The 115,343-nt window shown below is 39.7% G+C and carries 103 protein-coding genes (2 of these 103 cut by a window edge); 39 read left to right on the top strand and 64 right to left on the bottom strand.

Going from position 1 to position 115,343, the window contains the following annotated elements; translation table 11 throughout:
• A protein-coding gene (locus CLV94_RS10635; protein WP_121376469.1) for an HAD family hydrolase crosses the window boundary here: on the top strand, window positions 1-299 show its end. 358 nt of this gene lie to the left of the window's left edge; 299 of the gene's 657 nt are visible here — the last part of the coding sequence; its start codon lies off the left edge, out of view; the stop codon is at window positions 297-299.
• Between the two features lie 6 nt (window positions 300-305).
• Window positions 306-965 (top strand): HAD family hydrolase, encoded by a 660-nt coding sequence (locus tag CLV94_RS10630; protein WP_121376468.1) that lies wholly within the window; start codon window positions 306-308, stop codon window positions 963-965.
• Between the two features lie 11 nt (window positions 966-976).
• On the opposite strand, the gene CLV94_RS10625 is transcribed toward CLV94_RS10630, so the two are convergent.
• Both CLV94_RS10625 and CLV94_RS10620 read right to left on the bottom strand, forming a co-directional pair.
• Entirely contained in the window at window positions 977-2,257 is a 1,281-nt protein-coding gene (locus CLV94_RS10625) for a cryptochrome/photolyase family protein (RefSeq protein WP_121376467.1), read from the bottom strand.
• A 3-nt stretch (window positions 2,258-2,260) separates the two neighbouring features.
• Window positions 2,261-2,728 (bottom strand): SRPBCC family protein, encoded by a 468-nt coding sequence (locus CLV94_RS10620; RefSeq protein WP_121376466.1) that lies wholly within the window; start codon window positions 2,726-2,728, stop codon window positions 2,261-2,263.
• A 137-nt stretch (window positions 2,729-2,865) separates the two neighbouring features.
• Between CLV94_RS10620 and CLV94_RS10615 the strand changes: the two genes are divergently transcribed.
• Complete coding sequence (locus CLV94_RS10615) at window positions 2,866-3,714, top strand: DUF2911 domain-containing protein (RefSeq protein ID WP_121376465.1); 849 nt, start codon at window positions 2,866-2,868, stop codon at window positions 3,712-3,714.
• Between the two features lie 53 nt (window positions 3,715-3,767).
• Here the strand turns inward: CLV94_RS10615 and CLV94_RS10610 are convergent, their stop codons facing one another.
• The 9 genes from CLV94_RS10610 to CLV94_RS10570 all read right to left on the bottom strand — a co-directional run bounded on the left by CLV94_RS10610 (window position 3,768) and on the right by CLV94_RS10570 (window position 14,024).
• Window positions 3,768-5,489, bottom strand: coding sequence for a sodium:solute symporter (locus CLV94_RS10610; RefSeq protein ID WP_121376464.1), 1,722 nt, complete (start codon window positions 5,487-5,489; stop codon window positions 3,768-3,770).
• Between the two features lie 112 nt (window positions 5,490-5,601).
• Window positions 5,602-8,121, bottom strand: a complete 2,520-nt coding sequence (locus CLV94_RS10605; protein ID WP_121376463.1) for a PIG-L family deacetylase — start codon at window positions 8,119-8,121, stop codon at window positions 5,602-5,604.
• A gap of 106 nt (window positions 8,122-8,227) precedes the next feature.
• Entirely contained in the window at window positions 8,228-8,683 is a 456-nt protein-coding gene (locus CLV94_RS10600) for a hypothetical protein (protein WP_121376462.1), read from the bottom strand.
• 77 nt (window positions 8,684-8,760) lie between these two features.
• Entirely contained in the window at window positions 8,761-10,596 is a 1,836-nt protein-coding gene (locus tag CLV94_RS10595) for a BamA/TamA family outer membrane protein (protein WP_121376625.1), read from the bottom strand.
• Between the two features lie 75 nt (window positions 10,597-10,671).
• Complete coding sequence (locus CLV94_RS10590) at window positions 10,672-11,202, bottom strand: mechanosensitive ion channel domain-containing protein (RefSeq protein WP_121376461.1); 531 nt, start codon at window positions 11,200-11,202, stop codon at window positions 10,672-10,674.
• Between the two features lie 3 nt (window positions 11,203-11,205).
• Window positions 11,206-11,799 carry a Maf-like protein gene (locus CLV94_RS10585; RefSeq protein ID WP_121376460.1) on the bottom strand — a complete coding sequence of 198 codons (594 nt, stop codon included), beginning with the start codon at window positions 11,797-11,799 and terminating at the stop codon, window positions 11,206-11,208.
• Complete coding sequence (locus tag CLV94_RS10580) at window positions 11,792-12,715, bottom strand: geranylgeranylglycerol-phosphate geranylgeranyltransferase (protein WP_121376459.1); 924 nt, start codon at window positions 12,713-12,715, stop codon at window positions 11,792-11,794. Before CLV94_RS10580 ends, CLV94_RS10585 begins: the two co-directional genes overlap by 8 nt.
• 33 nt (window positions 12,716-12,748) lie before the next feature.
• Window positions 12,749-13,276, bottom strand: coding sequence for a KdsC family phosphatase (locus CLV94_RS10575; protein ID WP_121376458.1), 528 nt, complete (start codon window positions 13,274-13,276; stop codon window positions 12,749-12,751).
• On the bottom strand, window positions 13,260-14,024 hold the full coding sequence (locus tag CLV94_RS10570) for a Rossmann-like and DUF2520 domain-containing protein (RefSeq protein ID WP_121376457.1): 765 nt from the start codon (window positions 14,022-14,024) through the stop codon (window positions 13,260-13,262). The genes CLV94_RS10575 and CLV94_RS10570 overlap by 17 nt, the downstream gene beginning before the upstream one ends.
• Window positions 14,025-14,046: 22 nt before the next feature.
• Here CLV94_RS10570 and CLV94_RS17265 point away from each other — a divergent pair, with 22 nt between their 5' ends.
• The 3 genes from CLV94_RS17265 (at window position 14,047) to CLV94_RS10555 (ending at window position 18,565) form a co-directional block, all read left to right on the top strand.
• Window positions 14,047-14,484, top strand: coding sequence for a four-helix bundle copper-binding protein (locus CLV94_RS17265; RefSeq protein ID WP_394345740.1), 438 nt, complete (start codon window positions 14,047-14,049; stop codon window positions 14,482-14,484).
• A gap of 172 nt (window positions 14,485-14,656) precedes the next feature.
• Window positions 14,657-17,869 (top strand): cytochrome c biogenesis protein CcsA, encoded by a 3,213-nt coding sequence (gene ccsA, locus CLV94_RS10560; protein WP_121376456.1) that lies wholly within the window; start codon window positions 14,657-14,659, stop codon window positions 17,867-17,869.
• Window positions 17,870-17,974: 105 nt separating this feature from the next.
• The gene (locus CLV94_RS10555) at window positions 17,975-18,565 is read left to right on the top strand and encodes a glutathione peroxidase (protein WP_121376455.1); all 591 of its coding nucleotides are present in this window, start codon (window positions 17,975-17,977) and stop codon (window positions 18,563-18,565) included.
• A 57-nt stretch (window positions 18,566-18,622) separates the two neighbouring features.
• On the opposite strand, the gene CLV94_RS10550 is transcribed toward CLV94_RS10555, so the two are convergent.
• Window positions 18,623-19,123 (bottom strand): GNAT family N-acetyltransferase, encoded by a 501-nt coding sequence (locus CLV94_RS10550; protein WP_121376623.1) that lies wholly within the window; start codon window positions 19,121-19,123, stop codon window positions 18,623-18,625.
• Between the two features lie 97 nt (window positions 19,124-19,220).
• On the opposite strand from CLV94_RS10550, the gene menD reads away from it, so the two are divergent.
• From menD to ygiD, 3 genes are all read left to right on the top strand, one after another.
• Window positions 19,221-20,873, top strand: a complete 1,653-nt coding sequence (gene menD / locus CLV94_RS10545; RefSeq protein WP_121376454.1) for a 2-succinyl-5-enolpyruvyl-6-hydroxy-3-cyclohexene-1-carboxylic-acid synthase — start codon at window positions 19,221-19,223, stop codon at window positions 20,871-20,873.
• 110 nt (window positions 20,874-20,983) lie between these two features.
• Entirely contained in the window at window positions 20,984-21,820 is an 837-nt protein-coding gene (locus CLV94_RS10540; RefSeq protein ID WP_121376453.1) for a CvfB family protein, read from the top strand.
• Window positions 21,821-22,007: 187 nt separating this feature from the next.
• Window positions 22,008-22,841, top strand: coding sequence for a 4,5-DOPA-extradiol-dioxygenase (ygiD, locus tag CLV94_RS10535; protein WP_121376622.1), 834 nt, complete (start codon window positions 22,008-22,010; stop codon window positions 22,839-22,841).
• Here ygiD and CLV94_RS10530 read toward each other — a convergent pair whose 3' ends face one another.
• The 3 genes from CLV94_RS10530 to CLV94_RS10520 form a co-directional block, all read right to left on the bottom strand.
• A complete protein-coding gene (locus tag CLV94_RS10530; protein WP_121376452.1) occupies window positions 22,842-24,068 on the bottom strand; it encodes a sterol desaturase family protein in 1,227 nt (408 codons plus the stop codon).
• Window positions 24,069-24,311: 243 nt separating this feature from the next.
• The gene (locus CLV94_RS10525; RefSeq protein WP_121376451.1) at window positions 24,312-24,740 is read right to left on the bottom strand and encodes a PH domain-containing protein; all 429 of its coding nucleotides are present in this window, start codon (window positions 24,738-24,740) and stop codon (window positions 24,312-24,314) included.
• Window positions 24,741-24,819: 79 nt separating this feature from the next.
• Window positions 24,820-25,929 carry a C1 family peptidase gene (locus CLV94_RS10520; protein ID WP_121376450.1) on the bottom strand — a complete coding sequence of 370 codons (1,110 nt, stop codon included), beginning with the start codon at window positions 25,927-25,929 and terminating at the stop codon, window positions 24,820-24,822.
• A 70-nt stretch (window positions 25,930-25,999) separates the two neighbouring features.
• Here CLV94_RS10520 and CLV94_RS10515 point away from each other — a divergent pair, with 70 nt between their 5' ends.
• From CLV94_RS10515 to CLV94_RS10485, 7 genes are read left to right on the top strand one after another with little or no spacing between them, the layout of a single operon-like run.
• A complete protein-coding gene (locus CLV94_RS10515; protein WP_121376449.1) occupies window positions 26,000-26,839 on the top strand; it encodes a 1,4-dihydroxy-2-naphthoyl-CoA synthase in 840 nt (279 codons plus the stop codon).
• 38 nt (window positions 26,840-26,877) lie between these two features.
• Complete coding sequence (locus CLV94_RS10510) at window positions 26,878-27,396, top strand: PH domain-containing protein (protein WP_121376448.1); 519 nt, start codon at window positions 26,878-26,880, stop codon at window positions 27,394-27,396.
• Entirely contained in the window at window positions 27,396-28,910 is a 1,515-nt protein-coding gene (locus CLV94_RS10505) for a PH domain-containing protein (RefSeq protein WP_121376447.1), read from the top strand. The genes CLV94_RS10510 and CLV94_RS10505 overlap by 1 nt, the downstream gene beginning before the upstream one ends.
• 46 nt (window positions 28,911-28,956) lie before the next feature.
• Complete coding sequence (gene menA, locus CLV94_RS10500) at window positions 28,957-29,904, top strand: 1,4-dihydroxy-2-naphthoate octaprenyltransferase (RefSeq protein WP_121376446.1); 948 nt, start codon at window positions 28,957-28,959, stop codon at window positions 29,902-29,904.
• Between the two features lie 11 nt (window positions 29,905-29,915).
• Complete coding sequence (locus tag CLV94_RS10495) at window positions 29,916-30,593, top strand: metal-dependent hydrolase (RefSeq protein WP_121376445.1); 678 nt, start codon at window positions 29,916-29,918, stop codon at window positions 30,591-30,593.
• A gap of 52 nt (window positions 30,594-30,645) precedes the next feature.
• Window positions 30,646-31,869: a tetratricopeptide repeat protein gene (locus CLV94_RS10490; RefSeq protein ID WP_245982537.1), complete on the top strand. Its 1,224-nt coding sequence runs from the start codon at window positions 30,646-30,648 to the stop codon at window positions 31,867-31,869.
• An 11-nt stretch (window positions 31,870-31,880) separates the two neighbouring features.
• Window positions 31,881-32,930, top strand: coding sequence for an o-succinylbenzoate synthase (locus CLV94_RS10485; protein ID WP_121376444.1), 1,050 nt, complete (start codon window positions 31,881-31,883; stop codon window positions 32,928-32,930).
• Here CLV94_RS10485 and CLV94_RS10480 read toward each other — a convergent pair whose 3' ends face one another.
• The 5 genes from CLV94_RS10480 to CLV94_RS10460 form a co-directional block, all read right to left on the bottom strand.
• Window positions 32,931-35,213, bottom strand: coding sequence for an acyl-CoA dehydrogenase family protein (locus CLV94_RS10480; RefSeq protein WP_121376443.1), 2,283 nt, complete (start codon window positions 35,211-35,213; stop codon window positions 32,931-32,933).
• A gap of 87 nt (window positions 35,214-35,300) precedes the next feature.
• A complete protein-coding gene (locus CLV94_RS10475; protein ID WP_121376442.1) occupies window positions 35,301-35,774 on the bottom strand; it encodes a nuclear transport factor 2 family protein in 474 nt (157 codons plus the stop codon).
• Window positions 35,775-35,820: 46 nt separating this feature from the next.
• Window positions 35,821-36,276: a hypothetical protein gene (locus CLV94_RS10470; RefSeq protein ID WP_121376441.1), complete on the bottom strand. Its 456-nt coding sequence runs from the start codon at window positions 36,274-36,276 to the stop codon at window positions 35,821-35,823.
• Window positions 36,277-36,350: 74 nt separating this feature from the next.
• Window positions 36,351-36,635 (bottom strand): hypothetical protein, encoded by a 285-nt coding sequence (locus CLV94_RS10465; RefSeq protein ID WP_121376440.1) that lies wholly within the window; start codon window positions 36,633-36,635, stop codon window positions 36,351-36,353.
• An 87-nt stretch (window positions 36,636-36,722) separates the two neighbouring features.
• On the bottom strand, window positions 36,723-37,733 hold the full coding sequence (locus CLV94_RS10460; protein ID WP_121376439.1) for an LLM class flavin-dependent oxidoreductase: 1,011 nt from the start codon (window positions 37,731-37,733) through the stop codon (window positions 36,723-36,725).
• A 238-nt stretch (window positions 37,734-37,971) separates the two neighbouring features.
• On the opposite strand from CLV94_RS10460, the gene CLV94_RS17235 reads away from it, so the two are divergent.
• Window positions 37,972-38,622 carry a hypothetical protein gene (locus CLV94_RS17235; protein WP_121376438.1) on the top strand — a complete coding sequence of 217 codons (651 nt, stop codon included), beginning with the start codon at window positions 37,972-37,974 and terminating at the stop codon, window positions 38,620-38,622.
• A 134-nt stretch (window positions 38,623-38,756) separates the two neighbouring features.
• On the opposite strand, the gene CLV94_RS10450 is transcribed toward CLV94_RS17235, so the two are convergent.
• The 3 genes from CLV94_RS10450 to CLV94_RS10440 form a co-directional block, all read right to left on the bottom strand.
• Window positions 38,757-39,137, bottom strand: a complete 381-nt coding sequence (locus CLV94_RS10450) for a nuclear transport factor 2 family protein (protein ID WP_121376437.1) — start codon at window positions 39,135-39,137, stop codon at window positions 38,757-38,759.
• Window positions 39,138-39,214: 77 nt separating this feature from the next.
• The gene (locus CLV94_RS10445) at window positions 39,215-39,748 is read right to left on the bottom strand and encodes a DUF2199 domain-containing protein (RefSeq protein WP_121376436.1); all 534 of its coding nucleotides are present in this window, start codon (window positions 39,746-39,748) and stop codon (window positions 39,215-39,217) included.
• A gap of 3 nt (window positions 39,749-39,751) precedes the next feature.
• The gene (locus CLV94_RS10440; protein ID WP_121376435.1) at window positions 39,752-40,240 is read right to left on the bottom strand and encodes a hypothetical protein; all 489 of its coding nucleotides are present in this window, start codon (window positions 40,238-40,240) and stop codon (window positions 39,752-39,754) included.
• 776 nt (window positions 40,241-41,016) lie between these two features.
• Here CLV94_RS10440 and CLV94_RS10435 point away from each other — a divergent pair.
• The 4 genes from CLV94_RS10435 to CLV94_RS10420 are packed head-to-tail and all read left to right on the top strand — an operon-like array spanning window position 41,017 to window position 48,758.
• Complete coding sequence (locus CLV94_RS10435) at window positions 41,017-45,135, top strand: hypothetical protein (RefSeq protein WP_121376434.1); 4,119 nt, start codon at window positions 41,017-41,019, stop codon at window positions 45,133-45,135.
• A complete protein-coding gene (locus CLV94_RS10430) occupies window positions 45,132-45,473 on the top strand; it encodes a hypothetical protein (protein ID WP_121376433.1) in 342 nt (113 codons plus the stop codon). The genes CLV94_RS10435 and CLV94_RS10430 overlap by 4 nt, the downstream gene beginning before the upstream one ends.
• Before the next feature lie 26 nt (window positions 45,474-45,499).
• Window positions 45,500-48,256 carry a hypothetical protein gene (locus CLV94_RS10425; protein WP_121376432.1) on the top strand — a complete coding sequence of 919 codons (2,757 nt, stop codon included), beginning with the start codon at window positions 45,500-45,502 and terminating at the stop codon, window positions 48,254-48,256.
• Window positions 48,257-48,260: 4 nt separating this feature from the next.
• Window positions 48,261-48,758, top strand: coding sequence for a hypothetical protein (locus CLV94_RS10420; RefSeq protein WP_121376431.1), 498 nt, complete (start codon window positions 48,261-48,263; stop codon window positions 48,756-48,758).
• 517 nt (window positions 48,759-49,275) lie between these two features.
• Here CLV94_RS10420 and CLV94_RS10410 read toward each other — a convergent pair.
• From CLV94_RS10410 to CLV94_RS10385, 6 genes are all read right to left on the bottom strand, one after another.
• Entirely contained in the window at window positions 49,276-51,681 is a 2,406-nt protein-coding gene (locus CLV94_RS10410; protein ID WP_121376620.1) for an alpha-ketoacid dehydrogenase subunit alpha/beta, read from the bottom strand.
• A gap of 207 nt (window positions 51,682-51,888) precedes the next feature.
• Entirely contained in the window at window positions 51,889-54,675 is a 2,787-nt protein-coding gene (locus CLV94_RS10405) for an aminopeptidase (protein WP_245982535.1), read from the bottom strand.
• A 187-nt stretch (window positions 54,676-54,862) separates the two neighbouring features.
• Window positions 54,863-55,588 (bottom strand): LOG family protein, encoded by a 726-nt coding sequence (locus CLV94_RS10400; RefSeq protein ID WP_121376429.1) that lies wholly within the window; start codon window positions 55,586-55,588, stop codon window positions 54,863-54,865.
• Window positions 55,589-55,612: 24 nt separating this feature from the next.
• Window positions 55,613-58,444 (bottom strand): excinuclease ABC subunit UvrA, encoded by a 2,832-nt coding sequence (gene uvrA, locus CLV94_RS10395; protein ID WP_121376428.1) that lies wholly within the window; start codon window positions 58,442-58,444, stop codon window positions 55,613-55,615.
• A gap of 140 nt (window positions 58,445-58,584) precedes the next feature.
• The gene (locus CLV94_RS10390; RefSeq protein ID WP_121376427.1) at window positions 58,585-60,405 is read right to left on the bottom strand and encodes a chloride channel protein; all 1,821 of its coding nucleotides are present in this window, start codon (window positions 60,403-60,405) and stop codon (window positions 58,585-58,587) included.
• Between the two features lie 74 nt (window positions 60,406-60,479).
• Window positions 60,480-61,064: an acyl carrier protein phosphodiesterase gene (locus tag CLV94_RS10385; RefSeq protein WP_121376426.1), complete on the bottom strand. Its 585-nt coding sequence runs from the start codon at window positions 61,062-61,064 to the stop codon at window positions 60,480-60,482.
• Between the two features lie 92 nt (window positions 61,065-61,156).
• On the opposite strand from CLV94_RS10385, the gene glmM reads away from it, so the two are divergent.
• The 3 genes from glmM to def are packed head-to-tail and all read left to right on the top strand — an operon-like array spanning window position 61,157 to window position 63,592.
• On the top strand, window positions 61,157-62,545 hold the full coding sequence (gene glmM / locus CLV94_RS10380) for a phosphoglucosamine mutase (RefSeq protein ID WP_121376425.1): 1,389 nt from the start codon (window positions 61,157-61,159) through the stop codon (window positions 62,543-62,545).
• Between the two features lie 10 nt (window positions 62,546-62,555).
• Window positions 62,556-62,930, top strand: a complete 375-nt coding sequence (locus CLV94_RS10375; RefSeq protein WP_121376424.1) for a CCC motif membrane protein — start codon at window positions 62,556-62,558, stop codon at window positions 62,928-62,930.
• Window positions 62,931-62,941: 11 nt separating this feature from the next.
• A complete protein-coding gene (gene def, locus CLV94_RS10370; protein WP_121376423.1) occupies window positions 62,942-63,592 on the top strand; it encodes a peptide deformylase in 651 nt (216 codons plus the stop codon).
• A gap of 9 nt (window positions 63,593-63,601) precedes the next feature.
• Here the strand turns inward: def and fabF are convergent, their stop codons facing one another.
• The 6 genes from fabF to CLV94_RS10340 all read right to left on the bottom strand — a co-directional run bounded on the left by fabF (window position 63,602) and on the right by CLV94_RS10340 (window position 67,832).
• Window positions 63,602-64,846: a beta-ketoacyl-ACP synthase II gene (gene fabF / locus CLV94_RS10365; RefSeq protein WP_121376422.1), complete on the bottom strand. Its 1,245-nt coding sequence runs from the start codon at window positions 64,844-64,846 to the stop codon at window positions 63,602-63,604.
• On the bottom strand, window positions 64,843-65,091 hold the full coding sequence (locus CLV94_RS10360; protein WP_211331192.1) for a DUF2798 domain-containing protein: 249 nt from the start codon (window positions 65,089-65,091) through the stop codon (window positions 64,843-64,845). The genes fabF and CLV94_RS10360 overlap by 4 nt, the downstream gene beginning before the upstream one ends.
• A gap of 2 nt (window positions 65,092-65,093) precedes the next feature.
• Entirely contained in the window at window positions 65,094-65,528 is a 435-nt protein-coding gene (locus CLV94_RS10355; RefSeq protein WP_121376421.1) for a PaaI family thioesterase, read from the bottom strand.
• 10 nt (window positions 65,529-65,538) lie between these two features.
• Window positions 65,539-66,288, bottom strand: a complete 750-nt coding sequence (locus CLV94_RS10350; RefSeq protein ID WP_121376420.1) for an SDR family oxidoreductase — start codon at window positions 66,286-66,288, stop codon at window positions 65,539-65,541.
• Between the two features lie 52 nt (window positions 66,289-66,340).
• Window positions 66,341-66,925: a TetR/AcrR family transcriptional regulator gene (locus tag CLV94_RS10345; protein ID WP_121376419.1), complete on the bottom strand. Its 585-nt coding sequence runs from the start codon at window positions 66,923-66,925 to the stop codon at window positions 66,341-66,343.
• 76 nt (window positions 66,926-67,001) lie between these two features.
• Complete coding sequence (locus CLV94_RS10340; protein WP_121376418.1) at window positions 67,002-67,832, bottom strand: helix-turn-helix domain-containing protein; 831 nt, start codon at window positions 67,830-67,832, stop codon at window positions 67,002-67,004.
• 198 nt (window positions 67,833-68,030) lie between these two features.
• Between CLV94_RS10340 and CLV94_RS10335 the strand changes: the two genes are divergently transcribed.
• The 3 genes from CLV94_RS10335 to CLV94_RS10325 all read left to right on the top strand — a co-directional run bounded on the left by CLV94_RS10335 (window position 68,031) and on the right by CLV94_RS10325 (window position 70,809).
• On the top strand, window positions 68,031-68,879 hold the full coding sequence (locus CLV94_RS10335; RefSeq protein ID WP_121376417.1) for an SDR family oxidoreductase: 849 nt from the start codon (window positions 68,031-68,033) through the stop codon (window positions 68,877-68,879).
• Between the two features lie 95 nt (window positions 68,880-68,974).
• Window positions 68,975-69,814: an SDR family NAD(P)-dependent oxidoreductase gene (locus CLV94_RS10330; RefSeq protein WP_121376416.1), complete on the top strand. Its 840-nt coding sequence runs from the start codon at window positions 68,975-68,977 to the stop codon at window positions 69,812-69,814.
• A 92-nt stretch (window positions 69,815-69,906) separates the two neighbouring features.
• Window positions 69,907-70,809: a helix-turn-helix domain-containing protein gene (locus tag CLV94_RS10325; protein WP_121376415.1), complete on the top strand. Its 903-nt coding sequence runs from the start codon at window positions 69,907-69,909 to the stop codon at window positions 70,807-70,809.
• Window positions 70,810-70,923: 114 nt separating this feature from the next.
• Here CLV94_RS10325 and CLV94_RS10320 read toward each other — a convergent pair whose 3' ends face one another.
• The gene (locus tag CLV94_RS10320; protein ID WP_121376414.1) at window positions 70,924-71,376 is read right to left on the bottom strand and encodes a response regulator; all 453 of its coding nucleotides are present in this window, start codon (window positions 71,374-71,376) and stop codon (window positions 70,924-70,926) included.
• Window positions 71,377-71,643: 267 nt separating this feature from the next.
• Between CLV94_RS10320 and CLV94_RS10315 the strand changes: the two genes are divergently transcribed.
• Window positions 71,644-72,018 carry a hypothetical protein gene (locus tag CLV94_RS10315; RefSeq protein ID WP_147406616.1) on the top strand — a complete coding sequence of 125 codons (375 nt, stop codon included), beginning with the start codon at window positions 71,644-71,646 and terminating at the stop codon, window positions 72,016-72,018.
• A 55-nt stretch (window positions 72,019-72,073) separates the two neighbouring features.
• Here the strand turns inward: CLV94_RS10315 and CLV94_RS10310 are convergent, their stop codons facing one another.
• From CLV94_RS10310 to CLV94_RS10280, 7 genes are all read right to left on the bottom strand, one after another.
• Window positions 72,074-72,949 carry a pirin family protein gene (locus tag CLV94_RS10310; RefSeq protein ID WP_121376412.1) on the bottom strand — a complete coding sequence of 292 codons (876 nt, stop codon included), beginning with the start codon at window positions 72,947-72,949 and terminating at the stop codon, window positions 72,074-72,076.
• A gap of 5 nt (window positions 72,950-72,954) precedes the next feature.
• Entirely contained in the window at window positions 72,955-73,245 is a 291-nt protein-coding gene (locus CLV94_RS10305; RefSeq protein WP_121376411.1) for a GNAT family N-acetyltransferase, read from the bottom strand.
• 106 nt (window positions 73,246-73,351) lie between these two features.
• Entirely contained in the window at window positions 73,352-73,945 is a 594-nt protein-coding gene (locus CLV94_RS10300) for a Crp/Fnr family transcriptional regulator (protein ID WP_121376410.1), read from the bottom strand.
• Window positions 73,946-74,016: 71 nt separating this feature from the next.
• Window positions 74,017-74,895, bottom strand: a complete 879-nt coding sequence (locus CLV94_RS10295) for an SDR family oxidoreductase (RefSeq protein WP_121376409.1) — start codon at window positions 74,893-74,895, stop codon at window positions 74,017-74,019.
• Window positions 74,896-75,039: 144 nt separating this feature from the next.
• On the bottom strand, window positions 75,040-76,131 hold the full coding sequence (locus CLV94_RS10290; protein ID WP_121376408.1) for an efflux RND transporter periplasmic adaptor subunit: 1,092 nt from the start codon (window positions 76,129-76,131) through the stop codon (window positions 75,040-75,042).
• The gene (locus CLV94_RS10285) at window positions 76,121-79,405 is read right to left on the bottom strand and encodes an efflux RND transporter permease subunit (RefSeq protein ID WP_121376407.1); all 3,285 of its coding nucleotides are present in this window, start codon (window positions 79,403-79,405) and stop codon (window positions 76,121-76,123) included. The genes CLV94_RS10290 and CLV94_RS10285 overlap by 11 nt, the downstream gene beginning before the upstream one ends.
• A 12-nt stretch (window positions 79,406-79,417) precedes the next feature.
• Complete coding sequence (locus CLV94_RS10280; RefSeq protein WP_121376406.1) at window positions 79,418-80,803, bottom strand: TolC family protein; 1,386 nt, start codon at window positions 80,801-80,803, stop codon at window positions 79,418-79,420.
• Window positions 80,804-80,968: 165 nt separating this feature from the next.
• On the opposite strand from CLV94_RS10280, the gene CLV94_RS10275 reads away from it, so the two are divergent.
• Complete coding sequence (locus CLV94_RS10275) at window positions 80,969-82,012, top strand: sensor histidine kinase (protein ID WP_121376405.1); 1,044 nt, start codon at window positions 80,969-80,971, stop codon at window positions 82,010-82,012.
• Window positions 82,009-82,701, top strand: a complete 693-nt coding sequence (locus CLV94_RS10270) for a LytR/AlgR family response regulator transcription factor (protein ID WP_121376404.1) — start codon at window positions 82,009-82,011, stop codon at window positions 82,699-82,701. Before CLV94_RS10275 ends, CLV94_RS10270 begins: the two co-directional genes overlap by 4 nt.
• Before the next feature lie 5 nt (window positions 82,702-82,706).
• Here CLV94_RS10270 and CLV94_RS10265 read toward each other — a convergent pair whose 3' ends face one another.
• Both CLV94_RS10265 and CLV94_RS10260 read right to left on the bottom strand, forming a co-directional pair.
• On the bottom strand, window positions 82,707-83,129 hold the full coding sequence (locus CLV94_RS10265; RefSeq protein ID WP_147406615.1) for a hypothetical protein: 423 nt from the start codon (window positions 83,127-83,129) through the stop codon (window positions 82,707-82,709).
• Window positions 83,130-83,240: 111 nt separating this feature from the next.
• Window positions 83,241-83,828 (bottom strand): autotransporter domain-containing protein, encoded by a 588-nt coding sequence (locus CLV94_RS10260; RefSeq protein WP_121376402.1) that lies wholly within the window; start codon window positions 83,826-83,828, stop codon window positions 83,241-83,243.
• 393 nt (window positions 83,829-84,221) lie between these two features.
• Here CLV94_RS10260 and CLV94_RS10255 point away from each other — a divergent pair, with 393 nt between their 5' ends.
• The gene (locus CLV94_RS10255) at window positions 84,222-84,662 is read left to right on the top strand and encodes an SRPBCC family protein (RefSeq protein WP_121376401.1); all 441 of its coding nucleotides are present in this window, start codon (window positions 84,222-84,224) and stop codon (window positions 84,660-84,662) included.
• Window positions 84,663-84,922: 260 nt separating this feature from the next.
• Here CLV94_RS10255 and CLV94_RS10250 read toward each other — a convergent pair whose 3' ends face one another.
• The 4 genes from CLV94_RS10250 to CLV94_RS10235 form a co-directional block, all read right to left on the bottom strand.
• On the bottom strand, window positions 84,923-85,528 hold the full coding sequence (locus CLV94_RS10250; RefSeq protein WP_121376400.1) for a DNA-3-methyladenine glycosylase family protein: 606 nt from the start codon (window positions 85,526-85,528) through the stop codon (window positions 84,923-84,925).
• 39 nt (window positions 85,529-85,567) lie between these two features.
• Window positions 85,568-86,518, bottom strand: a complete 951-nt coding sequence (locus CLV94_RS10245) for a nitrilase family protein (protein ID WP_121376399.1) — start codon at window positions 86,516-86,518, stop codon at window positions 85,568-85,570.
• Window positions 86,519-86,597: 79 nt separating this feature from the next.
• Complete coding sequence (locus CLV94_RS10240; protein WP_121376398.1) at window positions 86,598-87,407, bottom strand: AraC family transcriptional regulator; 810 nt, start codon at window positions 87,405-87,407, stop codon at window positions 86,598-86,600.
• An 88-nt stretch (window positions 87,408-87,495) separates the two neighbouring features.
• Window positions 87,496-88,437 carry a hypothetical protein gene (locus tag CLV94_RS10235; protein WP_121376397.1) on the bottom strand — a complete coding sequence of 314 codons (942 nt, stop codon included), beginning with the start codon at window positions 88,435-88,437 and terminating at the stop codon, window positions 87,496-87,498.
• Window positions 88,438-88,679: 242 nt separating this feature from the next.
• On the opposite strand from CLV94_RS10235, the gene CLV94_RS10230 reads away from it, so the two are divergent.
• From CLV94_RS10230 to CLV94_RS10215, 4 genes are all read left to right on the top strand, one after another.
• Complete coding sequence (locus CLV94_RS10230) at window positions 88,680-89,198, top strand: DUF2975 domain-containing protein (RefSeq protein WP_121376396.1); 519 nt, start codon at window positions 88,680-88,682, stop codon at window positions 89,196-89,198.
• Between the two features lie 2 nt (window positions 89,199-89,200).
• A complete protein-coding gene (locus CLV94_RS10225; protein ID WP_121376395.1) occupies window positions 89,201-89,407 on the top strand; it encodes a helix-turn-helix domain-containing protein in 207 nt (68 codons plus the stop codon).
• Between the two features lie 91 nt (window positions 89,408-89,498).
• Window positions 89,499-90,374, top strand: a complete 876-nt coding sequence (locus CLV94_RS10220) for an ABC transporter ATP-binding protein (RefSeq protein WP_121376394.1) — start codon at window positions 89,499-89,501, stop codon at window positions 90,372-90,374.
• Window position 90,375: 1 nt separating this feature from the next.
• Window positions 90,376-93,909, top strand: coding sequence for an ABC transporter permease/M1 family aminopeptidase (locus CLV94_RS10215; protein ID WP_121376393.1), 3,534 nt, complete (start codon window positions 90,376-90,378; stop codon window positions 93,907-93,909).
• A 137-nt stretch (window positions 93,910-94,046) separates the two neighbouring features.
• Here the strand turns inward: CLV94_RS10215 and CLV94_RS17180 are convergent, their stop codons facing one another.
• The 6 genes from CLV94_RS17180 to CLV94_RS10185 all read right to left on the bottom strand — a co-directional run bounded on the left by CLV94_RS17180 (window position 94,047) and on the right by CLV94_RS10185 (window position 98,089).
• On the bottom strand, window positions 94,047-94,313 hold the full coding sequence (locus tag CLV94_RS17180) for a hypothetical protein (RefSeq protein WP_245982533.1): 267 nt from the start codon (window positions 94,311-94,313) through the stop codon (window positions 94,047-94,049).
• Window positions 94,314-94,617: 304 nt separating this feature from the next.
• Entirely contained in the window at window positions 94,618-94,788 is a 171-nt protein-coding gene (locus tag CLV94_RS17060; RefSeq protein ID WP_170148783.1) for a hypothetical protein, read from the bottom strand.
• A gap of 315 nt (window positions 94,789-95,103) precedes the next feature.
• The gene (locus CLV94_RS10200; protein WP_121376391.1) at window positions 95,104-95,313 is read right to left on the bottom strand and encodes a hypothetical protein; all 210 of its coding nucleotides are present in this window, start codon (window positions 95,311-95,313) and stop codon (window positions 95,104-95,106) included.
• Between the two features lie 142 nt (window positions 95,314-95,455).
• Complete coding sequence (locus tag CLV94_RS10195; RefSeq protein ID WP_121376390.1) at window positions 95,456-96,127, bottom strand: response regulator; 672 nt, start codon at window positions 96,125-96,127, stop codon at window positions 95,456-95,458.
• 7 nt (window positions 96,128-96,134) lie between these two features.
• On the bottom strand, window positions 96,135-97,835 hold the full coding sequence (locus tag CLV94_RS10190) for a tetratricopeptide repeat-containing sensor histidine kinase (RefSeq protein ID WP_121376389.1): 1,701 nt from the start codon (window positions 97,833-97,835) through the stop codon (window positions 96,135-96,137).
• Window positions 97,836-97,885: 50 nt separating this feature from the next.
• The gene (locus CLV94_RS10185; RefSeq protein ID WP_121376388.1) at window positions 97,886-98,089 is read right to left on the bottom strand and encodes a hypothetical protein; all 204 of its coding nucleotides are present in this window, start codon (window positions 98,087-98,089) and stop codon (window positions 97,886-97,888) included.
• Between the two features lie 320 nt (window positions 98,090-98,409).
• Between CLV94_RS10185 and CLV94_RS10180 the strand changes: the two genes are divergently transcribed.
• Together CLV94_RS10180 and acnA are read left to right on the top strand one after the other, a co-directional pair.
• Entirely contained in the window at window positions 98,410-99,300 is an 891-nt protein-coding gene (locus CLV94_RS10180; RefSeq protein ID WP_147406614.1) for a hypothetical protein, read from the top strand.
• Window positions 99,301-99,451: 151 nt separating this feature from the next.
• Window positions 99,452-102,229 carry an aconitate hydratase AcnA gene (gene acnA / locus CLV94_RS10175; RefSeq protein WP_121376386.1) on the top strand — a complete coding sequence of 926 codons (2,778 nt, stop codon included), beginning with the start codon at window positions 99,452-99,454 and terminating at the stop codon, window positions 102,227-102,229.
• A gap of 80 nt (window positions 102,230-102,309) precedes the next feature.
• On the opposite strand, the gene CLV94_RS10170 is transcribed toward acnA, so the two are convergent.
• From CLV94_RS10170 to CLV94_RS10135, 8 genes are all read right to left on the bottom strand, one after another.
• Window positions 102,310-103,584 (bottom strand): MFS transporter, encoded by a 1,275-nt coding sequence (locus CLV94_RS10170; RefSeq protein ID WP_121376385.1) that lies wholly within the window; start codon window positions 103,582-103,584, stop codon window positions 102,310-102,312.
• Window positions 103,585-103,632: 48 nt separating this feature from the next.
• Window positions 103,633-104,223 (bottom strand): TetR/AcrR family transcriptional regulator, encoded by a 591-nt coding sequence (locus tag CLV94_RS10165; protein ID WP_121376384.1) that lies wholly within the window; start codon window positions 104,221-104,223, stop codon window positions 103,633-103,635.
• Window positions 104,224-104,456: 233 nt separating this feature from the next.
• Window positions 104,457-105,416, bottom strand: coding sequence for a transporter (locus CLV94_RS10160; protein WP_121376383.1), 960 nt, complete (start codon window positions 105,414-105,416; stop codon window positions 104,457-104,459).
• Between the two features lie 37 nt (window positions 105,417-105,453).
• A complete protein-coding gene (locus tag CLV94_RS10155) occupies window positions 105,454-106,497 on the bottom strand; it encodes a cytochrome-c peroxidase (protein ID WP_121376382.1) in 1,044 nt (347 codons plus the stop codon).
• A gap of 103 nt (window positions 106,498-106,600) precedes the next feature.
• A complete protein-coding gene (locus tag CLV94_RS10150; protein ID WP_121376381.1) occupies window positions 106,601-107,434 on the bottom strand; it encodes an MbnP family protein in 834 nt (277 codons plus the stop codon).
• Window positions 107,435-107,544: 110 nt separating this feature from the next.
• A complete protein-coding gene (locus tag CLV94_RS10145) occupies window positions 107,545-107,883 on the bottom strand; it encodes a hypothetical protein (RefSeq protein WP_121376380.1) in 339 nt (112 codons plus the stop codon).
• 456 nt (window positions 107,884-108,339) lie between these two features.
• Window positions 108,340-110,487, bottom strand: a complete 2,148-nt coding sequence (locus CLV94_RS10140; protein ID WP_121376379.1) for a tetratricopeptide repeat-containing sensor histidine kinase — start codon at window positions 110,485-110,487, stop codon at window positions 108,340-108,342.
• Between the two features lie 176 nt (window positions 110,488-110,663).
• On the bottom strand, window positions 110,664-113,039 hold the full coding sequence (locus CLV94_RS10135) for a TonB-dependent receptor domain-containing protein (RefSeq protein ID WP_121376378.1): 2,376 nt from the start codon (window positions 113,037-113,039) through the stop codon (window positions 110,664-110,666).
• A gap of 178 nt (window positions 113,040-113,217) precedes the next feature.
• On the opposite strand from CLV94_RS10135, the gene CLV94_RS10130 reads away from it, so the two are divergent.
• Window positions 113,218-114,261 (top strand): sensor histidine kinase, encoded by a 1,044-nt coding sequence (locus CLV94_RS10130; RefSeq protein WP_121376377.1) that lies wholly within the window; start codon window positions 113,218-113,220, stop codon window positions 114,259-114,261.
• Window positions 114,258-114,983 (top strand): LytR/AlgR family response regulator transcription factor, encoded by a 726-nt coding sequence (locus CLV94_RS10125; protein ID WP_121376376.1) that lies wholly within the window; start codon window positions 114,258-114,260, stop codon window positions 114,981-114,983. Before CLV94_RS10130 ends, CLV94_RS10125 begins: the two co-directional genes overlap by 4 nt.
• A 75-nt stretch (window positions 114,984-115,058) precedes the next feature.
• On the opposite strand, the gene CLV94_RS10120 is transcribed toward CLV94_RS10125, so the two are convergent.
• A protein-coding gene (locus CLV94_RS10120) for an aminotransferase-like domain-containing protein (RefSeq protein ID WP_121376617.1) crosses the window boundary here: on the bottom strand, window positions 115,059-115,343 show its final stretch. Its footprint extends 1,134 nt past the window's final position; 285 of the gene's 1,419 nt are visible here — the last part of the coding sequence; its start codon lies off the right edge, out of view — the gene reads right to left on this strand; it ends in the stop codon at window positions 115,059-115,061.

The following is a 115,343-nucleotide window of genomic DNA, read 5'->3' as shown; positions in this document are numbered from 1 at the left end:
TTTTTAACCGATTTCATCTGCATCAGTATTTTTCGGATATCGTTAGTGGAGAAGATTTTCCGAAATCAAAACCGCATCCGGCCATCTTCGAACATGCCGCTTCGTTATCCATAGCTAAAAAGGAAGAATGTATTGTTATTGAAGACAGTTCCAACGGTATTGAAGCTTCAAAAGCAGCCGGAATTTTTTGCGTAGGTTATAACAGCGAACATACCAAACTTCAGGATTTGTCAAAAGCAGACTTGATTATTAATCACTTTAACGAGCTGAACGCCGAAAAAATTAAGAATTTAAAGTAAAACAAAATGGTTAAAACCGTGATTTTTGATATGGACGGTGTCTTAGTCGACACTGAGCCAGTTCACTATGATGTAAGCCTATTGCAATTCAAAGATTTAGATATAGAAGTTCCCGATGAAATGTACCATACGTTCACAGGGAATTCAAACAAGATGATTTATCAGAAGATAAAAGACAGATTCCAGCTGGCACACGAGGTCGAAGACCTGATTGTAGCTAAAAATAAGCTGTTTTTAGAAGCGTTTGACAATAAAGAAGACTTGCACCTGATGCCCAGCGTCAAAGACCTCATCATTGACTTATACGAAAATGGAGTGCAGCTGATTGTAGCTTCTTCTTCTGAAATGGCGATTATTAACAAAGTTTTCGACCGTTTTGGACTGAATCCGTACTTTACGCACAAAGTTAGCGGTGAGGATTTCCCAGAATCCAAGCCAAATCCCGCGATATTTTTAAAGGCGGCTTCGTATTCGAAAGCGCCCATAAACGAATGTATTGTTATTGAAGACAGTACCAATGGCATTACAGCAGCAAAAGCGGCCGGTATTTTTTGTATTGCCTATAAAGGCAAAACTGCAGTAGGACAGGACCAATCGAAAGCCGATATGATCGTGACCGATTTTAGCGACCTGAGTTTTGAAAAAATAAAAAATATAAATTCGTAATGATAAGGAGGCTACCCGACAGCTTCCTTATAAACTTTCAGGCATCTTTCCCTGGCTTCTTTGTGGTCAACAATCGGTACGTAGCTTAGTTCTTGGAATTCAGGTACCCACTTTTTGATGTACTTGAAATCCTTGTCAAATTTTTTGACTTGCTCGCTCGGATTAAAAATCCTGAAATAAGGCGCCGCATCAACGCCAGAACCAGCAGCCCATTGCCAATTCCCGATATTGCTGGATTGTTCATAGTCTAACAGTTTTTCTGCAAAGTAGGCCTCACCCCAGCGCCAGTCAATCAAGAGATGCTTGCATAAAAAGCTGGCGACAATCATCCTTACGCGGTTGTGCATATTTCCGGTAGCATTCAATTGGCGCATTCCAGCATCAACAATAGGATAGCCGGTGTTTCCTTCGCACCATTTTTGGAACTCATTTTCGTTGTTACGCCACTTGATATGGTCGTATTTCGGACGGAAGCTTTCGGTAACTGTATTAGGAAAATGCCAAAGAATTTGCATGAAAAATTCTCTCCAAATCAGTTCATTCAAAAAAGTATCTTTTTTATGCTGTAGTGCCTTTTTTACAATTTTTCGGATACTCACAGCACCAAATCGTAAGTGCGGACTTAAATGTGAAGTGCCATCAACACTTGGGAAATCACGAGTTTCTTTATAATTTTCAATAACCGTATCAGAAGTATCAAAATCTTCAACTGGAATAGTAGATTTTAGAAATCCGATATCTTTCAACGTCAGAAAAGGATAAGAATGGTGAACTATTTGTCCCATTTTTTTCTCTGAAGGAAAAGAGTCTATTGGTTTATCTCGAAGATTTTCTTTCCACTTTTTAGAATACGGAGTATAAACGACATACGGCGTTCCATCTTCCTTCACGACTTCACTTTTTTCAAAAATAACCTGATCCTTAAAAGTATGAAATGCAATGTTTTTAGATTTCAAAAGGTTTTTGATTTCGGAATCTCTAGTTCTTGCATACGGTTCGTAATCATGATTGGTATAGACCGCTTTTATAGGGTTTTCCGAAATTAACTTTGTAAAAATATTTTCAGGTTTATCATAAAAAATGGCCAGTGATTTTCCTGTTTTTTCGAGCTGATTTTGGATTTTTTCCAGCAATTGCGAGATAAAAGTTACCCGAGCATCATCTTCTGGAAGTTCGGACAGAATGTTCTTGTCGAATATAAAAATAGGAAGAGTCTCGTCAGCGGACAAAGCTTCCCACAATCCTTGATTGTCTTCCAATCTCAAGTCACGCCTAAACCAAAATATATTCATAGCTTATTGCTTAAATTCACCAAAAAGTTCTACAAGTTTGTTTCGTCTGAAAGCAAAAATTTCCTCAAGTTTTGGCTTTACTAGAAAAGGATGCGCTAACTGGCCTAAGAGTCCCATGGGTACTTTATAATGGACAATATCTTCCATCTCCACGCCGCCAGGAATAGGAGTCAGGAAATGTTTATGATGCCAAAAGGCATAAGGCCCGAATCGCTGCTCGTCTACAAAGAATTTTCCATCATGGACATGCGTAATTTCGGTAACCCATTGCATCGGAATACCAAAGAGCGGCGTAATCGTATAATGGATGATCTGTCCTGCAAACATTGCTTTTTCATCGCCAGAAATCGTCTTGAACCCCATCGATTTTGGAGTGATTACTTCTAGGTTTTTTGGATCGGCAATAAATTTCCAAGCCTCATCGACAGTGATCGGCAGCTTTTGTTTTGTATGCAGCGTATATAATTTCATATTACAAAAATATCATATTGTTTAATTAAAAGCTAATATAGTTAAACAATATAATACTTTTTTCTTGGTTTTATTTAACAAATAAGTGATTTGGAATTATTAAATTCGCAGACATTAAATCAAAAACTATAAATTATATGAAAAAGATAATTATTGCTGCAGGATTGCTTCTAATTACTTTAACTGCTGAGGCACAAGTAAAAACGCCACAGCCAAGTCCAAAATCTGATGTAACTCAAGTAGTCGGATTAACTGAGGTGCATATTGAATATTCTCGTCCGAGCAGCAAAGGAAGAACTATTTTCGGAGACTTGGTTCCTTTTGGAAAAACTTGGAGAACTGGAGCTAACGGTAATACGGTAGTCACTTTCAGCGAAGATGTAAAAATTGGCGGAAAAGACTTGCCGAAAGGAAGCTATAGCCTGTTTACAGTTCCTAAAGCAGATTCTTGGGATGTTATTTTTTACAAAGACACTAATAACTGGGGCTTGCCAGCAGAATGGAACGAAAATAAAGTAGTTCTTAGAACAACTGCAAAACCAGAAAACCTAAACAGAAATGTGGAAACTTTGACGATTGCAGTCAACAATATCAGCAATGATTCAGGAAGCTTGGAAATTTCTTGGGAAAAAACTCTTGTAGCGGTTAAGTTTGATGTTCCTACGCAAAAGACAGCGATGGCTAGCATCGAATCTACATTATCAGGACCTTCTGGGGATGATTATTTTGCTTCTGCACAGTATTACTACCAATCTAACGGCGACATGAACAAAGCCTTGACTTGGGTAAATGCTGCGATTGAAAAATCAAAAGGTGATGCACCATTTTGGTATTTAAGACAAAAATCGTTGATTCAGTCGAAATTGGGAGATAAAAAAGGCGCTATCGAAACGGCTAAATTGTCTCTGGCTGCTGCTGAAAAAGCAAACAATGCTGATTATGTAAAAATGAACAAAGACAGTATTGCTGAATGGAGCAAGAAATAATAACCATTCTGTTGTAATTTATAAAAAGCTGATTGCATTGCAATCAGCTTTTTTTATTGTTGTTGCTTGGTATTAGAATTTCTGAAATATTGCACCGTTACCGAAACAATAATCGTGATGATAACTCCGATAAAGTTCAGCCATAAGTAGCTTAATTTTTCTTTTCCAGGAGGGAAGATGTAGATGGCCAAATAATAAATTATAAATATCGCTATCTGGCTGAATACGGCGGCCCAGAAAATGGCTTGTGCTTTTACATATTTTATGTAGAAAGCTACCAAGAAAATCCCTAAAATGGTACCATAAAATATAGAACCGATGATATTTACGAACTGGATCAGGTTTTCAAACAATGTACCAAAACAAGCAAATAGGATAGCAATCATACCCCAAAGCAACGTAAATCCTTTAGAAGCTCTTACAAAATGCGCTTCGGACTTTTCGGTTTTGATATTTCTTTTGTAGATATCGATTACAGTTGTAGATGCCAAAGAATTGATTCCTGCGGCAGTAGACGACATAGCCGCGCAGATAATTACAGCAAGCAAAAGTCCGATAAATCCTTTTGGAAGGTAATGGATAATAAAATGGATAAATACGTAATCGCTATCTGTGGTCTTGTTTTTCTTGTTGGCTTTGCTGATTAAGACTTTAGCATTTTCGCGAAGCGTTTTTTCTTTTTCTCCTAACGCGATAATTCTGTTTTTTAAGACTTTATTGTCAGTTTCGATATTTAGCTGATTGACATACGCCAGCGTCACTTCTTTCTTTTCTGAAGCGATATCCACCAATTCGCCTTCTAGCTTTTTATAGTCGTTGGCATAGACAGATTTTTCGATACTCGCCTTGCTATTTGGATTGAAATTGATTGGTACGGACTGGAACTGAAAAAAAACATAAACCATAATTCCGACCAAAAGAATGAAGAACTGCATCGGCACTTTTAAAAGCGCGTTAAAAACAAGCCCCATTTGGCTTTCTCTTACCGATTTCCCTGATAAATAACGTTGTGCTTGAGATTGGTCAGTTCCGAAATAGGAGAGGGCCAAGAATAAACCTCCTGTCAATCCTGTCCAAACCGTATATCTTTTTTCTTTGTCTAAAGAAAAGTCAAGAATATTCATCTTGTCGTTTACGCCGGCAATCTGCAAAGCGTTATTGAAAGAAACCTCTTTTGGCAATAAGCTTAATATTATAAAAAAGGCGATGAACATTCCCGACATGATGATAAACATCTGCTGTTTCTGGGTAACATTGACCGCTTTTGTCCCACCCGTCATCGTGTAGATGATGATTAAAATACCGATGACAATATTCATCAGATTCAAGTTCCATCCCAATATAGAAGACAATACGATTGCTGGCGCATAAATCGTGATTCCGGTAGAAAAGCCTCTTTGTATCAGGAATAATATGGCTGCAAGCGAACGAGTCTTAAGGTCAAAGCGCTGCTCTAAAAATTCATAAACGGTATATACTTTGAGCCTATGATAAATGGGAATAAAGGTAATGCAGATGATAATCATCGCCAACGGAAGCCCGAAGTAAAACTGCACGAAGCCCATTCCGTCATTAAAAGCCTGTCCTGGAGTAGAAAGGAAGGTAATAGCGCTGGCCTGGGTTGCCATTACAGAAATTCCTACGGTATACCAAGGAGTCTCATTGTTCCCCAAGATATAATCCTGCACGTTTTTGCTGCCTCGAGTTTTCCAGGCACCATAAAAGACGATGAAAAAAAGCGTAATGATTAAAACTACCCAGTCGATTACCTGCATTTATGAAAAATATTGCATTATAAAGTAAAAAATCAGAATGTACAGGGCGTTCATTACAAGCACCAAGGTGTAATTTCTTTTCCAGCTTCTTAATTTCTTTTCTTCCATTATTTTATGATTTTTCCTTTTTTCCTACGGAAATAAGATTGGTAAAAAGCTTAAATGCACCTGGAACGCCGGCTGGCAATTCCCTGAAAAAGCTTAATCCTGTGTAAATATAATATCCTTTTCCGTAATTCGCGATTAAAAGGCTGCCTTGTTTTTCAGATTCCCCTAAATCTTTCATGCCAAGGATAGGCGTGAACTCAGGCGCCCATTTATCAGGGAAATATAATCCTCTTTCTTGAACCCAGCCTTGGAAATCGGTTTCTGTTATTTTATTAGGATGATTTAAAACGGAATGCGTTGCGTTCAGAAACGAAACTTTTGCATTTTCATCGGTAACCCTGTCGCTCGAAAGATTTAGTTCGTACGGAGAAAAATCCGGCACATTGAATCCGCGTCTTCCAGAAGTATTGTATTGCACGATCAAATTACCTCCATTTTTTACATATTCCAAAAGATAGCGCTGTTTGAATTGCAGGTCAGAAATTACGTTATACGCACGGATTCCCATTACGATGGCGTCAAATCCAGCCAAAGAAGTTTCGGTAATTTCATTCGGCTTTATAATTCGTACATCATAACCGATTTGTTTCAGACTCTGCGGAATTTCATCTCCAGCACCTTCAATATAACCGATAGTCTGTCCTTCTCTTTTAATGTCCAATCGTACGACAGAAGCTTCGGAAGGCATCAAAACAGATTGTTTTGGAATATGGTCGTACTGAATGGTTGTCAGTTTCTGTCCATATTTTTTTCCTTCAGAAGTGATTAAAGGCGAAATGATTCCTTTGTTTTCAGAAGCAGGAGGGGTGACGTTGAAAATAACAATCTTTTCGTCATTTTTCATGGCGATTTCAAAATCGATAGTTTCAGGAGAAACCTTCCAGCCTTGTGGTACTTGAAGACTAATGCCGCCTTTTAAGTTTGCTTTTCCTGCTTTTATCTTTACAGAAATTGGCTTTTGTCGGGAATCTGGGAAAATAGTCACATCATCCAAAACGAGCGCTGTTGCTTCGGGCAGGACTTCAAAAGGCTGGTATACTTCGCCTTTTTCAGGATCTGAATATTTGTAGATGATTTCTCTGTAGACATCAAAAGGCTGTCCTGCAATTTTCAGGCTCCATTTTAATTTGAGCTTTTCAGTATCCGGTTTTCCTATCAAGGCTATGTCTTTTACGGAATACATTCCTAAAGTTCCTTTTTCATTTAGCCAATAAGGCGAGGTGTAAGGTGTTCCAAGCGCGGTACGTAATTTCTTTTCGGCTTTGAAGAGACTGTTTTTATCAAGCTTTTTGCCTGAAATTTTCCCGTTTTCAGGATTATTTAGAAAGCTGACTTCGATCAATTCGATATCTTGGCTGCTTCGATTTACGGCCTCGAGCCTCAATGTAAATTCATTATTTGGATTGGTGCTTTGTTCTGAAGAAGTACCTTCTAAGAACAATCCTGCAGAAGCCAAGATAATAGTTTCAAGTTCTTGTTTTTTGATGGTTCTCCAATGCTCGTCTTCTAACTTGCTGATGAGATTGTACGCTTCAATCAATTTTGGAAGATGTACGGAAGGATCGTTAAAGTTGAAATTAGCTTGGACTTCATTTAGTATCTTTCCGATAGCTTCACCGCCTTTGACTCTTGTCCAAGTAGTGTTTATGCCATCAAATAAATTGTTTTTGTCTTTCGGGAAATCACCTTTTAGAAATTCGATATATTCCATTTCGTCGCCGCGAGTTCCTAAAGTACCGAAGCCTTGGCATTTGTGCTGGCTTCTGCTTAAGGCGGCAATTTCGCCATTGCTTTTACCTTTTATTCCAAAATAGACGCCTGCGTTGATTGCAATCATCTTGCTTTTATCTGCCTGCTCAAATTTTTCTTCTGAGCCGTAAAACCACCATGAAGTATTAAAAAATATTCGTTTTGGCTGCCAGGTTTCCCATGAAGTGAGCTGTTCTGGATAGCTTTTCTTGTTTGCGGCCAAATCAAAAGCCTCCATGCTGAGCATAGCAGAAGCGGTATGATGTCCGTGCGTGGTTCCCGGACTTCTATGGTCAAAGCGATTGATAATGATATCGGGCCTGAATTTTCGGATAGCCAAAACGACATCGCTTAAGACCTGATTTTTGTCCCAGATCGAAAAAGTTTCGTTTGGTTCTTTGGAAAAGCCGAAATCATTGGCACGAGAAAATAGTTGTTCTCCGCCATCGATTCTTCTGGCGGCCAATAGCTCTTGGGTTCTCAAGACGCCAAGTAGTTCTCGGAGTTCGGAACCTATTAAGTTCTGTCCGCCATCGCCTCGAGTCAAAGAAAGATAGGCCGTTCGGGCTTTAATTTCATTAGAAAAATAAGAAATAAGCTTGGTGTTTTCATCATCTGGATGTGCGGCTACGTATAAAACCGAACCTAGAAAATTTAGTTTTTGTACTTGTTCGTAGATTTCGCCAGAGTTTAATTTCTGCGGCTGTTGAGCATTCAGGATACCGAATGTGAATAGGAAGAAAAATAGGGTGTGGTAAGCAGTTTTATGTATCATTTTAATTTTATGGAACTCAGTAGCTTCAAATATAATAATTAATTTTCCTGTGTGTTTTTCTAGTTACGACTTTAACAAAAAAGAGAGCCTTTGGCTCTCGATTTATCTAGTCATCGTGATGATGTCTGTGATGTTTTTTTGCTTTGTGTTTTTTGTAGTGCTTGTGATTGTCGTGATAATGGTGGACATCTCTTACTACTACCGTATGTGGCCTGTTGCCTCTGTAATATTTTACTCTATGCGTATTAAAATGTGCATAAGGCCTTGCACCATGATAGTCTGTTAATACAACTTTATAGCCGTTGTAAAGATCATAATTTCTGTATCTGGCTGGTAAGTATCTGCCTCTAATCCAGTTTCCATTGCTGATGTAAATAAAATTAGAAGCTCTTACATCATAATAGGCTTCAATGTCTGGAAGATAATAGTAATTCGCTTCGGTATATCCGACAGGCCCCCAATCTGGACGGCTTCCGATACTTACATTTACTGATACTTGGGCTTGTAGAGAACTCGCCACAAATAAGCCAAATCCTGCGATTAATAATTTTAGAGTTTTCATAGCTGCATTTTTTTAGGTTCTTATATTGACCGAAATCCAACAACTATGCCACTCAGATTTTATTAAGAAATATTTAACTATTCATACGGAACGGTTTCGGGCTTTCCAAACTCGAAATTCTGCATTCCGAAATCAGTTGTCTTAAGAGAGTTGGTCTGCATATTGCCACTTCCGTCTTCTGGTACCGAAGGATAATAAGAGAAAGAAAATTGGAAAGTGTTAAATACCAAGAAGTCGTTGCTGATGAGCACTCCGATTCCTATTTGCGAATATGCTTTTCCCTTGTACAAATTATTATTTTCATTGCTCAAGATTCCTACTGTATAGGTCAGGAAAGGATTAAAACGAAATCCTCCAAGATTCCAAGGCGAGTAGGATTGTGTTTGTAACATAAGGGAAGCTTTTTTTGTACCACGCAACTTGTAGCTGTTAAATCCCGGAATGCCGTTTTCTTCATTAAGATTTACCCTATCCGCAATGGTTGGAAAACGATTGTTTCCGATCACGAGTTTTGGTTTTACGAACTGCCTCAATCTCCAATCGCCTAATTCGATAAGGTTGGTGAAATAATTGGCTTCTACCGAAAAAACAGTCTGTTGGGTAATTGGGCCTCTAAAGAACGTGCCATACTCGACATTGGTGCTGAAATAGCCCCATCTGAAATATTGCCCGAATGAAAAACGACCGCCAAGATACAAACGATTGATATGGTTTTTGTTTTGATACCCTACCGTCAGCGCATAAACTTTTCCTATGGCAACGTCTTCCGTAATGCCATAATTGAAAAGGTATTTGTCTTGGATAAATTTTCTCGAAGTTACACCAAAACCCGCAAGATAGAAGTTCTCATCAGAAAAAAACTTAAGACTATCATAAGCAGGAGTAGGGAATTCACTGTAATTTCTTCTCAAGAATCGGAAAGAGGTGATAAAATTAGTCGTCCTGTCTTCTTCGGAATTTCCTTTGAAAATTTGAAGCGATTTCCCGACCCAGGCATCTTGCGTACCGACTTTAAAATTCTGCGGTCCATATCGGCCTGTGGCATCAGGCAGAGAATCTACCTTGAAATCTTGGGCGATATAAATTCCAGCTCCCCATTTTGCAAAAGCAGAGAAAAAAGGCCGGTCGATCGTAATGCTTTTCGAGTAATTATTATGTTCGTCGACGCTATAAGCAAGCGATGTTCGGATATAAGTATTTAATATATTGGGAACAGTATATCGCGTACTGATGGCGCTTCTTCCGTTATCAAATCGTTGCCTGTACGTATTGTCTAGTTCGTGTCCGGTTCCTAAGAAATTGCGCTCAGTCAGCTCAAAAGTAGTCTTGGAAGTCGAGCCTGAAGCATTCGGAATCAAACTCCAAGAATCGAGCGCCCTGATATAAACATCGACAGAATCCGAACCTGCTCCTGCAAATTTTGTAGTGATGTCCACGGCTCGAATATACCTTTGGCTTCTGATCAAACGTTCTGATTCTTTCACCAAAAGTGAATCCAATGGACGATTTTTTTTGATAAGCAGCAGGTTTTTTATGGTAAGCCTGCTGGATCTTATATGAATTCTGTTTCCGAATCGTTCAAAACCATTTCGTGCTTTTTTGGTCGAGTCTTTTTCTGAAAAACCAAACGGATCGAGCGTAGTAATGTGTATGTTTCTGATAATCTTTCCTTCGTATTCGCTATAATTTTTAAGCACGACCTTGTCTTTCGGCTTATTTTTAGGTTTTTTAGAATCTACCGGCTTAAAGATAAGTTTGTGGAGAAACTTGGTAAATCCTCTTTTTTTAGAATAGCGCTCAATGTTGCGGTAGCCTCGCAAAGAATCCTTTTTGGCCGGCTTTTCTTGCGCATGCGACATTTGACAGCAGCTGATTGTCAATAGCAATAAAAAGAATTTTAATTTTCTGAGCATTGGCAATTTTACAATTTGGGATTACCTTGATTTGTGAAGTTACAAAATAGGAATCAATTTTTAAGCCAATTACAGCTAATCTGTGAATTCTTTTTCCTCTCGCGTCGTATTTACAATAGAAACGCCTTTTTGCAGCAGCAGATTGTTCGGATAAGTGACGAGCTCGCCTTCTTTAGTCCTCAAATAAGTGTGGAAAGCCTTGATGTCGTCGATTTCTGCCTCAAAAGGAAAATCTTTATCGTGTATCCTGATCGTATCGCCAATCTTAAAAGGAAAGGAAAAGAAAAGGATGATTCCGGCGGTTATATTGCTTAGTATAGACCATTGCGCAAAAAAAGCAACGCCAATAATGGTAATTACAGAGGTAAATGCCAAGTAGATGTCGCTCGTACGGACACCCCAAATGATAAAAATTCCAGCCAATGTCAGCGCCATGATTACGATGCTGATGTACTTGCTGACCAGTATCGCGCGGTGCTCATTGATTTCTGCATGCTTGGCATAACGCTTTATCAAAGTGGTAATGATAAAACGGATGACCATTACGCAGACCAGTAAGATGATGGTGCTTATAATTTTAGGCGTGTTTTCTTCAAAAAAGGACATTCTCTAGCGGTTTTTCCCAAAGTTAGTAAAATATTCATAAACTTTATGGACAGGAAGACCGACAACATTCGAGTAAGAACCTTCTATTTTACTAATTCCGACGATGCCGATCCACTCTTGGATGCCATAAGCTCCTGCTTTATCATAAGGCTTAAAATTCTCCAGATAATAAGCAATTGCCTCATCCGAAAGAGTACCAAAAGTAACTTTGGTAACTTCGTTAATAAGGTCTATTGTGCCATTGTGCTTGAAGCAGACCGAAGTATATACCTCATGGGTTGAATCTGACAAAGCTCTTAGTATATTAAATGCATCGTCGTAATCTTTTGGTTTTCCCAATGCTTTTCCGTTGTGCCAGACAATGGTATCGCTGGTGACCAAAATATCTTTAGGCCCTAATTCGTCTTGGAAAGCTTCGGCTTTTAGGATTGCTAAAAAATCCGTGATTTCAGAAGCTTTAAGATGGTCGGGATAGATTTCTTCCACCTCTTTCAGGCGCACTTCAAAATCGAGGTGCATATCCTTGAAAAACTGCTGTCTTCTTGGCGAGCCCGATGCTAAAAGGATGGTATATTCTTGTAAGTGAGAATTAAGCATATTTGATGTTGAAATTGATAATCGCAATAGAAAGAATTCCGAAGAAAATCACAAGCTTTAATACTTTGCTCAGATGATGAAAGTCCTTTTGGCTTTTTGCCCCAAACATTTTTACTGTGAAATATATCAGCGGCGCCAGAATGAACACAAAACCATATCCAGAAGCGTAATATAAATTATTCGAGAATAAATGTTCGTTGATATAATAGATGATCAATCCTAAAGGAATAAAGCTCAATCCCAGCACTACTTTTGCCGTTCTAGCAACGCCCAGCACAATTGGAAGCGTATTCATTCCTTGGTTATAATCGCCATTCACGTCTTCCAAATCTTTGACAATTTCCCGAATGAAATTGATGATAAAGGCGAAAACAGCATAATCAATCAATATTCCAAAAATAACGCCCATGTTTGCTTGATTTTCAGGAACAATCATCGGCAGCAGATCGAAAATCCCGATAATCAGAATGCTTAGAGAAAGCAATAACGCAATGATGATATTACCAATCAGCAAAGTTTGCTTCAAGCCATTAGCATACACATAAAGCGTAGCCGCTATGATAATAAACACGGCTGCGAAATTTGATTTGTGGATGGCATTGGCCAGATAAAAACCAATTCCTACACCTACAACATTTAATGCAATATAGATGTTATATCCCATAGATTCTGAAATCTGTTTTCCTATTACGACATCTTGCGGTTTATTGATTTCGTCTGTTCCTCTGTCAAAAATATTATTAATCAGATAACCGCCAGCAGCGATACATACTGTTGAAAGCACCAAAAGCGCAAACTGCCAGTCATTTAAAGCCAAAGGAATAGATTGCGACTCCAAAAAGCCATATCTGAAAACCAGCTGCATCAGCGCGAGCAGGATAAGATTTTGATAACGTATCAGTTTTAAAAAAGACATGGTTTCTTTATTTAGAATGTGTTCTTGTTTTTATTAATCGTGTTTTCCGTTAAAATATTGCATCCACTTTCCTTGAACGCGCATCACTTGCTCAATAACGTCGCGAACCGCGCCACGGCCGCCGTTTTTGTGAGAAATATAATTACAGATTTCTTTGATTTCTGGGCTCGAATCCAGCGGACAGGTAGGCAATCCTACAAGCTTCATGACATGATAATCAGGAATGTCGTCGCCCATATAAAGAACCTGCTCCGGCTTTATGTTGTATAATTCGATATATTCCTTAAAAGTCTCCACTTTGTCCGGACAAGCCAGATGGATATCCGTAATTCCAAGATTTCGCAATCGGATTCGGACGCCTTCGTTGCTGCCGCCAGAAATAATGCAGACATGGTAGCCGCTTTCTACAGCTGCTTTCATGGCATAGCCATCGCGGATATTCATTACACGTAGCATTTCGCCTGTTGGGGTGATATGGACAGAACTGTCGGTCAGAACGCCATCGACATCAAAAATAAAAGTCGTGATGTCGTTCATGATTTCCTTATAGCTTTTTGACATTGGATTGTTGAATGGATTGGGTTAGTATTTTGTAAATTTCTTTTTGCATGTTGTTGGTCAGTAACGCCAAATGTGCCTGTATCGTATTTTGATCGTTTCTTTTTGCCGGTCCCGTCTGCGCTTCAAGAGGAGAGAGATGTTGAACCTTTTCGGCCGTTTCTGCAATCAAAGGCTTTAATATTTCAAACGGAAGCTGATGTTCCGCACAAATTTCTTTGCCAATTTGATACAGATGGTTCGTAAAATTATTCACGAAAACAGCGGCCACATGAAGCGATTTCCTTTGATTAGAACTGATGAGATAATGCTTGGCACCAATCGCTTCGGCAAGATCTTCTAATGTAGTATAGTCGTCATCGACTTCACTTTCAAGGCAGATTGGTATTTTAGAAAAATCCACCTCTTTGTCTTTTGTAAAAGTCTGCAGCGGATAAAAAACACCTCTACGGTTCTTGGAATCCAATTCTTCTAAAGGAACACCTCCAGAAGTATGTACGACGAATCGGTTTTTAAACGGAAGATTCGACGATACCTCAGCAATAGCGCTATCGGAAACAGCAATAATGTAAATGTCTGATTCTAAAAGTTGTTGCCAGTTAGTAGCGATTTTGGAATCGTCAACCAAATGCAATACGCTTTCTTTCTGCCTCGAAAACACTTGCTGCAGCTCAATCGTATCGCTTTTCAGAAAAGCCTGGATAAGATGCTGCGCTACATTCCCGGAACCGATTACAGTTGCTTTAATCATGGCGCTAATTTAGGGATTAGTTATGAAATATATTGCAGTGTTTTTATTTGAAAGTTTTCGAAAAAGGTTTAACAGACTCTTACGAAAGGCTTTGCGTTTAAATCGCTACATTTATAACAGCCAATTAATGAAGAAGAGTATGAAGAAGTTTAAATTAGCTGTCGAAGCCTGCCTGGCTTGTTTTGGTGCCTGCGAACTCTGTGCCGCGCTCTGCATCGAAATGAACGACAAGAACCATCAGCGGTGTATTTCCTTATGCCGTGATTGCGCAGAGATATGCATATTGTGCGTTAAGTTTTGTTCGAGAAATTCTACCTTTTCCAGCGGTTTGATGAAGTTGTGCGCCAAGATTTGTACGGCCTGTGCGTTGGAATGTGAAAAATTCAGCCATCATCCTCATTGTAAAGAATGCGCTGAAGCTTGTAGAAAATGTGCTGCCGTATGCAGTTTTAAATGGTAAGTGATATTACAGCAAGATAATTAAGTCGCAAATTTCATGCAAACGCATAAACTCAATTCTATTTAGAAAAAATTAACAAGGAATTACGAAAACGCAGGAGCAGGAACAATGGTTGTATCAAACATTTTTCCTTACTTTTGTGGCACTTTTTAAACTACGTAATTCCACTCTCATGGATAAGATTTTTTCCTTCCTGTTTTCCACCCGTTTAATGGCTGTCCTATTTATTGTTTTTGCTGTCGCAATGGGAATCGGAACCTTTGTTGAAGATGCTTACAATACTGATGTTGCCCGACTTTGGATTTACAACACTTGGTGGTTTGAGGCGATTATGCTTCTTTTTATGATTAATTTCCTTGGAAACATCAAGCGTTATCAGCTTTACAAAAAAGAGAAATGGACAACTTTATTGCTTCACTTGTCTTTTATTTTTATTTTAATAGGCGCTTTTTGGACGCGTTATATCAGTTTTGAAGGTATGATGTCAATCGCAGAAGGGCAGTCTGAGAACCAAGTTTTCTCAGATAAAACGTTCTTGAATGTGTTTGTTGACGGAGAATATAAAGGCGAAATGAAACGCAAAGCTGAAGAGAAAGAATTATTGCTTTCACCACAAGCGAACAACGATTTTTCTATTGACGGAAAGTTTGCTGAAACACCTTATGAGATTGTATATAAAGACTTTGTGATGAATGCCTCAGAAACAATTAAGGAAGATGCAAACGGAGATACGTACATCAAATTAGTAGAATCTGGAGATGGAACGCGTCATGAACATTTTTTAAAGGAAGGTGAAGTTCAAAATATCCACAACTTGCTTTTTGCATTCAATAAACCGACTGATGGCGCTATAAATATTTCAAAATCAGGTGATAAATATACTTTTCAGGCTCCGTTTGGCGGAAGTTTCATGAGGATGGCTGATAAATTGCAAGGTTCTGTTGCTAAAGATACCGTTCAAGATTTGATGTTTCGTTCGTTATATAATGTAGGAGGCGCGCAATTTGTGTTTCCAGATCCTGCAATTAAAGGAAAAGTGGCTTTTGAATCTAACAATGATTACAAAGATAAAAAAAGCGACGATGCTTTGATCGTGACCATAAAATCTGGAGGAAAGACTCAAGATGTGACTCTAATTGGTTCTAAAGGAAAAATGGGCGAACCACAATCATTTAAATTGGGCAACCTTGACTTCACATTATTCTTCGGAAGTAAGGTCTATACATTGCCTTTTAAAATTAAGCTGAATGACTTTATCGCTGATAAATATCCTGGAACTTTAAAGAGTTTTTCTGCTTTTAAAAGCAAGATTACTGTGGAAGACGAAAAGCCTTATGACTATGAAATTTTCATGAATAATGTCTTGGATCATGGCGGTTATCGATTTTTCCAAGCTTCGTATGATTATACAGACAATCACTTGAGAGATGCTTACGAGCCAAATATCACGGTACTTTCTGTCAATCACGATTTCTGGGGAACTTGGATTACCTACATAGGATATTTCCTTTTATATATAGGGTTGATGGCAATTATGTTTGATAAAAATTCAAGATTTGGCGAAGTGAAGAAAAAATTAGATAAAATTAAAGCGAAAAAAGCGAAATTGATGACGATTTTATTATTGTTTTTAAGCGTTGGAACTTTCGCACAGCACAACCACGACCATGCAGCTCCAGGTCATCAGCATACAACTTCTGCTAAAAAGGCAGCACCAATAAAAATGCCGACGGAAGCTGAAATTGATACTTTTTTGACCAAAATAAAAGTGAAGCCAGAACACGCGGCTAAATTTGGTCGTTTGGTAATTCAAGATGACGGCGGAAGGATGAAGCCAATCAATACTTTTTCGTCTGAATTGCTTCGAAAAGTGAGCCACAGCGATACATATAGAGGATTAAATTCTGATCAAGTTTTCTTGTCAATGTCACAATATCCTGAGTTTTGGGTAAATATTCCTTTTATTTTTGTGGAGAAACACAATGACAGCTTGCATAAAATTTTGGGAGTGGAAAGCAAGGCGAAATATGTCTCGTTCATCAACTTTTTTGACGAACAAGGAAATTATAAATTGTCTCCTTATTTAGATGAAGCGCAAAAAGCGGCAGTTCCGAATAAATTCCAGACTGATTTTATTGAAGTGGATAAAAAAGTAGTGCTTTTGAGCGCGGCTTTGAGCAGAAGAATTTTGAAAATTTTTCCGGTTCCGTTTGATAAAGGAAATAAATGGATTTCTCCTTTAGAATTAAATGAGTCTGGACTTACTGGCGTGGATTCAACTTACACAAGAAACGTGCTTCCGGCTTACATCGGATTTTTAGATGAAGCAAGAACTACTGGTGGTTACAAACAAGCTGATGAAATTCTAAGTGGCATTGAGCTTTTCCAGAAAAAATATGGAAAAAATGTGCGTCCGAGTGATGAAAAAATCAATTCAGAAATTATGTATAACAAGTATGATATCTTCAAGAAATTGTACTATTTATATATGATGGCCGGAATTTTCATGTTGCTTTTTACTATTATAAAGATTTTCAAAAACAACAAATTCATTAATTACACGGTAAAATTCTTCCACATTTTAATTGCATTTTTCTTCGTCTTGCACACTGCAGGATTGATTGTACGTTGGTACATTTCTGGGCACGCGCCTTGGAGTGATGCTTATGAATCAATTATTTATGTGGGCTGGGCAACAATGTTCTTCGGATTGGCTTTTGGGCGACAGTCACAATTGACAGTGGCTTCCACGGCTTTTGTGGCATCGATGATTTTGATGATCGCACATTGGAACTGGATGGATCCAGCAATCGCTAACTTGCAACCGGTTTTAAATTCATATTGGCTGATGATTCACGTGGCGGTTATCGTGGGAAGTTACGGACCCTTAACATTAGGAATGATTTTAGGATTAGTTTCATTGTTATTGATGATTTTTGCCAATAAAAATAACAGCAAAAAATTAGAATTAAGCATAAAAGAAATCACTTACATAACTGAATTAACCTTAACTGTTGGTTTGGTAATGTTGACTATCGGAAACTTCTTGGGTGGTCAATGGGCAAACGAAAGTTGGGGACGTTATTGGGGCTGGGATCCAAAAGAAACTTGGGCTTTGATCAGTATTATGGTTTACGCATTTGTAATTCACGCAAGATTGGTTCCTGGATTAAGAGGAACTTGGATTTTCAATGTATTTAGTGTGTATGCTTATTATTCGATTATGATGACTTATTTTGGAGTAAACTTTTACTTGACAGGTTTGCACTCGTATGCGAGCGGAGATAAAGTAGTTACGCCTAATTTCGTTTTCGTGTCTTTTGGTATTATAACCTTGATTTCGATTTTGGCTTACATAAAGCAGAAAAAATATTTAAGAAGTTAAATACTTACTATAGAAAAGCCCATAATTTGATTATGGGCTTTTTATTTAACAAAAGTTTAGACGGAAGGAATTTCCTAATTATCTAATTTTATAAAAAATAAAACAATGAGAAAAATAGCCTTCGCCTTTGCACTCATAAGCTGTTTTGCCTGCCAGCAGAACCAAGCACAAGAGAAAAAAGCAAAAGCACCAACGCAAAAAAATAAAACAATGGCCAAAGAAAATATCTACCAGTTTAAGGTAAAAGACCTAGAAGGAAAGGATTTCGATTTCGCTTCTTTGAAGGGAAAGAAAATACTGATTGTCAATACCGCTTCAAAATGCGGATTAACGCCGCAATACAAAGATTTGCAGGCGATTTATGATCAGTATAAAGACAAAAACTTTGTAATTGTAGGTTTTCCAGCTAACAATTTTGCTTCTCAAGAACCAGGAACGAACGAAGAAATAGGTGCTTTCTGTCAAAGAAATTACGGCGTGACCTTTCCGATGATGGAGAAAATTTCCGTGAAAGGTGATGATATGAACGAAGTTTACAAATTCCTAACGCAGAAATCTAAAAATGGATTGCAAGATTCAGAAGTAGAGTGGAACTTCCAAAAATACCTCATCAATGAAAAAGGGGAATTGGTAAAAGTGATTTCTCCAAAAACATTGCCGACAGATCCAGAAATTGTAAACTGGGTTAAAGCATAAAGACTTTCAAAATTTTATATACTAAGGCTTTCAGAATTCAAAACTCTGGAAGCTTTTTTATTTTAAGATCAGCTGCATCAGTTGTACGTCCAGCCATTTTTCAAATTTATATCCGGCTTCTCGCAAAACACCTGATTTTTCAAAGCCGAATTTTTCATGAAAAGTAATACTTCCGACGTTTTCTGCATCAATCAATCCAATCATTGTATGTAGTTTTTGGGTTTTGGCTGTATCAATCAGTTCAGATAAAATTTGTTTTCCGATTCCTTTGCCAGAAAGTCCATCTTTTACATAAACAGAATGCTCAACGGTAAATTTATAGCCGATTTTCACACGGAAATCGCCATATGTCCCAAACCCTAGAACATTCTCTTTTTCGTCAACAGCAACCAGAATCGGGAAGCCGTGAGCCTGTTTTTCTTCAAACCAAGTCAACTGGTCGTTCAAAGTTCGGACATCGTAATCATAGATGGCCGTTGTGTTTAGGATAGCATCATTTACAATTTCTAAAATGCCCTCTATATCTTCAATTCTTGCAGGTCTGATGCGGCTTTTCATGTCTTGATTTTTTTCACTTCCAAAGATAGAAAAACTTGCCAAGAATGTACGGAAAGCCTTTGTAATTTGTACCTTTGATGTATTGAAATACTACAGAATGATCTATCCAAAAATACCTCTGGCGCAAAGCATACTCGAAATCTGCAAGGCCAAAGGACTTACCGATATCGTAATCTCTCCAGGTTCCAGAAATGCCCCGTTAACTATTGGTTTTGCTAACAATCCCTACTTCAAATGCTACAGTATCGCTGATGAAAGATGTGCTGCTTTTTTTGCTTTAGGAATGGCACAGCAGACCAAAAAGCCGGTGGCAATCGTTTGTACTTCAGGTTCTGCGTTGCTGAATTATTATCCTGCAATCGCAGAAGCTTTTTACAGTCAGATTCCTTTGGTGGTAATTTCAGCCGACAGGCCTCATGATAAAATCGATATTGGAGACGGACAAACCATTCGCCAAGAAAATGTATACGCGAATCATATCCTTTACAATGCCAACTTAACCGAAGAAGCATCGCAGGAAAACGACCTTAAAATTGCAGACGCGATTACTTTGGCAACAGTCAAAAAAGGCCCAGTTCATATCAATGCTCCCTTTGAAGAACCTTTGTACGAAACGGTTTCTGAGCTTTCGATAAATCCGGTTATTTCAGAAACTACTTTTGAAGGCCCAAATTCTGAGGAAGATATAAGCTCATTTATTTCACAATGGAATACTTCTAAAAAGAAATTAGTTTTGGTTGGAGTCAATGATCCTAATGCTATTGACAAAGAAATCATACACCATCTGGCCAATGATCCGTCGGTAGTTGTTATGACCGAAACAACTTCTAATTTGCATCATCCGAATTTTATAAACAATATCGACACTATAATCACGCCATTCACAGATGATGATTTTAAAGAGTTCCAGCCAGAAATTTTACTGACTTTTGGTGGAATGGTCGTATCGAAAAGAATTAAAGCTTTTTTAAGGAAATACAGGCCCAAAGCACATTGGCACATCGATACGCTGAGAGCATATGATACTTTTGGCACATTGAGCAAACATTTTGTAGCAGAACCTAACGAATTTCTGAAACAATTTCTATCAAATTCTACCGTAATTTCCGACTATAACCAAAAGGCACAGGATTTAAAGAAGTTTAGGAAAGAAAAGCATGATTTATACCTTTCTAAAATTCCATTTTCAGATTTTACCGTATTTGAAAAAGTAATTCCGAGCCTTCCAAAAAACAGCCAGCTACAGATCAGCAACAGTTCTGCGATTCGATACGCCCAATTGATTGATATCGATCCGACAATTGCTGTATTTTGCAATCGAGGGACAAGCGGCATCGACGGAAGTACCTCAACAGCAATAGGAGCAGCGCTGGCAAGCGGACAAGAAACCATTTTGATTACTGGAGACGTAAGCTTTTTGTATGACAGCAATGCATTATGGAATACTTATATTCCGAAAAACTTTAAGATAATCTTGCTTAATAATGGAGGCGGAGGCATTTTCAGAATTCTTCCAGGACATCAAGAAACGCCAGTTTTCAATACCTATTTTGAAACTTCCCATTGCCTGACAGGAGAACATTTGGCCAAAATGTATCAATTTGATTATTTTACGGCTAGTGAAGAAACTGGCTTAGGAAATAACCTAAAAGAATTTTACGCCAGCAATAAACCTTCAATTCTAGAGGTTTTTACGCCTACGCTAGAAAATGATAAGATTTTATTGCAGTATTTTAAGGAATTGGTCTAGTTTTAGTTTCAAAAGGACTCAATAGTCTTAATTTGATTGATATAACACTATTTACATTTAACATTTGTACCTTTGGTGTCTGCAACTTAGAAACTTTGCAACTTTAAAAAATGATTGAAATAGGAAAATATAATACGTTGACAATTGACCGAGATACACAAGTCGGTTTGTTTTTGACGGATGGAAAAGAAGATGTTTTACTGCCTAACAAATATGTGCCGAAAGTATTCGAAATAGGCGAAGAGATTACTGTTTTTGTATATCTTGACCACGAAGAAAGGCCTGTAGCTACAACTCTAGAGCCTTATATACTGCTGAATGAATTTGGACTTTTAAGAGTGAATTACACCAACCAAATCGGTGCTTTTATGGACTGGGGAATGGAAAAAGACATTCTGGTTCCGTTTAAAGAACAAGCCCGTCCGATGGAGAAAGGAAAACGCTATCTCGTCTATCTTTATATGGATGAGAAAACGAATCGTTTGGTCGCTTCGAGCAAGACAAACCAATTCTTGAATAACGATAATCTTACTGTTGAAGTAGGCGAGGAAGTCGATCTGATCGTTTCTCACATTACAGAATTAGGAATCAACGTTATTATCAACGAGCAACACAAAGGCTTGATTTATAAAGATGAAGTTTACGATGATGCTATACGTACAGGCGATAGGCTTCGTGGATACGTCAAGGCAATCCGTCCAGATAATAAGATTGATGTTGCTTTGCAAAAGCAAGGTTTTGAAGCCGTTGAGCCCAATGCAGAAAAGATTTTAGATGAGCTTCGTGCCAACAGAGGCTTCCTTCGCTTGAACGATGCCAGTCATCCTGAAGATATCAAGACTGTCTTAAAAATGAGCAAGAAAACCTTCAAAAAGGCTATTGGCGTGCTGTATAAACAGAAACAGATTGAGATTAAAGAAGATGGAATCTACTTGGTAAAAGAGTAATTGAAGCTTCAATATAAACTATAGTAACGCTTTCTTTTCTAAGGGAGCGTTTTTTTATTTTTCGTTTCAAAAGCTATTAACTTCAAATTAAGGTTTATATAAAAACTATTTTATACATTTGTATATACAAATATTGTAAGATTTGAAACGTTCGGATTTTATTAAAACAGTAACAGGAGGAATAGCTATGGGATCATTACAGCCTTTTTATAATTGGACACAAGAGTTAAGCGAAGAAGATATTAAACATCCCGTATTGTTCATCGGTCACGGATCGCCAATGAACGGGATCGAAGACAATGAGTTTTCACAGAATTGGGCGAAGATGGGGAGGGAGATTCCAAAACCAAAAGCCGTTCTGGTAATTTCGGCACATTGGCTGACACGAGGGACGCACATTACGGCCATGAATAATCCGAAAACTATTCATGATTTTGGAGGATTTCCGCAAGCTCTTTTTGACGTACAATATCCAGCAAAAGGAAATCCAGAATTGGCAGCTGCAACCGCAAAGCTTATTCATTCTACTGATGTTGGATTAGACCATGACTGGGGATTGGACCACGGAACATGGACCGTCGTACGACATATGTATCCCGATGCTGATATTCCGGTATTGCAATTGAGCATTGATTATGGAAAGCCTGCACAATACCATTACGATTTGGCAAATCAGATTGCCTCATTGCGGAAAAAAGGCGTGCTCATCATAGGAAGCGGTAATATGGTACACAACCTTCGTATGGTGGCTTGGAATAAATTACAGGAACCCGAATATGGTTTTGATTGGGCAATTGAAATGAATCAAGTTTTCAAAGATAAAATCGAAAACCGTGACCACAAGGCATTAATAGACTATGAAAACCTCAACAAAGCGTCGAAATTAGCAATCCCGACGCCAGATCATTACTATCCGCTGCTGTATTCGCTTGCTTTGCAGGACAATCAAGAAAATACGACTTTTTTTAACGATAAGCTGGTTGGAGGTTCATTAAACATGACTTCCGTGAAAATAGGCTGATTATCTTTCGGTTGTTTCCAACTGAAGGACTAGATTTTGGTATTTTCGGCTTAAAGAAAACATCTTTTCTGCAGCAATCATAATAATTACTGGAATTAAGAAATATTCAGCAAGATTCTCTACATATAATAAATAAGTTGTAAGGATGAACAATCTTGAATATTCAAGATAATAAATCCATTTTCGCTGTTCTAGCAGTGCGCCGCAGTTGATCAGCGTAATCATGATAAAGGAAAGCCCAAATATTTTGTCATAAAAGCTTAAATTCCCAAAGTAATACGTAAAACCAGTCAGGACGATAGTGCTGATAGCCAATTGTATGTAAAGGTAATTCCTGAATTTTAGGCGATGGCTCCTGTCGGTTTTATCTTGAAGGAATTTTTTCTCCAACATCGGCCGGATATCTTGGTCCATTGCAGCTGGACTTCCAAATACCGCATTCCAGCGCGCTTGAAATCCTTTGGAGCGTTTCCAAAGCTCATAAATTTCAAAATAATAATGAAAGTGCTGCCATAAAAAACTGTAGCTTTTCAATGGATGCGTCAGTCCGTATTTTGGCTTTTCTTCCTCTTCTTGGAAAGTACCAAACATTCTGTCCCAAAAAGTAAACATGTCGCCGTAGTTTTTGTCCAGGTATTTTTCATCAGAAGCATGGTGTACGCCGTGTACAGAAGGCGTCACGAAAACATATTCCAACCATTTGATGCGGCCGATGACCTGTGTATGCGTGAAAAAAGAATAGGCTCCATGAACGATCAGCATCGTGATGACCATTTTTGGATGGAATCCTAAGAAAGGAAGAATGCACCAAAACCCGGTCCTGATAATTGCTTGAAAAGTGGTAATCCTTGCGGCGGCCGTAAAGTTAAATTCTTCGCTATGATGATGGACAATGTGTGCGGCCCAAAAAAAGTTTACTTCATGCCCAAGCCTATGATACCAATACCAAACAAAATCTGTGGCGAGGATTAGTCCTACCCAAATCAAAAAAGTGCTCGGGATATCAAAGATTCTGTAATGTTCGTAAATATGATAAAAAAGCAGGTAGAAGCTTGCCGCGATAAAAAGATTGATGAGCCGTTCTGCCAATCCGATGCTGATATTGGAAACCGAGCTTTCATAATTGAATATTTCAGGACGTTTTCTACGTTGCGCCAATTTGTATTCTAAATATACGAAGAGGAAAAAGGCCGGCATCGCAAATGCCAGAAAATTAATGTTTTCCATAATTCTTTTTTGAAAATTAGTATTCTAAATAGCTCATTTTTAAAGCTTTTCTAGAGTAAAGTTATCAAAAAAAGTTCCAAAGCTTGCAGTACGACTTATCAACCACTGTTGATAAATAGCCTAAATTTTGGGCTGATTTACGGAAAGAAGAAAAATTAAAAACATTCACTGAACATTAAGCAAAAGATGCTTTTCAAAATTAGGGATTGCTCAATTTCTGGAAGGCAAAATTTAACAGTTTTTCTATTTTATTTCAATATGGGAATTGATTTCTAGTAATGCATCGATGAAGGCTTGTTTCTTTTTTGGAGAAATGTAGATGTCATCGTATTTGTTGTATTTTATGATGAGTCCTTTCGAACCCAAACCCGGTTTTAGGTTCGACTGAATCATCCAGCCCTTTTGATGTTCGATCGTATGGATTCTGTAAATATCAATCTTTCCTCTGATTGGTCCAGATTTGTATTTTAAATAAGAACCTTCTAGGCGATAATTAGTATCCACTAAAATCCAGATAAGCAATGCAGCACAAACAGCACAAATGATAATCGGAATAAAAACAGTTCCTTCAATGTCGTTAGGCGTCATAAAAGGAAGAGCAATTAGGAAGGCTACCACAAGCCATAAAAGCGAAACTGTAGGAATATGATAGTCGGTATTAAATTTTTTCATGTCTTAAATTTAGGAAAATATATAAAACAAAAAAATTCGGGATTGAAAAATCCCGAATCCTTCTTTTAAGATAGAAGTATTAGACTCCTAAATCTTTTTTAGTTTTTTTCTGAAGGGCATCTTTGTGCAATAAGACAGAAATTGCTTTTAATCTCAAATAAGGAACGCTCATGTAAACGTAGCCGTCATTTCCTAGGTTTTTCGTTCCCCATGAATTTTTTACTTTGTAATAAATGTTTCCGTTTTGGTCTTTTACTTTCCCCACAATATGCATTAAGTGATCATCAGTTGTATTGTAATTTTCAAATTCTTGCTGGCGGAATTCTGGCGTGATTTTTTTCTCCGGCTTGATTTCGGTCAAGATTGTTTTTTCATCGGCATCGTTTTCAGGAACTACTGCAATTCCGTTTCTTCCAGAAAAAGTCTTTTCGCTCACATCAGCATCCAAAGCCAAGGTATACCCTTTGTCTAAAGCATTGTCTATATTCTGTACAAATTCATCCAGCGGCATATTATAAAAGCTTCCGTTAGAGAAATTATCTGGAATATCCAGGATAAATGTCTTATAATACGGCTCGTTTGTGAACGAAGTAATCGTAATGTAATCTTTCAAGTTCAGCTTGGTCATTTCCAAAAAGCTCTTCGGCGTATATTTTTTTCCGTCATAGGTAAATTCAGTTACATTCGCACCCATGTATTTGTCAAGGATTGCCTCAACATCCGTTTTCCATTTTGGATCTAGCTTTTTAGAAGGATCCGCATATTTCTTCAACAGATCTTCTAATTCTTTCGCCATTTTTGAATGGTCATGCTTTGTAGCACTTCCTACCAATCCGGAATAAGCCGTCAAAGGAACGATACCAAATTCCATAGCGCTGTTGATTACATCATGATTCAATCCTCCTTCGCCAAATTGCGCTTTTCCCTGACGCATCACATAGTTCCAAGCCTTTTTTGGATACGTATTACGTACATTATACATCTCAGAAAGATCAATTTTCTTTCCTAAAACACGTATGATTTCGGCCTCTAAAAAAGAAGTAGAAGAGAAACTCCAGCAGGTTCCTGTAATGTCCTGAGAAATTACAGGAGTCGCTTCAATGTCTTTAATGGTTTGGAATTCATACTTTTGTGAGTAAGCCGAAAAGGCGAATGCTAGTAAGGCAATAGGTAAGAAAATCTGTCTCATTTATATTTTAATTTTTGTTTATTCGTAGTCTGTGAAAAATGATTTATTTTTACGCTAAAATAATATAAAAATGAGTTCAATAAACTGGGAAACTGTTAAAGATTTTGAAGATATAACCTATAAAAAATCAAATGGCGTTGCACGAATCGCGTTCAACCGTCCAGATGTGAGAAATGCTTTTCGTCCAAAAACCACTAGCGAGCTGTATCAGGCTTTTTATGATGCGCAAGAAGATACGTCGATTGGTGTTGTTTTGCTTTCTGCTGAAGGACCGTCCTCAAAAGACGGCGTTTATTCGTTTTGCAGCGGCGGTGACCAGAAGGCGAGAGGCCATCAAGGCTATGTTGGCGAAGATGGCATGCACCGTTTGAATATTTTAGAAGTACAACGACTGATTCGTTTTATGCCGAAAGTCGTGATTGCTGTTGTTCCAGGATGGGCAGTTGGCGGCGGACATAGCCTTCATGTAGTTTGCGATTTGACTTTGGCAAGCAAGGAACACGCGATTTTCAAACAGACCGATGCTGATGTGACTAGTTTTGACGGAGGTTACGGTTCTGCTTACCTTGCGAAAATGGTCGGACAGAAAAAAGCCAGAGAGATCTTCTTCCTTGGCAGAAATTATTCGGCACAAGATGCTTTTGATATGGGAATGGTGAATGCCGTGATTCCGCACGATGAGTTGGAAGATACAGCCTACCAATGGGCCCAAGAAATTTTAGAAAAATCGCCTACCTCTATAAAAATGCTGAAATTTGCCATGAACTTGACTGATGACGGAATGGTCGGACAGCAGGTTTTTGCTGGCGAAGCAACGCGTTTGGCGTATATGACCGACGAGGCAAAAGAAGGAAGAAATGCTTTCTTAGAAAAAAGAAAGCCTAATTTCGAAAAGAAATACCTTCCATAACAAACTTTTGCTGAACAAACCCCTCAATCTGAAACCGAATGGAATTTACCAACGAAACGATAGACTTAGACTTACTTCCCAAATTTGAGGAAGTGCATTTTTCTTCATTGCATAAAGATTATATCAAGGTCGTTTATATCAATATTGCTATTGTCTTGCTGATTATAGCAATCGGAATTGGCGCTCTGATTTACTTTAATGAAGAAATGCAACAAAGTTTGGCCTATTCGATTTTTGGTGTTTCTTATGTGGCTTTTGCTTTAGTTTTGTTTTTCAGTTCAGTAGCATCTGTAAAAAGACGTGCCTATGCCGTACGAGAAAAAGATATTTTGTATAAAAGAGGATTGCTTTCGACCACTACGACCATGATGCCCTTCAATCGGATTCAGCATGTAGCCATGCATGAAGGTGCTTTTTCTCGAATATACAACCTGGCGCAGATACAGATTTATACAGCAGGAGGAAGCACGAGCGATGTCAAGATTTCGGGAATAGAAAAAGAAAAAGCGGAAAGCATCAAAGAACTTCTGATGCAGAAAATCCAAAATCAAATCTAATGGAGTTTGATTTTAAGACGCCACAGCGCCAATCCGTAACGGGAATCGTCATTATGTTTGCTGATACGTTCCAAGGCCTTATACGTGCCTTATGGGCACCGATTTTGGTGGTTCTTTTCAGAATGAAGTCCGAAAATTATCTTCTTATAGCTCTTGGATTCCTAGCTTTGGTTGTCTTGACCTTGGTGATAGGCTATTTAAAATACAGAAACTTTACTTTTTTTCTGGACGAAGAAAAGCAGGAATTTGTTCTAAGTAAGGGAATAATCAATAAGAGCAAAATTAATATCCAGCTTTCAAAAATCCAGCAGGTTAACATCAATCAATCCATCATTCAAAAAATAATAGGTGTCTATAGCTTGGATATCGATACGGCTGGAAGCGATAAAAAAGAAATCAGCATACGCGCTATCGACCAAAGTTTGGCGCTAATTTTAAAAGAAAGATTGCTGGATTATGGCGATAAGGGAGAAGCTGTTTCTGAAGAAAAATCAGAAATAATTTCCAATTCTAGTTCCAATGCAAAACCCTTTATTAAAGTAAGTTATACTACTTTATTTAAAGTAGGGATTACATCCAATTACGGACGAACGATCGCACTTCTAATTACTTTCGCGATTACACTTTACCAAAGTTTCAAAGATGCTATCAGTACTTTTGAAATCGACGAAACAACGGTTGATTCAGCCTTCGAAAAAAGCGCAGGCTATTTTTCAGTAGGAATTTTAGTGGCCGGACTTTTGTTCTTGGTGTTGCTGATCAATATCATCAGGACATTTATAAAACACTTCGATTTTGAGATGATCAAGCAGAAACAATCTTTGGCGATAATCTCCGGTTTGTTTGCAAAGAAGAATACGCTGTTAAATCCAGACAAAGTACAGATTACATCCTACAGCCAAAATTATTTTCAGAAGAAGCTCAAGATTCTGGATATGAATATGAAACAAGCTTCCAGCAACGAAGCCAAAGAAGAACAGAAAAAAAGCAACGTGATAGAAGTCCCAGGCTGTAATAGTTACGAAAGAGATGAAATTCTAAAGCTGATTCTTGGTAAAATTCCAGAAAAAGGAACTCCGATACAGCCTAATTTTCGCTATTTGATTTCCAGGATTTTTTCTGCGGCCGTATTTTTAGGTATAATTTTTACGGTTTTAAACTTTTCGGAAGTTGAAAATATCACATTTTATATCCCTTTGATTTTTGTATATTTAGGTCTCGTTAGCAGCGTGATTTATTTCGGATTCAAAAATAACAGGCTCTATTCCAATGAAAACTTTGTGATACTCAAGCATGGAGCGTGGGATGTAGAGCATGAGATTATTGAACCTTATAAAATACAGGCAATTACGACAAGGCAATATTTCTGGCATAAGGGAGCCGACGTTGGCCATCTGACATTGCATACTGCAGCAGGAGATGTACATTTTAAATTCGGAGATTTTACAAAAATAAAGCAATTAGTGAACTATTGGCTGTATCAGGTTGAGACATCTAAGCAAAATTGGATGTAACTTTGCCTTTCAAAAAGAAAACACTATTTACGAATAAACACTAAACATGAAACATTGGGTAGAAGCAGCACGTCTGCGAACATTGCCGCTTTCGGTATCAGGAATAATTGTAGGAAGCATGTATGCCTTGGCATATCCAACAGCAAATGTGCTAACGCCGACCGAAGTTTTTAACTGGCAGTTATTTGGCTTTGCCATACTGACAACACTCGGACTTCAGGTGCTTTCCAATTTTGCCAATGATTACGGCGATGGTATCAAAGGAACCGATAATGAAGATAGGGTTGGCCCAAAACGCGCCATACAGAGTGGCGTGATTTCTCCTGAAGCCATGAAACGAGCCATTATCATTACGTCTGTCCTGACTTTTATCTCCGCCGTTTTGTTGATTTATTTTGCGTTTGGAGAGAACAATATCGGCTATTCCATTTTCTTTTTGATTTTAGGTATTTTGGCTATTGCTTCCGCAATCCGCTATACGGTAGGAAATACGGCTTATGGCTATCGCGGTTATGGCGACCTTTTTGTATTCGTGTTTTTCGGATTAGTAAGCACGCTGGGTGTCAACTTTTTATATTCTAAAGAATTAGATTATAAGCTCTTCCTTCCGGCAATCGCTATTGGCTTTTTAAGTGTAGGAGTGCTCAACCTCAACAACATGAGAGATGAAGAATCAGATAGAAAATCAGGAAAGAATACCATCGTAGTAAAAATTGGCGGTGCAAAAGCCAAGAAATATCATTATTTTCTAGTTATTTCAGCTATGATTCTGGTGCTTGTTTTTGCAATTCTGAATAACTTTCAGTTTGACCAATACATTTTTATCGTAGCCTATTTCCCGCTGACAAGCCATTTGATCACGGTCTACAAAAATAAAGATCCAAGAATGCTCGATCCAGAATTGAAAAAACTGGCTATCAGTACGTTTCTTTTATCTGTGCTTTTATCGCTTTGTCTTATTTTCTTCCTATCGGATATTATTGTAAATAATTAAAAATCAGAATTATGAAAATTACTTTCTACGGACACGCAAGCCTCGGGATTGAAGTCGGAGGCAAAAACATCATAGTTGACCCTTATATCACGGCAAACGAACTGGCCAGCCATATCAATATCGATGAACTAAAAGCCGATTATATCTTAGTAACACATGCACATGGCGATCATACGCTGGATGTTGAGGCTATTGCAAAACGCACGGGAGCGACTATTGTTTCCAATGCAGAAATTGCAGGTTATTTCGAAAAAAAGGGATTGAAAAGCCATCCAATGAACCATGGCGGAAGCTGGAAGTTTGATTTCGGAACCGTAAAATATGTAAATGCCATCCATTCGAGTTCTTTTAATGACGGTACTTATGGCGGTAATCCTGGCGGTTTTATTATAGAAGGAGAGCACAAAAACATTTATATTGCTGGAGATACAGCTCTGACGTTTGACATGAAGCTGATTCCGTTGCGAACCAAACTAGACTTGGCTATTTTTCCTATAGGAAATAATTTTACCATGGATATAGAAGACGCGATTATTGCTTCTGATTTTGTCGAATGCGACAAGATTTTAGGCTGTCATTACGATACGTTCGGATACATAAAAATCAACCACGAAGAAGCCAAAAAGAAGTTTTTTGACAAAGGAAAAGACTTGATGCTTCTGGAAATAGGCGATTCTATCGATATCTAGCAAAATCGATTCGCAATCGACCTTTCAGCTTTGTTGTACAATAAAGCTATTAATGAACCATTTACAAATGCATACATCAAAAATTGCACTTTTTCTGCTGTTACTTATGGCCCAGTTTGCTTTTTCCCAGCAAGATGGCTATTGGGACAAAGATCGTGTGACTACAAAAGAAATTATTGTTTCAGCAGGAGACAGAATTACTGTAAGGACCGAAGACCTTCCGACTGGTACGACCGAAATCGTCTACAGGATCACGCTTCTTGACGAAAACCAGCAGATGGCGAACAGCCTGACTTCTTTGCTAAAAGCAATTCCAGATCCCACAGGAATCAGCCAAGGTGCTGCAGGAGCAGTGTTTTTGACGTCTAAAATTTCTGGCGATGATAAATGCACATATGGTATCTTTTCAAGCAATGCTCTTGCGAAGGAATACAAAGAAAAAGGAAAAACAGAGAACGCCTGCCTTTTTCAGAGTACTCCTGTAAATAAAGATGCAAGGCGTCTTTCGATGGATAAATCTTCCTGCCTGAAAGCGGGAATGGAGTATTTATGGTTTGGTTTTGAAAGTAAAAACTGGATCATGAAGCAGAAGATTATCCTAGAAGTCGTGCCTTGGGTAGATAATAAATTAAGCCGTGGCTGGACGACAGAAAATCGCCAGACAATTATCAAGCAGGTCAAAACATCGGAGTTGGCTAAAAAAATGCTCAACTCTGACGACTTTTCGCTTTGTATCCTTGAAAAAATGCAAAAACAATACAAATTTCAAGAGTTTCAAAATCTTATGGCGATTGAAAAAGCAAAAGCCTTCAAGGATTTTGGAAATGCATGCCTCTCTGAAAAACCAGCAAACAAATCAATCTTGACGTCAATCCGTTTGGATGCGTTGCACTATTTCAAAAATCGAAAATACGAACAAGCTATCGATTTATTGCAGACCGGAATTATTGAAAACGGCAATGCGACTGTTTTGGATTACAATGCTTTAGGTCAATATTATCTGTATTCAAAACAATACGATAAAGCGCTGAAAGCGTTGAAAGAAGGTGAGAAGATAGACGCTTCAGAATTGCTTGTCCAATTAAATATGGCACATGTTTATCTGCTAAAAGGTGATTACAAAAAAGCAAAGGAAATCCATAAAAAGTATAATGGGCAAAACGTAACGACAGCCCTATCTTGGAAAAACAAAACACAATCCGACTTTGAAGACTTAAAAAAAGCAGGATTCAAAAACGACGATTTCGACAGGATTATAAGACTTCTCGAAGATTAAAAGTACAAACAATGCTCAAAGCCTCCTATAAAAAGCATATTCTTAATTTTAAGCGACCATCAGGTACATCGCGAGGTGTTATGACCCAAAAGGAGACTTGGTTTCTTATTTTGGAGGAAAATAGCAAAACAGGAATAGGCGAGTGCGGTATCTTGAGAAGTCTAAGTGCAGATGATAGACCCGACTATGAAGAAAAGCTGCAATGGACCTGTGAAAATATCCATCTCGGAAAAGAGACGCTTTGGGAATCGCTGCTAGAATTTCCTTCCATACAATTTGGAGTAGAGATGGCGTTTCAGTCGTTGGAGAGCGAAACGCCTTTTTTACTGTTTCCTTCTGACTTTACAAAGGGCAAAAAAAGCATTCCAATCAATGGCTTGGTTTGGATGGGAGAGCCTGCTTTTATGAAGGCACAAATTGAGGAAAAATTGGCGCAAGGTTTTAATTGTATAAAACTTAAAATTGGAGCTATAGATTTCGAAAAAGAACTCGAATTATTACGTTTTATTCGACAAAATTATGATGCTTCAACTATCGAAATCAGGGTAGATGCTAACGGTGGATTTTCTTCAAATGAAGCTTTATATAAATTAAATCAATTATCTGAATTTGAATTACATAGTATAGAGCAACCTATACAAAAAAATCAGCATGACAGTATGTCAGAACTCTGTAAAACGACTCCTTTTCCGATTGCTTTGGACGAAGAACTGATTGGTATTTTTGGATATGCTGAAAAAGAAGCTTTGTTGCAAAAAATAAAGCCCCAATATATCATTTTAAAGCCAAGTTTGATAGGTGGTTTTAGAGGTTCAAAAGAGTGGATTTCGCTTGCTGAAAAATACAATATCGGCTGGTGGGTTACTTCCGCTTTAGAAAGCAATATTGGCTTAAATGCTATTGCACAATGGACATTTTTGCAACAGAATCCAATGCCCCAAGGTTTGGGCACTGGCGGTCTGTATACTAATAATTTTGATTGTCCTTTAGAAGTAAGTAACGGAGAATTAGTTTATGATCCTGCTATAGGCTGGAATATAGGTTTGCTTCTAGATAAATAACTACTGTTTCGTGATAATCGGTGCGCTCAAGCAGCTTTCAGGAATCGCGAAAGCATTAACTAAAGGCACAGCATTCTGTCTGATTTCCCAACATAACTGATTTACGGCTTTTCGAATGGCTTTTGTTTTTACACCTTCCATGTAGCCTTGCTCCAGATACCAGCTTGCGTTTTTTTCGAGAGTTGATAAGGCATAGAGCTGGCAAAGTTTCTTTAAGATAGCCTTTGCGCCCTCATCTTTCGTCTTTTCAATTTGAAGCTGAAACTGTTCCAAGACAATTCGTTCCAAATAAGCCTGACTTACATTAATCAAATGATGTTGGGCGATATTAAAAGCATCAAATGAATCCAAGCCACTATCCAGCAGCTTTTTGATACGTTTTGCCGCAGAAGCCTGTATTTCCCTTTCACGGAACTGAAAAGCATGAATGTGGAATTCGCTATCAACCAGATGATTTTCGTCCGTATTTCGAGTCGCAAAAGGATTTTTATAGGTAATTGAGGTTTTGGCCTGGTCTACGACATAATTAAAAAGGCTCAAGGCGTTCATTTCGCCAAACTGATTTTTGAATTCTGAAAGTCGATTTTTGGCAACGAGATTCATTAAGACAGTATTATCGCCTTCAAAAGTGGTATAGACTTCCGTATCATTCTTCAAAGCAGCAAATCGATTTTCAGCCAAATAGCCTTTTCCGCCACAGGCTTCCCTGCATTCCTGTATGGTATCGCGCGTGTTCCAAGTAGAATAGGCTTTCATGCCGGCTGCCAAAGCTTCGATTTCCTGCATTTCCGATTCTTTTCGGTTTAGGAATCGTTGCGTAACATATTGCAAGGCAAAATGTATGGCATAGGATTTGGCTAAATATGGCATCAGTCTACGCTGGTGCATTCTGTAGTTTAAAATTGGAACTTCTGAACCGCCTTGAGGGCCGAACTGACGTCTTTGGTCGCCATAGCGGATGGCAATTGTCAAGGCTGATTTAGCTGCTGCTAGTGCTGAACGCGGAATTCCAATCCTGCCGCCGACTAAAGTGCCGAGCATGGTAAAAAAACGTCGGTTATCACTGGCAATCGGGCTTTCAAATTGTCCTTTGCTGTTTATAGAAGCAAAACGGTCGAGCATATTTTCTTTCGGAATCACGACATTGTCAAAATAAATAATTCCGTTATCTACACCATTCAGTCCCATCTTTAGACCGCAATCTTCAATAGTGACACCTTCGTGCACCTTGTTTTTTGAGTCGCGAATTGGTACTATAAAAGCATTGACGCCGTGGTCTGTTCCGTCAATAATCAATTTGGCGAAAACTGTGGCCATCTGTCCGTCGCGAGCCGCATTCCCGATGTATTCTTTTCGCGCTAATTTATGCGGCGTATTGATCGTAAAGGTTTTTGTCTTGTGGTCATATGTCGCTGTGGTTTCAAGCGATTTTACGTTAGAACCATGATTCGTTTCGGTCATGGCAAAACAGCCAGGAAGACTGAGCGTTCCGACTTTTTTCAAATATTTTGCATAATGTTTTTCGGTTCCAAGCGATTGGATGCTCATGCCCCAAAGTCCAAACTGCACGCCAAATTTGATGACAAGGCTCAAATCGTGATAGCTTAAAGTTTCCATGATAGAAAAATAAGCTTCTACATCGTCTTGGCCGCCATGAGCTTTAGGGTAGGCAGTAGATCCCAAACCTTCTTTTGCCAAAATTTTGCACCATTTCAAAACTTTTTCACGATAGACCTCAATATCGGTCGATTCCTCATATTTAAAAGTGGGACGACTGATAATTTTTTTGACCTTATTGATCGTTTCGGCCTGATTTCCATCAAGTATTTCTGTGAGTTTTTCTACAGAGAAAGTTGCTTCGGTAGCGTATTTGGAAGTAATAGTATCATGCCTTTCTTTGAAGACATATACGGCTTCGTTGCTGATGATTCCTAATAATTTTTCTAAATTTTGAAGATAGAAGTAGAGCGGCTTTAGCTTTTCATTGCTAATTTTAGGATTGTCGAGCAGGGCTAATTTTATGGAGATATCTGTTAGCAATTCTTCTTCGCTGTCTTGATTTACGGCTCTTTTGATACTTTCTTTCCACTCCTGCAGTTCGGTTCTTGACGGAGGACTGTCGATATTTATTTTAGAAAGAAGTTCTTTTTTGTCGGCTTTTGTCAGCCAGTCTTGGGTGTTGATAGATTCCTTAAGCAGGTTTGTTTCTTTTTCTGTCAACACATCATCAGACCAAGCGATATAAAATATAGGAAGGAAGGAATTTAAAATTGGATTTGTCATAATGGAATAATTTCTAAAAAAGCTGTGTAATTTCTATCCCTTTAAAATTAAGCAATTATGATCGGATAAGGTTTAAATGTATGTTAATTAAGAATTTTTCTGTTGGTATTTTCTCAAAGATTCCAAAGCCTGATGCTGTACTTTTTTATGAAGGAAGGAAGACCATCCCAATAGCAAGCCGGTTGTTCCTAAAGCTTGTTTTGCCCAATTCCAGAAATCAAACGAATCGGTATGTTTGATAATCAGACCGTCCTTAAATTCAAAGGAAGCCTTTATTTTGTTGACGACTTTTCGGTTGGTTTTTATGAAATGATAGATTGCGGTCCATTGTGCCGTTCCTTTTTGAGTATCGGCCTTGATATCGGAGAATTCAACTTTCAGGTTTCCTTTAGCCCTTTCAATCAACATATACCACATATCCGAGGCGTCTTTTCCTTCGAGTTTTCCGAAAGCAGGATCTTCAAAAACGATATCTGGATGATAGCAGCTTGCCATTGTTTCTGCGTTTTGGGCTGCGAAAGCCGCATAGAATTCTTCAATAATCTGTTCGTTGGTGTTCATACTTGGGATTTTGAATCATTAAAAGTAGGCAAAAAAAGACAATTGTTTACGGAGTATAGACATCTGTCCAATCGGTCGAGCGAATAGCTGAGACTTTATTTTCGTTATTTAGCGTTACCTGAAGTTCTTTTTGTGCAAATTTTCTCTGATAATCTGCCTTGTATCTGAAAACAAGTGTATTGTCAGAATTGTTTTTGATAACCTCAACCAATCTAATATCTTCAAACTGCCCATATTTTATCGAAAATTTTCTGCAAGTGCTAGACAGTTTTTCTAAAGTCGTATTTTGGATTACCTTATCGGTAGCTTCTTCTTTTGTAAAAGGCTTAAATTTAGAAGTGTTGCAGGCATTCAATATCCTTTTTCCTAAATCATACGCCCTGCTTTTTTGAGACGGGCTTACTTGCGAAAGTTCTAGTTTGGCTATTTTAGGTGCCGCTGGCTTCGATTTGCAGGCTGCAAGAACAGCAATGCAGAGTAGCAGCAGGAATAATTTTTTCATAGTGTGTTTCTTTTTCAATGTTTTTTATTTGGTAAAAAGCCAGCCTGAAGAAGCTGGCCTTAAACAAATAAAATTTAATTCTTTGGCTTTTTGATTTCGACAGACGCATCATTTTTAGAAACGTTCACGTCTGTTTTGCTCTCGCCATCTTTTGTGTTTACCTGAACACCGTCTTTTCCGACAGAAACGGTAGTTCCGTCATTATCTTGCTTTTCAGCTTCGGTTTTAGGCGACGGAGTCGGAGTTGGGTTTTCTACAGGCGGCGTCTCCGGAACTGGATCAGGAGTTTTTTTGTCTTTTTTACAGGAAGCGAACGCTAGCAACGCTATGGTTCCCAATGCGATAAACGATTTTTTCATTTTAGTCTAGAATTTTAGGTTATTATTGTTTTCAATGTACTCATTTTAACTTAAAATCGCTAGAATATATTGTTTTATTTCTAAAATTTAAGAAGATGTTAGGAATTGTCCTGCAAGCAATTCATACGATTTCTTGCGGTCTTCAAAATTTTCTGCTATGGTGGCAATCATGATTTCATCGGTTTCATACTCGTCGGCAATTTTTTCGATAGCGGCCTTGAGCTTTTCCGGAGTTCCTGCAATATAACGCCCTTTGTTATAAGCAATCCGTGCTTTCTGCTGCAACGTATAGCCCATATTTTTTATTTCTTCAAAAGAAGGAAGTTCTCCGGCAGCACCCGCTTCAATATGCAGCATTCGATAATCGAATTCTGTAATCCAATCGGCAATCTTTTGTTCGTCTTCAGAGCAGAAGGCAAAGATTCCGACATTTACTTTCGGTTGTTTCAGCTCGGCAGAAGGCTTAAAATTCTGGCGGTAGAAAGCCGCTACCTCTGGACCACCATCAGGATTGATAAATTGAGCAAACGACAATGCCATTCCGAAATGGGCCGCAAATTGAGCACTGCCTCCACTGGATGTCAAAATCCATAAATCTGGAATTTCTTCCGGACACGGATACGATTTTACTTTTTCATGTACCGTATCGGCTAGGGTTTCATTCCTAAGAAAGGCTTGGACATCGATCAATTGCTGGAAAAATTCTTTTTCACTAAAGGTATTAGAAGGATTGAGCAGGTGAGACGACAGCCTGTCGCCGCCAGGAGCACGTCCGATTCCTAAATCAATTCTTTTTGGGAAAAGCGTTTCCAACAGTCCGAAGTTTTCGGCCACCTTAAAGGCGCTGTGGTTGGGAAGCATGATACCGCCCGAGCCAATCTTTATGGTTTGTGTCTTTGAGGCTAAAAACGGAATCAATACTTCGGGAGCCGTGCCGGCAACCATCTTAAAGTTATGGTGTTCTGAAACCCAATAGCGGGTGTATCCTAGTTTTTCTGCTAATTGTACTAATTCGCCGGATTCTTGCAACGCTTGTTTTGCTGTTCCGTTTCTCCTGACCTGAGATTGGTCAAGAATGCTTAATCTGATATTTTTCATACTTGTAAAGATAAGAAACTAATCACTTTTGACGGTTTCTGCCAAAGGCTGCAAGGTGTTATTTTTTTCCTAAAAATTTCCAATGTTAAGTTTTTGCCTGAAGTGAAAACTTAACATTGGCGCATCTATTAATGGCTTAAATTTGTTAACGTTAAATTTACAATATCGTAATTTTAACGAAACATGAACACTATTTCCAGAATCTCAAAATCATTGTATAATACTAATCGATAACCCTATGAGTCAAATAGCCGAAAACAATCCAGAAAACGCCCCTGAGAAAAGCCAAGATACTCCAAAAGCCACAGCTACTCCAGTTGCGAAGCAAGAGAGTCCAAAGCCTGCTTCAGCTCCGAGAGCTAGAGCGCCAAGGCCAGCCGCTGGTACGACAGCGAAAGCTCCTGTAGCTAAAACTGCGCCTGCAGCCAAACCGGCACCTTCAAGAACAATAACTACAGCGGCTAAAACGGCTGCCGCTAAACCAGCTGCCGCAAAGCCTGCTGCTACGACAACAGTAAAAAAAGCAACTCCAGCGGCGACCAAAGCAGCGCCAAAGGAAAATACAGAGGCTAGTGTAAAAGAAGTTGAAAACGCATTAACGCCTGTCCAAGATACTCAAGCGAATACCGAAGAAGCAGTACAGGAGGATAAAAAGAAAAACAAGAAAAAATCTAAAAAGATGAAAGAAAAGGAAAAAGCCAAGGCTAAAAAAGACAAGGAGAAAGCAAAAGCTAAAAAGGCAAAACTAAAAGAGAAGGAAAAAGCCAAGGCTAAAAAGAAAAAAGATAAGGAAAAGAAAGAAAAAGCTAGAAAAAAAGCCAAGGCTAAAAAAGTAGCGAAAGCTAAGGCAAAAGCAAAATCCAAAAACAAATCGAAGAAGAAAAAGTAAAGGAAATAAAAAACCGATGATTACTAGTCATCGGTTTTTTGTTTATATCTACAGCGTAAGTCTTATTTTTTTAGGCAAGGCCGCTCTTGCCGTATAAAGTCAGGTTTTATAAGCCCTGTAATAAAAGTTTTTAATCAAGGTAATTGCATAAAACTGGCCCCGATAACTTTCAACATGCCGTCAAAGCGTTTCCAAACTCTAAAATATCTAAATTTTCCTTCTAGAGGCGTTCCCATCATTTTTCCTTTCGCTGTCATTGTAACGATTGAAAGCGCGGTGTCGCCCATTATTCTAATGTCGTCAATTTCTGTTGAAGCGTCTTCAATAATCATTGTTTTCGCTTTATGTGAGTTCAAGTCCATTTCTTTAGTTAGAATTTGTCCTGTCGGTGCAACTGCAACCAAATCATCGTGCAATAGTTGGTCAAGTTCGTCCACATTGCTTACAAGTTGAGCCGAAAAAAGTTTGTTTTCCGCTTCAACGACATTTTCTCTGGTGATTTCTGTTTTGTCCATATTCTGAATTTACATTTTTATCATTTAAACAATCTGTTACATGAATAAGTAATAGCATTCTAGTCAAATAAATAGAGCTACCAGAACTTCCACCATAATTTCTTATTAGTTGTCTTTTCTAACATAGCTTTTATGCGATTTTCAGCTTCTTCTTTGCTGACACCATTATAGTAATCTCTTACGAAGGGATGGTCGAAATCTTTATGAGGTACAATTTCTGGCCTGTCTCCGCCTTTTCGTGTATAGACAGAGGTTGGAATGCTTTCTTCAAAATCATAATCTGGTATGTCGTTGCAGAGCCAGCCAAAATAGCTTCCCTCATGTTCTTTATTGTCAAAGTTGTCTTTATAATCCTGATAGCTTTTTTCGCTAAACGAAACCCAAAGTCCATAATGCAGGTCTTCGCAATGATTGTTTACTTTTTGAAAAAGTACGCCTCGGACAAACCTGTCAGTCTGATCGGCATGATGGATAGAACAGAAATCACTGCTGAGTTCGGCAATTTCTTTTTTGTCTTTTTTGGGCAAGATATCATAATAAAGTGGCGAAGAGAAAGCCAGGGCAGGCCAGTCTTCACATTCTTTTCCACAACAATCGCAAATGTATTTCATAAATTAATCAACATTTAATAGTCTTTCAATCTGTTCTTTCCAAATTTCCCTTTTACTCACATGAAAATCTTCTTTCTCCTTATGCTTTATTATAGATAAGCCATTTTTAATCAATCCTAAAGCATCTACAAAGTTAACTTCAGTTATTTGGTCAAGAAGTATTGTGCATTCATGTCTTTCTGTATAATTTATGGCGTTGGTCTGGAAAATAAGCCTGTCTTTTAGTAGATAGAGTGTACCTCCCACAGATATTTTATTTCTATAGTGATTTGCTAAGCCAGAATATACAATCTGATTTTTATCTATTTTTTGGAATTGAAGCGAATAATCAATTTTTGAAAACATCTTGATATAGAAGCATATACTAAATACAATAGTACAAAAAACTCCAAGGACCAAGGCTAAATCACTTTTTTTGGAGGTTATAAAAACATATATGCCAGCAGTAAAGCCAAAAAATATTCCTGCCAGTAAAGAGTTTCTGATTCTCATTTGCTATTTTCTTATTATTGTTATCCCATTACTTTTAAAGATAGAAACGAGTTGCTTTCCACCAAATATAACTATTTCCCTACACAAAAAAACTACAAAACCTCAGCCCTAAATAATTTTATATCAAAAACCAGCTTAGTTGGAAGACGCCTAAACAAATTTGATTACCTGAGCTGGCGGAAAGCCTTAACTAATCGGCGGAAAGTGTCAACTAAGTGGCGAAAAGGGGCACCAATCTTTTGGTCAAAACAACGATACGGCCCAGCCGGTCAGCTATCACGTCGGAGTGAACTACTAGCTTCGATACAAGAAAGAACCCTATTACCCCGGAGTTTCTTATTATTTTCTGTGCGTATCGGCACATTTTTCTTCTTCTTTCTTTTGATTTATTTTTAAATAGGCTTTCTTCTGTTTATATTTCATTTGATTGAAAATAATCTAAGTTATTTCCCTTTGTGAGAGCTCTGATTATTAATGCTTCTGTGCATTTTAAATGTGCTTTTATAATGTATATTGCTGATTTAAAGATGATTGACACTTTCTTTTTTAAGCAACTGACGAATTGCTGACTGTAAGATAATAATATACAGTATTTTGAAAAATAATTGAAAATAATCTTATTTTATATTTGTTTAATAGATTTATTTCTTATATATTTGTACTGTAATCATTCGATACTAGCCATTCAAAAGCCTTGTTGTCCGGAAAACAATTCAGAGAATCATATTAGCCACGAATATTACAAGAAATAAATCTTATAATTTAAAAAAGTAAAAATGAGTACAGAAATTAAAAACACGCTCTTCCGATTCGTTACCATGAGATCGCCAGAGCTATCTGAAGAAAAAAACAAAGACAAGCGTTTTGTGTATCGAAGCGCAAATGGAGTAACATTTGACAACGCTGTCGCCAACAGGCCGAGCAACAAGAGCAAGTGGCAATCTATGGTAGATGCTTCTCCTTCTTTCGGGGCCATAAGCCAAGAAAATCTAAAATCTATCAATGCAGAACTATATGTGCTGGCTGTATGGATGGCAAAGAACAAATATTCGTATACTGAAGCAGACCTCAAAAAAGAGGTTTTAAAAGTTACAACAGGCTTGACGCCATCGCAGCTGACTCTTTTATGGGACAATCTTTTTTACCAAGTAGTCACGCAGAAAAGCTTTTATGCTAAAGAAATCATCATGCAGTTGCTTGTCGCCAACCATCTATTTAGAAACTATGATGAATCGAATAAGCCATTGTCTAAACAATTGATGAATGCAAAAGTTGTCTTGCCTAAGCAGTTATTCGTAGAAAATACGTCTTCTGCTCCGATTGTTGCAAGAATGGCTGCAAGAGGTGAGTCTGAAGAAGAAGCCCAAATGTCGCTGCCTAACGATGAGATGCGACAATTTCAAGCAATTTCCTTGTCGAACATAAATATAGAAAGACAGAATAAGCTCAAGAAAGAATTGCAAAAAGTCGAAAAGGCCTATAAAAAGGAATATCAGGTTTCCTTTGAAAAAGAACAGCTAAAATACCAGGCAGAAATACAGCCTATTATTGATGATTATCATAAGAATGTGGAAGATGCCAAAACCAAATGGTGTTCTGTGAGAAATCCTGATGTCCCTTTTGATGCGGCAGATCCTTGCAATGAGCCACCAGTTGTTCCAATGCCTAAATTGCCTGCTTTTAATTTTAAATTCAGAAACGAAATTGATTTGGAACATTTGAAGTCTGTATTATCTGCACCAGCTTTTGATACATTGCTTGAAGTATTGGAAATAGAGACAGAAGACGAGCCGGAAAAAAAAGGAGAAGGCCTTGCGGCTAGAATCACTCCAGGATTGTCGAGCGATACTAGCCTAACGTCGTTCCAAAATGTTTTCACATTGATTGAAGATCAGGTTTCTACTAATACGCAGACTATCATCAGCCATACGCCTCATCAAGGAAATATTTCAATAAGTGTTGGAGGAGTTGTTATTCCTACGACAAATAATGCTACGGCTGGGACACTTCCTTTTTCTTATCAAGCCTGTCCAAAAATCTACAGTAGTAACGCTAATGGCGGTACCTATGTAAACTTTGACGTTTCGTTTACGGTAGCTGATTCTTCATGGCAGATTTCGGGAGTTGAGACTACGGTCGAAAAGTATTCTGGAGAAAAGGTGGTTCGTACTGCTTTTACGCAAAACAGAAACGGAAACAGCATCATGCTGACCAATCTTCATAATGATGCGCTTACGACAGGTGATTTCTACTACGTGATGAAGAATCTTACAGTAGCAATTACTTTTACGAATGGAGCAAAAAAATCGTTCACGACTGATTTTTGGCATACGTTGAATTGTGCTACGGGCAGGATGCTGACCATCTTAGAGCCGCAGCCAGAAAGCACGCCGTCAGTTCCCTCTGTACCTGCTACTGGAGCCGATGGATCGTTTATCCCTTCTGGATTTGGAGTAAAACAACTTGGTATTGCTGATTATAAAAAAGTAGAACAGACTGTTCAAGGATATGTTGAAGGCGAAGTGGCGGCAATCGAAAACGTCATGGCCCGCGAGTATAAGGAGAAGGCTACCCGCAAGCTCCGTAGAAGCGAAAATACGACGACGTCTACTTCTGAAAGAGAAAAAGAACAGTTGTCGGATACGACCAATACGAGCCGTTTCGAAATGCAGAGTGAAGTCGCAAAAGTGTTGCAGGAAAGCAAAGATCTTTCTGCCGGAGGAAACTTCGGAATGGAATGGGGCGGCGCTACAACAGGAGGTACCAAATTTACTCTGGGTGCAAATGTCAATATGGCTACGCATACTTCTAGAGAAGAAAGTACGCGCCAAGCCGTCAACCAAGCTAAAGAGGTAACAGAGCGTGCGATGGAAAGAATCGTGACTAAGGTAAAAGAAGAGCGTATCGAGAAAATTATCGAAGAGTTTGAAGACAATAACAAGCACGGTTTTGATAATACGAAAGGCGACAAGCATGTCGTGGGAGTTTATCGCTGGGTTGACAAGGTTTATAAGAATCAGATCTATAATTATGGAAAACGCTTGATGTTTGAATTTATGGTTCCAGAGCCTGCCAAGCTTCATATATTGGGTATGTCTGAGAATGGAGGATCCAAATTGATAGAGCCCGTAGATCCAAGAAAATTTGTTGACACTCAAGGAACGACAACTCCGCTAAATCTAAAAGATTTTACGTGTGTAAATGATGCTACAGTAAAATACTGGGGCGGAAAGCTAAATGTTGATTTGGATGCGAGTCCTTCGCAATTCTTAAGTGTCGGTAAAGAATTCAATTTCTCTGGATTGATGAGTGGTGGTAATTCTTGGTCTGATAAAGCCAATCTGACTTTGCCTGAAGGTTATAAAACGGTTGATGCGGTAGTTACTGTATCTAGTGCTGCAATGCAGACCAGCTGGGGTAAATCGATTGGTGTCAGCGTTGGAAACTTGAGATACTATTGCGGTTCGTTGAACGACAACTGGAGATTATATCCAAAAGATGGTGAGATCTTAAATGCTTTTGAAGGCAATATTCCAGTTTCTGTTTTCTTTATTACGCACCACGTTGGTATTGCCAATGTTAGCGTCAAATTAGAAAGAACAGCCAATAAATACCAACAATGGCAGCAAGAAACGTTCAAAGCGATTATTGATGCTTATGAAGATGCAGTTGTAGAATACGAGCAAAAATTAGCCGAAGAACAAGCCAAAGGTGTTGTCATCAAAGGTACTAATCCTGGCTTTTATCGTGAAATTGAAAACATGGTATTGCGCAAAAACTGTATCTCTTATATAATAGACCAGAATACTACTGCGAGAAGAACTTATGGAAAAGACATGACCAAGCCTCTTGCTTCAGGTGTAGACAGATCTTTTGGAAACCATGAGATAAAAGTAGATGCGAATCTAGACGATTATGCTGCTTTTGCCAAATTTATTGAGCAAGCTTTTGAATGGGACATTATGTCTTATAATTTCTATCCGTACTATTGGGGAGCTAGAGAAGATTGGGCAAAACTGTATCAATATGATAACAATGATCCTTTGTTTAGAAGTTTCATGCAGGCAGGTATGGCGAGAGTAATCGTAACAGTTAGGCCAGGTTTTGAAGAAGTGGTTAGCTATTATCTACAAACGGGCCAAATCTGGAATGGAGGCGAAGTACCAGTTATCGAAGATGAACTGTTCCTTTCTATCGTAGACGAATTGCGTGAGCCGGAAGGTCAAAAAGAAGGAAAAGCATGGGCTACAAGACTCCCAACTGCTTTGACTATTTTGCAGGCCGATAGCATTGGATTAAAGGTAGACAAAGCGTTACCGTATGACGAAGACTTGTCTGATTTCGAAGATCCTGCTTCTGTACCGCATTCAGCTAATTTCCATATCACGGGAGCACAGATGAACGGAGCTTCTTCAAAAACAGTTACCTTTTCGTATGAAGATATGGATAGTTTTGGTAATAATACTATTGGTCACTATGATTCGTATTCCAGTTTTCCAAGAACGTTCCGATGTATGGGAGAAGAAATCGTTATCGAAAGAGATGCCGCTTGGCAGTCAACAGATTCAGCGAAGGTTATCTATACGAAGCTAGCAGAACAACTGTCTCTGATTCCCGGAATCGATGCTCAGCAGTATACTTCAGCAGATAACAATGAAGCGTCTATCCGATTCATAGTGGACACGAGCGTAGTTCCGACATTTATTTTTGAAAAAGAAACTCCAGTAACGGTTACGATGCCTGAACTGGATCAGGTAAAAGTTCTTTTCAATTCCGATTCTGTGAAGTTTACAAATCCGACAGCTTATTATGACAGGATTTTGGATGCTAACGGAACCAAATTAGCTTCTGCCGAAGTAAATACTTTATTGCCAATTTCTAGATTTTCTATATGAGCCAGATAAAGGCAGAAGCCATATGGCAGCACGAATTCGTGCTGCCATATATTTTAAATGACCTGAAAGCCAAAGTAGATGAGATTACTCCTGTAAGAGCTATTTACTTGCATGGCAGCAGGGCAAGGGTGTTGCCAAACGATTGGCGCCAATTGGAAGGTAAGGATTGGGACATTATGATGGTGTGTGATTTTCCGATCGTGAATTCACAGCTGTGGACAACTGCGCTGAACTATCATATCGACCTGGCCATCACTACAGAATATAAAATCAAGAACTTTTTGCGAAACAATACCTCGGTTGTCGAGCTATTTCCAAGCTATAAGTTGGTGATTTAAGAGTATTAACCATAAAAAATAATAATATGACAACAGATATATTTGAAGATTTTGACGAAGAAAGTCAGGATCTTCTACGAGAGTTGGATATGCAGGGCTTCGAAGCATTTCAGAACAGCGGACAAGTAGGTAATTTAAAAAATAATAGTTTTGAAGAAATTGCTTATGAAAAAATATATGGAGAAAATAATTCCTGTGGTGAATATATAGATGAATGGACAACTAAAATAATTGACATTAATGAATTATTGAAATTTATCAGGACAAATAGACCCTATAAAAAGGCTTTTTATTTTCCAGCTTTCTTGATCCCTACGCTTAATCCACTGTCTTCGAAGAGCCCTTCGGCAATGATGCTGAAAAGTTTTTATGCTTCGGTTTCTAGTGATAAGACAATCTTTAATTATGAAGATGAAAATCGTAAGATAAAAAGGCAGGGAAAATTAGAAATCAAGCTTAATTCTAGAGCCTGTCATGTGAACTTAGATAAACCCGGCTATCTTTTTAAGATAGATGCTGCAAAAAAGAATCTAAACTTTCGGATTGCTTTTGTCTATGAAGATGCCATGCATTTAAGAAATTATGACGTAACGCCAGAAGTTGAAAATGATTTTGTATTAAGAGATCAATTCAATGCGATTATTATAAAAACAGACGATGCCAATGCGTTTGTGGCATTAGCCGAACACACGGGATCAAAAGAATTTGTTAAGGAAAAAATTAAAAATGCTTTTGTTGAGGCTCTCAAAATAGCTAAAACGGGAAGTGAATTGAAGTTCCTTTATGAAAATATTCCTGACTTTATCTTAAATCAATTAGTGTCTCTTTTGAAAGAAGAAAAGCTATGGGATCATGTGAATCTGCTCACAGATTATGATGATACAGGAACGTTTAGTAACTTTAAAGATAGCAGTGGTGCTTTAATGAATTTATTTAAGGCTTTTGGCAACTCTTTTTATATAATCGAAAAATTTAGTGAAGACCAAGCTTTTTTAAAAAGAATTTATGAGAATCTGGATGGAAGTTCAGAGTTTATGGGACAGGTCACAAGCAACAGGATAATTTTTGCTAGTCTGATAAGTGCCTGTTGCGTATATGACAATAGGCTGAAGAGGATAGACAAGACTTTTTATTATGGAAAAGGGTATAAGATAGATTCTGATATTTCTTGGTTTAGCGACGAAAAGGAAGATGAATTTTACTTAAAGCAACAGAAAATCGTAGAACATACCTATCAACAGCCCAATACTGAAACTGATGAGTTTGGAGTGACTATTTCTTTAGGACCGGATCTAGAAAAGAGCTATTCTGAAACTGTTGATCAAGATAAAGGGAGGATGTACCATCCTTTAGACATGGTTTCTTTGGTTGATTACAGTTCGGGTATAGATATTCCTATTTCCGTTCCTATTGTTTTTGTAAAAGCACTCGCGGGCGAAAAAGAGAGGCAGGATGTCGAACTCGCTATTCGTATTGGATTCGATACAGTAGCAATCATTGCTGGCGTAATAGTAATGGCAACTACTGCAAATCCAGGAGTATTTGCCCTAGCTCTTGCAGATGTAGTGCTAGCTACCGGCGATGTAGCCATAAATACCAGTCGGAATGAAATTTTGGAAACTCCAGGAGGCGCTGAATTTTTAGAGACTTGGGAGCAAATTTATGTGGTTGGAGGTATTATAACAGCCGGCCCAGCGCTTATACAGAGTTTTTTTAAAGCAGGAGCAGGGCTGTTAAGAACAGCAAATGCGATTAAAAACTTTAAGGTTGCCAATTTTGCTAGAGCTTGTATTACAAAAGTCATCTTTGAAATAAATATTGCTAATTTTACTCAAAATACAGTAAAAGAGATTCTGTACGCTGAAGAAGCTTTAGCCAATACAGGTATAAAGTTCAATATCAGAGCGGTTGCAAGATTTCAAGAAAAAGGCGTGCTGTTTATAAAAGGTATTGGACATGATGGAAAAGTTCAAGGTCTTGCAGCACTTTATAAAGGCGAAGTTATTGCTCAAGGAACTGCAAAAGAAATCAGGAATTCATTAAAAGAACTTTGGTCTGCTGAAGGTAAAGCGCTTGAAAATGGACTCGATATTCTTGAACAGACTGTAAAATATGAAAATGGCAGAATTGGTTATGTTGATGGACTGTTTGATGGGATTAATGTAAATCATAAACCAGCAGGATTTAATGCCATTGAAGATGTCGAAAGTATCCATCCGATATATGGAAAAGGAATTATTACGAAGTTTCAAAATTTTACAGGTTATTTCTATAGAAATTATGACCAAACTAAAAAAATATTTACATTCAATCATGGTTTTATAGAAGACCTGCCGAAATGGGTGACCGATGTAAGAGTAGCTTTAGTAAAAGGTAAAGGAATTCCCACCCAAGCCTATTTTACATTGAGACAAATGAAATTGCTCGGAATTACAAAAGGAGAAATAAAGCTTGTTAAGATGGCTCAAATTCAGAACCTTGAAACGATGGGTTATATCCATAAGGCTATGAAAGAAAAAGGCTTGACGAGGCTAGCAGACGTAGATATTTTGGCAGCTCCAAGCAATGAATATATGAAGACCGTTATGACACAAGCAGGTTATGAGACCATATCTGGAAAAATAATTAAGACAGATGTAACCACAAAATTATCAATACGCCGATTGAAGAGTGAGGGTTTTCCAATTACAAAAGAATTTATGAAAAAATATGACTTGTCAGACAATAGTGAATTATTTATAGACTTTAATATTGAAGTAAATGTCAAATATATAAAAAGATAAAATCATGATACAAGTAAAATTATTAAGATTAAAAGATGTTAAACCAGTAGGAGTTGACAATTTGCCTCAATTTTTGGAAGGAATAAGAAATGTTATTGGAAAGGATATTGAAATTGCTGAAAAAATTGACCCAAATTTTGAAGGTTATTATTTGTTACCGATGGGATTTACTATTCCTGAAGATGGAAATGGAAAAGTGAAAGAAAATATCAACGAAAAAGTTTTTTTAATAAGTGTTATCAACACTAATATTTCTAGAATACTAGAAGAATGCCAGCCAGCTGGATTAAACAACTGGGTTTTGTTTAAAGATGCAGGAACTTCTGTAATAGGGAGTGAAAAAGCGCTAAGAAAAGCCGGATATATAGATTCAGATTTTGGTTTTGTTTATAATAAATATAAATCAATTGTACCCATTGAATCAGATGGTTCTTATGAAACAGCTGCACGTTCAATATTAAAATATCTAGAAATTTACGATCATTATTTACAAAGCAAATAGTTATCGACAACTCATGAAAATGAAAACCGTAAGGCTTCTTGCGGTTTTTTAATTTATATTAATTATCAAAAAAATCTCATTACAAAGATTATTTTTTGTCCGTCAAACAAAAACTATGCGATTCAAAAAAATCAAGCCCATCTACGTATAACGAAAGCTATATTATTTATAAAATTTCAGGATTGATTAATATATTAGGAAAATCGGTCATTCTGATTGAATATCTTTATATACTTCATAGAAAGAAGATGATGAAAAGGATCCAAGATATGTTGGATTGCAGAAGCACTACTTGTCGAGAAAAAAATCTTACTTTGAAGATTTTTATGGCAAGTTTTTTAACCAAGGTAAAATGAAGCGCAAGAATATTTGCAAAAAACGCATGGAAAAATATCCAAAAATGAAGATTTTATATATTTGAGTTTGACCTATAAGAAGAAAATTAATAACTATCAAAATAGATGTAATAAAAAATCCAGTCAATTGACTGGATTTTTTTATTTATAACAAATGGATATTAGTACAAGCTAGTAAACTTCTCAGGATTTACCTCACTCATAATCGCATATACTTTTTCATAAATATCTTCTGCAGAAGGCTTTGAAAAATAATCCCCATCAGTTCCATATGAAGGACGGTGTGCTTTGGCAGTCAATGTTTCCGGTTTGCTGTCAAGGTATTTGTAACCGTTCTGTTCATCAAGAATCTGTTGCAAGATAAAGGCAGAAGCTCCTCCAGGGACATCTTCGTCAATTACTAATAATCGGTTGGTTTTTGCTAGAGATTTTACGATATCATGGCTGATATCGAAAGGCAATAGCGACTGTGCGTCGATAATCTCAGCATCAATACCAATCTCAAGCAATTCTTTTGCGGCCTGTTCAACCAAACGCAAGGTAGAACCATAGGAAACAAGCGTAATGTCTTTTCCTTCTTTAAGTGTTTCTACAACACCAATAGGAGTCTTAAATTCGCCCATATTGACAGGCATTTTTTCTTTTAAACGATATCCGTTCAGGCATTCCACAACAAGAGCTGGCTCGTCGGTTTCCAATAAGCTGTTGTAAAAACCAGCCGCTTTTGTCATATTTCTAGGAACCAAAACGTGTATGCCTCGAATAGCATTGATAATCATTCCCATTGGAGAACCAGAATGCCAGATACCTTCCAAGCGGTGTCCACGAGTTCTTATAATAAGCGGCGCTTTTTGCTTGCCGCGTGTTCTGTATTGTAATGTTGCCAAATCATCGCTCATGATCTGGATCGCATATAAAAGATAATCTAAGTATTGGATTTCGGCAATCGGACGAAGTCCTCTCATCGCCATTCCGATTCCTTGCCCTAAGATAGTAGCTTCACGGATTCCGACATCGGCTACACGTAGTTCGCCATATTTCTCCTGCATACCTTCCAGACCTTGGTTTACGTCACCGATATTTCCGGCATCTTCACCAAAAACAAGCGTTTCTGGATATTTGCTGAAAATAGCATCAAAGTTATCGCGGATGATAACTCTTCCATCGACTTCTTCTGCATTTTCTATGTATTCTGGAAGCACTTCTTTTACAGAAAAGACATTTTGGTCTGATTCTGAAAAGAGATTAGAGCTGAATTTCGGCTGTATTTTTTCAGTATAAGCTGTAATCCATTGCGAAAGCTGGGCTTTACCATTTTCTTTTAGGATAAGACGCAATACTTTTCGAGCTGTCGTAATAATATCTTTGCGAATAGGCTCTTTAATACTGGCTAAATCTGAAGCATGTTTTTGAATAAAAACTTTGTTTTCGCTAGCAGCAGCAATTGTTTCCAGCAAAGAAACCAATTCTTTCTGCTCGTTTTTTATAGGTTCTACAAAAGCATTCCAAGCGGCTTTTTTGCCATCGAGTACTTCCTTTTTAGCGATATTATCAATTTCGTCTAATTCTTCTTGCGTAGCAATATTGATGGCAATCATCCACAATTTCAACTGGCGAAGACAGTCGAAATCCGCTTCCCAAGCTAAACGATCAGCATTTTTGTAGCGCTCGTGCGAACCTGAAGTCGAGTGTCCTTGAGGCTGTGTCAATTCTTGCACGTGGATCAAGACAGGAACGTGTTCTTCACGTGCAATCTGTGATGCCTGCTCATAAGCTGTAATCAAGGCTGGATAATCCCATCCTTTGACGCGGATGATTTCATAGCCTTTATTTTCGTTGTCTCTTTGGAAACCTTTTAGGATTTCAGAGATATTTTCTTTTGTAGTTTGGTGTTTTGCATGAACAGAAATTCCGTATTCGTCATCCCAAACGCTCATTACCATTGGTACTTGCAACACTCCGGCAGCATTTATAGTTTCGAAAAACAAACCTTCAGAGGTACTGGCATTTCCGATAGTTCCCCAAGCAATTTCGTTTCCATTAATCGAAAAATTAGTCTTGTTGTGGATTCCTGAAACATTTCGGAATATTTTAGAAGCTTGTGCCAATCCTAATAATCGAGGCATTTGCCCAGCAGTAGGAGAGATGTCAGCACTAGAGTTTTTTTGTAGCGTTAGATTCTTCCAAGAACCATCCTCGTTCAAGCTATGCGTAGCAAAGTGGCCACCCATTTGGCGTCCGGCAGACATCGGATCATGGTCGATATCCGTATGGCCGTAAAGTCCGGCAAAAAACTGCTGAATGGTCATCTGGCCAATCGCCATCATAAAAGTCTGGTCGCGGTAGTAGCCTGAACGGAAATCCCCATTCTTAAAAGCTTTTGCCATGGCCAACTGAGGTACTTCTTTTCCGTCGCCAAAAATACCGAACTTTGCTTTTCCGGTCAAGACTTCGCGGCGTCCCAAAAGGCTGCATTCTCTGCTGATTACGGCAATTTTATAGTCATTCAACACTTCGGTCTTGAAATCTTCAAACGAAAGTTCTTTTTTGGAAGCTATTTGTGTCATAAATGGAATTTCTTGAATAGAAAACAAATTTAGACATTTCTACTTACAAAACAAAAAAGAGCTCATTTAATTATCTGCAATCAATTTGCCTTGTAATAAGTTTTGAATGCAAGAAGTTTAGTGAAAGTGAATTAAAATTGTAATATATGTAATTTTAGGCTAGAATTATCTGTTTCTGGTAGTTTCTCGAATAAAACCTTTTTCAGCCTAAAACCATTTACGAGTAAAAAGATTGACCAATGTTTTTGGACTGAATGTTATGATAAAGCGGACCTTTTCGTTATAATGAGGTTGTCCGACTTCCCAGCCATTGCTGGAATATACAGGGAAATATAATTCAAAATAATCAGTCACAAGATTTAATCGGATGCCGCTGTCGTAAACAAAATTCGGGTCAGCATGCTTGTTTTTTACCAATCCGGCATCGCCGTAGACTTCAATCCAATGCCAGATACTAAAACTTCCGTTCAGGGTCGTCATCCATTGGTTGGCAAACGGAGTATCAAGCTTGGACTTGAACCCACCTTCAGCAAGAATCAGCTGTTGGCTGAAAAAACCAGTGCTTTCTGAACGTCCGTAATAGTTATAATCAAACAAATAATCTGTCGGACGGTCAAGCGCAAAACTGAAATAATCGGTGTCGGTTTTGTTGTATAGAAAAGTTCCGGCGTACAATCTCAGGTTGAGCTGGCGGTTGTCTTCAAACAATTTTCGGTATTCGATTTCTGCTGCCGTTTTTCCAAATTTTCCAGAAATCTGCAGATCGGTTACAAAGTTAAAGTGGTTGGTCACTTCTGTCTTGACATTGTAATATTTAGCATTAAAAACAGAATAATTTTCAGTTTCTTCCACATTATAGATAGACTTGTCACGGTTTACCAAGACTTCTCGAAACTGTATGCCTTGCTTTCTGTTATCGCGGAAATTATTTTCCCTGAAAAGCATCGTCACCGTAGGAGTTAGTTTCAGATAGGCCGCATCTGGAGCATAATGAAAATAAGACCCGTTCATCTGATAGCGGATGTTGAAAGGATTGTTGTTGCGGTTGTATTGGTTTACGGCAAAAGAAAACGACCCTGTTAGCGTCTGCGTATTCGGCGAATAGATTGGGTTTATTTCATAAACAAACGGCTTGTCTAAGATGGTCTTGTTATGGAAACGGATTCCTGGCGACAGCCCGTCGTATAAGTTATACGTTAATGTCGGGACATAAAGAACTTGGTTATAATAGGGATCTTCCAGGTCCTTCATGAAATTGAACTTGATCGGTCGGTTTTGATGTAGAAAGCCTTTTAAGGATTTCCAGTTGTTGCGAAGATTGTATTCTGGAACTTCATTATGATAATTCAGGACGATTTTGTCTGCCTCGTTGCGCGGCAGGGTAAAAGTGCTGTCGGTTTTGATGTTGTCGAGCCATTTTTTAAAAACAACTTCGTTTTTCTTCGTACCATAAACTGGAATAGGAACAACTGTTTTTGTCTTATTACGAACCGTAAAAGTTACGCTGTCTTTGGTTTTTGAAACATTGGTAAATTTATAATCCACGATATCTCTAGAATCGATTATCGTCTTGAAGAACCAGCTGATGTCTTTTTTTGCATTTGCTTTAAGGATCTTCTCAAAATCTGTCCTTGAAGCAGTGTGTTCTTTGTCCAAGGCATAAAATTCACGGATGCTGTTTTCTACGATGTCATTTTCTAAATAATTATCCAAATATTTAAGGCTTAGTCCCGCTCTGTATTTGCTGGCAATCTGCTCGTTGAATTTAATGAATGTATTTTTAGGATCGCCTATCGGCTGGTCTAGGTTTTTTCGGGCCATCAGCATATAGAAATAGCTGTACTGCTCGTTAAAACTAATCGTTGTAAGGTTATAACCTCTGAGCAGCCACCATTGCGAAAGATTGCCCATCATTTTACTGTCCGGATGATGATCTTCTATATATTTCATCATGGTATAAATCTGAATGCCGTCATAAATCCAGTTATCGTCTCTTGCATTTAGGTGAAGGCTGGTCTTGAGGAAATTATTCAGATAGGTCTTGAGGAATTTTATCTCAAATAAAAACTCATCGGGAAACGGACTTATAAATGACGGAAGCTGATTCAATCCGTAAAAGGGATTTTTTTCATAATCTGCTTGCGACACCGTAATTTTTTCAAAAGGATAGCTGCCTATATTTTCATTGACAAAATTTACGACTTTGTCAATGACAATCGCTTTCTGGATTTCGTTCAGCCTGTTTTCCTTGAGGTTGGTTTCTACAGTAACGACATTGTTTTTATAACTGTAGAAGGTTGTTTTGGGTTCTAAGAACAGGTTGAAATCTTGGCGGTTTTTTCCAGACAGCTCATAAGTAGAAAACGTTGCGTCTTTGGTACGGCTGATTTCGTTTAGGTCTGAAGTAGCTTCAAGTCCTAATGGAAGTTTCAAGTTTACGTCAAAATCTGTGAGACTATTGGTGATATCGTCTAGATTATTGTTGCTGTATTTTATAAATTGATGGTTTTCATATCGGGCAGGAGTGAGGAACCAGTTTTTCAGATTCATTTCGCCGTTCTGGTTCCAGCCGTATTTGGTAAAACGGTCATTTGGAAGTTTTACCAGATACGTCAGTTTTAGTACTGTTTTTTCATTGGGAGCCAATTTTTCACGAAGATTGACTTCTATTACATCGGGATGTTTTTCAAACCGGTGCCATTTCAAAAACAAATTATCTTGTCCAATAATGGTTATGTTGTCTGTCTTTCCTCTTTCTTCATCTTTTGCCAAGTGAAAGCTTCTGACAAATTCATCAGAGAATCGTTTTGCCAAAGGCGTATTTTTATCCGAATAAGCGTGGTTCCAATCGTTAAGGATGATAGAAGTCAGTGTGTCTCCCGTTTGGTTATTAAAGGTAATTTCCTGCTGTACGTAGGCTGACTTTTCTTCGCTATTAATCTCAACAATCATTCTGGAATGATGTTGCGCGTTTCCTTTTATTGAAAGAAACATAAAAGAAAAACAGAAAAAGATTTTAAAGAAAGTATTCAAGCAGCAATTTTATATAATGTACGGTAAAACGTTAAAGCAAGTTTAGTTATTATTAGATACATTTCCTAATAAAGGTTGCTTAAGATTGGCTTAAAAAGAAAAGCTGCCTAAAAAGACAGCTTTCGATTTGTTTATTGTGATGAGCTTTTTAAAAATTAGGACTCAAATTGTATTTTTTGTAGAAATTATCCAAGACATCTAAGACTTCATCTTCATTGTCAACAATCTTGATGAGGTCCATGTCGCCAGGGCTTACGTTGCTGTATTTTTCAATCAGTACCGTTTTTACCCATTCGATTAGTCCGGCCCAGAAATCTCTTCCGACCAAGATGATTGGGAATTTGCCTATTTTTTTTGTCTGGATTAAAGTTATCGCTTCGAATAGTTCATCCAAAGTTCCGAAACCTCCCGGCATTACTACAAATCCTTGGGAATATTTCACGAACATTACCTTGCGTACAAAGAAATAGTCGAAATTTAGATTTTTGTCTTTATCGATATACGGATTGAAATGTTGCTCAAAAGGCAGGTCGATGTTGAGTCCAACCGAAGTCCCGCCGCCCAAATGTGCTCCTTTATTTCCGGCTTCCATGATACCAGGTCCGCCGCCAGTGATAACGCCATAGCCGGCTTTACTTATTTTATAGGCGATTTTTTCAGCAAGCAGGTAATATTTATCGTCTGGTTTTGTTCTTGCAGATCCAAAAATAGAAACACAAGGACCAATTCTTCCCATGTTTTCATAGCCGTTTACAAACTCGGACATGATTTTAAAAATTGCCCAAGAATCATTGCTTCGTATCTCGTTCCACGTCTTTTGTTTAAATACTTCTTGTATTCTGTCGTCTTCGTTTTCGAATGTTTCTTTTTTCATCTTTCTTAAAAATTAATCAGCCTGCTAAAGTAACTCTTTTTTCAAGAATTGCGCCGTGTAGCTGTTTTTATTTTTGGCAACTTCTTCCGGCGTTCCTTTGGCAATCAACTGTCCGCCGCCTTTTCCTCCTTCAGGGCCAATGTCGATAATATAATCGGCGAGCTTGATAACGTCCATGTTGTGTTCGATTATCAGCACCGTATTTCCTTTGTTGACTAACTTGTCGATTACTTCCATCAAGACACGAATGTCTTCAAAATGCAATCCCGTTGTTGGTTCATCGAGGATATAAAACGTATTTCCGGTATCTTTTTTAGACAATTCGCCTGCGAGCTTGATTCGCTGCGCTTCACCACCGGAAAGCGTGGTGCTTTGCTGTCCTAAAGTGATATAACCTAAGCCAACATCTTGTAGAGCCTTTACCTTTCGGTATATTTTTGGTATGTTTTCGAAGAATTCAACTCCTTCGTCAACAGTCATATTTAGCACATCAGAAATTGATTTTCCTTTGTATCGTATTTCTAGAGTTTCTCTGTTGAAACGCTTTCCTTGGCAGGTTTCGCATTCTACATACACGTCGGGCAAGAAGCTCATTTCTATCGTACGTACGCCAGAACCCTCGCAGGTTTCGCATCTTCCTCCAGAAACGTTAAAGCTGAAACGGCCCGGTTTATAGCCTCTAATCATGGCTTCCGGCGTTTGCGTGAACAAACTTCTGATTTCTGAAAAAACCTCTGTATAAGTAGCTGGATTCGAACGTGGCGTCCTTCCAATTGGTGATTGGTCGATGTCGATAATCTTGTCGATATTCTCTAATCCTTCAATCTTTTTATAAGGCTGTGGTTTTTTCACGCCGTTGAAAAAGTGAGCGTTTAGGATAGGATAGAGTGTTTCGTTAATTAACGTCGATTTGCCGCTTCCGGAAACTCCTGTCACACAGATTAATTTGCCCAAAGGCAATTCTATAGAAACATTTTTCAAGTTATTTCCTGTTGCTCCCGTTAGTTTTAGAGATTTTCCGTTGCCTTCGCGTCGTTTTTTCGGGACAGCGATTTCCATTTCGCCATTTAAATACGAAGCGGTCAAAGTATGTTCTTTCAAAAGCTCTTTTGGAGTTCCTTTGCTGATGATTTGCCCGCCAAATCGTCCCGCTTTTGGTCCAATATCGATAACGTAATCGGCTCTTTCGATCATGTCTTTATCGTGTTCTACCACAATTACAGAATTTCCGATGTCGCGCAACTGTTCTAAAGAATGAATCAGTTTTTCGTTGTCTCTTTGGTGTAATCCGATACTCGGTTCGTCTAGAATATAAAGGACTCCAACCAATTGCGATCCGATTTGTGTCGCCAAACGGATTCGCTGTGCTTCTCCGCCAGAAAGTGATTTCGAGCTTCGGCTCAATGCGAGGTAATTCAATCCTACGTTGACCAAAAAGCTCAATCTGGATTTGATTTCTTTGACAACTTCGGAAGCAATTTTTCGTTGCTTTTCGGTTAAATCGTTATCCAATTGGTCAAACCAAACGGCTAGGTCAGAAATATCCATATCGGTTAATTCTGCTATGTTTTTTCCGTTTACTTTGAAATATAGTGATTCTTTTTTCAAACGAGAGCCTTCACAAACCGGACATTTTACTTCGTCCATGAATTCTTTTGCCCAACGTCTGATGGAAGTGGAGCCGCTTTCGTCGAATTGGTTTTTAATAAAGCTTGAAATTCCTTCAAAGTCAATTTTATAATCTTTTGTCACGCCTAATGTCTTGGACGAAACTTCAAATTTTTCTTTTCCGCCGTACATGATGACTTCCATGGCTTCTTCGGAAATCTTTTCAATCGGATCCGTTAATTTAAATCCGAATTTCTCTCCGATAATTTCCAACTGTTTGAAAATCCAAGAGCTTTTATATTCTCCCAAAGGCGCGAAACCACCTTGCTTGATGGAAAGTTTCGGATTCGGAATGATCTTTTTCATATTGATTTCATTCACGGTTCCCAAGCCGTTGCAATGGTCACAGGCTCCTTTTGGGGAGTTGAATGAAAAATTATTCGGCTCTGGATTCGGATAGGAAATCCCAGAAGTAGGACACATTAGGTTTCGGCTAAAATAGCGTGCTTCTTGGCTGTCTTGGTCAATAATCATCAAGATGTCATCGCCGTGATACATGGCTGTCTTGATACTTTCCGTCAGACGTTTATCATTTTCGGGCGTATTTTCAATCAGCATTCTGTCGATAACCGTCTCGATATCGTGTGTCTTATAACGGTCTAATTTCATTCCGGCCGTAATGTCCTTGATCTCGCCATTGATTCGGACTTTTAGAAATCCTTGTTTTGAAATTTGTTCAAATAACTCGCGGTAATGTCCTTTACGAGAACGGATTATAGGCGCTAAGATATTAATTCTTTTTCCTTCGAACTGCTCAAAAATAAGTTGTTTGATTTGCTCATCGCTGTAGCTGACCATTTTTTCGCCAGTCACATAACTGTAAGCATCACCAGCTCTGGCATATAACAGACGTAGGAAATCGTAAATTTCGGTAATAGTTCCAACGGTCGAACGCGGACTTTTGCTTGTCGTCTTTTGCTCAATGGCAATTACCGGAGAAAGGCCGTCAATTTTATCAACATCAGGACGTTCTAGACCGCCAAGAAACTGTCGGGCATAGGCCGAAAAAGTCTCAATATAACGGCGCTGTCCTTCGGCATAAATCGTGTCGAAGGCCAAAGAAGATTTTCCAGATCCCGAAAGACCCGTAATGACTACGAGTTTTTCACGGGGAATTGTAACATCAATATTTTTTAGATTGTGGACGCGGGCGCCTAAAACTTCAATCGTATTTTCAGTATCTAGCATAGAATTTTTTGCAAAATGCAAAGGTACGTTTTTGTAATTTATTTTTAGTTAAAGACGAATGTCCAAAACTTAAATTTATGTAAAAAGAAGTAAGGGCTTAGTTTTGCTCTTTGTCAGTAGTTTATGAAAAGAAAAGTTCCTTATTCAATGACCATTTCTTTTAATTTTTTTCTATAGGATTCTAATACGCTTACCTTAGAGATGAACCCAAAATACTTGCCGTTTTTTGTGACTGGAAGCTGCTCCAAATGGGAGTTTTCGAATTTTTCCATTACAAGTTCCATTCCGTCTTCATAAGAAATCACATCAATAGGAGCTTTCATGACTTCTGGAATGGTTGTATATTTTACCCTGAAAGAATTGAATACGATAGGTTTCAGGTCTTCAAAATCAATAATCCCGATCAGCTCATTTTTAGCATTTACGACCGGAAAAACTTCTTGCTTAGAATTAGAAAGATATTCTACTAGACTCTCGATTTTGTCTTCCAGCTTGACAGTTTTGTATTCGGAATTGATGTGGTCTAAGATGTCGATGTTGGAAAGGATGTTTTTGTCCTTGTCGCTCGTAAAAACATCGCCTTTGTCTGCCAAATGCTTGACGTCCATTGAATGCGTCTCAAACTGCTTGGAAACCGCAAAACTGATGGAAGAAACAATCATCAACGGCACCATAAGGTTGTAGCCTCCGGTAATTTCACCGATAAGGAAGATAGCTGTCAATGGAGCGTGGAAGAGGCCGCTCAAGATTCCGGCCATTCCTACAATCGTAAAATTTCCGACAGGAAGTTCTTTTCCGATTCCTAAAAGATTAAAAAATTTAGCTACGAAAAAACCCAAATAAGAACCTACGAAAAGGGAAGGAGCAAAGTTACCTCCGTTTCCGCCGCTGCCGAGTGTCAATCCTGTAGCATATACTTTCAGAAGCATGGTGATCCCTACGAATAACAACAGTACCCATTCGTTACTTTTATATTCGTCAAGCAATGTGTTTTCTAGAAGGACTTGTGGATTCGCGTTAGATAAGGTCTTGATGCTTTCATAACCTTCTCCGAAAAGCGTCGGGAAAAAGAAAATCAGTACGGCTAAGATTGATGCTCCAAAGAGCGCTTTTTTATAAGTACTGTTTTTAAATTTTTTGAAAAAACCTTCTATTTTTTGGAAATTTCGGGCATGATAGATGGAGACAAGACCAGCCAAAACTCCCAAAAGGATATAAAATGGAATGTTATGGAAGTCAAACGTTTGTTGTTGCTTGAAGGACAGAAGCACGTCTTCGTTTAAAACAATTGTTGAAATCAAGGCTCCAGTCGCTGCAGAAATCATGATCGGAATAAAAGCTGTAATGGCAACGTCGGTGAGAACCACTTCAATCGCAAATAATACGCCGGCAATGGGCGCGTTAAATGCGGCCGCAATACCTGCGGCGACGCCACAAGCCAAAAGTAAGATTCTATCTTTTTGAGAAAGCCTGTATTTTTGGGCAAAATTGGAACCAAAGGCAGCGCCTGTAATCGTAATCGGCGACTCTAATCCCGCTGAACCTCCAAGTCCAACCGTTAAGGAGCTAGTTATGATTTGAGCATACATTTGCTTTTTTGGTAGAATACCGCCTCTTTTTGCAACGGCATACAAAATTCGGGAACTCCCTTTTTCGAGCTTTCCGTCTAAAATATTTTTAATGACAAAAACCGTCAGAAGGATTCCTATTATTGGCAATATACTATTGATGTAAGGGAGTTTCAGGTAACCATTGACATACGTAGCAAATACGAAAACGGAGTGGGCAAAGCCTTTCAACACGATTACGGCAAAGGCGCAGGAAATTCCAACGACTACGCAGGACAGGTAAATAAAATGTCTTTCGGAAAGGAAATTTTTAAACAAAAAGAACAGCGTTTCTATTTGTCGGAAAATGTTCCTGAAGAATATTTTTATGGGAGACGCTTTTTTGCCTGGCATTTTATATCTGAGAAAAACGATTAGGATTAAAATGCTAAAATACGCCTTTTGTTAAATTTTTAAAGATAAAACTATTATAAAGTTTTAATTTTTTCTGCGACAAAATCCCTTAACTCTTTAAAAAATAGAGTAAACTCTTGCTCAAATTCAGTATAGAATTCTCGTAATTCTTTTACAGATTCGCCCATCTTTGAAGTGTTTTTGGTACGATAGTCCATTTGTGATAAAATTTTTCCGATGCCGTCGATAAACTGGTAATTCCACAGCCAGTTGCCGCGTTCCATGTGAGGGAGCATGTTTTGAGTTTTTAGCGTCAGAATGTCGAAATTATCTTCTAACGATTGGTAGAAATTGTTCACAAATACATCTAGTTTTTCATCCGAATAGTGCTTCCAGTTCTTGGCCAAAAAATGGTCGTAGAAAACATCTATGATGACACCAGAATAATGGCCGTATCGTTCGTGCAATCTATGCTTGCTGATTCGAAAAACAGAATGAGCATCCGTAAATGTATCAATAGCACGGTGCAATATGATTCCTTTTTGAATGTCTTCTGGAAAATGTTCGTAGTCTTTCCCGCGAATACCGTCGGCCATAAAACCGCCAATTTTCATGAAATCATTATTTCCGGAAAGATAAATATGGGCTAGAAAATTCATTCGTCTAATTTAGGAATTTTATATTACTTGAGGCGCAATTCATATATTTGCTAACAATTTAAATTTTAGGAACGAAAAAATCAAAATAAAATATGACCTTAATAAAATCAATATCAGGAATCCGAGGCACTATCGGTGGAAAAGTAGGAGATAACCTGACTCCGGTTGATGCTGTAAAATTTGCTTCTGCGTACGGAACTTGGCTGAAAGACTATTCGAAAAAAGACAAACTGACGGTCGTGATTGGCCGTGATGCCAGAATTTCGGGCCCGATGATTCATAATTTGGTCGTGAATACCTTAATCGGATTAGGAATTGATGTTATTGATTTGGGCTTATCGACGACGCCTACTGTTGAAGTTGCCGTTCCTTTAGAAAAAGCCGATGGTGGAATCATCCTGACAGCAAGCCACAATCCAAAACAATGGAATGCATTGAAATTGCTAAATGAAAAAGGAGAATTCTTAAGCGGAGCTGAAGGCGCTAAAATTCTAGACATTGCCGAAAGAGAAGCTTTTGACTTTTCAGATGTAGATAGTTTGGGCGAAATTATTTCAAATGATGCTTACATGGATATTCACATTGATGAGGTGTTAAATCTTCCTTTAGTTGATGTCGAGGCTGTAAAACAAGCCAAATTTAAAGTTGTTGTCGACGGAGTAAATTCTTCAGGAGGTGTTATCATTCCTAAGCTGTTAGAATTGATGGGTGTTGAGGTGGTAAAATTATATTGCGAGCCAAACGGACATTTTCCACACAATCCAGAGCCTTTAAAAGAGCATTTGACGGATATTTCAGAATTGGTCGTAAGTGAAAAAGCAGATTTGGGCATTGTTGTCGATCCTGATGTAGACCGTCTGGCGTTTATTTCTGAAGACGGAGAAATGTTTGGTGAAGAATATACTTTGGTTGCCGTGGCAGATTATGTCTTGAGCAAGACACCAGGAAATACGGTTTCTAACATGTCGTCTTCACGTGCGTTGCGTGATGTAACAAACAATCACAAAGGTACTTACGAAGCCAGTGCCGTGGGTGAAGTAAATGTTGTGGAATTGATGAAAAACAACAATGCGATTATTGGCGGCGAAGGTAACGGCGGCATCATTTATCCAGAACTTCATTACGGCCGTGATTCCTTGGTAGGAGTAGCTTTGTTCTTGACGCATCTGGCAAACAAAAAGATGAAGGTTTCTGAATTGAGAGCTTCGTATCCTGAATATTTCATGAGCAAGAACAAGATCGAATTGACACCGCAGATTGATGTTGATGCCATTTTAGTCGCCATGACAGACAAATATAAGTCAGAAAATATTTCGACAATCGACGGCGTAAAAATTGACTTTGCCGAAAACTGGGTACATTTAAGAAAGTCCAACACAGAACCGATCATCCGAATTTACACTGAAGCCAAAAGCCAGTCAGAAGCGGATGCATTAGCACTAAGAATTATTGAAGAAATCAAAGCCGTAGCCGGAATTTAAATAGATAAAAATGGAAAACCAATCTCAAGAACCATACAAGCAAGAATCCTATAGAGCGGAACCGTATAGGCAAAATTATAGAAAACAACTTCCGAATGCCACGACCGTACTTGTTTTAGGAATTACTTCGGTAGTTACCTCGTTTTGTTATGGTATTTTCGGAATCATATTGGGCATCATTGCCTTAGTGATTGCGAAAAAAGACATGCAGCTGTATCGTGAAAATCCACAGGAATACGACGGATATCAGAACTTAAGTGCTGGAAGAATTTGCGCCATTATCGGATTGTGCATCGGCTCGTTGTTCTTTATTTTCATCATTTTCTATTTTATTTTTGTTGCATCGGTGCTGATCCCTGCATTTTCAGCCGCAGCAGCGACCTAAACTATTCTATTATGAAAAAGTTAACCTTGACATTTGTCTTATTGTTAGTAACGATAGGCGTTTCTGCCCAAAAGTTTACGAAATCAGAACGGAATTTGATTCAGTCTGGAGATACGAAAACGATGCTCAAGGTTATTCAGATAACAGACGAGAAAGAACTAAAAATATTAAAATCAGTTTCAACAGATGTCGACCCGAAAGACGACCTGTTGCCATTGCTAGCGGAACGAATGTTTTTGGCAATGCGAGATCCCGTCAATCCAGGCATCGGAATTGCAGCACCGCAGGTCGGGATTAATAAAAATGTCATCTGGGTACAGCGTTTTGATAAAGAAGGAGAGCCGTTTGAATTGTATCTTAATCCAAAAATAACATGGAGTTCGGCTTTGTTGCGAAAAGGAAAAGAAGGCTGTCTTTCCATTCCAGATATCAGTGGCGATGTCTTGAGAAATTACACTATAAAATTAACGTATCTTGATAAAAGCGGAAAGCCTTGCGAAGAAATCATCGAAGGCTTTACTGCTGTTATCTTTCAGCACGAAACCGATCATCTAAAAGGAATTCTTTTTACCGACATGATGAAAGAACAAGAAAAAATAGAAGTTTCTCCTGTCAGTAATGAAATCAACTTGTTTTTAGAAAAACGTCTCAGAAGACAATAATTCTTGTTATCAAGAATACTTTTTGAAAATGGTACTGGCCGTATGGCCTCCAAAGCCAAAAGTATTGTTCAAGGCGTAATTCACTTTTTTGTTTATCGATTTGCCTAGTACAATATTCAAATCAGCCATAGATTCATCTACATTCTCCGTATTAATGGTTCCTGGAATGATATCGTTTTTTACAGATAACACTGTAATGATACTTTCGATAGCTCCGGTAGCACCTAACAAATGTCCTGTCATTGATTTTGTTGCACTGATAGCAACTGGATGATTGCCAAAAATTCCTTTAATAGCATTCAATTCACTATTATCGCCTTGTGGCGTTGAGGTTGCATGAGCGTTGATATAATCGATGTCTTTCGCTAAAATTCCCGCTTCGTCCATTGCTTTTTGCATTCCTAGAGAAGCTCCAAAACCATCTTCGGGAGTTCCGGTCAGATGATATGCATCTGCGGCCATACCGCCACCCACGATTTCAGCATAAATTGTCGCGCCTCTTGCGATAGCATGATCAAAATCCTCAAGAATTAGGGCACCGGCACCTTCGCCTGCTACAAATCCGTCACGATCTTTGTCAAACGGACGAGAAGCTTTTTGTGGTTCGTCGTTTCTTTTGGATAAGGCTTGAGAAGCATTAAAACCGCCAATAGAAGAAGCCGTGATTGCCGCTTCAGAACCGCCCGCAATCATGATTTTTGCCTTACCTAATCGTATGGTATCAAAAGCGTTGATTATCGCAGTATTAGAAGAAGCACAGGCTGAAACCGTAGCATAATTGGGACCATGAAGCTTGTTTTTAATCGAAATAACGCCGGCTGCAATATCCACAATCATCTTGGGAATAAAAAACGGATTGAAATGCGGCGTGCCATCGCCATTGAAAAATTCTTTCAGCTGTTCTTCAAAAGTTGTGATACCGCCATTTCCAGAAGCCCAGATGACGCCAACATCAGAACGTTCTTTTTGCGTCATGGCTTCGAAATTCAGTCCAGCATCTTTGATAGCTTGATCGGATGCGGCGACGGCATATTGCGTAAACAAGTCATATTTCTTGAGCTCTTTGCGGTCCATATAGTCTTCGGGATTGAAATCTTTGACTTCGCATCCGAACTGGGTCTTGAACTTTGAAACATCAAATTTTGTCAGCTTGGCAGCGCCGCTTTTTCCGTCAATGATATTCTTCCAAAATTCATCAACTGAATTTCCCAAAGGCGTTATGGCGCCAAGGCCTGTTATAACTACTCGTTTCATTTGTTTTTTGTTTTAGTGTCGGCAGGAATACTTTCCTTAAAAAGTGTTTCTACCAATTGTTCTATTTTTGGAGCAATCAGCAAGATAGCAGGAATTGCGATGACATAAGCTAGCATCCATGATTTGATCCAAATCGTAAAGAAATTTTCTGTAAAACCTACATTTATGGAGATAAGCAAAAACGAAATAATACATGTCGTTACTATTCCCATAATCATCGCAAATGCTATTTTCTTCTTTTTCATGTTTATTTTATGTCCGTCTTCAATAGGTTGGTATAGCCTTTAGCCAGCAATTTGGTTCTGTCTTTGTTCCAGATTTCGCATTGTGCATTTACGATCGTCTTTCCTTTTTTGTTGATGGCTGTTTCTGAGATAATCACGTCGTTTTCTTTTGCAGATGCGAAATAATCAATCACATTATTGATGGTAACGTAAAAATGCGGCTCGCCATACGAAATCAGCGTGGCGCCTATGGCATCGTCGATTATGGCACCGATCACACCACCATGCATGGTACCGAAAGGATTTGTCATTTCTTTTCGGATCGTGTATTCAAAGGAAAGTTTTCCTTCTTCTACCGAAACCATTTTAGGCTTGAGCCAGTTCATGAATGGGGAAGGAGACTGTGTGACTTCCTTCCCGATATGCTGTTTTAAAAAATGGAAAGCTTCGTTATTCATCTAACTGTTTTTAGGATTGTGAATTCATTGCCAGCAAGGCATCTTTAGGAGAAGCAAGCGAAAGCTGGTAAATGTCTGCAGTCTGTCCAACGTGGATTTCAAAGTGATTTTCTTTGAAAGCGTTGAACAAATCTTGCGCGACAACTTCTGGGCTGATTCCGTTTTCACCGCCGATTTCTTTTGAAAATTCGGTATTTACCAAAGGAGGCATTATTTCATACACTTGTGTCGAAAAAGAACTTCTTTCCAAAGCAATTCTCAACGAAAGCGTGTAAGAATGCAAGGCCGCTTTGCTAGCTGAATACGAAATTAAAACTTTATTTGGCGCAAAAGCGACTATTGATGAGACGTTTACTATTGCTGCTTCTGGTTGGGAATTTAAAACAGGAAGCAGTTTTTCAGTTAATCTTACAATAGAAAGGTAATTGGTATTTATTTCGTCAGAAGCTTTTGAAAAGGCATCTGCATTGGGAGCCAATACATCATAATAAGAAGCGTTTCCGGCGTTGTTTATCAAAACATTCAGATTTGGAAAATCTTTTGTGATTCTTTGCACCAAACTGTTTATGTCTTCTTCTTTGGTAATATCGGCCGCGATGGCTGTGACATTTGTAAGCTGTGAAGCTGCTTTTTTAAGCTTTTCTTCGCTCCTTCCGGTAATAATGACGTGGTTGTCGTTTTGAGAAAATAATTTAGCGATTTCGAATCCGATTCCTGAACCGCCGCCGGTAACTAAAATTGTGTTTTTACTTGTTTTCATTTTGTTTTTGTATTTATTTTATACCAATTGGTATATTTTTAATTAAAAAAAATTATAATTCGTTTATGAGTTTTCGCAACGAAAGCATTAATGTCTTGAGATAATTGACTTTTCCTGTTAGTTTTGCAACCATTACTGTGCCTTCTATAATAGAAAGTATCAACAAAGCTGTTTCTTCTGGATCGGTATCAGGCTTAAATTCTTTATTGTCGATGCCTTTTTGTATAAGATGCATGAGACTGTCTTTCCATACCAAAATTGCTTTCTTGGCTGCTTCTTTTAACAGTGGATGCGTATCATCGGCTTCAATAGCTGTATTCATTATCGGACAGCCGCCGTCGATAAAATGTTTGGAAAAGAATTGCTCATACAGTTCTGGATAGGTAAGGAGCTTGTCTTTGTAAGTACTTTTTTTGCTTATCTCCAATGTAAAGAGATTCTGCATTTTCTTTTTGTTGTGCTCAAAAACCTCTAGTGCGACTTCATCCTTATTTTTGAAATTGCCATAGATGCTGCCTTTCGTAAGCCCGGTTGCTTCCGTGATATCATTCATAGAAGTACCAGCATAACCTTTAATATTAAAGATTGGTGCCGTCTTTTCGATAATGTATGATCTGGTTTTTTCTGCCTTGCCCATGATGATAGTCAAATAACACTGCAAAGGTAAATATACCAATTGGTATTATTTGTTAATGTTTGATTAAAGTTTTAAATTATTCTGCTTGGTTCATTCTTGGAATACAGATTTCCTCTTGAAACTTAAGGAATTTAGTAGGCGAGAGGCCTAGATAATGCTTAAAATCATGAATGAGCTGGCTTTGGTCATAGTAGCCACAAGTTTCGACAATAGCAATCCAATCTGCTTTTTTTGAAGTTTCTGTCGTTTCGTTTAGCAGTTCTAACGCTTTTATGAAGCGCCTGTAGCGATTGATTTCTTTCGCACTGAAGCCCAAATATTTTTTAAAATTTAGCTGTACGTTTCTTTCACTTTGGTTGGTTTTGTCGGCAATAGCCTTGATAGGATTCAGATTTTCTTCATCAAAATTGCTAATGCTTTCATAACCAAGCTCTCTATTCTTAAGGTAAGGTCGGCTAAAATCAAGAATGGAAGCCACTTTTTCCTCTGCCGAAATTCTATCTTTTAAAGAATGCCATAAAAGCGTAAAGCAATTTTCGTCAACCAAATCATCGGGATGTACCGGAATCGTATCAGAAATCAATGACAATCCAAAAAAACGATAAAAGGCATCGCCTTTGAAATTTGCAACCAGTATTTCTGAGCTCGCAGGCAATACATACTCGATTGGCTGGCGGATCGGGCCTAAAACGAGGCACTTTTCAATTGTAATTGTTGTCTGTTTTTTAGTTGTTAGTGACGCTTTTTCGCCAAAACAGAACACTAGGATAGTCTGATAAGTCGGAAACAAAGTCTTATGAATTGGTGTTTCACCCGTATTTTTAGCCGAATAGAAATAGGAAAACACATCTTCAAATTCTGATGGAACAGGAATCTTGTTTTCAATATACGTGCTTTCTTTTTCCATAGAAGATAATTTCAAAACAAAGATAGTTGGATTAGGTCGAAAGGAACGGGATACTCCAAAATAATCCTCCAAAGAAGAGAATTGTTTGAATTTTGCAAGTTTTGCTTTGCTCTACGCAATAACTGCGCTCGATTGCTGCCCTAATTTTGCCTTATCAAATTTAAACAAAATCATTAATCATTTAAAACTATCAAAATCATGGAAAATTCAAATCAAAAAGTATGGTATATCACAGGAGCTTCAAAAGGACTAGGTCTGGCTCTTGCAAAACAATTATTAAGTGAGGGCAAGAAAGTAGCGGCAACCTCAAGAAGCCTAGAAGACCTTAAGGAAGCAGTAGGCGAAAACGAAAACTTTCTGCCATTGGCCGTAAATATTCTTAGTGAAGAAAGTGTTGAAGAAAGTATCAAAAATACAGTAGAACGCTTTGGCAGCATTGACGTCGTAGTGAACAATGCCGGATATGGATTGGCAGGAGCGCTAGAAGAATTGACAGATGCCGAAACAAGACAAAACTTCGACGTGAATGTTTTCGGTTCGTTGAACGTAATTCGAAAAGTATTGCCTTATCTACGCGAGCAACAATCAGGGCATATTTTTAACGTATCGTCAATCGGCGGATTTACTGGATCTTTTCCTGGCTTCGGAATCTATTGTGCAACCAAATTTGCAGTTCAGGGCTTTACCGAATCTTTAGCGGAAGAAGTAAAAGATTTTGGAATCAAAGCGACAATCGTTTCTCCAGGATATTTTAGGACTAATTTCTTAAACGACTCTTCTCTTAACGTGCCTAAAAACCAGCTTCAAGAGTATAAAACGGTTAGGAATGTCCAAGCGGCCCACGAAAACGAAATCAACGGAAACCAGCAAGGGGATCCACAAAAAGCGGCGTTGGCTTTCATCAAGACAGCAGATATGCATAACCCTCCAGTACATTTATTTTTAGGCCAAGACGCTTACGATATGGCGGAGGTCAAAATACAGGCAGTGAGAAATAACATGGAAGCCGTAAGAGAATTTGCGACAGCAACAGGATACGAAAGCTAGCCAATAGCGCCAGCTCCTCACGTCTGAAGTAAATTTCAAGGACGGCATCCTCTTACCTCGCAACAATTAAATTAAAAGAACAAAAAGTAAGCAGTATGAAAACAGATAAAATTTGGTATGTAACAGGAGCCTCGAAAGGACTTGGGCTCACGCTGGTTAAAAAATTATTGGCAACAGGCTATAAAGTTGCCGCGACATCTAGAAACAGTGCGACATTGAGCGCTGCTGTAGGCGCAGAGAATTCAGAAAATTTCTTACCTTTGGAAGTAGATTTGATCAATGAAATGTCTGTGGCTGAATCGATTAAAAAAACACAAGAAGTCTTCGGAAAGATAGATGTTATTGTGAACAATGCCGGATACGGAATAGGAGGAGCTATCGAGGAATTATCTCAAGAAGAAATAGCTGAAGCCTTCAATATCAACGTATTCGGAACAATAAACGTGATCAAATATGCAATGCCTTATTTAAGAGCACAACGTTCGGGCTATATTATTAACATTTCGTCCATAGCCGGATTTGCCCCAGCAACTGGCTGGTCGATTTATGCAGCGGCAAAACACGCGATAATCGGATTGTCAGAGTCTTTGGCAGATGACGTACGATCTTTGGGAACAAAAGTCACCGCTATTGCGCCAGGCGCGTTCAGGACGCAATTCTTGACAAAAGAATCCTTGGTATTTGCCAAAAACGAAATTGATGATTACGAAGATGTTCATGCATCTCACGACAGGTTCCGAAATATGAATGGCACACAGTTGGGAGATCCTGAAAAAGCGGCACAGGTAATGATCGATTTGGCTGAAAGTGAAAACCCTCCTGTCCGATTATATCTAGGAAGCGACGCCTATAGAAGGGCGGCCGCTAAAATGGGAACACTTTCTTCGATGCTCGAAGACTGGAAAGATACCAGCCTTTCGACAGACTTTAACTAACGGCTGTTTGAATTTAACAGCTACAATAATTCTCATTATAACATGCCAAGCCTGCGAAAATCAGGTCTTGGCATAAATGAAAAATTGAAATCATGGCAAAAATAGAAACAATTGAAGATTTTTATAAAAAGAAATTCGACTACTTGCCGGACAACCTGCAAGATTTAGGACATTTCAACGTTTTCCGTACCGAAGACTGCTATAAAGACGGCGTGCTTATTCCGGTAAGCTATACGCGAAGAGATTTTTATAAGATCAGCCTTGCCCGTGGGAAAAATGTGTTCCATTATGCCGACAAGAGCCTTGAAGTGGATGGGACTGCGCTTATTTTCTTCAACCCTCAAGTTCCATATACGGTTGAGTCGTTATCGGCTGAGAAGAGCGGTTTCTTCTGTATTTTCAAAGAAGCTTTTTTTACAGAATCACTAAGAAACAGTATTACGAACCTGCCGATGTTCAAAATTGGGGGGAAACCGGCCTACATACTGAATGAAGAGCAAGACAAGCAGATAAGCGACATTTTTACCCGAATGATTGATGAGATCAATTCTGATTATATCTACAAATACGACCTGCTTCGGAATTATGTAACCGAAATGATTCACGGTGCCATGAAAATAGAACCGTCGGAAAAACTCTATCAGCATCCCGATGCAAATTCAAGGATAACCTCTGTCTTCACAGAACTGCTCGAAAGGCAATTTCCTATCGAATCACCGTCGCAGCGGTTTTCGATGCGTTCTGCCAAAGATTTTGCAGAAAAGCTGTATGTGCACGTAAACCATCTTAACAGAGCCATAAAATTAACGACAGGAAAGACGACAACCGACCTTATTTCACAGCGATTGGCCAGCGAAGCTCAAGCTTTGCTAAAACATACAGACTGGAATATTTCGGAAATCAGCTACTGTTTAGGTTTTGAAGAACCCGCCCATTTCAATAATTTTTTCAAAAAACAGATACAGATGGCGCCTTCGGTCTATCGGTCTGCATAACTCTACCCCACTAATCATAGAAAAGCCATTCCTCAAGGAACGGCTTTTTTTATATAAATTGATTCTATAAGGCACAAAAGAAATCGCCATCCTTAAGATGGCGATTAATAAATTCTAAACTGAAATCAAGAAAGTATCCCTATTCATGTTTGATGTGTGATACTGCCAGTAAGTCCTCAATACATGCTGAAGCACTTTTTTCATCTTCTCGTAGTCGTTCGGCTTTTTAATATACACATTTGCTCCGAGCATAAAGGTTTCTTCTTGGTCCTGTTCCGAAGATGATGTCGAATAAATTGCAATACTAGTATCTGCATATCGATTGTCACTACGTATTTTGCTAAGGCAGTCAATTCCAGACATGACAGGCATGTTAAGGTCAAGAAAGATGATGTCAGGAATTTCGCATTCTTCGTCGTTCAAATAATTCATCAAATCCTTCCCATTGGAGAAAAAAACAAGATTGTAATTCTCATTGATTTCATTGATAGCCTCTCTAAATAAGCTGCATTCATCCGCGTCATCGTCGGCCAACACAATGTTAATCTTCTCTTCGAATAGTCTCATACTTAATACTAAATTTTAGGTTTAAAATTAATTACAAGCAAAATTCAAATTACGTTTGTTACTCAAATTTAAAAAACGTAAACCCCAAAAACGACTGTTTGGCTTTAATTTAACGTATCAAAAATGTCATAAGATATAAATCCTCTTAGCAATTGTATAATGCTTTTTTGCGAGAAATAACCGAAATTAGCTAGAGTTGGATTTTTGTAAATAATTAGCAGTCAGCGCTTAATAACCGATAAGCTGCTAAACCTAAAAAAGAACAAGATGGTTGCAGTATGCCAGTTTAAGATGCCAGAAAAATTAGAAATCGCAGGAAAAAACCTAGACGATATAAGCACAAAAAGCATTATCGATAAGATAATAGAAAGCCTAAAGTCGGGTAAAGCCGAATTGTACCGCGTCGAATCGTTCTGCGATATCGAAAGTCAGGCGAATGCCGAAAAAGAAGACGAAAAAGAATCCGGAACCTTTTTTGAAATCATCCTTATCCTTGACGAACACCAGATTCAAGACTATAAGATATACGATGCCCTTATCATTGACAAGGCCTTGCAATGTTTCCAGAACGATGAAAATTATATCTCCCGCTACTGGGTGAACGGAAACCAAGAATACATCGGCTTTGAAACCGAATTCTAATAAAAAGAAAACCCCGAAGCCATGCCTCGGGGTTTTTAAAACCAAACCATCTTACTTATTCCAGATAGCCAAAACGCCCTAAGTTAAAGTCATTAAAAGCCTGTATGATTTCTTGTTGCGTATTCATCACAAAAGGACCATGGGCAGCTATAGGCTCGTTAATAGGCTCTCCGCTCAAGATTAATACTACGGCATCTTCTAGCGCTTCAACAGTAAATTCTTCTCCTTCGTTGGCAAACAATACAAAATTATCTGTCGGTACTTGTTCGCTGCCGTTTACTTTTATGCTTCCTTCGATGACCAAAAGCGCAGTATTGTATGTTGCTGGAAAATTAAAGGAAGCCGTTGCACCCTTATGCAGCTTGGCATTAAGCAAACCTACGGGAGTAAATGTAGAAGCTGTTCCTGAAACACCATTGTAGTTTCCTGCGATTACTTCTACCAATCCGCCGCCCTCTGGCAGTTCGTACTTATTGATTTCGCTATTCGTAATGCCTTGATATTTCGGTGGCGACATCTTGTCTTTTGCAGGCAGGTTCACCCAAAGCTGAACCATCTGAAAATCGCCTCCTGCTTTGCTGAACTGCTCTTCATGATATTCTTTGTGCAAGATGCCCGAAGCAGCCGTCATCCACTGTACGTCGCCTTCGCCAATAACACCGCTATTTCCAGCACTGTCATGATGGGCTACTTTTCCTTTATAGGCAATCGTAACCGTCTCAAAACCTCGGTGCGGATGCACGCCAACGCCTCTCAATTGATTAGTCGGAGGAAAATGGAACCTAGAATTATAGTCCATCATAATAAATGGGCTCATGCGCTGCATGCTCAAAGATGCGCCCGATGGAATGAAATTATGTACCCTGAAACCGTCGCCAACCATATGAGGAGCAGGCGGTGCTATGATTCTTTCTGTCTTTTTTGTTGTCATGATAATCAATTTTTAGTGTGAAAAAGTGAATTTTCCTGATATTCAGGATGCCTGTCGATATACGCATTTATAAACGGACAATACGGCTTGACTTTTAAAGCATTGTCTTTTGCATACTCCAGTACATATTTGGCCAAGGTAGAGGCGATGCCCTTGCCTTCGAGTTCTGGCGGAACGATAGTATGCATGTACGCAATGCCTCCGTCAAAAAGCTCATATTTTACATAGGCTGTCTTGCCATCAAGGGTGATTTCAAATCGCTTGCGGCTTTCATTATTTGTGATTGTATAGTCCATGATTTTACTTTTTTTGATACCGTAAAATTACGCAGTATAAAACTCATGGCACTTGACCTAGGTTAAGAAATGCAGCTACAAAGAAATATCAGTAAATTGTCGGGTGCTAATCCCTGTTGAAGTTCTTGTTGGCGAGTTCCTTTCGCACCCTGCTTAGGCCCTCTGGAGTAATTCCAAGATAGGAAGCAATAAGCTGTTGCGGAACCCGTAAGGACAAATCACGATAGGTCTCGATAAATTTCAGGTACCTTTTTTCTGCGGAAGCGCTTAACAGATAATTGATTCTTTTTTCCATGTGCCGGATATTATTATGGAGCGCCAGCGTATTGACTTTGGCAAAATTCTCGAAGATTTTTTCGGCCTTATCGAAAAACTCCTTTTTCACATAAATTGCTTCTGTATTTTCTAAGGCATCAATATACATTTCCGAAGGCTCGTTGAAATAAAAGCTGCTTCGGTCGGCAATAATCCAATTTTCGGGAGCAAACTGTATCGTATGTTCTTTCCCTGCCTCATCAACAGTATAAGAACGCAGGATACCTTTGCTTACAAAATAAGCCTTGTCGCAGATTTCATCTTTTTGCAGCAGCATTTCTCCTTTCTTGATTGCTACAGGATAGACGAGATGCTCGACCGCCTCATACTGGCTTTCGGTGCCGCATTGGGTCTCGATGATATACTTTTTAAAAAGATCAGACATAGCTTAGGAATTGGATATGGGCGAACGATTACGAATTTAAGAAATATCCTCTATTTTCAAAGCAGCATTCATCAAGAAAAATCTTCGGCAAAATCCTCTACAAAATTCTTGAATTGGCGTGCCGATTTTCCAAGTATGTCTTCAACGGTAGCATACACTTCAGAAGCCTCGTTTCTTGAATAATGCGCATAGTCTTCGATAAGCCCGTCCGCCTGCCACAAAGGGAAGCCGACAGAAAGCAGTGCCGCTTTCATCTCTTCTGGCGCTATGTCTATAAATTGTATTGGCTTGTCCAATACTTCCGAAAATAAGGCCGCCAGTTCCATGTGCGTCAAGGCTTCCGGGCCTGTAATATTATATACTTTGTTTTCATGTCCCGACGCTGTCAATGCTTCAGCAGCTATAGAAGCAATATCGCGGATATCGACCAAGCTGATTTTAGCATCACCTATAGCAGCAAAAAACGCATTTTGCTGTTTGATAATATCCTTAAAGCCAAGCAGTCCCTGCATAAAGAGGTTAGGGCGCAGGAAGGTATACTTCATTCCTGATTGTTTTATCTGCGCTTCAACTGCTGCATGGTAGCGTAAAAAACGTACTGGAGAATCTGCCGACGCATGTAATTGCGAAAGCTTGACAATCTGCTTTACGCCAGAACGCTGGGCGACCGCGACAAAGTTTTGCTGCAGCTGTTCTGCAGTTTCAGAAGAATTAGTGAGCAAGAAAGCTTTTTCGATTCCGACAAGCGCATTGGAAAGGCTGGCTGTATCATTAAAGTCGCCCAACACGATTTCTGTGCCTTCTAATGAAGCAAGGCTTTCTGTGTTTTCGAAGGAACGAACCATCGCTCGAAAAGGGATGCCTTTTTCAGAGAGCTGTCTAGCCAGTTCAGAACCGATAGTTCCTGTGGCTCCTGTAATAAGAATCTTTGGTGCATCTGAATGTTTCATAATCTGTATCTTTTTTTGATTTGTATAGGACAAATTTCAGCATACGCAGAGACCTAAAATTGTAAGAAAACGAAAAGGCAGGCCAATAAAAAAGGCTTCCAGAAAAAATTCCGAAAGCCTTAAGTGGATATATAGAGGGGAAAGTTACTTTACAGGGGTGCCGTCTTTGATTTCTTCAGAAGCCATTTTGACCAATTGTGCATTCTCAGGAATCTCGCCAAAGATTTCCACACGGTCTTCTACCTCGCGGCCTTTTTGGACTTGTTTTCTGACGGTCTTATTGTTTTCGACCTGCAATACAAAAGTACCTTCGCTAGAAGTGACCAAGGCTGTTTTTGGCACCACATAGTTGCTGTCTTGCGCTTTCAACGGCAAGAGTACTTCCGCAACCATGCCAGGCAATAATTTTTTGGTCGTATTGATCACGTCCATTTCGACACGTTCCGAACGCAAGCGGCTGTCTAAAGCGCCAGACATTCTAGCTACTTTGGCTTTAAAAGTCTGTCCTGGCATAGATTTGACGTTAAAGCTGATCTCATCTCCGTTCTTTAAATAGCCTGTGTAAAGCTCCGGAACATAGACAGACAAGCGCAATTTGTTTTGTTCTTGAATCGTAAACAAAGGCAGTTCCGAACCTTTTCCGGCCGGACCTACATAGGCTCCAAGGTTGACATTTCGCGCAGCAACCACTCCGTCAAAAGGAGCGCGTATCTGCAGATAGCCTTGGATGTTCTGGATTTCCTTATACGAAGCCTTGGCTGCCTGTAGCTGTGCATAGTCCGAGTTTTTTCTAGCATCGGCCTGTTCTAGGTCGTTTTTAGAAATCGTTCCTTCTACCTTGCTGGTTTCCAAAAGTCTTTTATAGGTGCTGTTGCTGGCCATATACACGGCTTCCTGTGAACGCAATCTCGATTCTGAGGCCGCAAGCTGTGAGCTGATTTCCGGCGCCTCAAGCACCATCAGCAGCTGTCCTTTTTTTACTTGGGTTCCGATATCGGCTTTCAGTTCTTTTACAAAACTGCTCACTTTCGCATAAATATCTACTTGCTGAAATCCCGTAAGCTCTGCCGGAATACGTAACTCTGTAGACAGCTTTTCTTTGCTGACTTGAAAAGTTTCAATTGCCGGAGCCGTTTCTTCGGCCGGAGCCGCTTCTGCCTTTTCTGAAATGTTACAGCTGTTCAGCGTAGCCATAAGCACTACCAAGGCCGATGTTCTGTATAAATTATTTTTCATTTTGTGGGTGTAAAGATGATATATAATGTTTGCTTTCTTTGTCTTCTGGATCAAGTGATACCGACTGCGTTGAGGTCTTGCCCTGTGCCCAGGCGAAAATCAGCGGCAAGATAATCAATACTGTAAAAGTAGAGAATAATAAGCCTCCAATAACTGCTCTTCCTAATGGAGAAACCTGGTCACCGCCTTCGCCGTGGCCTATCGCCATCGGCAGCATCCCTGCAATCATCGCAACGCTGGTCATGATGATCGGACGAAGCCTTAATGAAGCCGCCTCTCGTGCCGATTGCAGCGCATTGCCGTTATGTTTCCGGAGCTGTTCGGCATTCGTGACCAGCAGGACGGCATTCGCAATAGATACCCCGACCGACATGATGATTCCCATATACGACTGGAGGTTAAGCGTAGAGCCCGTAAGCAGCAATAGCAGCAAGGAACCGAGTACTACGGCAGGAACCGTTGTCAGGATAACCAACGATATCTTAAACGATTGGAAATTGGCAGAAAGCATCAGGAAGATAACCACGACCGCAACCAATAATCCTGTTTGCAAGCTGTTCATGGTTTCGTCCAAGACTTTGCTCAATCCGATAGGCTCGATAAACAGTCCTCTTGGCAGTTCGCCTAAGGAAGCAATGGTAGTTTTTACGTCTTTTGAAGCCGTTCCCAAATCGGTATGGTCTATATTTCCCGTGATGGAAATGTAGGGCATGGCACCCAAGTTGTCGTTCTCTCCGTAAGTATGCGATGGCGTGATAGTTGCCACATCGCTCAATACAGGTCGTGTAGCATTTTTCAATAATGGAATCTCTCCCATATCGCTGATACTCTTCATCTTATTTAACGGAACCTGTACCTGTACATTATATGATAATCCCGCTTTTTCATCAATCCAAGTATTCTTTTCTGTATATCGAGAAGAAGACGTAGAAGCAATCAGCGAACGCGAAACCTCGCTCATGTCAACACCAAGCTGTGCGGCACGCGTCCTGTCGATATTGATGTCCAGCGAAGGATATTTGATTGGCTGTGCAATCTGCACGTCCCTGAAATAATCAATCTTGTTGAGCTTGGCAATTAGCTTGTTGGCGTATTCTTCGTTCAGTTTCTTGTTCTTTCCGGCTATTCGAATCTCTATCGGAGTCGGAGAGCCTTGGCTCAATACCTTGTCGGTCAATTCGATGGGTTCAAACGAAACTTTTACGTCGGGAAGTATCTTTTTTACCCTTTTGCGGAAATCATCCTTAAATACGTCCATATCTGCATGATAATCTTTCAATCCGATCTGGAAGACAGCCTCGTGCGGTCCGCCCATGAACAAGTAGATTGGCGAAACGGAGAATAGGGAAGGATGCTGCCCGACATAGATAGAAGAAATAGCAATATGCTCTTTTCCGATCATGTTTTCCAGTTCTTTCAAGACCAATAAGGCTTTTTCTTCGGTACGCTCCAGACGCGTTCCGTCTGCAGCACGAAGCCTCATCTGGAACTGACTTGAATTGACTTTAGGGAATACATCCTGACCGATAACGTTCAATAGCAAGACGGCCAATCCTGTAATTCCGAAAAGGTATAAGAGGGTAATCGGCTTTCGCAGCGGGAACAATCGTTCCAGCATTCGCATGAATCGGTTTCTGAATCTCTCAAAACGGCTGACTTTGCCGTCGTTATTAAAATCGTCTCTTTCGACCAGTACTTTTTTCTGATTGAATGTATCTGCTTCTGATTCGGCCGTAAGTCCCGAAGCGATAAATTCAGCCTCATCGTCTGTCACACCAGAACCATGTTCTTTTTTAGGGTGGCTTTTCATCAGCCAGTTGGCCATTACGGGAACAAACGTCTGCGAAAGCAAGAAAGAAATAATCATAGAAAACCCGATTGCCAATGCCAGCGGCAAGAACAAGGCGCCCGGTATGCCTTTCATGGTAAAGGCCGGAGCAAAAACGGCCAAGATACATAACAGAATCAGCAGTTTAGGCAGGGCGATTTCCTTACAGGCATCCCAGATGGCCAAGGCCTTGGGTTTTCCCATGTCGAGATGCTGGTGGATGTTTTCGATGGTTACCGTACTTTCGTCCACAAGAATACCGATAGCCAATGCCAGGCCGCTCAGCGACATCAGGTTGATGGTCTGTCCGAATAATTTAAGGAACATGACACCCGAAATAATAGAAATAGGAATGGTAAGGATAACGATCAAGGCTGCTCTTCGGTCGCCCAAGAACAACAATACCATCAATCCGGTCAGTACTGCCCCGATAATCCCTTCGGTAATTAAGCTTTTTACGGAGTTGATTACATATACCGACTGGTCAAATTCATAGGATAATTTCACATCTTCCGGAAGCGTGCTTTGTATTTTTGGAAGTTCTTTCTTTAGGTTCTGTACTACGTCCCAAGTCGAAGCATCACCCGCTTTGGCAATACTCACATACACCGAACGCTTGCCATTTACCAAGGCATAGCCAGACGTGATATCTGCACCATCTTTTACGGTCGCAACATCGCCCAGGTATAAGTTCTGTACGCCGCCTTTAAACAGCGGAATTTTTTCGAAATCCTTGATTTCTTTAATCGTATTGTTGGTAGGAGTAATGTAATTCTGGTCGCCGATTCTAACGTTTCCAGAAGGTGCCGTCTGGTTGTTGATACGGATGGCATCTACAATCTGGTCGGGCGTAAGGTTGTGCGAACGAAGCAGGTCAGGGTCCACATTCACCTCCACAGTTCTAGGGCTTCCTCCAAAAGGCGGAGGCGACAAAAGTCCAGGGATAGACGTAAACGAAGCACGAACGTAGACGTTGGCCAAATCCTGAAGCTCATTATTAGAACGCGTCTTGCTGCTCAAGACCAATTGCCCTACAGGAAGCGACGAGGCGTCAAAACGGATGATGAACGGCGGTTGCGAGCCTGGGGGGAAGGCGGCTTGTATCCTGTTGGATAGCGCACTCAATTCGGCTGCAGCCTGTGCCATGTTCGTGTCTTCATAATAAGTCACTTTCATCAGCGTAAGGCCTTGTGTGTTTTTAGTCTCGATCGACTTCACGCCATTGGCGAAAAGCATGACGTTGACATAGTTTTTGGCAAAATAAGACTCCATCTGGTTGGGCGTATACCCTCCGAATGGGTGTGCCAGATAGATTACGGGCAGGTTCATCTTTGGCAAGATATCTACCTTAACGTCGCGGACAGCACCGATTCCGAAGAAGAACAGTCCGGCCACGAGCACCAATATGGAGATAGGTTTGCGAAGTGCAAAACGTATTAAATTCATCAGTAGTAAAAATTAAAATTCATTAATAAATAATTCAAAATCTCCTGTAGCGGCGGCTTTCATCAAAAGCGACTGCCACACATTGGTATAGATGATATCTCGGTCGATTTCGGCACGGTTCAGGGTATACAACGTCTGCGTTACATCTACCAGATTGGTCAGGCCGTTTTTATATAAGGTCGTCTTTTGGAGATAAGCCTGAGCGGCTGCCTGTACTTGTTTCGGAGCTTCTATATAATTGTCCATCGCGTATTTGATCTTGGCATCCGCCGCATCTGATTGGGTCTTGAGCTGCTGGTCGATGACATTGTATTCTTCTTGCAGTGCTTCAGAAATAAGCTTTTGGGCGCTGGCCTTTTTGCTCGATCGGGCAATAGTAGTCAAGTTCCAGCTTACGCCTACGCCAAGCAGGTAGTTCTGGCGGTTAGGGCTTACGCCGTCAAAATAATTTCGGGTATACGAATTCTGGTCTACGGCGTAATCGGAGTTAAAGCCTGATGCTCGTGTCTGGTAGACGCCGAATAGGCTGAAGGTAGGGTAATATTCTCTCCTGAAAAGCTTCGCCTGCTGCTTGCTATAATCGATCCTGCTTTTATAGTATTGCAGTATCGGGTTCAGCGTGTCGTTTGCCGTCTCAAGGCGCAAGATTGATTTCGGGATTTCTTTTACGAAAGTGCTGTCCAAAACAAAATCTCTGATGTCCACTCCCATGAGCGCCACCAGCTTGTTGTTTTGTTCCTTGACCTGATCCTTGCCTTGATTCAGCTGGATTTTAGCGCGTGAAACCTCTGCAGAAGCTAAGGTCGAATCGACTCCCGGCAATAATCCGTTTTTGACTCTGGCGGCAGCAATCCTCTGGAATACAACCGCGCGGTCAAGATTTTTCTCCTGCGAGATCAGCAGTCTTTGGCTGGCAAGCAGGTTGAGGTAGGCCGCGGCAATCTTGATTTTCTGCTGAAATTTCTCTTGTTCTAAATCCTTGTCAAAACGTTCGGCATCGGCTTTTGCCAAGTTGATACGCTGCCTTGCCTTTCCGAAAGAAAAGAAATCCCAGTTCATGTTGACCAGATAAAGGGCGCCGAAAGCAGCATTCCAGTTTTGTTCAGGAAGCGGCAATCCCGATGAAGCGACGCCAAGTCCGCCAAAACCGTATAGCGGTCCGTTCTGTCCGTTTACGGTACCATAGTCCTGCTGTGCGGCAAGGTTAAGGTTGGGCAGGTACTCCCTGCGTGCCTGTTTTACTGTTTCCTTAGAGGCTTCGGCATATTTGCTTTTCGCCTTTAGGGTTCCGTAATTCGCCATTCCTGTTTCTACCGCCTCTTTGAGCGAAAGAGTCTGGGAAAACCCTTGGAAAAAGAAGAGGGATAAAAGAAAAAGACTTATTTTTTTTGTAGTCATTTGTTAAGCCTGATATAAGTTTGAAAGCGCAAATTTACAGCAGGCGTAGGAGCGAAGGCTGCATTAAATGACCAATTCGCCTAAAAAAATGACGAATTCAATTGGTCATTAAAATCAGCAAAAAATTAATAATAAATCGTTAATTTGTATCCTTAATTGCAAAAAATGAAATGGAAAGTCGATAATGTACTAGACAATAAATGGTGGCAAGAGGTTGCAATATTGCTGTTTTCGTTCTCTTTGTTTTCTTTAAAGAACGATTGGATTTTGTTTAATTCGGCGATTGCTGTCTGGTCGGGAATTGGCTATTACCTGATGCTTTATCTGCATGCGCAGACCAATCGTTTCTTCCTATTGCCCATATTGGTCAAGCAGCACAAAGGATTTTTATATCTGGTGCTTACGATACTTTTGGCGTTGCTTTTTTCAGTTGTTGTTTATGAAATATCGTCGGTCTGGATTACCAAAGCTTCTTCGCTGTATGAGTTTTCGCATCAAAAAAGCTACCAGTACCAGCTGGCTACGGTAATCGGTACGCTGATCTGCATTCTCGGACCGGTTATGTTCCTTAAGTTTTATAGAGAAGAGAAAAGAAAGCGAGAAGAAGCCTTGCTGCTCAACCAGATGCAGCTCAATTCGCTCAAGAGCCAGCTGAATCCTCATTTCTTGTTCAATACTTTTAATACGCTTTACGGAATCAGCCTTGAGTTTCCTGAAAGAACCCCTGACCTGATTATGAAAGTATCGCAGCTGATGCGCTACCAGCTCGAGAGCAATGCAAAGCAGTGCGTATCCCTAGAAGAAGAACTTTCGTTTATCAACAGCTATATCCAATTAGAAAAAGAGCGCGTAGGCTACCGCTGCGAGATTACCTATGACAGCAAGATCGATAATGAGAATGCGTATAAGATTTCTCCGATGCTGCTCATCGCTTTTGTAGAAAATGCCTTCAAGCATGGCACCTGCGCTATCGAAAATTGCTACGTGCACATTTCGATTACGGTAGAAAAAGGAAAGCTACACTTACAGATTGTCAATTCCATACCCGAGAAGAAAATCAACGTTGTTTCTACAAGGATAGGCATCCAGAATACAACAGAGCGTTTGAAAATCATCTATGGCAGCGACTATACGCTAGACATCAAGAATACCGATACGGTCTATACTGTTAACTTGGCATTGCCGCTAAAAAAGGTAGGCGAATCATGAAAGACCCTAAAAAATGCATCATCGTAGACGACGAGCCGGCAGCACATTACGTGCTTATCAACTATATCCGACAGAATCCGGAGCTGGAACTCGTGCACCAATGCTATAATGGGATAGAGGTAATGAATTATCTGCGTGAAAATCCAGTAGACCTCATGTTCCTTGATATTGATATGCCCGAAATCACAGGGCTGGAACTCTTAAAGATCCTTCCGTCGCAGCCCAAGACCATCCTTACGACAGCCTATTCTGAATTTGCGCTCGAAAGTTATGATTATGGCGTAATTGATTACCTGCTCAAGCCGATCTATTTCCCGCGTTTCCTAAAGTCTATAGAGCGATTTTTAGCTACCCAGGCAGATCGAAAAGTGATTGCCTCTAACCTTTTTATCAGCATAAAAGCCGATGGAGCGGTAATCGACCTCGATGTAAGGAAAATCCTTTTTGCCCAAAGCTACGGCAATTATGTCAAGATTTTTACCACGGGTAGGACTTATCTAGCCTCAATGACGACCAATGAATTGGAAGCCAGCCTGCCGGCAGAGCAGTTCCTGCGCGTGCATAAGTCGTATATCGTGGCAATCGACAAGATTGAAGCGAATGAGCGCGATACGCTCGTAGTCAGCAGCCAGAGAATTCCCGTAGGCATTACCTACAGGAGAGAGCTGGAACGATTGCTTGCGCGATAGCCGTTTTATAATATTTCCTCGTCTATTTCGTAAATTCTCTTGATTTCTTTCATAGAGCGGTCGCTCATGAAGTATTTCAGTATTGTAGAATCGTCGCGGAATCCTTTGTAGGTTTTTAATTGCTCCGGCGTCAAGATGCTCCTGAAATTATTTTCCGACTTAAAGATAATCGGTGCGATTTCTGAGTTTTTTCCCAAATTGATTCTTCCTAGCTGTGTTTTTTCTTCTTTCCAGATGCTTATGGCGGCCACTTCTTGATCTTCAGACAATTCCAGGAAAGAAATAGAGCTGATCTTGTTCTTGATAAATTCTGTTTCAGTCTCAGTCGCCATGGCTTTTGCATTGATCATGGTGATTGTTTTTGTTATTCTGCAGCTGGTCAAGGTTACAAGACAAAGTATAAAAAGAAGGAATGTAGTTTTTTTCATGTAGGATAGTATTTGCTATTACCGTTTGTTTAGGGCCTGGATTGGGAATCGGCAGCCGCCAAAAATACAGAAAATCTTCTGTATTTTCAGCCTTGCCTCAGGAAACCGCTTTTAGAAGCTGTATCCGATCTTGATTCCTGCTCTAAAGACAAAGTTGTCTATGTTTTTATTGTCAACATCGCCTTTTCCTTTTACTTCCCATTTCCAGTTAGCCCCGATAGAAGGATCGATGCTGAAGTTTTTGCCGATCATGAATTTGTAGCCGACGTTTGGATTGATGATGCTCCAATAGGAATACGTCCCGTCAAAATTTCCAAGTCCGGCAACATCCTCATCGAATTTTACATTACCGTAGGAAATAAAGTTCTCTGCATAAAACCCATCCCATTTTCCTTTTTCAACATACGTCCTGCTTCCCAATTCGATCACGAAGCCGTTTCCGTCGATATCAACAACATCGTTGTCATAATTTAAGCTTGCGGCAGAAATGTTCAGCAAGTGTGATGAATTTCTTTCGCCCTCTTTGTGCTTCTTTTTATACTCAAGGCTCAAGCCGTATTGCATCGGGTCAGAATAGTTGAAATTGGCAGAAAGCGTCAGTTTTGGACCTACTATTGCAGTTTCCTCGTTAGCTTCTTGTTTCTCTTGTGCAAAATTTAGTGCTGGTAGTAGCAATGCGAATAATAAAATACGTTTCATTTTTTTAGTTTTAATGTTTGTTAGTGTTATGGCTGCCGGCTAAAAACCGACTTCTATTAGCATAGACGAATGCCGTTTGAAAATGGTTGCATGGGCTTTTAAAAAAAATCAGGACCAAGAAGAAAAAAGCTTTGTAGGGGTTATGTTGCAGTCTCATTCTGAGAAGGTTCGGAAAAAGGTCCTTTTTTGAAAAAAATTCCCGAACAAAACCCGAACAAAACCCGAACAAAACCCGAACGAAACCCGAACAAAACCCCAACGAGATTCGAAGCGATTTTGCCGAAATGACCCTCCATAATGTCACATTTTACCCTGCTACTATTGCTAAAAAGGAGCCAACTTTGTATTAAGCGGGTCGAGAATCGCGCCGCACTAATTGCTAAATAAAAAATCATGAAAAAACAAGAATTTACAATAGAGCTGGATGCGCCGCGCGAAAAAGTGTGGGACGTCCTGTGGGGAAAAGAAACGTATCCGTTATGGACAGCGCCTTTTGGCGAGGGATCTAGAGCTGAAACCGACTGGAAAGAAGGCAGCAAGGTACTTTTCTTGAATGCTGATAATGAGGGAATGGTGGCAAGGATAGCGAAGAACATTCCGAACGAATACATGTCTATCGAACATTTAGGCGTGGTAATGGGTGGCATCGAGCACACCGAAAACGAGAAAAGCGGCGAATGGGCCGGCTCGCTAGAAAATTATACCTTGAAAGAAGCCAATGGCAAGACCCAGCTTATGGTGGATATGGACGTGACCGAAGAGTATGAAGATTTTTTCAATACCACATGGCCGATCGCCTTGGGCAAGATCAAGGAACTGTCTGAAAAGAAATAAAAAGGGGGACTATATCAGGTTATTAGGCTATTTTTCGACGATTTGTATACAAAACTCGTCAAAGTGGCTGTCTTTTATACTACTGATTTATTTCTAATTTCTATATTTGTAAACGATTATTATTAAGTAATTAGATATCAGCATATTGCTTGAACTTATAATTGTTTTCAATTATACTGGATTTGAATTAGTTACTTAAATTATGCAAGCAATGGGGTCCCATGAAAATGGGACCTTTTTTTAGGGCAATAAAAAGGCTGTTATTTTTTAGAATTCCATTGCCACAGGTGCAGGCAGGCATAGGTGCGGTACGGGCTCCATTGGGCCGATAGCTTATGCATATCTTCCTTAAATTTTTTCTTGTCGCTTTTGTCCAGTCCAAATAGGGCAGCCATCGTATTTTGGATGATGAGGTCGTCGGCAGAAAAGACATCTTCTCGTCCCAGCCCAAACATAAGCAGGTTCTGGGCCGACCATATTCCGATACCCTTGATGGAAGTAACCAGACGGCTTACTTCGTCGTCGGTCATCTCGTGGAGCTTTTCATACTGCAGGCCATGGTCGACATCAAACTGAGCTACATTCTTTATATAGTCTGTTTTGGATTTTGAGAGGCCGATGGCCTTTAGGGTTTCAAAAGGAGTATCGAGTACTTGCTGTGAAGTAGGCTCGTTTCCATCGTATAGCGCCAGAAAGCGGTTAAAGATGACATCGCCAACCTTAGCAGATAGCTGCTGGTTGATGATAGAAGTATAGAGGAACAGTGTCAGGTTGGTGTTCTTTTTCAGTTCCCGCGGCACCGCGTCTTGCAGTACTTCTTTAAATACAGGGTCGCTTGATAAGTGGAGTAGATAATGGTGCTGCATAGAAATATGGTTGAAGCATTAGGATAACAAAGATATTATTTATTCAGATTCCAGCCAGATTACTTTTTGGATACTTTCATGGGATTTGCTTATGATTTCGCCGTATAGTTCCGGCTTTCTTGCCGCCATGTATCGACTTCCTCCGGCACTAGTGAGTTTTATGGCGTCTATCTCGGCTACCGCAATGGCATCTGCAAGCTCCCTGCATTCAGCAATAATATCGCCATAAGGGTCAATGAGCATCGAACATCCATTTTTTAGCTGATCGTCGTCCATGCCTATCGGGTTAGAGAAAACGACATACACAGCATTGTCATAAGCTCTGGCGGGCAGCCATTTCATGAGCCATTGCCTGCCCTTTGGTCCATCGAATTCTTGGCGTAATTCTATTGCATTTCTATCTTTATCAGCCCACAGCTTGGGATCGACAAATCCGGCACCCGGCCTTGTGGATGGCGTGCACATGGTAACATGCGGCATAAAGATGATTTGGGCGCCAAGCAAGGTGGTTGCACGGACATTCTCTATGATATTGTTGTCATAGCATATCAGGATGCCACATTTCCATCCATGGAGGTCAAAAACAGTATAGTTGGTACCGGGCAAGATATGCGGATTGATAAACGGGTGGAGTTTTCTGTGCTTTGCTAATACTCCTGTCTGGTCTACGCACACATGGGCTTTATAAAGATTTCCTTCGGAGTCTTTTTCAAATAAGCCTGCTAAAATGGTTATTTGGTGTTTTGCGGCAATAGCTATCAATGCTTTTATGCTCGGCCCGTCGGGAATATATTCTGCCAGTTCTGTCAGTTGTTCTTTGTTGAGGTTTCTGGCAAAAGTATATCCTGTAATAGCGCATTCGTGAAAATTAATGACATCGGCTCCTGCTGCTGCGGCTTCTTGTGAGAGCTTTTCGATTACTTTCAGATTATAGACCTTATCGCCACTTTTGTTTTCAAATTGGGCGGTAGCGATTTTCAAATTTCTCATCGTATGTATCGTAATGGATTAGTACTGCGAAGATGAAAAGAAAGCAAGCTCAAAAATTGGAGAAAACCGACAAAATCGCTTAGGCCAGCAACAAAAAATTGACAGCCAGCAGGTTGTTGTTTGCTTGGTATTGGACAGGAGTGAGGCCCGTGAATTTTTTAAAGCTATTATTCAAGTGCGGCTGGTCGTAATAACCGCAGGCATAGCTTACTTCTGTAAGGTTTGCTTCTGGAGAAATCTGCTTCAGGCTTTTCAGGGAGTGCTGGAACCTGACGATGTCTGCAAATTTTTTAGGACTCAAGCCGATGTGTTCGTTGAATTTTCGTTCGAGCTGCCTTTCGGTAGCCGGAATTCCTTTTAGCATTTCTGCCAGGCTGTTCTTTCCTTTGTGTATGTGAATCTGCTGTACGGCCATGGATACCAGGCTGTCATTATAGGAGTTTTTAAGGAGCTGGCCCAGCAAGAAGTTTTCAATTGCGGCTATGGCCGATGCATTTTCAGAAAGGCTTTGGATCTTTTCTATAAGAAGGCGGCCGGAATGACCTGCCAATTCTGTAAAAGGCAATGTCTTGTCATTTATTTCAAAAGCGGGTATTGTAAATAGCTTGAATAGTGCCGTGGGCTGCAGTACTACCACAAGCATATCGATTTCTCCTGTAGCCGAGAGGGTATTGAATCGCGTGATCTGTCCATATACAAAGCAGTCGGGCTGTAAGCTAAAGTTGTCTTCTGTCTCGTTTTTCTCTTTAAAAGGAGCTTTCCGATGAAACACGATTCCGGGACTTCCATCCGAAAAAATCCTAAAATCGGTGGCTGTAACTGCCTCATTTGAAAGAATCAGATAATGCCTTACGATATGCTGCAGAAAGGGTGATGGTGGTATTTGCATTAGGATTTTTGACTATAGGCGGTTTATAGAGGCGTTATTGATATGAACGAGGGCATTGAAAAAAAGAGGCAAAGGGAATAAAATCCAGTTATTTTATTTTTTCAATAGCTTCTCTCACCTTAACGATATCAGGCTGATGGTTTTTGCATTCTTGAACGCCTTCAGGATAAAGTACTTTTATAAAATCATTATAGTCATTGCAATTTTTGAAGATATTAAATTCTTTGTTTTTTACATCCCATACGATACCTTTATGATTGCCTAAGGAACTGCCGATTGCACCGCCTACAGCTCCGCCAGAACCATACGCAAAACCTTGTGCCCATTTATTGGCAAGGCTGACTTCTGTATAATAGTAATTTTCTCCAAGGGATATGACTTTGGCAAAGCCATTTGGAAAATGATTGGTTTGCGCCCTGTCCGTTTTGTTCCTGTTGTCTAATATGGCTTGTGTCTGGAAGTAGATATGTCCTTTGTAGCAAACGGCAAATACTCTCTTAAGCTTTTTGTCTTCATTTTTCAAATAAAAATAACACTCTGCTGGAATATCATCTACGATTTCTTCTTTTGTGAAGCCAACCAGACCTTTAGGAATTACTACTGCTGTAGAATTTGGTACTTTGTTTATAAAATCTTCTTTGGTGTAATAGATTCCATTCGGATATCCATTTGCTGCGACCTTAGCATCTTCTTTTTTTGGAGCAGGCTTCTTGGCACTAGCAATGGTATCTGCTTTTGTTTTCTCTATAACCATTCCTTGCGAAAATTCGGTTGAAATGATAATGTTCCTGTTGGTAAAAACGCGCTTATGGTTTTCATCATCAATTACCTTGACTGTGCTGATTGCTATTTTTTTGTCTTCACCCGTTGTCGGTTCAAAATACTTAAAGTGCCCATCGACAAGTTCTAGCCTTTCAAAACTTATTTTTTCGTTTGTCGCCAATGTAATCGTTCCTTTTTTGGCAAGAAGGTCTTGAGCATTGCAATAGCTTGTTGCTATAAAGAAGAGTAGGAGTAGCACTTGTTTCATGGTAAGGATCTTGAAATAGGATAGGTTCTTTTATACGAAGAGCAAATATATAGGAAGATATCAGAATTATAGTAAAAAGTTTAGGGCTTTTGATTTTTTGCTCTCTAGCGCTTCTGCCTTCCTTCAGTAACTGACAATTCACTTATACTGAATGTCATATTAAATACTGTTTGATGTGTTTTTTATTGATTAATTATCGTAAAACGATAATTAATTATATATTTGCATAAAATATTTAAGAAATGAAAAGAGTCCGTCTTATTGCTACTTGTCTGTTTTACTTTTCAAGAGTGCTGGCGCTGCCGTATCTGGCAACGGCGGCCTATTGTATTATCTGCTTTCTATTTCGTACTGATTCTCTGCAGCCTATAGAAGATGGGAAGCGGTTTGTCATCACCTATCCCTTTACCGATACGCGTTTTTTGATAGGTGATACCTATGAGTTTTATTACATTTTTGAAATGATAGCTTTTATAGCGTTGTACGGCATTTTCTTCTGGCTGCTGGGCAATATTTTCAAGACGTTCCGCGGAAAGAAATTGTTTACCCAACAGGGAGTAAGAAGGCTGAGCATCTTTTACCTGCTCAACTTTATCGTACCGTTGCCTTTTTTGATCGGGCATATTGCTTATTCTTATGAAGTCGAAATACTCGTTAGCCTGTCGGTATTGCATTTTGTGCTTGGGGTATTTGCTTATTTCATGGCGGTAATATTCAAGCAGGGGCTCAATCTTCAAACCGAACAAGACTTATACATATAACCATGCCGATTATTATAAACATTGATGTAATGCTCGCTAAGCGGAAAATGCAAAGCAAGGAATTGGCCGAGATATTAGAAATAACTCCCGCCAATCTGTCGATTCTAAAAACAGGCAAGGCAAAAGGTATCCGTTTTGAATCTCTGGAAGCCATCTGCAAGGCGCTGGATTGCCAGCCGGGCGATATTTTGGAATACAGAGAAGAATAACCATCAATAACCATGTAGCGTATAAAAAAAAACGCCCCTAAGAGGGTGCAGGAATTCTATTGTCTAAAATAATCAATCAAAAATCAAAAAAATGAACAGTTTACAAATCAAAAACTTGAGTAAAAAGTACGACAACGGCGTACAGGCTATGCAAGACATTTCGCTTGAAATCAGCAATGGCATTTTCGGATTGCTGGGTCCAAATGGTGCCGGCAAATCTACTCTTATGAAAACGATAGCCGGCTTGCAGGCACCCGATAGCGGTGCGATTGTATTTAATTCGGTCGATGTGGTAGCCGATCCTACCTTTATCAAGCAGCAGCTGGGCTACCTTCCACAGGATTTCGGAGTCTATCCCAAAATCAGCGCGTATGATTTATTAGAGCATCTGGCGGTGCTTAAGGGCGTCGGCGGTAAAAAAGAAAGAAAGGAACATATCTATGCGCTTCTCGAAAAGACGAATCTTTATGCAGACCGCAACAAGGCGGTAAGCTCTTTTTCGGGCGGAATGCGCCAGCGTTTTGGCGTGGCACAGGCCTTGCTCGGTAATCCGCAGCTGATTATCGTAGATGAGCCAACGGCCGGACTCGATCCGGAAGAACGCAATCGGTTCAATAATTTATTGAGCGAGATAGGCGAGCAGGTCATCGTGATCCTTTCTACGCATCTAGTAGAAGACGTACGTAATTTGTGTACCCAGATGGCCATCATCAACAAAGGAAAAGTACTGGCCTATGGCAATCCAGCAGCGTTTATCGACGAGCTGGAAGGGTGCATTTGGACCAAGGCTATAGAAAAGAAAGAGCTGTCAGCGTATCAGGAACAGTTTCAGGTCATTGCTACGCAGCTGAATGCAGGAAGACAGCACATCCATATCCTTTCTAAAGAGAACCCGCATCACGGCTTTGCTATGAAACAGACCGATCTTGAAGACGTGTATTTCGCCCAACTTTTTAATACGAAATAATATGTTTGCAGGTCTTTTACATTTTGACTGGATCTTTTTCGCAAAGAAAAAATCCTTCTTGGTACTGCTCGTTTTCTTTCTAGGATTCGGCTTGTTTACTTCTGTCGCGGCTAATTTTCCTTTTCCGGAAACGTATAAGAATTCGCCTTATGTGATCACGTATGTTATCGGCATCATGTCGCTGATGTGTATTTTTTCTGTCGCGCTGCTGGCGGCGCAAAGCTTGATGCGGGAAAAGGACGCACATTTTGACTTGATTCTTTATGCTACGCCCATACAGAAAAGGTATTACCTGAGCAGCCGTTTCCTCGTGATTTTTGGTATTGCGGCTTTGACATTTGTATTGTACGTGACGGGACTGCTTGTCGGGCACCAGTTGTTCAGCTCTCATGATGAGGAATTGGCAGCGCTTGACGTATGGAGCTACGTAAAACCTTTTCTGGTACTGGCTGTGCCCAACATCTTGTTTTGTACAGGCGTACTGTGCAGCATAGGCGTATTGTCTAAAAACAGGATGGCAATCTATATCTCCGGACTCTTTATTTATTTCCTCTATTGGGGAATAGCAATGTTTTCTAATTCGCCGCTTATGGCCAGTGCCGCACCCGTATCGGCAGCAAGCATGGATGTCATGGCAAAGGTCGATCCCTTTGGTCTGTCGGCCTTTTTTGAGCAGACACAGTATTGGACAGCTGGGCAGCGCAATACGCAGTTGGTAACGCTAACCGGAAATTTCTTGTTCAATCGTATGGCTTATATGGCGGTGTCTTGCCTGCTGGTAGTCTTTGCTTATCGCAAGTTTAGTTTTATAGTAGGAAAAGACAGAAAATCGAATAAGAAAGCCAAAGAAGATAAGACTGTTCTTGGCCTTGAATATGTGCCAGTTCCAACAAAGAATAGCGGTGGTGCTTATAGCCTGAAGGCTGGGCTTAGTTTTGTAAAGATTGATATGGAATCAATTATCAAGAGCGTTTCGATATGGATTATAGTCCTCGGCTGGTGTTTCTTTTTCGGGATGGAGGTCATTGGTATCATCGATGCCGGAAGGCGCTTGCCAGAACGTTTTGCTACTTCGGGCTTGATGGTCAGCGAAATATTGAAGCTATTTCCCATGATTGGCCTGATAGTCGTATTGTTTTATGGAAGCGAGATTTTCTGGAGAAGCCAAGGCGCGCGCTTTGATGCATTGGAAAACAGCAGTCCCGTTCCTAAGATGGCAGTCGTGCTTTCAAAATGGCTTACGCTTACGTTCGTGCCGATGCTGTTGCTTTTGTGCAGCTGTCTTGTCGGTATAGGGTTCCAATTGGCGTTTGGTACAGAAGCTATCGACTTGGGACTGTATCTGTCCTTGTATTATCTGATTGGCCTGCCATTGTCGCTTTGCGCTGCCTTGGTAATTAGCATACATACGCTGTGTAAAAACAGGTATATCGGCTTGATGGTTTCTTCTGTGGTTTTGTTATTGACCAATACTTCTTTTGGAGGGCTTATCGGACTAAAGCATCCTCTAGTGCAATATGCCAATGCTTTTAAAGGGAATTATAGCGAAATGAACGGATTTGACCTTTTTATGGACGCGTTTCATATCAAAATGCTCTATTGGTCGTGTATTTCGGCTATTGTTCTTTTTGCAGCGGTCCGATTCAGAAGGAAGAGTGTCCCATCAGGCAGGTTAAAAATAGGGCAGGCCCTCTTATTGGCGGGCTGCCTAGCGGGCGCATTATTTTCGGGAAGCATAATCTGGAAAGAGACGGAAATTCCTAAGAAAGAAGAACGCAATGATTGGAAACAGGCGTATGAAGAGCGGTACAAAAAATTCAGCGAGCTCTTGCAGCCTACGGTAACGGATGTCAAGACTTCCATCGATCTCTTTCCTGAAAAAAACAGCTATGCTGTCACAGGAACGTACGTGTTAGCCAATAAAGGTGACCAAGCTATAGACTCTGTCTTGGTGTATGCTGACAAGGATATGCAATGGAGCCGTATTACTATCGAGAATGCCAAGCTGCTGTCTGCCGACAAAGAATACGGGCATTATTGGTATAAATTAATAAAGCCGCTGCAGCCTGGCAAATCAGCCAGCATGAAATTCGCTTTTGCCTATTCGGGTTCTTCATTTAACGGGTTCAAGCAGTTTAGTACGATCCTGAAAAACGGCTCGTTTATCCGCATCAGTAACTTTTTCCCGCGATTCGGCTATATGGCCGATAACGAGATAGACGACCCTAGAGAGCGTGCCAAAAGGAAGCTGCCGGCAGCGTCATTGGTATTGCCTTTGGAAGAAAAGAGGGAAACGCCTTATGAGTATGGCTATATCAATCTCGATGCCGTGATTTCTACTTCTGGAAACCAGACGGCTATCGGTATCGGCGATCTGAAAGCCACGTGGCAAAAAGAGGGACGTAATTATTTCCAATACAAGACTCCGTCGCCTATACCATTCCGTTTTGCAGCTGCTTCGGCACGTTATGCCGTACAAAAGGCGAACTACCGAGGCATTGCGATTGAAGTCTATTACCAGCCCGGACATGAGCATAATATCGAGCATATTATCCGAAATGCAAAGCAGTCGTTGGAATACTGCGAGCAGCATTTTGGCAAGTATCCGTATGCCATGATCCGATTTGTGGAGATTTCTTCTTTTGTGAAAGGCTTTGCGGCTACGGCCTATCCTACGGGTTTCTTTATCAATGAATCGTTCGGTTTTCAGAATAATATCCGACAGGATCCTGAAAAAGACATATTAAACGAGCAGGTAAGCCACGAACTTTCGCATACCTGGTGGGGCAATGCGACCATCGACCCAGATTATAGGGAAGGAAGCAAGCTGCTGACAGAAACACTGGCGATGTATACCGAGTTGGTGCTCTATAGAAAAGCGTATGGCGATGAAAACATAGTGTCGCGCGTACAGATACATAAAGATATTTATATGGAACAGCGTGCTTTTGCAGGAGAAGAGCCTTTGTCTAAAGCCGATCCTTACAAGCCATTCTTGGCGTATGACAAGGGAATGGTCGTCATGTACCAGCTGGAACTGCTTCTTGGGGAAGAAAACATCAATAAAGCGCTTAGAAGCTTTCTTAAGAAATATGCCTATCCGAATCAGCCGCCTATTTCTTTAGACTTGATAAACGAATTGTATGCGGTGAGCGATAATACCCTTCATCCTAAAATTGATGAGCTGTTCAAGCAGATTATCACCCACGACCTGCAGCTGGATAAAGTGTCTTACCGTAAGACAAACGAAGGAATATATGAGTTGGAAATAGCCGTTATTGCCAAAAAGTACAAGGAAGACGGAAAAGGCAAAAAAGCAACTCTGGCTTTTGATGAGCCCATAGAAATCGATATCTATCTTGAAGACGGAAAAAAACAGCGTGTTATCCTGCCACAGGGGCAGAGCAAGCTAAAAGTCCGTGTGGCAAAAAAACCGACTAAGGTAGTACTGGATCCGCGGATGAGGTTTATGGAAGCTGTGTTGGAGGATAATGAACAAACTTCTTTTATGCCTCTACTGCAAGGAGGGTTTTAGATTTTCTATAAAAATACAATAGTTTGATATGGCGGTTGAAATAAAGAGTTTAGTACCACTTAAAAATCAATATATCAAGCTATTGTTATTCATATGATAGTTCTTATTAAAGGACACGGCAGATCTTGCCGTGTTTTTTATGCTTTATTTTTTCTCTTCTTTCGATTTGGTTTTTTCTTTTGTTTTTGTTCACAAACTCCACAAGTACCTCCTTCTTTAGCACAATGTCTACATCCGCTACAATTCTTACAAGCACTGCAATATTCGGCTCCGCTACATCCTCTTCTTTCGCAAGAAGCCAATAATACTTTAGGCTTTGTCTGTGCTATCAAAGATGTGGAGGAAAGGTATAAAACAAGGCCTAAAATTATCGTTTTTAAAAGATGTTTTGGATTTAGTGACATAGTAATTGTTTTAATAATAGTAGTATTCCTGGCAAGGCAAAAAACAGGATACATCCGTTGTTTTTAGCTTTAAAATTTTTTTGATAAGAAATTCCTGAAATTCCCGTTCTGATAGAATATCCCTTATTGCTTATTGTGCCTTTTCTTGTTCTTAGGCTTGGATAAATACCTGATTTGCTGATATTGATTCCTAGACCTCCGTATAGCTTGATTCTCTTCTGGAAACGAAAACTCATAACATTATATGATTATATAGATGCTTTGAAAAGGGCTATTTCATTTTAGGAATAGCCCTTCTTAATTATTAGGCGTACTGAATTAGTTGCCAAGTAACACCTTGGTTATTGTAAGGAGGAAAAGTTTCTCCTTCCGATAAAGGAATAGTTGTGGAAGGCACGCTTAATGCCTTCCAGATTGCTGATTCAGGGCAGGTTTGTCCTGTAGTTCTAGTTGTTCCTAACGGTAATTTTGACATACATAAAAAATTTAACGATTATTAGTCACAAATGTATAATCAAGAAAAAAGAGATATATGAGAAAAACCGCAGTCTTTGGTAATAATTTTTGTAACTATATATCAGTCCAGAGTAAAAAACACAAAAAATATTGATAAGTATATACAAGTTTACACTTTGCCATAAAATTCAAGAGTAATTTTATAAGTAACTTCGGTAAATACTTTACTCATCACATTCAATCGTTCATCTAAGTTCAGGACTAATATAAAAAGACAGCTATCATCTTCTCGAGAAACAAATAAAAAAGCCCTCACAAAAGGGCTTAATCATTTTTAGTGACTTCTAGGAGATCTTCTCTTATGAGATTTGACTGTTGTTCCGTTTTTCTTTTTGTAACTCTTGACATGCACAGTCTTTTTTCTCTGTTGTGCCCCTTTAAAAAAGGCTTCAGAAGTTTCGGTGATTTTTAGAGGCTCGAATGTCTTGGCATTTCCACCAAAGCAGAAGAAGGACACTAAAAGCAATAAGAATAATTTTTTCATAATAAAGCATTAAGAGGTTATTAATCAATGTAATGTCCAAATATAAATGTTTGGTTATCAAAATATTTAAGGGAAACCGCATTCTTATTTTTTAAAATCTATCCTAATATTAGCTAGGCTAGTCCAAAACATTAAAATAAGCCTATATTATTCCCATGTCTTTCGCAATAGATATCAGGTGTATAGTATTACTTGCTTCAAAGTAATTCTTTAATTTGATAATGCGTTTTTCGATGGTGCTCTTGCTATTGGGAACAATGCCTAATTCTTTAAATTTGACATCCATGCTTTCTTGCTTTACGCCTAAGGAAAGCCATCGTATTAGCTCGATATCATAATTATCGATCTCATTTATTGTCTTGTCTTTAAGAATATGAATTAGATCAGGAGCAAGAAATTTATCAGTACCATTATTTACATTTTGGATTGCTTTTTTAAGCTCAGGCATGCTATTTCGGCCTTTTATGACGAATCCGTTTACATGATGTTTGAGAAATAATGCTTGTATCCTGTAAGGCTTGTCTTCAATTGAGAATACGATGATTTTGATTTCTGGAGTAATTTTTTTTATGGCATCGATTAATTCTTCGCCGCATTTAAGCTTTTCTTCCTTATGATCGACTTTTTTAAAAGACAAATCGGTAATCAATAAGTCAAAAGGAACATCGTCAAATAGGGCTCTTTTAATTTTTAGTAGGGCATCATCACAATATTTTGCATAATGAATGTCTCTAATTTCCAGCTCTTCAAGAACTTTTACGGCCGCGATATCATTAAGGTCTATGTCATCAACTATTAGCGCTTTTTTATACATAACAAGATTAATTTGGAATCGTAATTTTTACCTTGAAACCTTTTTCTGTTTCTGTATCAAAAGTAATTACTCCGTTTATTGCTTTTATGCGGGTTTCCGCATTTTGAAGGCCATTTTTTAAGCTTAATTTATTAGAAAAGCCTATGCCATTGTCAGAATATTTGATTTGAAGAGCATTTTTTATGGTTTCAAAACTGATCACAACAATAGTGCTTTGGCTATGTTTTTTCATATTAACCATCAGTTCTTGTAGAACCCTAAACACGGCAACTTTGCTTGTTGAAGGCAATTTTGCCCAATTGATTTCAGGGCTGTTTTTTATGATGACTTTCAAGCCTCCGTTTTCATAGTTGACAAGCATCTGTTTTAGTTCGGAATCAAAATCTTCTCCTGTATCAATCGAACTGTTTTCTCTTGAAATATTTCGGGCATTGCCGTATATCTTATCAAGATTGTCTAACAGCAGTTCTTTTTTATTTGGGTTTTCCAAATTTTGGGTTTCTGCAAAGGACATTACTTGGAATACATCATTTGCTAATTCATCGTGCAATTTTTTTGAAATACGGGTTTCAGTATCATATACAGCTTTTATGCCTCTTTGTCTTTCTATTCTGTTTTTGTTTCGGTAATATCTACTTACAGCTATTATTAACAACAGGAGGATAGTACTTATTACTATCATTTTTAAAGAATCTTCCGCTTTTTCAGCCCTTAATTTTTGGTTTTCTTCTTTCTCATTCGTTGAATCGAATATAATCTTTGCAAATTGTTTTTTCTCATTGTTTCTTATAGTTATAATACTATCATTAACTTTCTGATAAGTACTCGCATATTTTCTTGCGTCTTTCTCATGATCGCTTACCATTAAAAATGATAATGCTTCTAGTCTTTCATCAACACTGTGGACGTCGGTAGCATTTTTATAAGCCATTTTTGCATATTGAATAGATTGTTGTGGACTAGAATTTTTGTGATAATCAGTTAGATGCAGATAACTTTCGATACTACCATAAGTGTCGCCAATCTTATTTCTCATTGACAGGGCTTTTTCCATTAATGAAAGTCCTTCTTTATCACGTCCAGATTTGTAGACAGCGTACCCCAAATTATCCATATATCTTGCTTTTTTGTCTTGCAAAGTATCTGTTTCCAGAATCTTACTTTTAAGGATTCCATCTAATATATCAATAGCTTTATTGTATTTATTTGTCGCTATATATATTGTTGCCATATTATTGAGAGGGGATAGTCTGGCAAGAGGGTCTTTTGTAAAACTCAGTACTTTTTTATAGTTTTGAATTGCTTCGTCATAGTGACCGTTTTCTTTTTCTATGATACCGTATAAATTTGCTATTGAGGCAGCATAATTTATATCTTTTTTTGGGTTATATTTTTCTGCTTCTGTCAGCATTTCTTCACTACCAATATAATCACCAACGACTTGCAGTATCCAAGCTGCCTGGACACAGTTATAGGTAATGTTCCCAGTATTCTCTTTTTCTTTTATAAATATATTTTTCGACTTGACGTAATAATATACGGCACTGTCATATTCTTTTGCTTCCTCAAACTTTTTAGCTTTTTTTTGCCATGCTTTTGCTTGTATTACATCTTCTATTTCTTGAGAAAATGTACTACTAATTGTTTGTCTCTTTTCACAAGAAAAAAAGAAAAAAAGGAGTAAAATAAAAAACGGGGAACGCACCATAAAAGTTACTTTCCCCGAAATTACTAATTAATTATAAATTACCTATTTAATCATGGTTTTTTTGGTGGTGGAGTGATGATAATCGGATCATCACCTGGACCATCGCCAGTTCCAGTTCCAGGAGGCTGGAGCGTATCTCTTGCAGCTACTGGATAATTTAAACTAGTATCTTTAATTTCATTGTCATCAGAAGAACAAGAAACTACGGCAGAGCCCATTGCTGCTATAACAGCAAATAAAAATATTTTTTTCATTTTTAAATAAGATTAAGGATTAAACATGGGCCTGCCTGTCCAGATCTTTCTGAATGTTTTTATGGCAGGCCAAAGTGTTATGGGAAGTGCAGTAAGCTTGAACTATAAAAATGAATTATACTTCCCGGATAATTATTTTTACGGTTTTCCGCATTACTGTTGCAGAAGTAGTTTTGTACATTTGTTTCTATCGCGAATAGAACAAGAACTAATTCTGAAGCAAAGGAAGTTTGTTTTTTGCCTAGCATTTATAAGGAATTCCTGTAATTCCCGCAATGCCACAAGACTCCCAAAAGTTCCTTATAAATCCCCCTCAGTTTATGAAAAAAGATATTTTAGAAGAGTATAAAAAAGCCATAAAGGCAAAGTATGAAGAAGAAAAAAACGGTATGTATTCTAGTTTTTTAATCAATCCATCTCGCGGACAATTAAAAGATTTGTGTTGGGAGATTTTCAAGAATAATTCAGATATCAATGACTTGAAGAGCTTCTCTATTTTCTTAGGATTTGATTTTAGTCCGACAGCTTTAGGAGGTAACAAGCTGAATAAAGTCAAAGACAAGTTTAGGCCTATTGAAACTTTTTTTAAGGGAGAAACTGACCTAGCTAAGATAGATGCAGCCGATATGGCAGCAATTTTAGTTGATTTTAAGCAAAGACCATTATCAAAGTATTCAAGAAGTTATAATGATGGAAAAAGGACAGAAGATTCCAAAGTAAAAAAGAAAGCGCATATTGAACTTCAGAATGAACCGATTGAAATAATAGATGATGTTATTATGCCGAACTATTTGATAGATTCCAATAATAATCTTGGGCATAATCATTCAAGTGGTTTTTTGATAAGAAAAAAATGGTCTGTCTATTTTGTGTTGGCAATTTTTATTATTGGAGGCATATTTATGATGTCACAGCAAGAAGAAAAAGACTGTATGGAATGGAGAGGAGATCATTACGAAGCTGTCGATTGTTCTTCGGAATCATTTGGTATAGTGAACACTAAAATTCCGATGGATCCACAGCAGTTTAAATTGAGAAAACTGAAACCTTTAGAAGCCAAAAGAATTCATTATTCCAAAAGAAAACCGGGAATTTGGTATGAGAAGACTAATGGTGATGTAGAATTTTTTAATGGTCCTGGTTATCATCCAGAAAATCATGAATACTTGAAAGTTGCTACTGATCTTATAATTAATAAATACACAGAGTAGTTTGATGCCAAGTTTATAGCAAATGAGTCATACTACTGCCGTAGAAAATATAAAGGCGTAAAGGCTCATAAAAATCAACATATCAAGCTATTGCTATTTCGCTGATAACCCTTACCTTTATGTCATTGCTATCAACTAATACTTGCGGACTATGACAAACGACATTTATCAGATCAAAAAACTACTGACTACAAAAAATGGCACTTTTACGTACTACAGCTTGCCGGAAATGGAGAAGCAGGGATACAATATCGAAAAGATGCCATTTTCTATAAGAATACTGCTTGAAAACGCGCTACGTAATTTTGATGACTTCGCGATAACGCGCGAAAACATAGAAACCCTGCTCAATTGGAAGCCGGAAGCTTCTGATAAAGACATTCCTTTTAAGCCAGCCCGCGTGCTGATGCAGGATTTTACAGGCGTTCCCGCGGTTGTAGATATTGCTTCGCTTAGGGCAGAAATAGCGCGAAAAGGGAAAAATCCAGACGAGATAAATCCTCTGATTCCTGTAGATTTGGTTATTGACCATTCGGTACAGGTCGATTATTTTGGCACGGAATATTCCTATGAACGCAACATGGATGAAGAATACAAGCGTAACAAAGAACGGTACCAATTCTTAAAATGGGCACAGCAGTCGTTTAGTAATTTCAGCGTCGTGCCTCCGGGCATGGGCATCTGCCATCAAGTAAATCTTGAATATCTGTCAAAAGGAGTCATTGAGCGCAACGGCGAGATCTTTCCGGATACGCTGGTCGGAACCGACAGCCATACGCCGATGGTCAACGGAATAGGTGTTATTGCTTGGGGTGTCGGAGGAATAGAAGCGGAGGCCGCCATTTTAGGACAGCCGATTTATTTTATCATGCCAGAAGTAATAGGCTTGCGCCTGACGGGAAAAATCCCGCTAGGCTCTACGGCAACAGATATGGTATTGACTATTGCTGAATTGCTGCGTAAGTACGGCGTCGTAGGAAAGTTTGTAGAAGTTTTCGGTCCGGGATTGGACAATCTTTCAGTTCCCGACAGGGCAACCATAGGCAATATGTCGCCTGAATTTGGCTGTACGGTTACCTATTTCCCTATAGACGACAAGACGCTGGAATACATGCGCATGACAAACCGTTCTGAAGAACAGGTAAAGCTGGTTGAAGATTACTGCAAAGCCAACTTGTTATGGCGTACGGGCAACGAGTCGATTACCTATACGCATATTTTAGAATTAAATCTTTCAACGATAGAACCGACAGTTTCAGGTCCGAAAAGGCCTCAAGATAAGATACTGCTCAAAAACTTTCCGGCCACCTTTGCCGATGTCTTGCACCAGTCTTTCGGACGCAAATACATCAAGCCGCAAGAACAGCTGACGCGCTGGTTTGCGGAAGGAGGAAGCTCGCTGCCTATGAAGACTGAGACGACGATGGTACCGGATACAAAAATTGAAGGGAAAATTGAAGACGGGATGAAAATCGTTACCGTCACCGTCGGGCAGGAGCAGTTTATGCTTTCAGACGGAGCGGTCGTTATAGCGGCGATAACCTCTTGCACGAATACATCCAATCCGTATGTGATGATCGGTGCAGGGCTGGTAGCGCGCAAGGCAAGAGAGCACGGACTGAATGTGAAGCCTTGGGTAAAGACTTCTTTAGCGCCTGGTTCTAAGGTCGTGACTGATTATTTGATCAAGGCTGATTTATTGGACGACCTGCAGTCTATGAAATTCCATATCGTAGGATACGGCTGTACTTCGTGTATCGGAAACTCGGGACCACTTCCAGCGCATATTGCCAAGGCGATTGACCAACATGATTTGGTCATGGCTTCGGTGCTTTCCGGGAACCGGAATTTTGAGGCGAGGATACATCCGCAGATTAAAATGAACTTCCTGATGTCGCCGATGCTGGTCGTTGCGTATGCGATAGCGGGACGTGTCGATATCGACTTATTGAACGAGCCGATCAGCTATGACCCGAACCAGCAGCCAGTTTATTTAAAAGATATCTGGCCTAGCGATGACGAGATCAATACGATCATGAGCTCGGTACTTTCTCCGAAACAGTTTGCCAACAGCTACGGGACTATTTTTGAAGGAAACGCGATATGGCAGAATCTGGAAGTTCCTAATGAGAAAATATATGTGTGGGACGAGCAGTCGACCTATATAAAAGAGGCTCCTTTCTTTAAGAACCTGCCAGAGCATCCGCAGCCTTTAAGAGATATTGAGAATGCCAACGTGCTGCTGTCTTTAGGCGACAGTATCACGACCGACCATATTTCGCCTGCGGGTTCGTATGGCGAACTGTCTGCAGCAGGAAAGTACCTGCTGAGTCGAGGGGTTGAAAAAGCCGATTTTAACTCCTATGGTTCCCGCCGTGGGCATGATGAAGTAATGATTCGAGGTACTTTTGCCAACGTGCGTATCAAAAACAGGCTGGCAGATCACGAAGGCGGCTATACCAAATATTTGCCGACGGGCGAAGAAATGAGCGTATACGATGCTTCGGTGAAGTATAGAGAAGCTAAGATACCTTTGGTGATATTGGCTGGAAAAGAATACGGCAGCGGTTCTTCGAGAGACTGGGCAGCAAAAGGAACGTTCTTGTTGGGTGTAAAAGCCGTATTGGCCGAAAGCTATGAAAGAATCCACAGAAGCAATTTAGTGGGAATGGGCGTGCTGCCTTTGCAGTATAAGGACGGAGAGAATGCAGAAAGCCTCGGACTCACTGGCAGCGAGCAGTTTACGATAACGGGCATCGCGGAAGATATCAAGCCTTTAAAAGAGGTAGATGTTACGGCGCTGCGAAAAAACGGCGAGAAGATACAGTTTAAGGCTATTGCCCGATTGGACTCTAAGATCGAAATCGAATATTACAGGAACGAAGGCATCTTGCAGTATGTACTGCGCCAGTTCTTGCAGAAATCATAATGCACTGTTTTGAGAAAAAGAAAAGCGAAAAGATAACTACTATCTTTTCGCTTTTTTAGTTTATTATTTAGAATATCGCTTTACAGCATCTCATTCATTTCTGCAGCAGCAGGCTCTACTTTGCTATAATGCGGCTTTTTGATGGTCAGCTTGTAGACACGCCACATCAAGATGATACTGATGATCGAAATGACGACAATCACATAACCTACAGTATTGTAATGCTCTAGCGGACTGCCTTTACTTTTCTGCGTAACAATCATCCCTGCGACTGCTGCGGCAATACCGCCTGCAATCTGCTGCAAGGAAGAGTTGATGCTCATAAACGCACCACGGTCTGACATTTCGGGTACGGCGCTGGTCAATGCCGATGAGGGAATCATACGGCTCATGATCCCGATCATCATCATGATATTCAAGGCCATGACGATAAGCAGCGGCGTGACGCCTAGGTTGGTATAGACCACGCAGATAATCATCATCCAGACAGAAGCTGCCGCGAATATGGTAAACTTGTTGATCTTGTCGCTCAGCTTTCCGATTATCGGCATCACGACCAGAGAGCTGACGCCGGAAACCATAAGGAGCATGGTCAGCTGGTTGTAATTCACGCCGAGGTTGTTGACGGCAAAGGCACTTCCGAAAGGCATCATCATAAAGCCTCCGATTGAAAGCAGGGCAGTAGCCGTAAAGGCGATACGGTAGTCGCGCTTGGAAACGGTATGCCACAAGTGGGCGAAGGCAGACCTGTCATGCTGCAGCGCAAGATGTGCTGTAAGCGGTTTCAGGTAAATGGCTATGGCAATAGCAATAAATATGCTAAGGATGGCTACCATCCAAAACGGAGCTTCCCATTTCCAGAGCGTTGCGATATAGATACCGATAGGCACGCCTAGAACCTGGCTTGCGCCAAAGCCCATCTGGATGAATCCCATGACGCGGCCGCGCTGCTGCAGGGCAAACAGGTCGGTGATGATGGCCATAGAAATAGAGCCGATAACGCCACCGAAGAGTCCGGTAATGATACGGGCGGCTACCAATACGGCATAGCTTTCTGCAAGGCCGCAAAAGATAGTACCTCCTATAAATCCGATGTAGAAGAAAAGCAGCAGCTTTTTTCGGTCAAACTTATCGGCAAAACCAGCAGTCAGCAGTCCGGAGAGTCCGGCGCTAAAGGCATAGGCCGATACGGCAACACCAAAGGCAGACGGTTTTAGGTCTAGGGATTTCATCAGCATATCGCCTAGGGGCGACATGACCATAAAATCGAGTATGACCGTAAACTGCGTTATGGCCAGTATAAAGATTACAAATTTTTGATAGCCTGTAAAGGGCATGGATTGTTTTTCGTTCATTTTTTGATGAATTGATGATTAGTAATGGATTCTTGGCGGGTAACGGTATTATTTTTTAAGGGCTTTTAATGCGAGATCAAACGTCTGCCACAAAATTTCATCGGTGAGCTTGAAAGGCCTGCCGCCCATGCTTTTTCCTTCGTTGTGGAAACGGATAAGGTTATACAGCGGGGCAAAGGCGATGGACCAATAGACTTCAAAAGGCATTTTGTCGATTTCTCCTCTTTGGATGATGTTGTGCATGAACTTGCCTACTACGGTCTTGAATTCCTTCAGGAAGGAAGCCAGGAATTCTTGCTGGTAGGAAGAGCTGCGGAGCTGGTCGAAAAAGAGCGACATCATCGGATTGTTGATGGAATAGTTACAGCGGTTTTCCCATTGTTTCCGCAAGCCTTCTTCTAAAGACATTTCGGGGTCAAAATCGGCAATCATGGCAGTACCCATTTTGTTTCCTTCTTCAACTGCAATCGTGATGATGAGGTCGTCGCGGTCTTTGTAATAGATGTACAGCGTAGCTACGGATATGCTGCAGGCTTTGGCTAACTTGTTCATACTAAAGCCTTCAAGACCATGCGTAACGATAAGTTCGATTGCTTTTTCCTTGACTAGCTTTGTCTTTTCCTCGTCCCTGATTCTCATGGTGCAAATATAAATGAATATTCATTCACTTATGAAATGGTTGGAAAATTATTTTTGTAGTGGATAGGGGAGAGTTGAAAGTTGATAGTTGAAAGTTGATAGTTGAAAGTTGATAGTCGAAAGTTGGAAGTTGGAAGGGAAAAATCTAAAATCAAAAATCTAAAATCAAAAATAAAAAGCCCGTGCATAGCTGTCGACAGAATAGCGTCGACAGCTAGACGGGACAGTTCTTCTTAGAGCGAATAGTTGAGGTTGAGCGACCATCTGTAGTTGGCTTCGACTCTTCCGCCGGTAAGGTTTTGGTTGATGGGCAGCATGGTGCTTAGGCCGAGAGAGAATTTCTGGAGTCCTAGCTCGACGCCCATCTTTCCGAAGAGGATGTCTCCGGCGGTCAGTGGCACGTCTTCGCCGTGGTCTTTGTTCTCGTCGTATTTTTCTCCTGCCAGTCCTAATTGGGGCACGATGTCCAGATTGTCAATCTTTGTGCTGTAGAACAGGGTCGCGGCATAATTGAACTGGTTGCCAAACTGGTAGTTCTTTTCATTCTCTGTCTTGAAAACATAGTTGACCGTGGCGTTTAGTCCGAGGTTGTTCTTTTTGACCGTATATTCTGAGGCGAGCGTATAGTCCCAGCTGCCAGTACCCAGCTGGAAGCTCGGATTAATACTGCCGTTATTGGCGCTGTCGTATTTTCCCGTAGGGGCTTTTACTCCGGCACCGAGCTGGAATTTATGGAACACCGTAGCGCTGTCGCTCTTGGTTCCGAAAAGGGTATAGAAGCCCATCAGGGTAATGTCGCCCAGTCCGTCGATGTTTTCTTTTCCGGTGGCTTTTTCGCGGTTGTTGAAATGGTACGGGACTAAGGCCATGACTTCAATCCGCTCTGTAATAGGCACTCGGGCCCAGAGCTGTGCGGTATTGAAATTCTCGTCGATCCACGGAGAGTTGTTAAAGACGCCGTCGCGACTCTTGTAGCTTTGGTGGATGTAGCGTATGCCGACGAAATTGCTGTTGAGCATAGAACTGAATCCCATGCTTCCGCCATTGGCCGAACAGCCGCAGGCATCGCAGTCTTCTTCCAGCAGGGCGACGTATCTGCGGAACGGATTGTCAATCGAATCTTTTTCGGTACGAGCCTGGGCTGCATTCAGGGCAAGGATTGAGATTGCGAGCGTAAGAATTATTTTTTTCATCTGTTTGTCTTATGAATTAAAAAAGGCTTTCGGGTTTTTAGGTTCGAAAGTAGAATAGGGGATTGCTGACGAATTCTTCGTCGGTCAACGTCTTCAAGAAAGCAATGATGGCTTCTTTTTCCTGCTGGTTCAAAGGAATTCCGAGCGTAGGATGCTGTTGCAGCAAAGGGTCGAGATTCTGCGTGTTCTGTACTCCCGAGGCGTAAAAATTCAATACCGACTGTAGGGAGCCGAAACGGCCATCGTGCATATAAGGCGCAGTCAGTGCCACGTTTCTTAGGCTGGGTACTTTAAACTTGTAGCGGTCATAAGCAAATCCGGTGACTGTTTCCCTGCCGAGGTCGTTCAGGTTGGGATTCGGCGGCAGGCCGTTGTTGCGGAACTTGTTATCGGTGAAAAGGTCGGTCGCATGGCAGGTGGCACAGTTCGTCTGAAAGAGCGCGCGTCCTTGCAGTTCTTGGGTACTGAGCGTGCCGCCAGCTTCGTTGCGGACGTATTTGTCGTAGCGCGAATTGGCAGAGACCATCATGGTCATAAACTGGCCTAATGCCTTGAGCATGTTGCCGGAGCTGACTTCTTTGTTGGCAAAGGCTTGGCTAAAGAGCTTTACATACACTGGGTCTTGCTTGAGCTTGAGCACGATGCTTTCGAGGTTCTCGTCCATTTCTACTGGATTGTGTATCGGCACAATGGAGAGCATCTCTAGGCTGCTGGAAGCGCCGTCATAAAAGTATTCGCCTTGGAACGCCATGTTCTGCACGGCAGGCGCATTGCGGAGTCCTTCGAGGTTGTCGACGCCGTGGCTGAAATCATGTCCGTGGTGTGTAAACGCAGAAGCCTGTTCGTGGCAGAAGGAGCAGGAAACAGTTCCGTCTCTAGACAGCCTGCCGTCGTAAAAAAGCTTCCTGCCGAGCTCGAATCCCTTTTGGGTCGGAGCATTGTAGCTGATGTCTTGTACGGGTTCTGGAAAATTAGCCGGAATGATAAAATCTAAGGGCTGGTCGATCTCGATGTATTCGCCGTTATCATCTTGGCACGAGAGTACCGATAGGATACTGAGAAAATATACTATTTTTTTCATTAGTAAAGTTTTAGGGCCGGAAGGTTTTCCGGATTGTGCATGCTAAAGGACAGCCAGCCTAAAATCATCTAGGCTGATTCCTTTAAAAGCATTCTGTTTTTGTCTAGTGGTGCGTTCCCGCTCCGTTATGGACGTGGTCTACAGTGAACATCTTTTTGGTGTTGTTGGCAATGGTGATGAGGTTTTCGCCCGCCATGATGCTTGCTGCAGTTCCGGCACCGTTCAGGTTGTGGTGCAGCTCGATCTTGGTGTCGCCGTCAAGAATAACGTTGGCATCTGATTTTAGGTGGATGTTTGGCATTTCTCCTTCTCTCACGCGTGCCGTAGTCGGCAGGTTCAAGACTACTTCTCTATAGTTGTCTGTAGCCGTGTTGCTGCCTTGGTGAATCATAAAGCCTCTTGATGTAGTATCGCCGCCATGAGCAGGGTCTACGGTAAAAGTACCCTGGCAGTTGATAAAGCGGTATCCTGTAGACCATGTCCAGGTCATGTTATTGGCAAAGGCAAGGTCCCAGAAGCTCTGCTGTGCGGTTTCGCCTTGCAGGTAGCGCTGCTGGTCAACGCCGATACCAAACTTGATCTTTTTATAATCGCCAGCAGGCACGTTCTCTAGGTGCACCGTAAACTGTCCGGTTTCTTCGTTGATGATAAAATAGCTTTCGTTTTTAGGGTAGGTAAACTCAGAGCCGTCTTCTTTTATCAATACAAAGTTGCTTACGATATAGGTGAAGCGTTCAAAGATAAGAGTCTCACCGTTGGAATTGGTATAGGAGTTTCCGAGCATCAGGGCATCTCCGGCAACGCCGTTGTCGAAGAACAGTTCTACGTCGCCAGACGTTCCGTCGGCAGGAGCCGAGCCGTTATCGTCGCTGCTGCACGAGTTGATAAATAGGGATAGGGCAAGAAGGCCCGCTATGTTTTTTAAGCGTGATTTCATGATGTATTTTTTAAATTTGTTATAGGATGAGGCTGCTCCGGAATGGGTTTCGGAGTATAGCGTTCAGAAACAGGCTGCTACCGCAGCATTTCTGCAAATCGTATGGAAATTTAAGAAAGGGGAGGACGGAAGATCGATCTGCTATCCAGATGGCTGTAGAGGTTTGGATAGAAGATGTAGCGACTACGATCTGCCAATGGAAATACTTGAGCTTCGAGCCCGAAATCTAAGATTTCTTCAAAAAACAAAATGTGGCTTTCTGAGGCTGCCGCTCTTTTTTCGTGAGACTGTTCACCGTCTTCTTGAGAGGATTTGGCAAGTTCCTTCATCAGGTGGCATTTTCCGTTACACTTCAACTCCGGCTTGTCCTTGTTGATGCAGAGTACGGTTGCTATGTAGTCGTAATCAATAGCATACTCAATCACAGGAAGCACGGGCTTCAGGAGCATAAACAATGCAAATATGGATGCCATTTTTTTCACCCTGCGAATTTACGGAAACGAAATCAAAAAACGGCAAGATGTAGCGACTAAAAAGAGGATAATTTTTACAATTATAAAGCATCAAATCGTTCAGTTTCAAGTTGAGGGATGCCAATAAGAAGTTGAGCAGTGAATATAAGAACTTGAGCGGAGCCTATAAGAAGTTGAGCAGAGCCTATAAGAAGTTGAGCAGAGCCAATAAGAACTTGAGCAGTGCCAATAAGAAGTTGAGCAGAGCCAATAAGAAGTTGAACGGAGCCTATAAGAAGTTGAGTAGAGCCAATAAGAACTTGAGCAGAGCCTATAAGAACTTAAGAAGTGCCTATAAGAACTTTATGAGAGTGAATAAGAAGCCTATACCCAATAAAGGAGATAGGCTTCTTATTCACTCTCATAAAGTTCTCTTTATAAACTTTACGGGTTCTAACTTTCGTAAATATAAGGAATCTCAAAAACAACTTTGGCACCTTCAATCATTCCGTTTGAGGCGATCAGATTATCGGTCTGCACTATAAAATCTTTGTTTTTGGTATACGAAACCAAGCGTTCTTTGGTAATGGTCATGGCTAGCGATTTGTGACTGCTTGATTGGGTGCTGGTACCAAAACCTTTGCCGTTATCTGTTACTTCAAAAAACAGCTTGTTTTCTTTCAGATAGAAATGAATAGCAATTTTTCCATTTTCCAAAGTGTTGCTCAGTCCGTGCTTGATGGCGTTTTCAATAAACGGCTGGGCTAACATCGGCGGCAAGAATATCGATTCGGTATCGATTTCTTTTTCTACCAGAATCGTAAATTTGAATTTGTTCTCATAGAGCAGCTGCTGGATAGAAAGGTAGTTTTCAATCATTTCTAGTTCTTCTTCTAGCGATATGTAATTTTCATTGGAGTTTTCAAGTATTTGTCTTGTCAGTTTTGAAAATTTGCCCAGATAAACCACCGCTTCGTCGTTCTGCTTGTTATCGATCAGGCTTTCGATGTTCTGTACCGAATTGAATATAAAATGGGGGTTCATCTGGGTGATGAGCAGCTTTTGCTTGATTTGGTTTTTTTCTAAAACCGTAATGGCTTGTTTCTGCTTATTGTTGCGGTAGTAGAAATAAGCACCGAGCAAAAAAAGCAGGAATACAGAAGAAACGGCAATCAGCCAGTTATTTTTAACGGCCGTTTTCTTTTCAGAATCTAGCTTGATCGCGGCTACTTTTTTTCCTTGAGCGAGTTTCTGGTTCAGCTGTTTTTTTTCAAAATCATAGACTAACTGTTGTTGGGCTAATTTGTTTTTTGAGGTTTCTAGAGCCGCTTTCTTTTGGGCTTCGAGCTTGACGGCTGTCACTTTCTTTTGCTGTTCTAGTGTAACTGCCGCTAATTTCTTTTGCTGGAGTATTTTTTGCTGCAGTTCTTTTTTCTCAAATTGGTATTTGAGTTCCTGCTGCGCCAATTCGTTTTTTGAGGCTTCTAAATTTGTAGAATCTTTTATTACGATGTTCGCCTCATGCATTTTTAATGCTTTTTCATACTGTCCGCTCTCTTTATAAATTTTGTATAGCAGGGAAGTGATACCCGACTGCGAATTGATGTTTTTATTTTTTTTCGCCAGGCTGTAGCTTAACTCACCATACTCTGCCGCTTTATCATAGTTTTTATTTTTGTAATTAATGCGTGCAGCACTCCCGTATACTCCTTGTTTTGAAATATCATCATTACATAACTCTAAGGCTCTTTTTAAATAATCTTCCGACTCCGCTAGTTTTCCCAATTCACTGGAGGATTGAGCCAATTGTACTAAAATTATCGATTCTGCCTGCGGATCTTTATTCTTTTTGATATAGTAGTACGCTTTTAGAAAATGGTTATGGGCTTCGGTAAAGTTTTTAAGACGGGTATAAGATGTGCCTATGTTATTATGGATTACCGCTAAACTATGGCGGTCTGATTTTCTTAATTCTGACTCTGGGACATCAAAATAGGGCAATGCTTTTTTTAGATGAACAATAGCTTTATTCCAGTCCTGCTGGGCTATACAAGCGGTTCCTATTTCCATATTTACGGTTGATATTCCGTTTTCATTATTAATGCTTTCGTAGAATTTTAATGCTTCAAAAAAGTATTTGAACGTATTTGGCCAGTCGGCAATATGGCGGTAGTACGCACCTTTACCAACTATTGCTAATGCCATAGGCTTGTAGTCTTTCGACTCTTTCCAATACTTTATAGCTTCATCAAAGTGGATTGGCGCATTTTTGTTGCCCTCACTTGTTTCTTTTTTTGCTGTATTGTAGTAATACACACCCGCAGCAAATTGGTATTTTCGCTTTACTTTTGGGTGAAGTTTGGGCATTGCCAATCCTTTAGTAAAAACAGGAAGCAACTGATTGAAGTAGGCCACATGAGGTTTGCTCAACATGATTGTGTTATCCATACCCGCAATAATTGTATTAATGCGTGTCGTATCACTAATCTTGCGATTGGCTAATATCGTTTCTATGGAATCAATTGTTTTATTTTGGGAATAAATAGGAAGGATGCTAAAGAAAAGGAGTAGAAAAGGTACTAAAGGCTTGCGGTTTAACATAAATGTGGGAGTTGTGGTTAATAAAAAACGGAGGTAAAAGTAATTAATTGATAGGATAAATGAAAGGCAATATCTGCGAATAGATCTTTCACCTTCGGTTATAAAGAAAATGGGCGCAAGAAACGTAACGAACCCCTTCTGTACAAAGGGGTTTAGTTATCAAAATGAATAGCTCTTTACAATCTGTTCAATTCCTCAGAATTGCCCGACTGGCGTTCTTTCGTCTTAAGATTGCTGTTGCCAAAACGGTACGTCAATGAAAAACGTATGCGTTGCGTGTCCCAAACATTTTTAAATTCCTGGGTTACCCCATACATTTTCTGTTTTGAATATTCACGTCCGTTAAAAATATCGGTTCCGCTAATGCCCAGCTCTAATTTTTTATCAAACATTTGGTATTTTACCGTAGCATAAAATTTGGCATACGGTTTTAAGCTTGAATTCTGGAACGTTTCCCCAAAATTCTGGAAATAGCTAAGGCTCATGAAAAACGTCTTGTTTTTATTTAATGTAAAATCATTGGTTGAGAAAAAAGACGTAGAGGTTCCCTTATTCCTTTTGTCAGAAACGACAATGTCTGATTCGGAGTAGCTGAAATTAAGATTATTCACGCTGGTCCACCACGGTGTCGGTTTTGCCGTATAACTCTGCGTAAAGCTAAGCATGTCTTCGTTGACATAATTCATCCAGATATAATTGTTCTGTTTTGTATCCGGATTTAATATAGAAGCTTGGTTTACGCCATCTTTCATGCTTGAAAAACCGATTCGGGAATCGAATGTCTTATACGTAAAGGTCACTTCAAAATTATGCGTAAACGACGGCTTCAAAAACGGATTTCCTTCATTGTAGCTAAATTCGTTGTTGATCGTACGGAAAGGATTCAGGCTTTCGTAACTCGGACGGCGGATACGGCGCGAATAATTGAATCCAAGACTTTTGTCTTCTGTAAACTGATGCAGTACATACACTGTAGGAAACAATTTCAGGTAATCATTGGTATGGCGATTATTGGCTTCTCTCGAAAATCCATCGGTTTGCGTAGCTTCTAAGCGTAGGCCTAACTGGATATTCCATTTTTCATTAAACTTTTTGCTTCCCGAAATATAAAGCGCTTCATTCTTTTCGGTGTATTCGAAATAATTCGACAGGTTGGTGTCATAGACCATTTCGCCATTTTCGTCTTGCTTAAAGGCATTGATCAGGTTGTCTGATTTTGAATTGGAAAAACGGGCACCAGCCGTAAAATCAGCTATTTTGGTTGGCAATTCGAAATCTACTTTGACGGATAGATTTTGTATTTTGATATCTACATCATTGATGCCTGCATGCTCAGAGTTGGCAATCAGTTCGTTTGCCGGCGTATAGTTTGCGTAGGCATATTCATTGAAAGTTGGCGTGTGGTAGTTTACAAAATCAACATCCACCATCACTTTTTTGCCCAAAGTATCCAATTTATATTCTGAGTAAATATTGTAAATCTGCTGGTAGGTCTTATCGTTTGAGGCCGCATTATTCTTCATAAACTGCTGGATACTGCCTCCTTTTTGATCAAAAAGAGTCGTAAGCTGTGGCTGCGAATCGGTAAACTTAGAAGCATAGGCAGAAACTTTCGTACCAATCGTCCATTGTTTTGTCAGCTGATAATCCAGAGACAATTGTCCGTTTACATAACGATTTTTACCGTCAGAGCCGCTCTCATTCTTCCAAAAAGCATCTGGATAATAAATATCATTGTCCCAATTGATTAAAGAGCGTCGTATTCCTGTAGAAAGAGAGCTTCTCAATGTCAGCTTATTCTTTTGCAGGTTGAATGCCGTATTGTACTGCTGCGTGTTTCTTCGTCCACGTTGATACGCTCCGCCTGCTAAGGCATTCCAGCTGTCTTTCTTAACTTTTTTGGTAACTATATTGATGATACCGCTGTTGCCTTCGGCCTGATATTTGGCTGGCGGCGTAGTAATCACTTCAATTTTTGCCAAATTGGAGGCGCTGATACTTTCGAGATAATTCATCAGTTCCGCCTGTCCCATATAAGTAGGCTTGTCGTCGATTAAAACCATAACCGAATTTTTACCCGAAATACTGATGCTTTCTTGTGTTACGGTAACGCCAGGCGTGGTTCTAAGAGCATCTATAGCCGTACCTCCTGTAGATGAAGTCGCATTGGCTACATGATAGATAAAGCGGTCTGCTTTGCGTTCCATCAGTTTTTTAGGAGCCTCGATTACTACCTCGTCCAGCTTGGTGTTGCTTTCAAAGGAAATCACTCCTAAATCGATATCGTTTTTTACTGCCAGCTCTTGCTTGTGCACCGCTTTATCAAAATATAAAATTTCTAAGCGGTAATCGCCTGTTTGTGCTTTTAAGGCAAAAGAACCGTTTTCGGCAGTCTTGCCTTTAATAGTATCTTTGGCTATCAATAAGACATCATAAAATGCTGCCGATCCGCCGTTGGCTTGCGCTATGCCTTTTACTTCATGCGTCTGTGCAAAAAGAGAAGTAGTAATTAAAAATGTGATCCAAATTAAAAAATGTGCTGGTGTTTTCATGGTGTATTATTTTTCAGCAAATCTTCGACTTTTACTGTTTTTATTTTTTTTATTTCGACCAGCGCGATAAAAAATCCGACCAATAGGTTGGTCGGAGAAAAACAGGTGTTTGTCGAAAAAAAGTTTTTTAGTATTCCGTAATGCGCTACTTTTCCACTTTAAAAAAATAGCCCAAACCATGAAGAAAAAATATGTGATTCTACTGCATCTGTTATTTTGGATGTACTATATAATGCAAGATTTGGCTGTATTTGACCCTGAACAAAATACATTCAGTTTCCCGATACTGTCTTTCGATTTTAAAACTCCGGGAAATGCATTGACCTACTCTTTTACAACAATCTATATTTTTATTTTTTATTTGAATTACTTAGTCTTTATGCCCAAGTTTTTTGATGTGAAAAATGTAAAACGAATCATACTATCGTTTTTGGGCCTGTTTGTTATTTTTATCGGAATGCGATATTTAATAGAAGAGGTTTTGTACGACACATGGCTTGGCTTCCATAATTATTCCAACGATGCAACAATTGCGTATTATATCTATGACAATCTCTATTATGGCAGCCGCCCGATCATGGCTTCTTCTGTCTTATGGTTTATTGTAAACATGCTGCGCCTGCAAAAAGAGCAGATCGTTTTATTGGAGAGCAAACGCGAGACAGAAATCAATTTCCTGAAATCGCAGATCAATCCGCATTTTATATTCAATACCCTGAACAATATTTATTATCTGATATTCGAAAAATCAGAAAAAGCGCTTCCGGCTGTGGAGCAATTGAGCGGACTGATGCGGTATATGACCTATGAAAGCCAGAACGAAACTATTGCATTGCAACGCGAAGTAGCCTATATAGATGACTTTATTGCCTTAGAATCGATGCGGATTTCGGGTGACGCACAAGTGGTTTTTAAGAAAAATATCGAAAATCCGGAATGCCGCATTCCGCCCTTGTTACTGATTCCGTTTGTAGAAAATGGCTTTAAGCACGGTATACTGAACAATCCGGGGCAGGTGTTTACTATCGAGCTGACGCAAAATAAAAATCATCTAATTTTGCAGACGCAAAACAGCATCAGCAATTATAAAAAAGACCATCAGTCGGGCATTGGCATCGAAAATATAAAGAAACGACTGCAATTGTATTTTCCTGACAGGCATTCGCTAGACATTACCACAAAAGAAAATATGTATTACGTAAAATTAGATATCAAACTATGAGAATCATCCGCTGTGCAATCCTAGACGATGAACCTATGGCAGTGGCTCTGTTGTCAAAATATGTAGAAAAAATTTCAAGTTTTGAATTGGTTAAAGCAACAACCAATCCGTTTGAGATACTAGAACTCATCGCCCAAACCACTATCGATGTCTTATTTATCGACATACAGATGCCAGAACTTACGGGCCTGCAGATGATGGAAATGCTGGGCAACAAAACAAAATTTGTAATCACGTCGGCCTATAGCGAGTATGCCCTGAAAGGCTATGAGCATAATGTGGTGGATTATTTATTAAAGCCGATTTCATTTGACCGTTTTTATAAATGCATACAGAAAATAGAATCCCTTTCTCAAGAAAAGCCCGCTCCAGCCGTAGAAGTATTGGCTAAAACAGAAGAAAAGCAGGATGAGTTTTTATTTATAAAAACCGATGGCAAGCTGGTAAAAATAAACCTGAACGACTTGCTGCTGGTAGAAGGCCTAAAGGATTATCTGTATTTGCATCTAAAAAACGAAAAACTAATCGTGCTGGACACCTTGAAAGAATTTGAAGCAAAACTGCCAGCACCTTCTTTTATGCGGGTACACAAATCCTATATCATTCGGCTCGATCAGATTGAAACCATAGAGCGCAACCGGGTATTTATTCAAAATAAGATTGTTCCTATTGGCGAAACTTACAAAATCAAATTTCAGGATTGGGTCAAGAGCTTTTTATGAGCCTTCGTATCGACTTCAAAAGTATAAAAGCCTCCTTTTTGGGAGGCTTTTTGTTTTTAAAAGAGGTATTGCAACTTAAATACTGTTTTTCACAAGCTTGCCGAGCTTCTGCAAGCCTTCTTCTGCGCGGTCGTTCCATTCCATCGCATAATTAAGGCGCATGCAGTTGTTGTATTGGTCGTGCTGGGAGAACATCCTGCCGGGCGCAAAATTGATATTCATGGCTCCGGCGGCATCATACAGGTCTTCGGTGCAGATCCTCTTGTCAAGTTCCAGCCACAGCATAAAGCCGCCCTTGGGCTGGGAGATCTTGGTGTTGTCCGGGAAATAAGTTTCTACGGCACGCTGGAACTGCAGGTA

Source organism: Flavobacterium endophyticum, assembly GCF_003634455.1.
Taxonomy (GTDB): Bacteria; Bacteroidota; Bacteroidia; order Flavobacteriales; family Flavobacteriaceae; genus Flavobacterium; species Flavobacterium endophyticum.
The sequence above is the reverse complement of the archived record's forward strand: the minus strand, read 5'-3'. Positions and strand labels throughout refer to the sequence as shown.

Bases quoted from the DNA above. Each gene is read 5' to 3' on its own strand.
- CLV94_RS10630 (WP_121376468.1), top strand. From the start codon at position 306: ATGGTTAAAACCGTGATTTTTGATATGGACGGTGTCTTAGTCGACACT.
- CLV94_RS10625 (WP_121376467.1), bottom strand. From the start codon at position 2,257: ATGAATATATTTTGGTTTAGGCGTGACTTGAGATTGGAAGACAATCAA.
- CLV94_RS10620 (WP_121376466.1), bottom strand. From the start codon at position 2,728: ATGAAATTATATACGCTGCATACAAAACAAAAGCTGCCGATCACTGTC.
- CLV94_RS10615 (WP_121376465.1), top strand. From the start codon at position 2,866: ATGAAAAAGATAATTATTGCTGCAGGATTGCTTCTAATTACTTTAACT.
- CLV94_RS10610 (WP_121376464.1), bottom strand. From the start codon at position 5,489: ATGCAGGTAATCGACTGGGTAGTTTTAATCATTACGCTTTTTTTCATC.
- CLV94_RS10605 (WP_121376463.1), bottom strand. From the start codon at position 8,121: ATGATACATAAAACTGCTTACCACACCCTATTTTTCTTCCTATTCACA.
- CLV94_RS10600 (WP_121376462.1), bottom strand. From the start codon at position 8,683: ATGAAAACTCTAAAATTATTAATCGCAGGATTTGGCTTATTTGTGGCG.
- CLV94_RS10595 (WP_121376625.1), bottom strand. From the start codon at position 10,596: ATGCTCAGAAAATTAAAATTCTTTTTATTGCTATTGACAATCAGCTGC.
- CLV94_RS10590 (WP_121376461.1), bottom strand. From the start codon at position 11,202: ATGTCCTTTTTTGAAGAAAACACGCCTAAAATTATAAGCACCATCATC.
- CLV94_RS10585 (WP_121376460.1), bottom strand. From the start codon at position 11,799: ATGCTTAATTCTCACTTACAAGAATATACCATCCTTTTAGCATCGGGC.
- CLV94_RS10580 (WP_121376459.1), bottom strand. From the start codon at position 12,715: ATGTCTTTTTTAAAACTGATACGTTATCAAAATCTTATCCTGCTCGCG.
- CLV94_RS10575 (WP_121376458.1), bottom strand. From the start codon at position 13,276: ATGTCAAAAAGCTATAAGGAAATCATGAACGACATCACGACTTTTATT.
- CLV94_RS10570 (WP_121376457.1), bottom strand. From the start codon at position 14,024: ATGATTAAAGCAACTGTAATCGGTTCCGGGAATGTAGCGCAGCATCTT.
- CLV94_RS17265 (WP_394345740.1), top strand. From the start codon at position 14,047: ATGAAATATATTGCAGTGTTTTTATTTGAAAGTTTTCGAAAAAGGTTT.
- ccsA (WP_121376456.1), top strand. From the start codon at position 14,657: ATGGATAAGATTTTTTCCTTCCTGTTTTCCACCCGTTTAATGGCTGTC.
- CLV94_RS10555 (WP_121376455.1), top strand. From the start codon at position 17,975: ATGAGAAAAATAGCCTTCGCCTTTGCACTCATAAGCTGTTTTGCCTGC.
- CLV94_RS10550 (WP_121376623.1), bottom strand. From the start codon at position 19,123: ATGAAAAGCCGCATCAGACCTGCAAGAATTGAAGATATAGAGGGCATT.
- menD (WP_121376454.1), top strand. From the start codon at position 19,221: ATGATCTATCCAAAAATACCTCTGGCGCAAAGCATACTCGAAATCTGC.
- CLV94_RS10540 (WP_121376453.1), top strand. From the start codon at position 20,984: ATGATTGAAATAGGAAAATATAATACGTTGACAATTGACCGAGATACA.
- ygiD (WP_121376622.1), top strand. From the start codon at position 22,008: ATGGGATCATTACAGCCTTTTTATAATTGGACACAAGAGTTAAGCGAA.
- CLV94_RS10530 (WP_121376452.1), bottom strand. From the start codon at position 24,068: ATGGAAAACATTAATTTTCTGGCATTTGCGATGCCGGCCTTTTTCCTC.
- CLV94_RS10525 (WP_121376451.1), bottom strand. From the start codon at position 24,740: ATGAAAAAATTTAATACCGACTATCATATTCCTACAGTTTCGCTTTTA.
- CLV94_RS10520 (WP_121376450.1), bottom strand. From the start codon at position 25,929: ATGAGACAGATTTTCTTACCTATTGCCTTACTAGCATTCGCCTTTTCG.
- CLV94_RS10515 (WP_121376449.1), top strand. From the start codon at position 26,000: ATGAGTTCAATAAACTGGGAAACTGTTAAAGATTTTGAAGATATAACC.
- CLV94_RS10510 (WP_121376448.1), top strand. From the start codon at position 26,878: ATGGAATTTACCAACGAAACGATAGACTTAGACTTACTTCCCAAATTT.
- CLV94_RS10505 (WP_121376447.1), top strand. From the start codon at position 27,396: ATGGAGTTTGATTTTAAGACGCCACAGCGCCAATCCGTAACGGGAATC.
- menA (WP_121376446.1), top strand. From the start codon at position 28,957: ATGAAACATTGGGTAGAAGCAGCACGTCTGCGAACATTGCCGCTTTCG.
- CLV94_RS10495 (WP_121376445.1), top strand. From the start codon at position 29,916: ATGAAAATTACTTTCTACGGACACGCAAGCCTCGGGATTGAAGTCGGA.
- CLV94_RS10490 (WP_245982537.1), top strand. From the start codon at position 30,646: ATGAACCATTTACAAATGCATACATCAAAAATTGCACTTTTTCTGCTG.
- CLV94_RS10485 (WP_121376444.1), top strand. From the start codon at position 31,881: ATGCTCAAAGCCTCCTATAAAAAGCATATTCTTAATTTTAAGCGACCA.
- CLV94_RS10480 (WP_121376443.1), bottom strand. From the start codon at position 35,213: ATGACAAATCCAATTTTAAATTCCTTCCTTCCTATATTTTATATCGCT.
- CLV94_RS10475 (WP_121376442.1), bottom strand. From the start codon at position 35,774: ATGAACACCAACGAACAGATTATTGAAGAATTCTATGCGGCTTTCGCA.
- CLV94_RS10470 (WP_121376441.1), bottom strand. From the start codon at position 36,276: ATGAAAAAATTATTCCTGCTGCTACTCTGCATTGCTGTTCTTGCAGCC.
- CLV94_RS10465 (WP_121376440.1), bottom strand. From the start codon at position 36,635: ATGAAAAAATCGTTTATCGCATTGGGAACCATAGCGTTGCTAGCGTTC.
- CLV94_RS10460 (WP_121376439.1), bottom strand. From the start codon at position 37,733: ATGAAAAATATCAGATTAAGCATTCTTGACCAATCTCAGGTCAGGAGA.
- CLV94_RS17235 (WP_121376438.1), top strand. From the start codon at position 37,972: ATGAGTCAAATAGCCGAAAACAATCCAGAAAACGCCCCTGAGAAAAGC.
- CLV94_RS10450 (WP_121376437.1), bottom strand. From the start codon at position 39,137: ATGGACAAAACAGAAATCACCAGAGAAAATGTCGTTGAAGCGGAAAAC.
- CLV94_RS10445 (WP_121376436.1), bottom strand. From the start codon at position 39,748: ATGAAATACATTTGCGATTGTTGTGGAAAAGAATGTGAAGACTGGCCT.
- CLV94_RS10440 (WP_121376435.1), bottom strand. From the start codon at position 40,240: ATGAGAATCAGAAACTCTTTACTGGCAGGAATATTTTTTGGCTTTACT.
- CLV94_RS10435 (WP_121376434.1), top strand. From the start codon at position 41,017: ATGAGTACAGAAATTAAAAACACGCTCTTCCGATTCGTTACCATGAGA.
- CLV94_RS10430 (WP_121376433.1), top strand. From the start codon at position 45,132: ATGAGCCAGATAAAGGCAGAAGCCATATGGCAGCACGAATTCGTGCTG.
- CLV94_RS10425 (WP_121376432.1), top strand. From the start codon at position 45,500: ATGACAACAGATATATTTGAAGATTTTGACGAAGAAAGTCAGGATCTT.
- CLV94_RS10420 (WP_121376431.1), top strand. From the start codon at position 48,261: ATGATACAAGTAAAATTATTAAGATTAAAAGATGTTAAACCAGTAGGA.
- CLV94_RS10410 (WP_121376620.1), bottom strand. From the start codon at position 51,681: ATGACACAAATAGCTTCCAAAAAAGAACTTTCGTTTGAAGATTTCAAG.
- CLV94_RS10405 (WP_245982535.1), bottom strand. From the start codon at position 54,675: ATGTTTCTTTCAATAAAAGGAAACGCGCAACATCATTCCAGAATGATT.
- CLV94_RS10400 (WP_121376429.1), bottom strand. From the start codon at position 55,588: ATGAAAAAAGAAACATTCGAAAACGAAGACGACAGAATACAAGAAGTA.
- uvrA (WP_121376428.1), bottom strand. From the start codon at position 58,444: ATGCTAGATACTGAAAATACGATTGAAGTTTTAGGCGCCCGCGTCCAC.
- CLV94_RS10390 (WP_121376427.1), bottom strand. From the start codon at position 60,405: ATGCCAGGCAAAAAAGCGTCTCCCATAAAAATATTCTTCAGGAACATT.
- CLV94_RS10385 (WP_121376426.1), bottom strand. From the start codon at position 61,064: ATGAATTTTCTAGCCCATATTTATCTTTCCGGAAATAATGATTTCATG.
- glmM (WP_121376425.1), top strand. From the start codon at position 61,157: ATGACCTTAATAAAATCAATATCAGGAATCCGAGGCACTATCGGTGGA.
- CLV94_RS10375 (WP_121376424.1), top strand. From the start codon at position 62,556: ATGGAAAACCAATCTCAAGAACCATACAAGCAAGAATCCTATAGAGCG.
- def (WP_121376423.1), top strand. From the start codon at position 62,942: ATGAAAAAGTTAACCTTGACATTTGTCTTATTGTTAGTAACGATAGGC.
- fabF (WP_121376422.1), bottom strand. From the start codon at position 64,846: ATGAAACGAGTAGTTATAACAGGCCTTGGCGCCATAACGCCTTTGGGA.
- CLV94_RS10360 (WP_211331192.1), bottom strand. From the start codon at position 65,091: ATGAAAAAGAAGAAAATAGCATTTGCGATGATTATGGGAATAGTAACG.
- CLV94_RS10355 (WP_121376421.1), bottom strand. From the start codon at position 65,528: ATGAATAACGAAGCTTTCCATTTTTTAAAACAGCATATCGGGAAGGAA.
- CLV94_RS10350 (WP_121376420.1), bottom strand. From the start codon at position 66,288: ATGAAAACAAGTAAAAACACAATTTTAGTTACCGGCGGCGGTTCAGGA.
- CLV94_RS10345 (WP_121376419.1), bottom strand. From the start codon at position 66,925: ATGGGCAAGGCAGAAAAAACCAGATCATACATTATCGAAAAGACGGCA.
- CLV94_RS10340 (WP_121376418.1), bottom strand. From the start codon at position 67,832: ATGGAAAAAGAAAGCACGTATATTGAAAACAAGATTCCTGTTCCATCA.
- CLV94_RS10335 (WP_121376417.1), top strand. From the start codon at position 68,031: ATGGAAAATTCAAATCAAAAAGTATGGTATATCACAGGAGCTTCAAAA.
- CLV94_RS10330 (WP_121376416.1), top strand. From the start codon at position 68,975: ATGAAAACAGATAAAATTTGGTATGTAACAGGAGCCTCGAAAGGACTT.
- CLV94_RS10325 (WP_121376415.1), top strand. From the start codon at position 69,907: ATGGCAAAAATAGAAACAATTGAAGATTTTTATAAAAAGAAATTCGAC.
- CLV94_RS10320 (WP_121376414.1), bottom strand. From the start codon at position 71,376: ATGAGACTATTCGAAGAGAAGATTAACATTGTGTTGGCCGACGATGAC.
- CLV94_RS10315 (WP_147406616.1), top strand. From the start codon at position 71,644: ATGGTTGCAGTATGCCAGTTTAAGATGCCAGAAAAATTAGAAATCGCA.
- CLV94_RS10310 (WP_121376412.1), bottom strand. From the start codon at position 72,949: ATGACAACAAAAAAGACAGAAAGAATCATAGCACCGCCTGCTCCTCAT.
- CLV94_RS10305 (WP_121376411.1), bottom strand. From the start codon at position 73,245: ATGGACTATACAATCACAAATAATGAAAGCCGCAAGCGATTTGAAATC.
- CLV94_RS10300 (WP_121376410.1), bottom strand. From the start codon at position 73,945: ATGTCTGATCTTTTTAAAAAGTATATCATCGAGACCCAATGCGGCACC.
- CLV94_RS10295 (WP_121376409.1), bottom strand. From the start codon at position 74,895: ATGAAACATTCAGATGCACCAAAGATTCTTATTACAGGAGCCACAGGA.
- CLV94_RS10290 (WP_121376408.1), bottom strand. From the start codon at position 76,131: ATGAAAAATAATTTATACAGAACATCGGCCTTGGTAGTGCTTATGGCT.
- CLV94_RS10285 (WP_121376407.1), bottom strand. From the start codon at position 79,405: ATGAATTTAATACGTTTTGCACTTCGCAAACCTATCTCCATATTGGTG.
- CLV94_RS10280 (WP_121376406.1), bottom strand. From the start codon at position 80,803: ATGACTACAAAAAAAATAAGTCTTTTTCTTTTATCCCTCTTCTTTTTC.
- CLV94_RS10275 (WP_121376405.1), top strand. From the start codon at position 80,969: ATGAAATGGAAAGTCGATAATGTACTAGACAATAAATGGTGGCAAGAG.
- CLV94_RS10270 (WP_121376404.1), top strand. From the start codon at position 82,009: ATGAAAGACCCTAAAAAATGCATCATCGTAGACGACGAGCCGGCAGCA.
- CLV94_RS10265 (WP_147406615.1), bottom strand. From the start codon at position 83,129: ATGAAAAAAACTACATTCCTTCTTTTTATACTTTGTCTTGTAACCTTG.
- CLV94_RS10260 (WP_121376402.1), bottom strand. From the start codon at position 83,828: ATGAAACGTATTTTATTATTCGCATTGCTACTACCAGCACTAAATTTT.
- CLV94_RS10255 (WP_121376401.1), top strand. From the start codon at position 84,222: ATGAAAAAACAAGAATTTACAATAGAGCTGGATGCGCCGCGCGAAAAA.
- CLV94_RS10250 (WP_121376400.1), bottom strand. From the start codon at position 85,528: ATGCAGCACCATTATCTACTCCACTTATCAAGCGACCCTGTATTTAAA.
- CLV94_RS10245 (WP_121376399.1), bottom strand. From the start codon at position 86,518: ATGAGAAATTTGAAAATCGCTACCGCCCAATTTGAAAACAAAAGTGGC.
- CLV94_RS10240 (WP_121376398.1), bottom strand. From the start codon at position 87,407: ATGCAAATACCACCATCACCCTTTCTGCAGCATATCGTAAGGCATTAT.
- CLV94_RS10235 (WP_121376397.1), bottom strand. From the start codon at position 88,437: ATGAAACAAGTGCTACTCCTACTCTTCTTTATAGCAACAAGCTATTGC.
- CLV94_RS10230 (WP_121376396.1), top strand. From the start codon at position 88,680: ATGAAAAGAGTCCGTCTTATTGCTACTTGTCTGTTTTACTTTTCAAGA.
- CLV94_RS10225 (WP_121376395.1), top strand. From the start codon at position 89,201: ATGCCGATTATTATAAACATTGATGTAATGCTCGCTAAGCGGAAAATG.
- CLV94_RS10220 (WP_121376394.1), top strand. From the start codon at position 89,499: ATGAACAGTTTACAAATCAAAAACTTGAGTAAAAAGTACGACAACGGC.
- CLV94_RS10215 (WP_121376393.1), top strand. From the start codon at position 90,376: ATGTTTGCAGGTCTTTTACATTTTGACTGGATCTTTTTCGCAAAGAAA.
- CLV94_RS17180 (WP_245982533.1), bottom strand. From the start codon at position 94,313: ATGTCACTAAATCCAAAACATCTTTTAAAAACGATAATTTTAGGCCTT.
- CLV94_RS17060 (WP_170148783.1), bottom strand. From the start codon at position 94,788: ATGTCAAAATTACCGTTAGGAACAACTAGAACTACAGGACAAACCTGC.
- CLV94_RS10200 (WP_121376391.1), bottom strand. From the start codon at position 95,313: ATGAAAAAATTATTCTTATTGCTTTTAGTGTCCTTCTTCTGCTTTGGT.
- CLV94_RS10195 (WP_121376390.1), bottom strand. From the start codon at position 96,127: ATGTATAAAAAAGCGCTAATAGTTGATGACATAGACCTTAATGATATC.
- CLV94_RS10190 (WP_121376389.1), bottom strand. From the start codon at position 97,835: ATGGTGCGTTCCCCGTTTTTTATTTTACTCCTTTTTTTCTTTTTTTCT.
- CLV94_RS10185 (WP_121376388.1), bottom strand. From the start codon at position 98,089: ATGAAAAAAATATTTTTATTTGCTGTTATAGCAGCAATGGGCTCTGCC.
- CLV94_RS10180 (WP_147406614.1), top strand. From the start codon at position 98,410: ATGAAAAAAGATATTTTAGAAGAGTATAAAAAAGCCATAAAGGCAAAG.
- acnA (WP_121376386.1), top strand. From the start codon at position 99,452: ATGACAAACGACATTTATCAGATCAAAAAACTACTGACTACAAAAAAT.
- CLV94_RS10170 (WP_121376385.1), bottom strand. From the start codon at position 103,584: ATGAACGAAAAACAATCCATGCCCTTTACAGGCTATCAAAAATTTGTA.
- CLV94_RS10165 (WP_121376384.1), bottom strand. From the start codon at position 104,223: ATGAGAATCAGGGACGAGGAAAAGACAAAGCTAGTCAAGGAAAAAGCA.
- CLV94_RS10160 (WP_121376383.1), bottom strand. From the start codon at position 105,416: ATGAAAAAAATAATTCTTACGCTCGCAATCTCAATCCTTGCCCTGAAT.
- CLV94_RS10155 (WP_121376382.1), bottom strand. From the start codon at position 106,497: ATGAAAAAAATAGTATATTTTCTCAGTATCCTATCGGTACTCTCGTGC.
- CLV94_RS10150 (WP_121376381.1), bottom strand. From the start codon at position 107,434: ATGAAATCACGCTTAAAAAACATAGCGGGCCTTCTTGCCCTATCCCTA.
- CLV94_RS10145 (WP_121376380.1), bottom strand. From the start codon at position 107,883: ATGCTCCTGAAGCCCGTGCTTCCTGTGATTGAGTATGCTATTGATTAC.
- CLV94_RS10140 (WP_121376379.1), bottom strand. From the start codon at position 110,487: ATGTTAAACCGCAAGCCTTTAGTACCTTTTCTACTCCTTTTCTTTAGC.
- CLV94_RS10135 (WP_121376378.1), bottom strand. From the start codon at position 113,039: ATGAAAACACCAGCACATTTTTTAATTTGGATCACATTTTTAATTACT.
- CLV94_RS10130 (WP_121376377.1), top strand. From the start codon at position 113,218: ATGAAGAAAAAATATGTGATTCTACTGCATCTGTTATTTTGGATGTAC.
- CLV94_RS10125 (WP_121376376.1), top strand. From the start codon at position 114,258: ATGAGAATCATCCGCTGTGCAATCCTAGACGATGAACCTATGGCAGTG.